Here is a 115343-nt window from a genome sequence, read left to right as displayed (position 1 = left end):
CACGATACAATCTTCTGGTTTCATATTTAAATGCTGTGCTGCTATTAAAAACACCTCTGGATCTGGTTTTGCTTTGCTTACATCGTTACCATCCACAATAGCATCAAACTTAGAAAGCAAGTTGACTTTTTCTAAAATTGGGCGTGCATTTTTACTAGCAGAACCCAAAGAAATTGGTTGTTTTTGAGCAATTAAATACGCTAATATTTTAGGTACATCAGGTAAGACTTCTTCATCAGTCATTTTTTCAATGAAGCTTAAATACTCTTCATTTTTTTTACCCATTAATGAGGCAAACAGTTCTTCTGAAATGGTTTTATTTCCCCATTCCAATATTTTCTCTAATGATTTTACGCGGCTAACACCTTTAAGTTGTTCGTTTTGCTCGTGTGTAAAATCAATACCTATACTTTTTGCAAGGTTTTGCCAAGCCAAAAAGTGGTATTTTGCTGTGTCTACGATGACACCGTCTAAATCGAATATGAATCCTTTTTTATTCATCTTTTAAATTTCTTCTGCTTGGTATGTAATTGCGTTTTTGTTGGTAATTAATAAGTTGCAAAGTCCTGCAATTATTAAGCTAATTCCTGCAACAGTCATTGCATTAATAGCGTCATCACCTAATAGTCCTGAGATAAAATTAATACCTCCAAGTGCTGCGATAATTTGCGGAATAACAATAAACATATTGAAGATCCCCATAAACATTCCCATTTTTTTAGGGTCTACAGAACTTGATAACATAGCGTAAGGCATAGATAAAATACTACCCCAAGCAAACCCAATTAATGCAAAGCACCATTTTAAGTTATCAGGAGAGGTGTAGTTCATCAATACAAAACCAAGACCTCCTAAGATTAGAGATGCCATGTGGACATACTTTCGGTTAATATTTTTTCTAGAGGTATAAAACACTAATAATAAAGCAAACGCCATAGAAGATAACCCATAAACCCCCATTGCAGATCCTATTGCATTTGACGATTCTTGAAAGGCAGTATTTACAACATTAAAAGCTTCGGCTTGAGCCGGAATAGTCATGTCATAAGCAGTCTCTACAGGAGCTGGTGTTTTAAACACATGCTCTGTTAGTGCCGGATTTGCCATGCTCCACATGGTAAAAAATGCAAACCATGAGAAAAACTGGATTAAGCCAAGTTTTTTCATTGTTAGTGGCATGTTTCCAATATTATTTAGAATGTCTGGAATGAATTGGTTTTTTTTAGCCTTTTCTTTTTTGAAAGCTTCCATATCCTCTGGTGGATATTCTGTAGTTGTAAGCACCGTGTAAAGGATACTTCCTAGAAACACTAGAGCACCTATTGCAAATGATAATTTTACAGACATGGGTAAAACCCCTGAGTCCGCAGAATTACTTATCCCAAAATAGGATACTATTTCCGGTAAACTACTAGCAATCCATGTTCCTATTCCAATAATTAAAGCTTGCATTACAAATCCGTAAGAGCGCTGAGACTCTGGTAATTTATCCGCAACCAAAGCCCGAAAAGGCTCCATTGAAATATTAATAGAAGCATCTAAAATCCATAAAAGGCCTGCTGCCACCCACAATACAGGAGAGTAAGGCATAAAAAATAAAGCCATAGTACTAAGTACCGCTCCAATTAAAAAATAAGGTTTTCTTCGTCCCCATCTTTCACTCCAAGTACGATCACTCATATAACCAATAATAGGCTGAACAAGCAGACCTGTTAAAGGTGCAGCAATCCAAAGCATAGGGATCTCATCAGGAGCAGCTCCTAATGTTTGAAATATTCTTGTCATTGAAGTGCCTTGTAAGGCGAAACCAAATTGAATTCCTAAAAAACCGAAACTCATGTTCCAGATTTCTAAAAAACCAAGTGTGCGTTTTTTCATAATAGTATTTTATTAGTTGATACTATTTGATAAGCGAAAAAACCTATCAAAACTATATTACCTGAGAAGTAAAAATATAAGTTTTGAATGCTGTAAAGATATAAAAGTTTTTAAATGACCAAGGTTATTTTTTTATTTTGTTGATTCGCGTTCTATCAATTCTGTTTCAATAACTACGGTTTCGTAGATGTCTTCTTCGTCTTCTCTTTCTAAATTATTTATCAATAATTCGGCAGCTTTTTCACCTATTTTCTGGCCATGTTGACTTACGGTAGTTAAGGCTGGTACTGCATGTTTAGACAATACACCATCTGTAAAACCAATAATTTGAAGATCGTCTGGAATATTCATTTTTAACTTTCTGGCTACCTTCATTGCTGTAATTGCATACAACTCATTTACAGCAAAAATACCATCCAGTTTTTTATTGTTTCTAAACAAATTTTCGATTTCTTTTTCAAGAGAATCTAAATGATCTTCCGATAATAACTCATCATCCACCTTTAAAATCAAGCTTGCTTTTGGGTTAATTTTATGTTCTTCTAAAGCTTCTAAATACCCTTGCGTTCTTAATTTTCCGACACTAACATAATCTTTAGTGGTTATAATGGCTATATTTTTACAATCATTACTTATTAGCTTACTAACCGCCTTTTTTGCACCTAAAACATCATCTACAATTATTTTATCACACTTTATAGCATTGACAACGCGATCAAACATCACGATAGGCATTCCTTGATTAATCGTTTCGGTAAAATGATGGTAATCTTGTTGTTGTAACGTCTCTTTTGCAATAGACAATATAAATCCGTCAATACTACCATTGGCTAACATTTCCATGTTGATTACCTCTTTTGCAAACGACTCATTTGACAGTCCAACAATAACATTATATCCTCTTTTATTGGCTACTGCTTCAATACCGCTAATAACCTTAGAAAAGAAGTGATGTACTATTTCTGGTATGATAATACCTATAGTCTTTGTCTTTCTGTTTTTTAAGCTAAGTGCTATATTATTAGGTCTGTAGTTATAAAATTTAGCAAAAGCTTGTACTTTTTGACGGGTGTCTTCGCTGATTTCAATACTATTTCTTAACGCTTTAGAAACCGTAGAAATAGACACATCTAATTCTCTCGCAATTTGTTTAAGTGTTATTCTTTTTTTCATAAATAAGGTGGTTGTTTGGTACTGAGTTTGAGATTTAACAAATATATGACGTTAAACTTATTGGTTCTTTCCAAATATCTATTAAAAAATGACGATAATTCAATATTTATGAGTCATTTCCCTCAAATACTCAAAAAGTTGTCAACACGAAAACGTTTTCGTAGCACATTCTCAAAATTGAGATAAAAAGTTAACATAAAATTTACATAGCTTTATCCTCGAGAAGTAGAAATATACATTTAAAATTTAAACTAATTTAATATTATTGTATGAAAACAATTTTTAAAAGGCTTCTATTAGCTTTACTGTTTATACCAACTGTTTTACTTGCACAAAGTACAGTTACAGGGACAGTTACTGAAAAAGCTTCAGCCTTACCCATACCTACGGTTAATGTTATTATAAAAAATACAACTAAAGGTGCAGCTACGGATTTTGATGGTAATTACTCACTTGATGTTAACAATGGAGACGTTTTAGTATACTCTTACATTGGTTATGTCTCTCAAGAAATAACATATACAGGTCAATCTAAATTAAATGTTGCTCTAGTTGAAGATGCTGCACTTTTAGATGAAATTGTAGTTATTGGTTATGGTGGTGTAAAAAAAGAAGATTTAACAGGAACAACAGATTTACTAACCAGCGAAGACTTTAACAAAGGACCAATTGTATCTGCACAATCACTTATTAGTGGTAAAGTAGCAGGTGTAAATGTAACTTCTGGAAGTGGAGCGCCTGGAGAAGGACAAAGCATTACTATACGTGGAGCAGGATCTTTATCCTTAACTACAGAACCACTTTACGTTATTGACGGAATCCCGTTAGATAACGGTGGTGTTGGAGGAACTAGAAACCCTTTAAACTTTATTAATCCAAATGATATTGAAACTTTTGTAGTCTTAAAAGATGCCTCTTCCACAGCAATCTATGGATCTAGAGCTGCCAATGGTGTTATTTTAATTACTACTAAAAAAGGAAAAAACAAAGACTTTAAATTTAACGTAAGTTCTCAAACTACGGTTTACAGTCCAATTGATAATGTTGATGTATTATCCGCAGATCAATTTAGAACCTTAATTAATGATATAGGTACGCCTGCTCAAATTGCACAATTAGGAAATGCAAATACAGACTGGCAAGACGAAATATACAAAACAGCCTTTGGACAAGACCATAACTTTAGTGCTTTAGGTAATGCTTTTGGTGTACCAATGCGTGCGTCTTTAGGATATTCTGAACATGACGGAATATTAGATGGCGACAATTTAAAACGTACAACAGGATCAATAAGTCTTACTCCAAGTTTATTAGAAGACCATTTAACCGTACAATTAAATGCTAGAGCAATGTATACTGAAAATACATTTTCTGATAGAGGAGCTATTGGAAGTGCTGTAAGTTTTGACCCTACACAATCTATTTTAGATCCTAACTCACAATACGGTGGATATTTTGCATGGTTAGATGCAGGAACAGGAAACCAAAATAACTTAGCGCCAACTAACCCATTAGCTTTATTAAACCTAAAGGATGATACTGCAGAAGTTAGACGTTTTGTTGGTAGTGCTAAATTTGATTATAAAATACATGGTTTTGAAGATTTAACTGCAACAGTTAATCTTGGTTACGACACTTCTAACAGTCATGGTCGTACAGTAACTTCAGAATTTATTCCAACATCAGACCCAACCTTTAACGGTTCTAAAACTAGTTATTCTCAAAACTCTGACAACAAAGTTTTTGATGCGTATTTAACGTATAACAAAACGTTTAAGGATGTTCATAATCTAACAGTTGCGGGAGGTTACGCATACCAGTCTTTTGAATATGACAACTTTAGTAATGATAGCGAAGCTCAAGAAGATGGAAACCAATTTGAGTTTATAGATAAATCTAAAAATGTTTTATTATCTTATTTTGGAAGAGCTAATTATAATTACGATAGTAAATATTATTTAACTGCTACCGTAAGAGCCGATGCTTCTTCAAAATTAAACCCAGATGACCGTTGGGGAATTTTCCCTTCTGTTGCTGCTGCATGGAGTGTACACAAAGAAGATTTTATGCAAGATTCTTTCTTTAACGAATTAAAATTACGTGTTGGTTATGGTGAAGTAGGAAACGTAAACGGATTAGGTGACTACCAGTTTTTAACACGATATAACGGAAGTACAGATACTGCTAATTACCAATTTGGTACTGGTTTCTTTCAAACCTACAGACCTGAACCTATTAACAAGGATTTACGTTGGGAGATTGGAAAAACATTTAATGTTGGTTTAGACTATGCCTTTTTAAACAGACGTATTTCAGGATCGGTTAACGCTTATGTAAAAGAAACTAACGACCTAATTGCTTCTGCACTTGTAGATCCTTTTACAAACTTTGGAAACAGAGTAAACAAAAACATTGGTAATATGGAAAACAAAGGTTTAGAATTTAACCTTAACGTTATTCCTGTAAAAACAGACGATTTTGAATGGTCCGTTAACTACAATGTTTCTTTTAATGACAATACAATTACAAAGCTTAATGTAGACCAAGCACAGGGTGGTATTTCTACAGGAACTGGTAACACGGTTCAAATTCATCGCGAAGGAGAATCTGCTAATAGTTTTTATGTTTTTGAACAAGTATATGATGTTAACGGAACACCATTAGAAGGTGTTTTTGTAGACAGAAACGGAGATAACGTTATAAACGACGAAGACAAATACATCAAAGAAGATCCATTTGGAGATATCTTAATGGGCTTTAATACAAATGCTAGTTATAAAAACTGGGACTTCTCTTTACAATCAAGAGCTAGTGTAGGAAACTATATGTATAATGATGTAGAAGCTAATAGAGGTGTTTTACTTAACGCAACTAACAATAACATTTTATCTAACATTCATTCTGACTACTATAACAGTGGATTTACGGTAATTAGTGATAGAACAGCTACTAGTGACCATTTTGTACAAGAAGCATCTTTCTTTAAAATAGACAACATCACAATTGGTTATACTTTAGATAAAGTAAAAAACACAACGTTTAGGTTTTACGGATCATTACAAAACGTTTTAACAATAACAGATTACAGTGGATTAGATCCTGAAATTAATTTAGGTATCGATAATAACTTTTATCCAAGACCTAGATCTTTTGTAATGGGTGTAAACATTGATTTTTAATAAAAAAGCAGAAAAATGAAAAAAGAACTTAAACATTTAATTGTAATCATGTTACTATCCTTAGGATTTGTATCATGTCATGACGATTTAGATCAGTCTCCGATTGATCCAGATAGTTTTACCGAAGAAGATGTGTTTGCTAATGCAACAGAAGCAAAAGGGGCTTTAGCAAAACTATATGCTAGTTTAGCATTGACAGGACAACAAGGTCCTTCTGGACAAGCAGATATCGCAGATATAGATGAAGGATTTTCTCAATACTCGCGTATGCTTTTCAACTTAAACGAATTAACTACAGATCACGCAGTTGTTGGTTGGGGTGATGCAGGTTTACCTGATTTACACGGGCAATATTGGTCTGGAAGTAATGACTTTAGTGAAGCTATGTATTACAGATTAGCACAAGAAGTTTCTTTTTGTAATTCTTTTATAGGCAATGCAGCTGCATTAACAGATGCTGAGGTTAGTAATTTTATTGCGGAAGCTCGTTTTTTAAGAGCCTTTGCATACTATAACTTAATGGACCTATACGGAAGTGTGCCTTTAGTAACAGAAGTAACAACAGACTTACCGTCTCAAGCTTCAAGAACCGAATTATTTAATTTTGTTGAATCAGAATTATTAGCGATTCAAGGCGAATTAAAGCCTGGTCGTTCTAACGAGTATGGACGTGTAGACGAAGTTGCTGCTTGGGCTTTACTATCTAAACTATACTTAAATGCAGAAGTTTGGACAGGAAGCGCACGTTATACTGACTGCGTAACGTATTCTAATAATGTTATTAACTCTGGATATAGCATTAACATGAATGATGCTAATGGTAACGGAACTGCTTATGACGAATTATTCTTAGCAGATAACGATACTAACGGAGCACAAGACGAATTTATCTTTGCTTTAAATTTTGACGGTCTTAGATCTCAAACTTATGGTGGTACTACTTTTTTAGTGCATGCTGCTATCGGAGGGACTATGGATGCTACTCAATTTGGTGTAAATGGTGGTTGGGCCGGAATTAGAACAACTAAAAATCTTGTCGAAAAATTCGCTGCCAATATAGACGATTTAAATGCTGCTTTAGGAACGCAATCAGATTGGGGACTTGTTGGAGATGGTACACCAAATGGATGGGACGGACCAGATACAGAAATGTTTCAAACTGGATCTAATCAATTTGGTCTTTATGTAGATTTAACTGATGGTTTCATGAAATTTAGATTTAATGAAGATTGGGGAAATAACTACGGAGACGATGATCCACAAGATGGTGCTTTAGAAAATGGAGGTGGAAACATTCCTGTAACTGCAGGAACATATTACATTACTTTAGATCTTAATGCACTAACCTACACAATAACACCTTTTACAGCAGATAAAAGAGGAATGTTTTATAGTGATGGACAAAACTTAGAAATCGAATCTATTCCGCCTTTCGAGAATGGTTATGCGGTGACTAAATTTAAAAACGTAGATAGTGACGGATTTCAAGGTAGTGATGCTGCTGGAGACTTTGTAGATTCTGATTTACCGTTAATTCGTTTAGCCGAAATTTATTTAAACTACGCCGAAGCGACTGTTAGAGGTGGTGGCGGAGATTTAGGTTTAGCAACAATGAAGATTAACGAATTAAGAGAAAGAGCTACAGGTGGTGCTTTCGCTAATATTTCAAGTGGAGATATCACGTTAGACTTTATTCTTGATGAAAGATCTAAAGAATTATACTGGGAAGGTCAAAGACGTACTGATTTAATTAGATACGATTACTTTACTACAGATGCTTATTTATGGCCATTTAAAGGTAACGAACCAGCAGGAACTTCAGTGTCAAGCTTTAGAAACCTTTTCCCATTACCAACTAGTATTATTACAGTTAATCCTAACCTTTCTCAAAACGAAGGGTACTAAAACCGTATTAAAATGAAAAAATTAATTAATAATTCCATTACCTTATTAGCACTTTTATTTGTGCTAGTAAGTTGTGATGATAATGAGTTAACAACGTTAAATAGTGATGTAAATACTGAGTTAAGTGTTTCTGAACAAACGTTAGTGTTAACTGAAGAATTAGCAGAAACAGAAGTCTTAACCTTAAATTGGACAGATCCAGATTATGGTTTTAATGCTGCTGCTAATTATAAAATTCTAATAGATTTTACTGGTGGTGATTTTAGCGCACCTCAATCTATTTCAGCTGGATCAGATTTAGTAAAAATCTTATTAGGTCAAGAGATAAACAGTAAATTGCTATCTCTAGGAATTGTTCCTAATACAGCTACTGATATTGATTTTAAAATACAAACAACGCTTAGTGAAGGGACGGTATTTACTTCTAACGTAAAAACGGTTAATATTACAGCATATTCATCTTTATTAGACCTATCTACAAACTTAGGTTTAGTGGGAGATGCCACTCCTGGAGGTTGGGATGCAGGAACAGACAGACCAATTTTAGATGTACCGTTTTACACAACAAGCACACCAAATCAATACGTTGCCTATGCAACACTTAGAGATGGCGAAATGAAATTTAGAAAAGACAACCTTTGGACAGAAAATTATGGTGACGATGGTGCTGATGGATCAGTAGAGCCTAACGGTGCTAATATCCCTGTAACTGCTGGTACTTATAAAATTACTGTAATGACGGATGATGCTGCAGTACCTTTATCATACACATTAGAACCTTTTTCTTGGGGAATTGTTGGTGATGGTACACCAAATGGATGGGATGGACCTGACACACAATTAACTTATAATTCTTTTCAAGACAACTTTAAACTTGCGGTGACATTAACAGATGGTGAAATGAAATTTAGATTTAATAATGACTGGGGTGTAAACCTTGGTGATGATGGTCTAGATGGTATTTTAGAAGTTGGAGGAGGAAATATACCTGTAACTGCTGGACATTACATTTTAACTTTAGATTTAAATGCACAAACGTACGAGCTAGAACCAATGGATGTTTGGGGCCTTGTAGGTGATGCTGCTCCTAATGGATGGGATGGACCAAACGTTAAGTTTTTACCCGATTTTGGAATCAACGAAGGCTTTTATTACATCAATGGTGTTACATTAACTGATGGTGAGATTAAAATACGTCAAAACGATGCATGGGGTCTTAACTATGGTGATGATGGTAACGATGGAACAATGGAAGTTGGAGGTGCTAACATACCTGTAACTGCTGGAATCTATAATATTGTATTTGACTTTTCTGGGGCTGATCCTATGATTAGTTTAAACCAATGGTAAAAAACATCAAGTTTTAAGTATAACAAAAAGGTCTGCATCAATTAGTTTTCTATAATGCAGGCCTTTTATTTTAAAAAAACAACATGAAAAAACAACTACTTTTCTTGCTTCTGCTTTTTCCTCTATTCGCAGTCGCACAAGTCACAATAAGTCCCGATCCTATACTAGTGGACCAACCAGTTACTATTACTGTAGATGCAACTGCAACCACATGTAATAGTATTGTTAATCCAACAAAAATATATGCGCATTTAGGAGTCGGTGATGAAACCGATGAATACGGTATAAAAGTAATCGGAAACTGGGGACAAGATGATGGCATTGGAGAAATGACCAATAATGGTGATGGCACGTGGAGCATTACATTAACACCAAGTACTTATTTTAATTTAACAGCTTCTGAAGAGGCTAATGTTACTAAAATGGGACTCGTGTTTAGAAACCCAAACGGTACACAAGAATTAAAGTTAGACGATGGTGGTTGTCAAAATTTTGTATTCAATATTGGTGCGTTTCAGGTGGATATGATTAATCCAACTTCAAACGGAATAATTGCTGTAACCAGTGGTGCTAGCACACAAATATTAGCACAAAACACTAATGGTAATGCTACGTATGTTTTAAAAGCTAACGGAGCTGTTGTAAACACAACGACTACAAATTTTTACAACTATGCTTTTGCTAATATAACCGAAAATAAATATTGTCAACTTGAAGTGTCACAAGGCACTGAGACAGTTACAAAAACATTTACCATTTTAGTAAATAATGCAGCTTCTGAAGCACTACCTGCAGGCATGGTAAATGGTATTAATTATACTAGCGCAACTTCTGCAACATTAGTGTTAGAAGCCCCTTTAAAAGATTTTGTTTACGTTGCCGGAAGTTTTAATAACTGGACACCTTCAGACGCTGATGCTATGAAAAAAGATTCTGCTACTGGTAAATTTTGGCTAGCGATTAACGGATTAGTTACGCAACAAATAGAAACATATCAATATTGGGTTGGAGCGGAAAACACAGTAACGGGCTCTCCTAAACTAGTTAAAATAGCAGATCCTTTTTCTACAGTAGTACTTTCTCCATTTGACGATCCATCTATCCCAGCTTCATCTTATCCTAACTTACCAGTGTATCCTGCTGGTCAAGAAAGAGAAGTTACGGTTTTACAAACAGGACAAACCACTTATAACTGGCAAGTCACAGATTTTGAAAAGCCTAAAAAAGAAGACTTAGTGATTTACGAAGTTTTAATTAGAGACTTTGATAAAAATGCGGACGGAGGACGAAACTTTCAGCAATTAATAGATAGAATTGACTATTTCAAAAACCTAAATGTTAATGCCATTCAATTAATGCCAATAATGGAATTTGAAGGAAACGAAAGCTGGGGTTACAACACCTCTTTCCACATGGCTTTAGATAAATACTACGGTACAGAAGCTAAATTTAAAGAGTTTGTAGATGTTTGTCATCAAAACGGAATTGCAGTTATTTTAGACATTGCTTTAAACCATGCATTTGGACGTAATCCAATGGTACGTATGTGGATGGACGATCCTGATAATGATGGATGGGGAGAACCAAGCAGCGAAAACCCTTATTTTAATCAAGTCGCAACTCATAGTTATAGCGTTGGTTCTGACTTTGACCATTCAAGCACGTTAACTAAAAACTACACCAAGCGTATTGTGCAACATTGGGTGGAAGAGTTTAATATAGATGGATTCCGTTGGGATTTAACTAAAGGGTTTACTCAAAACTGTAGCCCATCAGACGAGAACTGTACAAACCAATATCAAGCAGACAGAGTCGCTGTTTTAAAAGAATATGCTGATTATTCTTGGAGTTTAGACGATGATCATTATGTGATTTTCGAACATTTAGGTGGTACTCAAGAAGAAAAAGAATGGGCTGATTACAGAATAAGCGAAGACAAAGGCATCATGCTTTGGGGAAAAATGACAGACCCATACAATCAATTAACAATGGGTTACGCTTCTAATAGTAACATTAATGGAATGGGACACAATAGCCGAAACTTTGATGCGCCTAGATTAATTGGTTATCCAGAAAGCCACGACGAAGAACGTTTAATGTATAGAAACCTGCAATTTGGAAATGCAACTAACACTAGTCATGATGTTACAAATTTAAACACTGCAATCTCTAGAATGTCCGCTTTAGGCGCAGTAAGTTTAACTATTCCTGGCCCAAAAATGATTTGGCACTTTGGAGCGTTAGGTATGGAAAATTCAATTTACACGTGTAATAACGGAAGTGTAAACGTCCCTGGAGGATCAGATGGCGACTGTAAACTAGATACAAAACCACAACCACAATGGGATAATAATTGGTTAACAAATGCTACTAGAAGCCAAGTTTATAATGATTGGTCAAGGCTTAATGATTTAAAAGTTAACCAACCCGTTTTTGAAGGCAATTATGTAATTAACAATCCAACCAACCCTGATGTTAACACATTAACACCAAGAATATACATTTTTGATAACTCCATACCGTCAGACCAATTAAATAACGTTGTTATTTTAGCTAATTTTGATGTTGTTTCGCAAAATATAACGCCAGACTTTCCGTTTACGGGGACTTGGTATGACTTAATGGATGCAACAAACAGTACTTCAATAAATGTAACTAGTACAACAGCGCCTTTAAGTATTCCTGCTGGACAATTTAAAGTGTATGGTAATGCCGTACCACAAAATTTAAGCACAGATACGTTTGATCTATCTAGTGTCTTTAAACTGTACCCTAACCCATCTAACGTTTCTTTTTCAGTAAACGTTGAAGTAAAGAAGGTACAAGTAATTGATCTTTCAGGAAAACTAATACAAACCTATAATGGGACTTTTAAAGCGGGTCATAAATTTTATATTCAAGATTTAGCAAAAGGACTTTATTTAGTAAAAACCGAAACTAATAACGGTCAAATACAAACCACTAAACTGATTAAATCGTAACTATTTAATCTTTTCAATACAAAAAGCTTCAGTAATTGTGCTGAAGCTTTTTCCTTTTTTCTAATTATAGCGCATAAAAAAAGCTTCTCTAACAAGAGAAGCTTTTTTACTTTGTACAGGCGGGGAGACTCGAACTCCCACACCTCGCGGCACTAGATCCTAAGTCTAGCGTGTCTACCAATTCCACCACGCCTGCGACTTATACCCGTAATTTCGGATTGCAAATATAAACAATAGTTTGAATATTCATAACAACCTTAAAAGAAATTATTATCCTTTTTGTATTTTTACATAAATTCAATCTATTTTCATGAAAAACATAAAGTCTTACGTCCAAGAAAACAAGCAACGTTTTCTTGACGAATTAATAGAATTACTTAAGATTCCGTCAATCAGTGCGGATTCTGCTTATAAAGAACACACCATTAACACCGCAGACGTTGTGGCAAAAAGCTTAAAAGACGCTGGTTGTGATGTTGTTGAAATTTGCGAAACAGAAGGATATCCAATTATTTACGCACATAAAATAATTGATAAAGACTTACCAACCGTTTTAGTTTATGGTCATTATGACGTACAACCGCCAGATCCATTAAATTTATGGACCTCTCCTCCTTTTGAGCCTGTTATAAAAACAACAGATTTACATCCAGAGGGCGCTATTTTTGCACGTGGAGCTTGTGACGACAAAGGGCAAATGTACATGCACGTCAAAGCAATGGAATTTATGACTAAAAACAACACTTTACCTTGTAACGTCAAGTTTATGATAGAAGGTGAAGAGGAAGTTGGAAGTGTTAACCTTGCTAAATTTGTAAAACAAAACCAAGACAAACTGTCAAACGATGTAATCTTAATTAGTGATACTGGTATGATCGCACAAGACACACCATCCATTACAACAGGTTTACGTGGTTTAAGTTATGTTGAGGTAGAAGTTACAGGACCAAATCGCGATTTACACTCAGGATTATATGGTGGTGCTGTTGCCAATCCAATTAATGTATTAACTAAAATGATTGCATCATTACATGATGACAACAATCATATTACCATTCCTGGATTTTATGACAACGTAGAAGAATTATCTTTAGACGAGCGTGCACAAATGGCAAAAGCTCCGTTTTCATTAGACAAATACAAAGCAGCTTTAGACATTGATGCTGTATACGGAGAAGAAGGCTATACAACCAACGAGCGTAACAGTATTAGACCAACCTTAGACGTTAACGGTATTTGGGGTGGTTATACTGGAGAAGGCGCAAAAACAGTAATAGCAAGTCAAGCATTTGCAAAAATATCGATGCGTTTAGTCCCAAACCAAGATTGGGAAAACATCACAGACTTATTCAAAAACCATTTTGAAAGCATTGCACCAAAAGGCGTTAAAGTAAGAGTAACACCTCATCATGGTGGACAAGGTTACGTAACACCAATAGACAGTATTGGTTACCAAGCAGCAAGTAAAGCCTATCAAGAAACCTTTGGAAAAACACCAATACCGCAACGTAGTGGAGGAAGTATTCCAATTGTAGCTTTATTTGAGCAAGAACTAAAAAGCAAAACCATTTTAATGGGCTTTGGTTTAGATAGCGACGCAATCCACAGTCCAAATGAACATTTTGGAGTATGGAATTACTTAAAAGGAATCGAAACTATTCCGTATTTCTATAAGTACTTTACAGAAATGTATAAATAAAATTAGGGTGTCACCACCTTTTGCTTTTAGTAGGCAAAAGGTGGTCGCGTCATCCATTATATCTTTATTTTGCCATATATGGCAGCAAAATAAAGGATGCCATTACTACCGCTTACACAACCAATAAAAGTGAAAGACCAACATTTAAAGCACGTATTAGCACTAACCTTTGCCACACTACTAATTAGTACATCCGGTAGTTTAGGTCGCTATATAAGCATGCCTGCTCCTGTAACCATTTGGTGGCGTAGTTTTTTAGCTTTGTTTCTACTGTTAGGATATTGTAAATACAAAAACATTACCCTAAAAATAAACTCTAAAAGAGACTTAGGTGCTTTTGTATTAAGTGCCTTATTTATGGCTTCGCATTGGATTACTTACTTTATAGCACTGCAGCTATCAAGCGTTGCTATTGGTATGCTAGCCTTATTTACATTCCCTATAATGACAGCCTTTTTAGAACCCTTATTTTCTAAAACAAAATTTGATTATATGCACCTTTTATTAGGCGCTATGGTACTTTTAGGGATTTACATCCTCTCTCCAGAATTAGACTTTCAAAATGACTCCGTAAAAGGGATTCTGTTTGGACTATTTTCTGCCTTCTGTTATGCTATGCGTATTTTAATACTTAAACAATACGTAACCTCCTACCATGGTAGCAGTCTAATGTTTTTTCAATTATTAATAATAAGCATCATTTTATTACCTGCCTTATTTTTATACGACACTTCTAATATAAGCACACAGTTTCCGTATGTTATTATTCTAGCATTAGTAACCACAGCAATTGGTCATACATTATTTATTCAAAGTTTAAACCATTTTAAAGTCAGTACAGCCAGTATTATTGGCAGCACACAGCCAATATTCGGAATTATAATTGCCTTTTTCTTTTTAAACGAAATCCCTACTTGGAACACTTTTTTTGGTGGAATGCTAATCTTATCTACAGTTGTTATTGAGAGTTTACGCTCTAGGAAGTAGTAAATAATCTACACTTTTCATAAAAAAATAGCTTAATAAAAAGTCTTTATTTAGGCGTACCTTTTTTGTGACAACATAGTTATTTCCGTTTGGGATGAGATCCTGAAACTAGTTCAGGATGACGTGGAGTGGATGATAGCAAATATGTTATTATTCAGTCGTAACTGATTAGGAATGAAACAAAAACTCTACTTTCTTTTATAATTAAAAACAAAAAAAACACCTCTACATTTGTAGAATCATTTTTTTGTTCTACATTTGTAGAAGTTAATCTAAACTTGTAGACATGCAATTATCAAAAACGGAAGAAGAATTAATGAACCATCTATGGAAACTAGAAAAAGCTTTCATGAAAGATTTATTAGAAGCCTATCCAGAGCCAAAACCTGCTAACACAACCGTTGCGACCTTATTAAAACGTATGACGGATAAAGGTTTTGTGACATACACCAAGTTTGGCAACTCAAGACAATACCGACCAATGGTTAAGAAAAAAGACTATTTTTCTAAACACGTTAATGGTTTAATTAAAAATTTTTTTAACGATAGCAGTTCTCAATTCGCCTCTTTTTTTACCAAAGAAACCGATTTAAGTAAAAATGAATTAGAGGAGTTAAGAGCAATAATTGACAACGAAATTAAAAACAAGTAATCATGGAACTATTACTATTAAAATCCAGTGTTTGCCTTTTAGCTTTGCTATTGTTTTACAAAATAGCGTTAGAACCATTAAGCATTCATAAATTTAAAAGAGTTTATTTATTGGTTGCTGTTGCAGTCGCAGGAATCATCCCTTTTATTACGTTTGTAAAATATGTCCAGCCTGCTTTTGACAAGTCATCATTTATTTTTGATACTTCCACAACAATACCATTAGACACAAATTTTAAAATAGTAGAAGAAACCAACTACTTATCCATCATTTTATGGAGTATTTATGCTTTAGGAGTAGGTTTATTCTTTATTAGATTTTGCGTTAATCTATATAAAATAGTTTCAAAAATCAGAAAACATACTAAAGTTAAAAGTAAGTCTTTTATCAATGTTTTAATGGAGCAATTAGAAATTCCGCATACGTTTTTTAATTATATCTTTTTAAATAAAAACAAGTTTGAAAACAAACAAATTCCTGCTGAAGTCTTACTACACGAACAAACGCACGCCAAACAAAAACACAGTTTAGACATCATAATTATAGAGTTACTTCAAGTCGTATTTTGGTTTAACCCATTAGTATATTGGCTTAAAAAAGAAGCCAAACTTAATCATGAATTTTTAGCCGATCAAGCTGTCTTAAACCATGGCGTTGACACAAAAAACTACCAAAACATCTTGTTGCAATTCTCATCAAATCAACAAGAGTTAGTATTAGCTAATGCAATCAATTATTCATCAATCAAAAAACGTTTTACACTTATGAACACACAAACACCCACAAAAACAAAATGGTTACGTAGCCTTTTGTTATTGCCTCTATTAGCGCTATTACTTTATAGTTTTAGCAGCACGAAAGAGGTTGAAAAAGAATTAACTCCTGCTATGCTTTTTCAAGATGAAAAAGAAGTAAATACTAGGCAAAACACCTTATTAAAACAAATTGAAGATGATTTAGACAAAATCGGACAATTAAAAATCAATTACCTTAATCAAGACACAAAACTATTAGTTAACGGAATAGAATGTGATAGCTGTGTACTTAATCTTACAAAAAAAGGAATAGCAGAGTTAATTTTAACTACAACTAACCAAGAGGATATAACTAACTTTAAGTTAAAAATCCCTGGAATAAAAACATTATTTAACGAAGGTAACATGCCAAATAATGAAGCTAGACAATATGTTTTAAAAACCAAAAAAGGTGATATTATTCAATTATTTGATATTAAAACTAAATCCAACAAATTTAAGCCTGTTATTATTAAGGTTGTAGACAAAAATGATGAAAACTATTCAGAATCACCTAAAGTAAAAAAAGGAGAAGAATCTAGTATTCCGCCACCACCTCCACCACCACCTGCAAACCCTAATGCAACACCAGAGGAAAAAGCAAAACAGGAAAAGGTTGTTAGCGACTACTATAAAAACAACAAAGTTGTAAATGGAAAAGTGTTAAGAAATCCACCGCCACCTCCTCCAGTAAGTCCGTCAGTGCACATTGCAGAAATGGCTCAAAAAAACGCTACATTTTTTCATAATGGTAATCCTATTACCGCTGAAGAAGCTAAACAAGTTATAAAAAACAACAAAGAAGTAAATATATCATCGCACACTAATAATGGCGTTTCTACAGTTATTATTTCTAGTAAACCTATAGAAACGATAAATGGAAAACAAGTTAAGAGCAATTCAAATGACTGTTTAAGTTTTAATAATACAATAAACTTTAAGCAGTCAAATACAACTTTAAAAATTAATTGTATTGAAAACTACCCAAACAACGAATTAAAAATATTTAACCGTTGGGGAAAAATGATATATAGTAAAAAAGGGTATAACAACAGTTGGAATGGTAAGGTAGACCAAGAATTTACAGATAATGAAGATGGTTCTGCTACACAAGGGACGTACTATTATGTATTAAACACAGGCACAAAAGAAGAACCAACAGCTGGACCTTTGTATATAATAAACTAAACCACTTTTAATCTTTAATTTTAAAACCAGAAAAATATTTTTCTGGTTTTTTTTTGCTCAAAACTGTAACAAAATCAGACATTTAGCGTTCTAATAGATAATCAGTCCTGAGCTTATCTAAGGATCATCAATCAAAATCAATCACATCATGTTTAAACACTTTTTTATAATCTGTTCTGGAGCAGATATCGATATTCTGAAAACGTCCTCTAATGGCGAACAAAATAAATACGCAGGAATAGGCGCTACCGTCTTTTTTACAGCAGTAATGGCTTTTATAGCTTCTAGCTATGCCCTTTACACCGTTTTTGATAATGCATATATCTCTATTGGATTTGGTTTAGTTTGGGGGCTTTTAATTTTTAATTTAGACCGTTTTATAGTGTCAACCATCAAAAAAAGAGGTTCATTTTTTAATCAGTTGATTCAAGCAACACCTAGATTAATTTTAGCCTTAATTATTGCTATCGTAATCTCAAAACCTTTAGAACTTAAAATTTTTCAAAAAGAAATCAATCAAGTCTTATTAACAGAGAAAAATGCAATGACGCTTCAAAATCAAGACGATATTGCTTTACAGTTTTCACCAAAAGAAACCGAGTTAAAACAAAAACTCAAAACTTTACAGACTAATATTGACACAAAAGAAGCTGAAGTAAATACGCTTTACAACACCTATATTACAGAAGCGGAAGGTACTTCTGGAACTAATAAACTAGGAAAAGGACCTGTCTATAAAGAAAAACGAGACAAGCACGATACCGCGTTAGCAGACTTACAACTATTAAAAACAGAGACTAAGGATAAAATTACAGCTATTGACCTGGAACTGCTTGAGCTTAAAACAAATTACAACTTACAAGTAGCCAACACACAACCTATTATTGATGGCTTTGACGGTTTAATGGCCAGAATCAATGCCTTAAACACGCTACCCTGGTTGCCTTCTTTTTTTATATTCTTATTATTTTTAGCTATTGAAACCTCTCCTATAATAGCAAAACTATTGTCACCCAAGGGAGAATATGATTTTAAACTAGAAGATCAAGAAACAGCTATCAAAACGGTTGTTGAGCAACGTGTTCAAGAAAGAAAACTATCTGTAAAAGCTGACTTTAAAATAAATGATAAAATTTATTCGGATTTATCAGAAGAAGATGAACTGTATCAATACAAACGTAAAAAAGCACGTGCATTAATGCAACTTCAAGCAGATGCATTTTACAAACAACAAGAAAAAGCATTGTAACAAAAAAGGCTTCAATTATTAATTGAAGCCTTTTTTATATCTTGTCATTAAGATTATAGTTTCTTAACGTATTCTGTAATAATAACGGTAAGTGTTGGTCCTACTTTACCTTCAATATAAGTTGCGTTTTCACGATCTAATCTAATATTTCTAACTGCAGTCCCTTGTTTAGCAACTTGACTAGACCCTTTAATTTTAAGATCTTTAACTAAAACAACACTATCTCCTGTTTCTAAAATTACACCATTAACATCTCTATGGATAATTTTGTCAGCTTCGTCTTTATGCTCATCCGTTAATCTAGCTATTGCTAAATTATCTTCATCCAAGTACATCATGTCTAACAAATCTTTTGGCCAACCTTCGCCTCTTAATCGTTGTAACATTCTCCAAGCCATAATCTGAACAGCAACGTGCTCTGACCACATACTATCGTTTAAACATCTCCAATGGTTAACATCCATTTCTGTGTTTTTTTCGATTTGATCATAACAGGTACCGCAAACTAATACGCAAGTATCTACAGTTTCTGTTAATGATGGCGGAATATTATATTGTCTAGTATCTGTTGGAGAAGTACACAACTCGCAAGTTGTATTACTTCTTTCTTGTAACATTTGAAGTACGCTCATGATAAGTTTTTTTTGATGCCAACAAATATAGCAAATGCTTTGTGTTTTGGCACTAAAATAAGGACTAAGATGCTTGTTGTAAGTTTTGTGTTAAGTCACTACTTACAAATACTTCTAATAATTTTGCATTGTCGGAGTTAAATGCAACTTCTTTTGCATTTGCTGGAATTAAAATAGTTTCTCCCATGTTTACAGTTTCAGTATGTAATCCTGCAGTAATATCCACTTGACCTTCTACACACATAAAAATAATAAAAGAATCGATGTTTGAGTAGTCTTTAACTTGATGGTTTGTAATATCCAAAATGTTAGTTGTAAAATATTCGCAATTAACTAAACTTGCACTAGTGTTAGGTTGTAAAGCGTAATCTGCTTTACCATTAGAGTCAAATTGCTTTGTCGCTTGTTCTGCTAACTTTGTATGTAATTCTCTTTTTTGACCAGAATCATCTGTTCTATCCCAATCATAAACACGATAAGTAACATCTGAAGTCTGCTGTATCTCGGCTGCTAAAACACCCGCTCCAATAGCATGTATTTTTCCTGCTGGAATAAAAAAGCTATCGCCTTTTTTAACTTGTTCTCTGTTAAAAACAGCATCTACATTATCTGCATTAATATGATTTAATACTTCTGGATTTACCGTTTTATCTTTTAAACCTAAAACAATATCTGCATTTTCATCACTATCCATTATGTACCACATCTCTGTTTTACCAAAACTATTATGATGTTTTTTAGCCATTTTATTATCTGGATGCACTTGTACAGACAAATCTGTTTTTGCATCTAAAAACTTAATTAATAAGGGGAAGTTATATCCAAAATGAGCAAAATTATCTGATCCTAAAAGCGCTGCTTCGTGAGTTGCAATTAGCGCTTTTAAATTAGTACCTTTATAAACACCATTACTAACTACAGATACATTTCCGTTTACATCAGAGATCTCCCAGCTTTCGCCAACATTATCTTTGTCAGTATCTTTTCCTAAAAGGTTTCCTAGTTTGTTTCCTCCCCAGATTTTCTCTTTTAATATTGGATTGAATTTAATTGGATATACTTTCATAATTAGCGGTTTATAGTTTACTTAAATACTGACGGTTAACAAATTTATTCTTGACATTTAGCTTTTTCAAATACTCGACTACTGAAAATAGACTTTGAAATAGTGTTAATTTAATACCACGTTCTTTTAAATTTTCGACATTATAATCGACTATTACTTCATGGTTTTCGCTGATTGCTCTTACTAAACCATTTAATCCTTGGTATTTAATATTTAGCAAATTAGTTGAAATGTATCCTAAATGCTTTAGGTTAAATTGACTAAACATAAATCTTGCTCCTGCTCTTACTGCCGAAACGTCTGACTTAAATTTTCTTATATCTACTACAGATACATTTGGTAATCCAGCGTCTTTTATTTCTTGTAAAGCATGCATTGTATTGTCTTTACTTGCATTATTAACTAAGCAAAACTGGATGTTATTTGACTGACGAAGTTGTTTTACAAAAATATCTGTGTCTATATGTTTTTCGTTATTATGAAAAATTATTATGATACCTGTTTTCATGATTTGGGGATTTAGAAAGTTGGTAATTAGGCTACTTTTAGGTCTTTTGAGGTTGCTTTTGTGTGTTTCTTTTTTGATCTGTACACCCAAGCAATTTGTCCAAGTTGTCCAACAATTTTTATTGAATCTTTCATTGATAACTTAGAACCATCTGCATGAATCCATCTTTTTAATGGCTGCTCACAAAGCATTGTTTTTGCTTCTTTTAATCCAAAATGGATACTCATTCTTTTAAAAATTTCTACATCAAAAATCCACTGTGTTACAAACTTTTTACCAAAAGCGATATCAATAACATCTTTATGGAAAATTTTAGCGCCACATTGCGTGTCTTTAAAGTCCATTTTTAAAATCTTTCTGATAATAAAGTTAATGGTTAAACTGATTATTTTTCTTGCAGATTCCTTTGTAATATTTGCTCCCATTCTAGAGATACGTGATCCACTTACAATTTTAAATTCTGTAGTTTCGATAGTTTTAACTAAATCATCAAAATCTGCTAAGTCTGTAGATAAATCAGCATCTAAAAACCCGATGTAATCTAAATCTTCTTTTTCAGCCATGTGTAACATTCCTAAACGAACAGCTTCTGCTTTTCCTCCGTTTTTCTCACAATCATAAACTGTAATAAAATCTTCTCTTCCTTTTTGCAATTCTTTTAAAACTTCTAATGTTTTATCCTTACTTCCATCATTTACAAAACACAAATGGTAACCAGAGTTTTTATCTATATAAGTAATAAATTCTTCACTTAATAAACGCTCTTCTTCATTATAACAAGGGATGACAACACCTACACAACGCTCTTGTATTATTACATTACTTTTAGTCACTGTGTTTTGTACTTCTGGAGCACCAATTAATCGTTTTACACGTGCACTAATTTCGTTTAAGCTTAATGGCTTTTTCATGTAATCGTTAATACCTAATTCAAAACCTTCAGTTATTGTTTCGTCTTTGGTATCTCCCGATAAAACCATGATTGGCGTTTGAGAGTTTTTTGTAATTCTAATATATTTTACAACTTCCAATCCAGATACGCCTGGCATGTTTATGTCCACAATTACTAGATCCGGACTAAAAGACTCAAATATCTCTAAACCTTTGTTGGCGTCTGTTTCTATTTTTACTTCGTATCCTAACTCTACTAATCTTTTTTGTAAAGGCAGTAATACTAATTGTTGGTCGTCTATTGCTAAAACTTTCATAATAAGTGTGTTTAAGTGTTGTTGATGGTACAAATGTACAGGAGAAAGCAGCCTTGAAATTGTTATTTAGTTTAACCTATAGTTAAGTGTCGACGAATGGTAGATTGCTGTAGATAATTAAAAATCAAACCACTATTATATTTATTTATCTTTACCATATTATTACAGCTTAGGCTTTATATGAAGGAAACCTCAAACAAATTTTTAATCACCGCCATTCTTTTAGCATTGGCGTTTCATGGTAGTGCCATATTTTTTACTTTGGAAACTACTTATGACGCGTTAATACACCTATTTTTTGCAGATCATTATGCAAACAGTTGGTTTGAACCTTGGAACTACGAGTGGTACACTGGTTTTACAGTACAAAGTTATCCGCCTTTAGTGCATCAAACCATTGGACTACTGTCCATGATTGGTGGCTTAAAGTTTGGAATGTTTAGTGTTGCCTTAATTGCAATTGTACTATTTGTCACTGGTACGTATCGTTTCTCTCTAATGATGACGGCTAATAAAACCGTTGCAGGTTATGCGTGTGTGTTGGCTGTGTTTAGCTCGTCGTTTGTAGAAACGCTTCATATTTTTGGACAGTTACCTAGTATCGTTGGGGTTTCGGTTTTAATGCATTCCCTTCCTGAGATATATTTATGGTTAAAAACCGGTAAGAAATGGTATTTAGCAACCTCCTTATCACTAATAGCAGTCACGGTAACCTCACACCATGTGACGCCCATTTTTGGAATGATCTTTTTTATTTTTCCTTTAATAGGAATGGTAATTATGGATGTTTCGCGCGAGCAAGTCGACACCATGAAAGAAGTGACTTTCAAGCTATTTCTAAACAGTTTTTTTAAACTGTTTAAGCGTATTGTAAGTTTCGGGATGCTTTCATTAGTCTTAATTGTAGGTTGTATTTTTCCATATTGGCTAAACTCCAAAGCCAATCCAATTACTCAAGTACCCATTCCGCATGGCTCTCGCGATAATTTCTTAGAAATCACATCCTCCGGCTTAGTCTTCTTTTTAATTCCTTGGGGAATTTTACTAATATTATTACCCTATATTTTTTATAGATATTACAGCAAACGTTACTTATTTTTTGGATTATCAATAACAATTTGCACCATATTAGGTACCGGAGGAACTACTCCCGTGCCTTTAAAAATGTTAGGCGAAACTGCTTTTAATATTTTAACCTTAGATAGGTTTACACTTTGGGCGTCCATATTATCTATTCCTTTAATGGGCGAATTTGTGTATCGTTTTGTTGAAGGTGATTTAAAGGAACTTATTCAGTCTAAATTTGGCGCTATTTACCATCGTATTATTGGCGGAATATTAGCCGGACTTATGGTATTTATGATTGTATTTACCATGAGTTTAAACTATTTTAGACCGTCACAACCACAGAAAATAAAGATGTTACCTATCGTTAATTTCTTAAATCAAGACGATCATGATAAATGGCGTTTTTTAACACTAGGTTTTGGCGACCAAATGGCGTGGTTAAGTGCGCAAACTAATGCTATGACTGTAGATGGAAACTACCATTCTGCAAGACGATTACCAGAATTAACCACACGACCAATAGAGCGTTTAGAAAACTCTAAATTTAAAGGTGTTGCCGGAATTGGATCACTACAGCAATTTTTAACAACGCCAGAGAAATACAATCTTAAGTACATATTTTCTAACGATAAGTTTTACGATCCCATCCTTTACTTTTGTGGCTGGCAACGTTTACGACAATTAGAAAATGGAATTATGGTTTGGGAACGCCTTAACATTCCGCCAGTATCTTCTATTTTACCTAAAGAAGATGTTGCAAAATGGGTAAAATTAATGTGGGGAATCATTCCGTTTCTAACTGTTTTAATCGCCTTTATTTTAAACATACAAATGCTTTGGGTTAATGCTTTAAAAACACGTATTAAACCAGTTCCAGATTTTTTAAAGTTTCCGACTACCTATAATAAGTTTAATAGAAATGTTTTAAGAATCACCCACGTTTGGTCATTAATTCTTGCCATAGCGGTGTTTTATGGCATCTACTTATTCTATCTAAAAAACGATTCGCAACGCAGTCCAGAAAATGCTATTATTGCATATTACGATGCTTTAGATTTTAAAGAATTTGAAAAAGCGCACAGCTTAATAGATCCTGAAAACAACTTACCAATAGCACAATATATGCTAGAGATATCGGTAACGGATGGTTTACTAAGTAGCTATGCAAAAATGGATGCTATTGAAACCGAAATTACAAAACGTAACGACAGTACTGTCTCTGCAAAAGTGACTAGTCAATGGATTACGCCTTTAGAGAAAATTGAAAAAATTGACTATAAATCATTATCAAGGCGTAAAGGTAAATGGTATTTACAACCAGACGATTTAAATAACGATTTACCTCCAGATCAACTATACTCTGATAATGCAACCAAGTATTTTAATCAAGGAAGACGACGCATTACAACAGAAGCAACACACCATGAAGACATTTTAAAACAGCCTGTTTTAGAAGTTGTTTCAGCTAAATTAGTGCAGTATGATGGTAGTTACGCTATAATTGGAGAAGTCCAAAACGTAGATAATGTCCCTGCAGATGTTATTTTAAAAGGCACACTTTATAACGATAACAACAAGCAACTAGCAACGTATAATGCAAAGTACCACGTTAAGCATAAACTAATGCCTAAAGAGTCTAGTAGTTTCCGTATTAACTTTGAAGGTATTGCTTGGTCCAGAACGCAAGATTCTATTCCAGACACGTTTAACCCAGACGAATTCACACCTATTGAATTTGAAGAACAACCAACAAAATTTAACTTACAAGTTGCAGGAAATGTTTCGGGATCTGACTTATACAAAAACGTAGTGCTAAGTGCCATTAGCATTAAAGACAGTATTATAAACGGAAACTTATTTAATAGCGGCATCCAAGAGATTACAATCCCTCAACTTTTAGTAACTTACTATGACGAAAATAAAGACATGGTTTGGGTAGATCACCTATTTGTAAAAGAAGGTGTAAGACAACAACGTAAGCAAGATTTTGAATACCACATATTACAAGACGGTCAGGTGAAAATAGTTAATACAGACATGAAAAACATTTTTGTAAATGGTTTACCAAACGATGCCATTGCTGGAAAAGTCGTCCCTAACAGAATTAAAAACCATAGCGATGCTCAATTACAAAAAATTGACCATCCTGATTTTAGTTATATTAAAATAGAAATTAACACATACATAGGAAGCCCAAATTAATGCTACTTAAACGCACATACATATTTGTTTTAGGTTTGATTTTATTATCATCGTTTGCTATTGTGCAACACAATGACGCTACTAACCCTATTCAATTAGTAACGACGCAAACAGATTATAATGTTGGTAAGCCAATTGTTTTAAAATTTACTGCTTCAGAAGGCGAAAAACCATTATTGTATTGTTCTAATAGTTATGGATCAACTTTAGTTTCGGCTATAGACGAAGGAGGTATGCTTCAATATATAATTCCGGAAAACATAATCAAAAAAATTGGCGTTGTAAACTGGATAGTATTAGACAAAAATAAATCTGCTGCCGGTCAATTTAATATTATTCCAAAAGCAGAAGTCGCAACCATGGAAACCTATATTGGACCTCCAAGTATTGAAGCCGGAGGAACAGACTACACCATGTTGGTAGTTATACCTACAGATTCTTTAGACAATCCTCTACCAACAAACACAAAGGTTAATGTGAGGTTTCAGTTTTTAGCTTCCGAAGAAAACGACGATATCTTTACTAATAATTTAATTGCCTGGAGAAACATTAATTCTAAGCGAGAAAGCGGACGGATGCTTGTCTCTTCAGAAAGTTTAGGAATTAATTCTAAAGAATTTACCATTAATGTATGGGCTGCAATTCCTACAGATTTTAAAATTTCGGCAAAACGACCACATAACTACGCCGACGGAAATCAGGTAACCACTTTTAATACCTCTGTAATTAAAGATAAGCAAGACAATGTGGTTAGCGATGGTACATTTGTTACCTTTTTTATAACCAACACCCACGGAAATATTTTAAAAACCACAGGAACGACTATTAATGGAGTTGCACACTCTAAAATTATTCATCCTGATTTTAAAGACAACTGGAGCATTAAAGCCTATGTTGATGGTATGGCAGAAAGCGATACAATTACACTAAGTTACCAAAGTGTTATTGAAGATTTTGATGTTGCTTTTGCTAATAAAAATCGTGAAATTTTAGTTGGTCCTTTACAAAGTTTTATGGAGCAAATGATTCCGGATGGTTTACACGTCAAACTTTTAATTTACAAAGACAATGTGCTTATTGACACCATTATAAAAACATCTTTTAATGGGTATGTTACTTTTAATTTAAAGCCGGCTGTTTATCAAAACGACACGTATAGTTTTAGTGTTGAAACTGCTGGAATAAATAAAACATTTAATAACAAAAAACTATGGTAGGTCTTAATAAAAACATACTACGTACCATATTAATAATCTCATATATTATGATTGTAGCCTTAATTATATCCGGTATAAGTGCGCTTTTTAGTTACTTAAATACGGGAGCAGACAGAAGTACGATGCTACATACCGAAATACAAAAAGTTGAACAATACGCTCCAAAATTAATTTGGGAACCTTTAAACAATGAAGGTCGCCCAATGGATAACGAAAATCTAAATGCCTTACAAAACGATTATTTAGATGCTTGGTATGTCAAACAAGTGGCTTACAAAAGCAATAAAACTGCTGGTATAAAAGATTATTATACCGATAGCGCTAGAAAAAACCTATATGCATTTATAGAATTAAACAAAGCTGAAAACACAACCATTGAAGCCACGACATTAAACCACAAACCTACTTTAGAGTTTTTTAGTGAAGACGGGCAACTTGCTGTCATTACAGATAGAAATGTTGTAGAATATAAACGGGTGTTTAAAGCTGAAAAATTAGTACTAGAAACGACAGAAACCTCAACTTACAAAATGGTGTTTTTGCTAGAAGATGGATTTTGGCGTATTAGACATTTAGTTAAAGAAAACACGAAGCCTTACGCACCACAAATAGCAAAAATTGAAACTGATAGTTTAATTATTAAAGGAATTAATTACTATCCAAAAGCAACACCTTGGAATATGTTTGGTGACGCTTTCGCGAAAGACACAATTGCCAACGACTTTAAAGTTATTAAAGACGCTGGCTTAAATTCGGTTAGAATTTTTGTGCAATATGATGACTTTGGAAAAGCTGATGTAGATCCTAAAAAGCTAGAAAAATTAAAACAAACTTTAGATGCTGCGGAAGAACAAAACCTAAAAGTAGTAGTAACGTTATTTGATTTTTATGGTGATTATTCTGTAATGAATTGGACCTTAAATCAACGTCACGCAGAAACCATCGTGTCTACTTTTAAAGACCACAATGCTATTATTGCTTGGGATATTAAAAACGAACCAAACCTTGATTTTGAGTCTAGAGGAAAAGATATGGTTATTGCTTGGCTAGACAACATGATAGATTTAGTAAAATCTATAGATAAGGTACATCCTGTAACTATTGGTTGGTCTAATACCCAAAGTGCACCAATTTTAAAAGACAAAGTAGATATTGTTTCGTTTCATTATTATGAAGGCTTAAGCGAATTAGACGCTGCTATTAAAACAATGCAAAACCAAATACCAAACAAACCGCTAGTATTACAAGAATTTGGAATGTCATCGTATAGTGGGTTTTGGAAACCATTTGGAAGCTCTGAAGAGGATCAAGCTAATTACCACAAAAAAATCCAAGAGATTATTGCTTCTAATAAGTTGCAATTTATGTCTTGGACTTTATATGATTTTGTTGATGTACCAACTGCTGTAGTTGGACGCAGACCTTGGAGACGTAATACCCAGAAAAAGTTTGGGTTTATTAACAAAAACGGTGTAAAAAAGGCATCGTTTAAATATATTACACACTAGTAACTGTCTGTTTTACAACTATTTTTAGTCTTATAAAAACGAAAAATCTCAAATTAAGTAGGTTAATTTTGAGATTGTTCGATAATAATGTCAATAAAATGACACTTGATATATTATTTGCTTGGGGCAAAAAAGGTATCGTTTACTTATATTAATCTATTGTTGTTGGCTCTAAAACCACTGCTTTTTCTTTTGTTTTTCTTGCTGTTTTACTTGGCGACTTTTTAGCAATAATAGCATCAAACTTATTTAAATACATGTCTGCAATTTTCTCCATTGGATACGCTGTTGCTGCTTGATAATTAGATTTCCCTAAAGCAATTCTGTGAGTGTCGTTTGTTACAATAGCCTCAATTGCTGTTGCTAAACTATCTACAGATGTAGGTTCAAAAAATTCACCTTTATAACCTTCGTCTTTTACTAATAAAGCTAGATCTCCTAAATCCGGCATCACTACTGCTTTACCATAACTTCCTGCTTGATGTAAAACACCAGAGCTTCCTGTTGTTGATGTATAAGGAAATACAACTACCGCACTTTCTTTAAATAAGGTTGGCACTTCATATTCTTCAACATACCCCGTAAAACGTACTTGCGGCACATGCTTATAATCTTCTTGGACTTTTGCTAAATAACCTGGCACATTTGGGTTGTCTGTTCCTGCAATTACAACTTCAAGATCTAATCCTGTAGACGCTCTTACTTTCTCAACCGCTTCAATCATACCCTCTACCTTTTTGTAGGTTCCAAATTTACCAAAAGTCATAACTTGTAAAGGACCTTGTGGTAAATCGTATTCTGGCTTTTCTTCAGAAATCTCAAAAGTTCCGTGCGGAATTAATGTCACATTTTTAGCTTTATATTTTTTCTCTAAAATGTCAACATATTTTTGCATTGTTACCGCTACAGTATCTGCTTGTAAGATTAACCTTGTCAAGCTTGTTCCAATAAAACCATATACTTTTTGCATGATTTTGCTACTTGTAAATCCTGCTGATCCTAAATCTACTTCTTCTAATATATTATGCAATAACACGATATTAGGAATCTTTTTTAGTTTACAAACCAATGGTAACATTAATCCTAAAGCTGCTGCTATTTTTTTGTCTCCAAACTTCATGAATTGTAAGTTGAATAAAACTGCATCTGGCTTAGTTTTACTTATAGCTTTAGTTACATTTAAAATATTTGTGTAACTATTAAAAGCCCAGCACTCTTTAACTGTAATCTTACAACCATCTTCTGTAAAAGCAATATCTTTTGCTCCTTCTGTTTTATCTGTTAATAAAACAATTTCAGTAACATTTTCTTTTTGTCTAAAGTGCTTTACTAAATGGTAAGCATACTCATTTAAAGTTACCTTACTTGGTGGATATGCTGTTACGATTGCTAGTTTCATTATTATATGTTTTTAATATATTGTTTCTTAATTACACTACAAATTTGCGTTATTAAAGAGACATATTCAGGTGAGTTTAGACAGGTTGCAAGTTACTGTAGACGAATGGTAATAAAGTGTAGATTTGCAATTTAAAAAACACTTAAACAGACTCACTTTTAGAAGATTACGCTGTTTTAGCTAGTATTGTGGTTTGGTTGTTAATCAAGCAGAAGATTAAACAACCAAACTATTATAAAACAGAAAAAGCTGCAGTTTAAAACTACAACTCCTTCCCGTTTAATTTATATGAAAGACTAATTTAATATAAATTCATTTTTAGTTCTTCACTTTAAAATTAATTGAGAAGAAGCGCTCTGTAACCCTCTGTAATAAAGTAGTGTTACATTTTAAATATACATAATTTACGCATATTTACATGTAAATTGTCGTAAAAAAATTCAACTCCTTACAAATCATTATAAAAAAAATATATATTAAACTGAATTTAAAAAGGTTGCATAATAAAACGGACTAATAGTAAAACCAAAACTATTATAACACAGAAAAAGCTGCAGTTAAAACCGCAACTCCTTCCCGTTTAATTTATATGTAAAGACTAATTTAATATAAATTCATTTTTATTTCTTCAGTTTAGAATCAAACATGAAGAAGATTACCTGGATAACTAACAGTAACACCATTGCTATAATTTGCATGTGCACTACTTGCTCTAAACTTTCATGAAAAAAGATAACTAAGCCCATTTGTAACATTCCGAAAACTCCAGAGATCACAACAGGAATATATCTATCTAAAGACAAGTAGTAATAAGCAAAGATGTTTGAGATAGCAAACAAACCAGTTGCTAAAGCGTACTTCCATAAAAGTGGAGCCATTGCTAAATAACTATCTCCAAACAATAAGGTAATTGCGGTTTCTGGAAACAAAGCGCAACCAATAACTATTGCTGTGGCAATTGCTGCGATGTAACCAACGTATTTAAATAAAATAGGCGCTGTTGCTTTTCCTTCTTTTTTAAGCTGTACCACGGTTGGCAATAATAACATGACAAACATCCAAGCTACAAAGTATACAATACGACCTATTAAGGCTAATGATGCATATAATCCCGCATCGTAAGCATCAAAGTAATGTTTTACTAATAAGATATCACTATTGTTAATTATAATCTGTGTCAGCTCATAAAACGCTGTAATTATAAAAAAGCTTTTAACCTGTTTAGATTGACTAGCTTCAATAGCAATTGATTTTTTAAAGTTTAAGTTTTTAAATTTGAAAGGCACTAAACCAAATCCAAAAGAGATTAAAATTCCGATAGCAATCACAACCGATGACTGTACATCAAGTAAAAAAATCAAGGCTAACGTAATTACTAATCGGCTTAGCATTTCAGCTTGATAAGTAATTGATAATGATTTAAATTCCTTTTTCCCCTGAAATACCCCTCTGTTAACACTCATTAAAAAATAAAGTGGCACTCCTATTCCAAAAATGGTAAACATGCTAGACGATGACGTATTAAAAACCGCTTGCAATTGTCCTGCAAACACAATAATTAAAGCCCCTAATCCTAATCCAACAAACGTTGCATTTTTATAAATTTTAGAGACAAAATTAGTAAACGTCTCGTTTTCAAAAATTACAGAAAACTTAGCAGTCACTAACTGAAACGTCATGGCTACAAAAGACAATACTAATAAAAAGGTAATCAGTACAGCAGCATCTGCAAACTCAGCAGGTCCTAATACACGTCCTAAAATAAGATTGTACAAGTAGTTCCCTCCGTTTACTGCCAATACACTTAGCATAAACAATTGCTCTGGAGATATTTTTTTCGATTTTAAAAGAGATAAAACTTGCATCTGATTAGTGGTTTAAAGGATAATAATAATAATAATAATTAGGCTACTTGTGGGTATTGAAAAGCTTCATAAATTTCTTCGCTTCTATTACCTTCCACAAAAAACATCTGTTGGTTTACAACACCATTTACATACATTGCTTTTAATATTTGCATCGCACATGGTTCAATTATTGTCACTTTATCAATGTTTAAAGTCACATTTTTAAAAGCATTTAAAATAAATCCAAAATGTATTTTAAAGTTATTTACTGTTTTAGTATTTAATGTTCCTTCTAAAGTAACTGTGTTGTCTTGTTGTGTAATTTTAAGTGCCATAATAGTAGATTTTATAATTGTTATAGGTTTGATTTGGGATCTGTTTTGTGCCTGGGTTATGCGATATTCATGGTTAATAATTCCTCATATATATCTTTACAACCGCTTCCAACAATAGAAAACGTTTTGTTTTCAGTTTTTGCTTTTTTATAAATAACCTTTAAAGCAGCAACGCCTTTTGTATCAATTTCAGTAACTTTACTAATATCAATCGTTAAGTTTTTTATAGTCTTAAAAGTGGTATTAACATGCTTTTCAAAACGTCTTGCTGTCATTGCATTTATTTTACCGTCTAATATAAATGTGTTATCGTTTCTAAATATTGTAAGTGCCATAAATGTAATTTTTAAATTGTTTTGCTTTATTTCTGATACAAAGATGCAACTCAAACCTCTCAGATTCAGTTGAATTTCGACGAGTGGACCATTGGTGTAGGTGAATGAATCAAAATGAATGCTTAACTTGCAACTGATTAAAACCCAGAACATGAAAATCAAATCAATACACCTACTTATTATACTTTTAACCTCTGTTTTTAGCTATGCACAAGACATGCAAGAAGGCTTTACTTATCTAGAAACTGGACAATACGCTAAAGCGGAAACGTTTTTTAGTACCATCTTAAAAGATCATGCCGACAATAAAACAGCAAGACTATGTTATGGTCGTGCTATTGGTTTAAACGGAAAACCAGAAGAAGCCAATACCCTTTTTACAAATCTATTAGCAGATTACCCAACAGATTTTGAGGTGAAATTAAATTATGGCGAGTCATTATTATGGAATAGTAATTTTCCGAAAGCAAAAACCTATTTTAAAAGCCTAATAGACGAAGACCCGAAAAGTTTTCCGGCCTTATTAAGTTATGCTAACACACTTTCTAATTTAAAAGAATACGAAGACGCGTTAACCTATGTCGATAAAGCATTAACCGTTTTACCAGGAAACCCAAATGCATTAACCTCTAAAAAGTACATGTATTTAGGTTACGCATACCAGAAGCAACAAGCGCGACAATATGATGAAGCCGAAGCTTTATTAAAGAAAAACCTAATCTTGTTTAATAATGACAAAGACACGTTATTAAACTTAGCCAACCTCTATTTAATTGCCAACAGATTAGACGATGCCAAAGCAACCTATGACATTTTAGCCCAAAATCCTGAAAATAAAATAACAGCATTAAACGGTTCTGCTCTAGTCGCTCACTTAAACGGAAAAGAAAAAGACGCCTTACAATTAAGTCAACAAGCATATGATAGTTTAGAGGATACAACAGATACAACCCTAACACAACAAACTACAGAGCGTTATGCACAAACCTTAATTTGGAATAAAAAATTTAAAACTGCAGATACGCTTATCGCGAAAATAGTTGAGACTAAACCTAATGAAAATTGGGTACTAGCATTGCGTGCTACCCTTAATATTTATAAAAGTGATTTTAAAAAGAGTGTTAAAGATTACGACCAAATTTTGGTTAACGATAGCACATCATTTGATGGTAACCTCGGAAATGCTAATGCATTAAAAGCTTTAGGTAAATATGAAGCAGCTTACACCTCTGCCGAAAACACATTAAAATTTTACGACAACCAAAAGGATGCTTCTAACTTTATTAAAAACCTAAACACAACATTTACCCCTTTTTACGAAGGAAAAGCATCTTACACCTTTGATAATGGAGATAACGAAGCTTTTGCTTTTAATAATAATTTAGAGTTTCCGTTTTCAACAAAATTTAAACTTTTAGGAAGCTACAACTATAGAAGTACAAATAACCCAGTGACAAACAACGAAGCAACATCGCATGACGCAAGCTTTGGTCTTTCTTACCAATTACTACCAAACGTAACTTTCAAAGGTACAGCAGGAATCACTTCTGCTAAAGCAACAACTAACGACTATACACAGTTATTAACGGATGTCTCTTTTAATATTAAGCCTTTTAAATTACAAGATTTAACTATTGGTTATAAACGCGAATTACAGAGTTTTAATGCTGAATTATTAGATCGTGAAATTGTACAAAACAACTTTTATGCTAACTACAGTTTAAACACTAATTTTAACTTGGGTTGGTTTACGCAGTACTTTTACACAAGCCAAAGTGATAGTAATGCCAGAAACTTATTGTTTACCTCATTATACTACAATATCTTACCAAAACCATCGCTTAAGGCGGGTTTAAACTACCAATATATTACGTTTAAAAACCAAGTACCTACAATCTATTTCTCTCCAGAAACGTTTAATGCAGTAGAGGTTTTTGCAAACCTGATTAAAGATGAAAACATCGCAAAACCTAAAGAATGGTTTTACGAGTTAACTGCAGCTACGGGGTTACAATATATAGAAGATGACAGTAGTCAAAGTACATACAGAATACAAGGTAAATTAGGCTATAAATTCTCAGAGCGTTGTATGGCAAACTTATTTGGTACACGAAGTAACATTGCGTCTGCAACTGCTGCTGGATTTACTTTTAATGAAATTGGTTTAAGATTTAAATGGTTACTATTTGAAAAGCCTGTATTTAGGGACTAAAATAAATAACATTTAAAATAAGACATAAAAAAAACACAAGCCTCACGCTTGTGTTTTTTAGTAAAGGATAGTGCTATTAATTTATCCTCTATTCGCTTTTACTGGACAACCTATTGCTTTTGTTAGAGTAACCGTTGGTTTTTTACCAGCTTCTAATGCTTTAATCGCATCTTCTACATATTTAACTTTTACATCCTCTGGCGATTTAGAATTATCATCAATTGCACCAATATATTGGACTTTACGATCTTTATCCAATACAAATACGTGCGGTGTTCTTACGGCTCCGTATTGTGGATAGATCTTCTGTCCTTCGTCTACTAAATAGACAAACGGAAATCCTTTTTCTTTAGCTCTTGCTTGCATTGCTGCATAACCTTCTTTTTCATTTTCAGGACTATTTGGGTTAATTGCTATTACAGCATAACCTTGTGGTGCATAGGTGTTATGTAATGCTATTAAACGGTCTTCGTATAATTTTGCAAAAGGACACTCGTTACAAGTAAAGGTCACAATATATCCTTTAGCATTTTTAATACTTGCTAAAGACACCATTGTTCCATCTACATTTTTAAGACTAAAATCAGTTGCAACGTCTCCAATATTATACCCTCCAATTTCTTCTAACGTTTTAGTTTGCTCTGGGCTACCTCCTTTTGGCGGTCCTTTTCTGTCACCTCCATGTGGAGGACCTTTACGATCTCCATCAGGATGCTTACCATCCGGTCCATGTTTATGATCACCTTGCTCTAAAGCGGTGTCATTTTTATGATTCTCTTTGTCCTTACAAGACACTAGTACAATTGCACATATAGCAATCATAGATAATACTGCAGTTATTCTTCTCATCTTAAATTAGTTATTAATTGTATTATTTATTTCAGTTTCTAAATCAGATTCACTTTCAAATGAGCGCTCAAAAAACCCGCGCTTTGTATTATTAAAAATAATAGTATACGGTATGGCTCCCGACCAATTTGGATCTATTTTATTTATCCAAGTATTAGCATCGGCATCGTCTAAAATCACCACTTTGTTAGTGATATTTTTTTGATTTAAAAATGGTTTTAGTTTGGCTTCAATATCCTTAGGAAAATCCATACTAACTAATAACACCTCAACATCAGGATGTTTATCCGCATAGGCTTGGATATATGGCAACTCTTTAACGCAAGGTGCGCACCACATGGCCCAGAAATTAACAATGTAAGTTTTGCTACTATCTGTATATAATAAAGGTTCTAACTGGTCAAAGTTGTAAACAGGAATATTTGTATTGTTTGCAACCACAACATCACTTTTAGTATTGTTACAGCTTACTAATAAACAGAACATAACTAACAACACTAGTGGCTGTTGTAATTTTAGTTTTAAAACGTGTCTTTTTTCCAAAATCAAGAAAGGGTTAAAAACATAAGACTTTCTAAATCCAAGAAGGTTTAATTTGGGGTAGTTTTAATTCTGTTAAATTTTTAAAAAGAAAAAATCTTCAGTCGTCATCTTTCAATATGACAAGTTGTATCAAAATTCAATTAAAAAAAGAGCTATTAAAATTACAACTCTAAATGCAATGCGTCTAATCCTATCCAATAGATATTACCTGTGCCATTTTGAGCCCTATTAGCCATCACTTTAAATTCTTTTATAGAATTTATTTTAGATGAATCTACTACAACTCTTTCGCTTGTAAAATAGAAAGTGTTGCGGTTAACATCTACAAATGGGCAAAAATCTAACTTATCAGAATTAATGTCTTTTCCCATGTTTTTTGATGGACTCCAACGACCAGATTTGTCTTTTAAACTATAATATAAATCGCCACCACCAAAGCCATCTGCCCGTCCATAAGAACTAAAAATCAACAAATTTTCTTCTGGATTAACATAAGCATTAAACTCGTAATGTTTTGTATTTATGGTACTGTCTAAGACCGACGGTTTTTGATAAACTCCATTTAATTTTTTCGACACAAAAAGATCTTCTTTACCTATCCCTTCCGGTTTTGTTGCCGTAAAATAAAGATTCCCGTTGTTGCTTAGTGAAGGGTAAAATTCGTCTTCTGTTGTATTTATAGTATTGTTCAATGGTTTTGGCTCGCCCCATTTACCTTCAATCTTATGACTATACCAAATATTATAATCTTTACGTGTATTATCGTTATTAATTGGTCTATTGGATGCAAAAAACAAGGTATTCCCTTGATCTGTATAAAAAGGTTCGATATCTTGATAAACTCCAGAAAAAGAAACTAATTCAGGTTTACTCCAAACCCCACCAACTTTATTGAGTTGTACTAAACTTCTTCTTTGTTGTTTATAATCTCCCAAAGTATACATTAATTGATTCCCGTCGGGAGAAACAGCTAAATCACGTTGATACAATCCTGTTGAGATAATACCGTCTCCAAATAACGTCGGTCTATTTTTAGTTTCTGCTAAATTTAGAGTTGTTTCTTGAATAGCATCTACCTCTTTACATCCTAAACAAATTAAGCTAATAGTTAACGCTAACAATAGTATGTGTTTTAATCTCACGTGATTTTAAATATATAAAAGGTTACTTTTTGTTGCCTAAATATACAACTTCAGGGTGTTTTACGTCACTATAAAAAGAAGAAGAAGACTTACTTACTTTTTAAAGCCAACCGTTTTATAAACCCACTCCATTACAAAGCAAAACACAATAATACCTAAGGCGACTAGCACTCCAGTAACATTAGTTTCAAATTGCTGGACAATAAGCGTACAAAAAGCTAACAGACACAATACACTAGCTATTAAATGTATGCTTTTTTTAGACTCTAATTCTTGATACTTTTTAAATCCTATATAGTTAACTAGACAAAAAATCAATAAAAAGCCCGCACTTCCAGCTGTAGAAATACTTTCTAGATTAAAGACATTAACCAATATAATGGATAAAATTGCAGTTACTAAATACCCAATAGGTTTGCCCCAAAAAATATGGCAAAAATAACGTGGTAACTCTTGATCTTCAGCAATGTCATAGTTTACGCGTCCACTTCCTAAAATGGTTGCATTAATAGCAGAAAAAGTAGAAATCAAAGCCGTAATGGTAATAATAGTAAATCCTATCTGCCCTAAAGTAGGCGCTGCTGCTTGTGCCAGAACATAATCTTTAGCACTTGCTATTTTTTCAAATGGTAAAGACCCAACGGTAACTATTGCAATTAATATGTATAAAACCACTACAAAACCGACTGCTCCAAAATAGGCTTTTTCTGTGTTTTTCTCACGGTCTTTTAAGTCTGAAATAGAATTGGCTATTAGCTCAAAACCTTCATAGGCTACAAAAATCACCATTCCTCCTGAGAGTAATAAAAAAGGACTTTCCCAATTGCTTGGCTGTAATTGATGTAAATTTTCTGGGTGTAAGGAAAACCCATAAAATCCAATGCCTATAAAAGCAACTAATATTAACAACTTTACTATAACCGCGACAGACTCAATACGCCCAACCAAACTTACACTTAGGTAATTAATGGCTAAGGCTAATATAATTATAAAGGTTTGACAGATACGCACATCCATTGCTTTCTCTCCTGTAATAGAAAATAACTCGGCTGCATAAGACCCAAATGCCGATGCATATAAAGCTAACATCACGATATAACTTATCCAAAGCAGGTTATTAATTCCTCCTGCAAAAACTCCGTTTCCAAATTGTTGATGCACAAACCTAACCGTCCCCCCATTTTCAGGAAACTTCCTGGATAATTTAGCATAAGAATAGGCTGTTAATAACGCAATAATACCTGCAAATAAAAAGGCAACAGGTGTTCCTCCTTTTGCTAATGACACCGCTAATCCTAGAACAGCAAAGATACCACCACCAACCATGCCTCCAACCCCAATAGAAATAGCGTCTTTTAATGTTATTTGTTTCCCCATTAGTATTACGTTTTAAGCATTAAAGGTACAACTATTAAAAAAAAAGAAACTTATGACTTATCACCAACAAAACCAAAAAAACCGAATGCTTTTCGCACTACAAAACAACTTAAAATACACTTTGTAAAATACTGATAACGGAACGTTTCATCTATACAATTACATATTTCATAAAAAAAACGTCGCAAAAGTCATGTTTTTTAACGGATTAATCCACTTTTAAACTGCACTTAATATTATATTTGTAATCAACCAATTACGTTTTCGCTAAAAACAATCAATCCAACACTACAAAGCCCTAACTTTTTAGTAATAAACAGCTTAACCATGAAAGAACTCTATAATCAGTTATTTCAAAAACACAAGACTGAAGATAAGACTTCATTAACCTACATGGACTCCTTGCAAAAAGATATTGCAATTGGCTCTTGGGAAGTAAACCTACAAACGGATACCGTTATTTGGAGTGCAATGACCAAAACCATACATGAGGTAGAACAAGACTATCAACCTAACATAAAAGAAGGCGTCAACTTTTTTTTAGAAGGGTATAATCGTGACTTAATTAGTCTATTATTTGCTAGGGCAGTTAATGACCAACAACATTACGACAGAGAGTTTCAATTAAAAACAGCAAAAAACAACATAAAGTGGGTCCGTATTGTTGCTTACCCTGTAATAGAAGATAATAAAACAAAGAAAGTAATTGGTGTATTACAAGATATTACTGAAAAGAACAATACGCTAAATGAGCTTAAACTAAAAGAAGAACTTATACGTACAACTTTTGAACATGCCCCAAATGGTATGGCTTTGGTAAGTTTATCGGGAGAAATAATAACATTAAACAAAACCTTTTGTGACTATTTAGGGTATACTACGGAAGAACTTATTGGATGTAAAATAAACAAGCTTTCTCATCCTGGAGACATAGATATTATCCCTGCCAATATTAAAAATTTAATAGATGGGGTTTCTGACAAGTTTGAATGTGAAAAACGGTATATCAAAAAAGATGGTTCGTATATAAATTGCATTTTATCGATATCAATATTGAGAAACGAAAATAATCAACCCATTCACTTTATTTCTCATTTAATAGATATAACAGAACGTAAAGTCGCCCATAAAGAAGTAGAAACATTACTAACCACTACTAAAAGTCAAAATGAAAAACTTTTAAATTTTGCACATATTGTCTCTCATAATTTAAGATCACATTCTGGTAATCTAGAAATGTTATTAGATATAATGAAAACTGATTTACCAGAATGTACAGAAAATGAGTTTTTCCCCTTAATAGAAGAGGCTGTAAATAATTTAAGCGAAACGATTAGTAATCTAAATGAGGTATCCATAATAAACTCTAAAGAAAGTAAAGATTTAAAAGCGGTAAACTTATTAAAAACAACACATACTGCTTTAGCTAATTTTAAAGCTAGTATAATAGCTACGGATGCTAAAATAAACATTAGTATAGACAGCAATATATATGTGCTAGTTATACCAGCTTATTTAGATAGTATTTTATTTAATTTAATATCTAACAGTATTAAATACAAAAGACCTGATACAACACCTGTAATTAATATTAGCGCCCAACAAACCACGGATTTTATAAAAATAACAGTATCCGATAATGGTCTTGGGATTGACTTAAATTTACACAAAAAGAAAATTTTTGGACTTTATAAAACATTCCACAAACATCAAGAAGCAAGAGGCTTAGGGCTTTATATTACAAAAAATCAAGTAGAAGCTATGAACGGAAAAATTAACGTAAGTAGCAAAATAAATGAAGGAACAACGTTTACAATACATTTAAAACATGAAGCACATTGACACCACCTGCTTAATTGATGACGATCGCATTTTTATATTTGCAGCCAAAAGAATACTAAAAGCAACTGAGTTTTGCGATAATTTTACCATTTATAATAACGGTGCCGAAGCTTTAACAGGATTAAGAGATATTATAAAATCTGGGAATAATATTCCTGATTTAATTTTACTAGATCTAAATATGCCTATTATGGACGGATGGCAATTTTTAGATGAATTTGTTAAGATTGAAAACTCTAAAAAAATAACCTTATACATTGTTAGCTCATCTATAGATCCCGCTGATTCAGAAAAAGCAAAACAATACGAGCAAATTACGGACTTTATAGTAAAACCAATAACTAAAGATGCTCTTACAGATATAGTTAACACTATAAATACTACATAATTATCTTAACAAAAAAAAGGCAAAAGATTTCTCTTTTGCCCCTAGCAGAAACCAATCGTAAAATGCTATTATTAGTTCTTAGGTTTCCACATCTATCAATCAAAACTATAATGAAAGCGCTATTTAACCAATAGCTTTAAGGGATTATAGTGTGCATTTGTGCTTGATAATTTACAGATATACAACCCTGAACTAAATTGTTCTCCATTTATTGCAATCTGATTTTTACCTACTTGTGTTTTTACTGTTCTATTAAGTACTACTTTACCTAATTGATCATATATAACCAACTGTACCGTTTCCGATTGATTAGACACAAACTGAATACTTGAAGTGTCCACCATTGGGTTTGGGTATGCTGCAAGCGTATTAATTGTTTGCGATTCAAAATCGTTTACCGATAAACTATTACCTCTTGAAAAACGAACATCTTGTAAATTCATTTCTTTAGTCGTAGTTACCCCATCATTACTTACCATTGTAAACACAATAGTTACAATATCATTAGCCTCTAACTCAGTATTTAAAGTCGATGTAAACTCTGAAAACATGATTGCATAACTTTCTAAATCCTCCGTTAAAGCAATTGATGTTTTATATTGCTCTTCCCAAATTGTAATACTTTCCTTTACTAAAGTAATTTCTAAATTACCAGTACCACTTGCTCTTAGCTTAAAACTATTATAATCTTCAGACACATCTACTGCTTTAAAACGCGGTGTTAATGCACGGTATGCAGCAACATAAGTGCTAGTTGTAGCATTTAGTGCTACGTTTCTTTCTATTGGAAAATCTTGATCATCAAAAGTCATTGTGTTTTCTGAGATTTGATAATTGTTTACTGTTGTACTAGCTTCAGAATCATCAACTCCCCAAGGTCCATCAGACATAAATAAATCATCAGGTGTATTAACACCATCACCTATTCTAAAACCAATATCAAACAAGTGTCCTGTTGGCACTGTTATGTTTGTAATATAGTTTTCGTTTAAATCAAGGTTAGACGTTGTGTAATTAAAATCGTTAGTTTCTGTTGTTCTAAAACCAGAATCAAAGTTCACCATTGTTGTTGCGTTGGTATTTATAATTTGAAGATCTAAAGCCCCATTATTATAATGTCCTTTTCTAACAAAAACTGTTGGAGGTGCTGACAATTGGTAATCTAAAATTGGCTTTTCAGTATCTAATAAATTTAGAACCTCTTGTGCTAAACTGTATAAATCGTCTATCGAATCTGACCAAATTTGAAAGTTATAAAATGTAACATCAGTTTCATATAAATCTAAATTCCAATGTGACTCTACTGCAAAATTAGCATCACTATTTTCAACTTTAGCGGATAAGCTTAATACATACTCGAAACTACCATCTTCGTTTTTTATAATAGACTTGATAAAAGCGTGATCATTAATATCCATCGTTGACACAGTAATTAATTCCGCTCCCAATAATCTGTCGCAAATATATTTAGTGTGTTCATAAACCCCATTTTCTGTTTTTAAGGCTAAAACCGAAGCGATAGAAGCTCCATTTTGCATGTAGTCTACTGAGTATACTTCTGTTGCATTAGTAATATTTAATAGATCTGTAGGTGTTGATTCTACTGCAAAGTCTTCATTAATTGTATTTAGTGGCACAAAATCTTGTAATTCAAAACTGTTGTTTGCTGTTCTGTAAGCACTACCTGTTTGACGACTAGTATCTTTAGTAACACGCTTTGCTGTTTTTTGATCAAACTTATAACTGGTTTTAGCACGGTTAAAATTTCTTTTGTTAATGGCTTCAGACAATCTTCCGTTACTTTCTAAACCACCATCGTTAGCTGTTGTTGGAGGTGCAATCACTTCGCAACTTCCAAATCCAGAACAAGAAGGGTCTTCGCAATCAATTAACCCATCACCATCATCATCAATTCCATTATCACAAATTTCTTGTAATACAGGAGCAGATGGGCAACGCGCACCATCATTACTAGCACTTGAAGGTCCAAAAGCAAATAAATTAGAATCCATTGTAGCGCCAGGTGTTACATCTTGAACACTTTGTATTACGTAAACCGTTCCCGTTTGATTTGCAGAAATATAAAAACGACCATCTGCATCAAAATAAACTGCACCATACGTATAATTTAATCCTGATAATATTGGCACTTCACCTAAAGCCTCAACAACACTAGTTGTTGGATTAATACGATATAAAATATTTGAATTTTTTTCTACTGCATATAAGTTACCATCAACTGCATTAAATGCCCAATCATGTACACTTATGTTTTGTGATAACGTTTCTGTAGATAAATATTGTGTATAAGTAGGAGAGTTTGGATTTAAATCCACTTTATAATAACTAGTTCCTCCGGCTTTAAAATAGTAAATGCCATCTGGGCTGATATCTCCAACATATTTATTACCCGTAGGTAATTCTGGAATTGTAAATGATGTTGTTGAAAAATCATTCCCAATTCTAACTATAGTTCTTGAAGGCGAACTTAAATACCCCCAAATAAAACCATCTGCAGGATTATAAGCTGTTGCATTAATATTACCCGGTGTAATATCTCTTGCAGCAAGATATGAATTACCTGATGCTAAATCAATTGCATAAACATCGTTATACTGAAACAAATACGCGCTATAATCGCAATTAAAAGGCGTGTCTTGCGCCTGACTTGTTACGCCTAAAAGTAGCACAGCAAGTACTAACATTTGTTTTTTAAAAGTGTGTAGTTTTGTTATCATGGGGTGTATGTTTCTTGTTTACAATACAAATTTACTTTTTAAACCTGCTTGAAATGTTGTTTTTCGATTGATGTGTTCTAAGTATAGACCAATGGTAATTAACTGTAGATAAGCGCTTTTAATATTATAACTTAACAAAAATATTAGTGAAGTAATTATTACCGTCAGCGTCTTGTTTTGTTGAAATCCCAAAATCTGTAAAGTCTGGATTTTGTATATTTTCTCTATGTCCTTCACTATTTAACCAAGCATTTACTAAAGACGCAGCAGAACTAAAACCATAGCCTACATTTTCTGAAACTGTTTTTGCATTAACAGCATCTTTTAAGTTTTGAGAACGTACATAAAAATAATCGTGACTTGGAGCACCTTGACCAACCATATACTGGTTATGAGAAATAGCTTCTTTTGAAGCTGCATTTAAAATATTTAAAGGTGTTAAACCTTCCGATATTCTGTAAGCATTAATTAACTCAGCAATTTGATAATCTAATGTTGAGTACTCTACATTTTCAACGGTTGCATTATACTCCTCTGGAATATCTAAATCATCTCCTTGAACTGAACATGACATTAAAAATGTACTTAATAATACTGCTGTGATAATTGCTAATTTTTTCATCGTGATTGGTTTATTTGATGACAAAACTAATTTGAAAGGCAGCCAGAATTATTGTTTTTCGATTAGCACAATTTTAAGTGTCGACGAATGGGTTAAACACTAAGTTAAACCGCTTTAGATGCATTTAATCGGATATTCGCTATGGTTTAAACGTAAAAAGAAGCACTTCCTCGATTAAAAAACCTCAGAAAATACTATTTTAAAATATTTAAAATGATAAAAATCAGCGTATTAAAGCAAGTTTAAACGCTTCATCAGCTCTGGTCTGTTAGAACGACTTACAGGAATAACGTCCTTTTTAATTAACACACTGTTGTCCTCAATATCAATAATTTTTTTAATATTAATAATATAAGAACGGTGTACTTTTAAGAATAAACTATCAGGTAATTTTTCTTCAATTTTCTTTAAAGTAGAATGCACTGTATAATTTTTATCTTCAGTTTTAACTTGGATATAATCGCCTTTAGCTTCTACTAAATAAATACTTGGAATATCTATTTTAATTAAACGTCTGTCAATATTAACATACAAGTCATTACCTGAGGACGTTTCTACTTTTTCAGACTCTGACACCGTTTTAACAGGTGCATCTTGAATAGCTTCAGCCTTATCAATTGCTTTTTGAAAACGCTCTTGCGTGACTGGTTTTACCAAATAATCTACAATACAATCATATTCAAAAGCTTGTATAGCAAAATTAGGATCTGATGTTGTTAGTACAATTTTTGGTGGGTTTTTAAGTGTTTCGATAAAATCAAAGCCTGTAAAATCAGGCATATGTATATCTAAAAAAATCAAATCCACCTCATTTTGATTTAAGTATTTTATGGCTTGCATTGCATTAGGAAAATCTTCTAAAACATTAAGACTTGGCACATTGGAGCACAATTGAGAAATAATCATTCTAGCTGTTGCTTCGTCATCAATAACAATACAATTCATAGTTTGGATTTAAAGGTCTACCAGATATTTTGTAATAGTTGTTAAAATAGCTTCAAACTGTTCTTTCTCGTCAGATTTACCATCTTCAAGACTTAACTCGTATGCTACAGCAACTTCATATCCTTTTTCGAGCCCTAAAATACTAATTTTATGCTTAAGTTTATGCACATTGTCCGCTGCTAATTTATAATTTTTAGCATTATAGTTATCAAAATAAATTTGTTTCTCTTCTGGAAACTCTCTTTTTATAATATCTATTAATTTTTGTTTGAAGGCTTTATCGTCTCCAGATAAGCTGTCAATGTAGGATTGATTAGGCTGTTCCATTTGGGGCTTTTTTTAAAGTGAAATAAAACGTGGTTCCAATACCGACCTGAGATTCAAGCCATATTTTACCACCGTATAATTCGACAATTTTTTTAACAATAGATAATCCAATTCCAGAAGAATCCGGATTATTCTCTAACTTCTCAAAGGTTTTAAAGATTTTATTAAAGTAGGCCTCTTCAATACCTTTTCCGTTATCTGTTATGTAAAATTGCCAAGAATCTTCTTGATCTTCAACACCAATTTTGATAACTCCTTGGTCTTTATCGTTGTATTTTATAGCATTACCTATAAGGTTTTGAAACAGTTGTTGCAATCTGTATTTATCACCTTTAATTGTAGGTAATTTAGTTTTTGTAATGCTAATATGCTCTGGTATCTGTGTGCTTTTTAGTATTTCTTGAACTAGATTATCAGCATCTACATCATACACTTCTATCTGATTTTTTCCAATAGTAGAATATTCTAATATTCCACTAATTAGGGTATCCATTTTTTCGACATTAGTCCTAATAAGATGTAGTGACTTTTTTCCGTTATCGTCAAAAACCTCACTATAATCTTGTGCCAACCAGGTGGTCAAGGTATCTATACTACGTAACGGTGATTTTAAATCATGAGACACCATGTGCGCATAGTCACTTAGCTCTTGGTTTTGATGCGCAAGCTCGTTTAACATGGACTGTTTTTGTTTATTCATCTTAACAATCTCTTTGGTTTGGTTATCAATAAAATCCACCAAATTAGATCCTGTTAACTCCACATCATCCGCTTGTTCGTCTTCTTTTAAATTATAAAATTTTAAAGTATCAATTACACTTTTAAGTTTATCAATAACTTCTTTTTGTTCTTCTGCTTCGTTTTGTAATTTTCTATTTGCCGCATACAACTCGTCAGAACTAATAGCCATAGCTCTCTGAATCATGCTAGATTGCTCATCAAAATTACGGTACGAGCTATCAATAGCATCAAAAAACTCAGTTAAATCACTGTTATTTTTTAATTCCGCATTTAAGTATTTTCGAATTTGTCTTTTTAATAATGAATTCATTATTCGCTTATTAGCGTTATCGTCATTGTTTGATTATGTAATTGACAACTAGTCTCTCCATGAAAAGGGGCAATTTCTCCGTAAGAATAAAACCCTGTAGTTACGGCGTCATTACCTATAACCTCAATAACCTCTTCTATTTCTTCTTCAACACGTTGGTCTAATACTAACTTTCTACCAATACAACTTACTAGTATTGCTAGTTCCGGTTTGTTTTTTCTGTACTGTAAAGCCTGTGTTGCAGCACGCTCTGATGCATTTGCAATATTATCTACATTAGTCATCATTAGCTGTACTTTAGAGTTTTCCTTAATATCTCCAGCTAAAATTACTGCATTTTCTTCTTCGTTTATATTTAAAATAGACCTAACTATAGATTGACTTTCGTCCGTAGAAGTCACATTTAAAGGGTACAATAGCGCTGCGCCAGGTAAATCTTTAGCCTTGTCTCCAAGATACTTTTTGTATAAATCTAGAGCGGGTTGCCCATCTAATTCAAATAAAATATTGTCTTTAGATTTGGTAACAATACGTTCTGGGCCAAAAGGCGTCCATCCGCCATGGATTGAAAAAGAAATCTCTAAGCTATCACCATAAAAACCTATGGCTACCAACTCTCCTTCTTTAGGGTTTTCATTATAGGCTGCTAAAGTTTTTTCAAAACGTGCATCATCCCCACATAAACCTCCTGTTATTACTAGATTGTCCTCAGTAGCAGAGCTCATTCCTTTGGTAAGCTGACTTCCATTAATAAAACTACCCTCAGAGACTACAAAGACATATTTTAAACCCTCTTGAGGTAATTGCTTGATTAGATCGCTTCCCGTTTTGTAACTGTCTAAATCCGTATTTAAAACATTGCTGGTTTTAATTATAAATTTACTTTTTTCAAATTCAACAGCAGTAATAGTAATACTATCTTGATTTACTGTATTTGAAGAAATCTCTGCGCAAGAAGATGCAAAAACAATATGTCCATCAGGAAACAATTGTCTAATATCTTCATAAACCTTTTTGTCTTCTAGCATGTATCTATTACCAAAGACTAAAACCAACGGTTCTATTAAGTCTTGTTTTTCGATAACATACTCCCAATCTTTATTTTTATGTTTTACTAACTGTACTGTTTTCATTGTTCTTTTTTTAATGTGAAATAAAAAGTGGTTCCGACGTTTGGCTCACTTTCTAGCCATATATCACCTTCGTGTAGGGCAATGATTTTTTTAACGATAGATAATCCAATTCCTGAAGAATCCTTACTTTTTTTTAACGAGTGGAATATCTTAAATATTTTATCGTGATATTTCTTTTCAATACCAATTCCATTATCTTTAATTGAAAACTTGTAATGACTTTTTAAATCCTCTACATCAATAATAATACTCCCACACTCTTTATCTATAAACTTAACAGAATTACTTATTAGGTTTTGAAACACCTGTTGTAGTTTGGTTTTATCTCCTTTTATATTTGGTAATATATTAAGGCTTTTAACTTCTATATGATCTGGTATATACAACATACTAACCAATTCATTAACCATACTATTTAAATCTACATCTGCTTTTATGGTATTATCAGCCCCAACACTAGAATAGTTTAAAACATCTGTTATTAGCTGTTCCATCTTTTCTAACGTAGACTCAATAAGTCCAAAATTCTGGAGACTTGCGTCGTCTAAAACCCCTTTATTATCCTCTTTTAACCAACTAACCAAAGCATTAATACTACGTAAAGGCGATTTCAAATCATGAGATACAATGTGCGCGTACTCTTGAAGCTCGTCATTACTTTTTTCTAGCTTTTCTAATAGTTTTTCTTTTTGAAGTTCTAAACTTTTAGTATCGGTAACATCTAAATGTATTCCAATAGACCCGATTACTTCTCCGTCTATATTATAATTTGGCGCTCCACTAACTAACCAATGTCTTGTTTTTCCTTTTTTACAAATAGCTTTAAACTCGTAAGAATTTGAAATACCATCTTTCCGTTTTTCGCGTTCTTCTTTTAATACATCATCGTCTTCAGCTGAAAAAAGCATTCTTGCATTTTTACCTATAACTTCTGCTTCGGTATATCCAGACATTTTTTCAAAGCTTTGATTAACCATTAGGATTTCATCGTTATTATTCAACTCAACCATTCCTAAATTCATATTAGCAATAATATTATAATATTTTTGCTTTTGCGCCTCCAAACTTTTTCTATAGGTACGTTTTAAAGTAACATCAGTAAAGGTCCATAAATACCCTTTAGCTTTTTCGCCTATAACAATTGGTGTATAGTTACGCTCCAAAATTTTACCGTCCAACATCTCCAACTCATCACCTATAACTGCTTTTTTTGCAGCATCAATAACACGCATTCTTTCTATAAAAGCGTCAGGATTTTTAAATAACACCTTATTTTTTTCCGAGGATACTTTACAATTTACACCCGCCAAATCTGTAGGGTCTGATGCTATACCAAAAAGCTCGCAAAATTTATTATTAGTAAGTACAATGTTTCTGTTTTCGTCCTCCAAAACAATACCACTATCCAGGTTTACTACTAGGGACGCCAATCTACTTTCTGATTCTATTAAGTTTTCTTCGGATTGTTTTTGATCTGTAATATCTCTAACAATACCTTGGGCAGCAACCGGTTTTTTATTTTTGTCAAAAATTACAGACGCATTAATATGCACCCACTTCACCTCTTTAGATTTTGTATATACACGGGCCTCATAACCTTTAAAGAAACCTTTGTTTTGTAATTCTAAAAAAGAACCTATGGCATATTGATAGTCTTCTTTATAAATAAGATTAACCACATTTACTTTATCTCTAGAGATATCATAACCAAATAATTTGGTAGCTGCTTCGTTAAATTTTAGAAAGTTACCCTCCAAATCCATAACAACATATGCATCTGCGATGTTCTCAAAAACACCTTGTAATTGTGAAGATTTTTCGTCTACTAGCTGCTCTAATCTTTGGGAAGTAAAATAGAGTTCTCTTGATTTTTCTTCAAGAATTTTCTCTGCAGCTTTTCTTGCTGCCTTTTCCCTTTTTAAAGCACGTTCTAATATTTCTGATTGATTTTGACTCATTAATTTTTATGAATAACAAATCTAACTTCCGTTCCGTCTTCTTTAATTTTTTGTAAATCTATTGTTGCTGTCGAATTAAAATGAGCAAACGTCTTATTCATTAACCCTAAACCAAAATGATGCATGGCTCTGCTTGAGGTATAAATCATTATTAAAGAGTTTTCTGTTTTCTCAACAACTTCAAACGTTGGTAATTCTGCATCTGGATAAATTTTCCTAACCTCGACATGTATATGATTTTCTATAGAAGATATCATCTCGATAGGATCCTTATAAGTTGCCAAAAGTCCCGGGTAACTATTCTCAATCACACTAAAAAAGTGCTCTGCATAAACTAATAATAAGTTATCTATGGAAATCCCAGTGTTTTCGCTTAAATGGGTTAATAATTGAAGCATTTCAGAAAAACTATATGTCCCAACTGCGGTATATATACCTTCAGACTCTAATGTAGAGCTAGTGATAATATTATCTACCATTTCTAGACCAAACTTCTCTTCTACTAATTCTAAAAATTCTGTAAAAACTATTCCTTTCATTATCTAAACTACTATTAATTCATTAACACTCCAATACGCTAACACCCTTTCAATCTTACTTACGTAATCTTCATATTTTAAAGGTTTGATAACATATCCTGCCACACCTGTTTTATAACATTCTAATAAATCTTTTTGATTATTAGATGTTGTTAAAATAATGGTAGGAATATATCTTAAGACATCATCCTTTTTTAAAATTTTCAAAAATTCTATACCATTAATTTTGGGCATGTTTAAATCTAATAAAATTATATCAGGTAAGTTGTCTTTTTGCTCTAATAATTGCAATGCATCTTCTCCATTATTGGCTTCAATAATTGTATGATCTAGCTTTAAAGTTGAAATTGTTCTATTTAACTTCATTACTTCTATCATGTCATCTTCAATAAGAAGAATTTTAAGTTTTTTAATCATTACGAGGGTATTTGTTATGAATTACCCGCAAGGTACTTTAATAGGAAAGTCGTTTATTTATAATTCGCTTAGAACGATTGTAGTGTCGGTGGATAGCGTTTAAGTGTCGACGAATGGAAAATGAGTTGTTTTAAGCTGCTTTACAATATTGAATAGATTGTATTGTATTAACCTCTGCACTGTACTTAATACGCGCTAATTCTTGAAGAAAACTTAACTTATAACTGTCTTCTTTTTTATTGTCTAAGTGCATTTCAAAACAAGAAATAAATTCTAATTGTTTTAAGCTAGTGTGTAAATTTTGACAATGTTTAGTTTTTAAATCTGAGGTCTGATTAATGCCACTATTTTGATTAAGAGGAGTTGTATTTATAGAAAATACTTTTGAGAGGATAGTATTTAAAAATTGAGTCATGGTAATGGATTTAAGTAATTAATTATGTCAAAATTACTTTTATAACCACCTCACTTTTTTAATTTTCTTTAGAACCAAATTATATGTCGTTAAACCGCATTTAAGTATCGATAAGCAAGCTTATTTCTTTAACTCTAACTGCATTTTTTTAGTCATACCTTTAACTACCATATCATAAGAATGGTCTATTAACTGTAAGATAAACTGAGGTTTCAATTCTGACTTATAGATATAAACAGTATTCCAATGTTTTTTATTAGAATGCCAACCAGGCACAATACTGTCATGGTCTGCACGCAGTTGTAACGCATATTCTGAATCACACTTTAAGTTTATAGATGCTAATCCGTTATCCCATTTTTCTAAAGGGAATAATGCAAACATTTTGTCCAATACTTTAAACACTAAAGTATGTGCATCAAAAGGAAACGTCTCTGTTACTTTTGGCTTACTTAAACAGTAATTTCTAAGTTGTTCTATATCCATAGCACAACAATATAAGATTTATTTTTGCTGTGTCGCTTTAGATTTTCGCGAAGTTTTTTTAAATACCTTATGATTTGACTTATCATCTAGGTTAATTAAAGCAGGAATATCTAGACTTATTAAAGTCTCATTGATGTATTGTAGGAATTTATTCATAACTTGAGGTGTAATTTTCTGATAACTAATGTATTAAAAACAAGCCTTAGCCCAAATAAATATAATCAAAATAATCGACACCTCAGATTAAAAGTAAATAATATCGATATAATAACGTTATTTTAACTTTAATTTTTCACCAGACTTAAGTTTAAGCGCTGTATAATCCAACTTCCAACCTATAGTTTCCACAATGTTCTCTACAAGTAATAAAGACTCTAACGCCTCTTTTTTTGCTACGTTATACAATCCACTTTCCGGCACCTTATCTCTAATATGTTGTTTTGCCTCCTCACTTAAATTAGTTAAATCTGTGGCTTCAAACTTATTAAAATAACCATCTTTTTTATCGTAATAATTAATATTAGTCTCGATAGACAAGATTTCTGGTTGCGGAAAATGACTGATAGTTACTGTCTTTTTTTTATGATTTGAAGTTAATTCAATCTTATTAAAATCATAGCCAACATAAGCTTTCGCATTAATAACTACTAACGCTTTTTTCTTACTAGATACTAGTTTTAAAAAACGCTCTTTAACATCTTCATAGTGGTAGATTTCGGCAAAATCGCCTTCTACAGTAATAAACTTACATACCTTTTTAATTTTGTCTAATAAGATTACAGATTGCGCTGATACCTTTTTTTTAGATTGTAAGTGGTTGTATAAAGTATAAATACCTAATCCAACAATACCGCCTATAATTAATGTAAAAAATGTTTCCATCTATTGTTCTATTTTATATAAAATGGGTTTACTTGGAGTTGCATCGTTTTCAATTGGTGCAATTTGAAGATTTAAAATATACTTACCATCCTTAACTTTGTTTGGCACATAAATAAACTCCGTTATTGTAGCGTCTTTTCTAATCTTACCATTAAAATCCCAAAAGGCTTTGTGCGCTAATAATTTACCATCATCCTTTTCCTTGTCTACACTTGGTAAATCTATAAGTAAATGTTTAACGCCAATTTTTCTAATAAACAATGCTGCTTCCTCTGTTAAATAAGGCCAGTTGGTATTGGAATACTGTCTAGATTTTTTCTCTTTAGTATTAGGCATTGTCCTAATAACTAAAGCCTGTGGTTTGCGTTGTTTTAATAAATATTGAAGCTGCGCCTTAGAAATAACCTGATCTTCACCTATTAATTCTGGTGCAACAGTAATGACTTCAGCTAAAAAGAAAAACTGTTTTAAACATTTGTTTACACTATAAAACTGCTCTGTAATATGACCAACACACTCTGTATGCGTCCCGTGTGCATGCGGATTAAACTGAATATTATTAAAGTTAATGGATGCACCTTTTTTAACACTTGCAGTCCAATCATTAACCACAACCGGCTCAATCTTTGGCTCGTCTAAATACCAAGCATTGGCATTGGTTTTTGACGCCCGAAGTGGCATTGATATATCTAAAGGTTGTGCTAAATTTACGGTGTACTTTTTGGTGTTTATGGTTATTGTAGAAATCATGTTAACTGTACTTGTTTCTGTGAGTTTTTAGGTTTTTTAAGTATGAAAATAGAAAATACAAATTAATACCAAAACGCGAAAATTAATTCAGCATAAATAAGTCCGAAGCAATCCCATCACTAAGAAACTTACCCGTTTTTGTTGTTTTTAAGTTGTTATCCTCAATATACAACATTTGTTTATTCACATACTGATTAGCTTGTTGCAACAAGTATTCCAAAAAGGGTTTTCCAAATTGTTTTTCGACCGCTGTTAATGAGACCCCCCAAATAGTGCGCAGTCCTGTCATCACAAATTCGTTATACTTATCATTTAAACTCAAAACCTCAACCTCTAATGGTAATTGCTCTTGATTAATTTTAGTAATGTAAATCGTATTATTTTTTACATTCCAAGCGCGTTCATCTCCATTAAAACTATGTGCCGAAGGTCCGATGCCTAAATAAGGCTTACCTAACCAATAGGCGCTATTATTTTTACTGTAAAATCCTTTTTTTCCAAAATTAGACAACTCATAATGGTCAAAACCTGCCTGAGCTAGAGCTTCTATTAAAATATGAAACTGCTCATGCGCCAAGTCATCATCCACATTATCAATTACTCCTTTTGCTATAAAACTAGCCAATGCTGTTTTAGGCTCCACTGTTAAGGCGTAACTAGAAATATGTGGCACTCCAAAGCTTAGTGCTGTTTGTATATTTTCTAACCACTCTGCATTGGTGCTGTTTGGTATACCGTAAATTAAATCTAAACTTATGTTATCAAAATATTGGGTTGCTAGCTGTAAACAGCGTTTAGCCTCCTCTGCATTGTGTGCCCGATTCATTAAAATTAAATCTTTTTCAAAAAACGATTGAATACCAATACTTAGACGATTAATAGGGCTTTTTGCCAATGCCATTATAACGTCTTCATTTAAATCGTCAGGATTGGCTTCTAAAGTAATTTCAGGGTCATCGGTAATTTTATAATTTAAATATACAGCATCAATAAGATATTGCAACTCCGCAGTAGATAATACACTTGGAGTACCTCCTCCAAAATAGATGGTTTCTACCGTTGTATTTTTAAACTCGTCTTTGCGCAGTTCTAATTCTTTGGCTAAAGCCGAAATTAACTGATCTTTCTTTTTCATTGACGTCGAAAAATGAAAATCACAGTAATGACAGGCCTGCTTGCAAAACGGTATGTGTATGTATATTCCTGACATTTAGTTTTTAATAAGTGTTGGTGACGGTCTTCTCGTTTTAAAGTAGATTTCTGCTTAAGCAGAAATAACAAACTACTTTTTTACACGCTTTTCATTCTGTTTAACAAAAGCACTCCAGCCGGTATAACTTTTACCAATCTCTACACGTCCTTGATTATAAAAATGACACACAGCTGCTCCAAGTCCATCCATTGAATCTAGATTTTTTGGTAAGGTTTTAATACCTAACATGCTTTGCAACATTTTTGCAACTTGCTCCTTACTTGCATTTCCGCTTCCAGTAATAGCCATTTTAATCTTTTTAGGCGCATACTCTGTTATAGGCACTTCACGACTCAAACCAGCTGCCATAGCAACACCCTGAGCACGTCCTAACTTAAGCATACTTTGTACGTTTTTACCAAAGAAAGGCGCTTCGATAGCAATTTCATCTGGATGATGTGTTTCAATCAGCTCTATGGTACGTTCAAAAATAAGTTTCAGTTTTAGGTAATGATCATCGTATTTTTTTAAATCTAATTCGTTTAACTGAATCAGACTCATTTTTTTATTTACCACTTTAATCAAACCAAAACCCATGATGGTTGTTCCTGGATCAATCCCTAATATAATTTGTTCTTTGCTCATTTAATTACAAGTATAACAACCACTTAATGACACAGCCACACCAACGGTTACGGTTAACATATTACCATTAAAAGACCCAAACCCTTCTGTGATTGGATCAAAAGCATCTGCGAATCCTATAATATAAGATCCATCAACAAATGCGGATACTGTTCTACTAATCCCATAATGAAATTCCATACCAGCCATTCCGTTTAAAAATGACGTTTTATTATCGCCATAATCTCCTAAAGGTTTTATCATAGAATATCCGGGCCCAATATGAAAGACCACTCCAGTCTCCATTGGTAAAAACACAAAGTCTGTGCTCGCGTCATACACAAACTGTAAATTAACACGCGTGTAATTGGTTTTAAATTCTGGCGTATTATCTGCATTTACAAAACGATGATATCCAAAATCTAATTTAGCCCCTAACTTAGGTGTAAACATATTCTGAACGCCTAAATTTATAGTCGGAAAATTAATACTATTTGCTTCAAAAGGAGCAACTAACCCTTCTTGAGATGGACTGTTAATACCAACCGCAATAAGCGCTTTCCATTTACTAGTTTCTATTTGAGCAGTTACTGTACTTACAGTAAAAACAGTTATTAGGATAATACAATAGTGTTTGATTGTAGATAACATTGTGTAATATTTAGTTTAATTTGCAAGCGTCAACATTGGCGCAACTATTATGCACAGCAGCTTGCCTTACAAAACTAAACAATTCTTTTTTGTACTTATTAAATTAAGCATAGTTGTTGGTGCTTTTTATTTTATATATCACAAACTAACTAGAACTGACAGCCTAGATGTTAATGGTTTTTTTCAATTTTTAAAAGACAACAAAGTGTTTTCGATTAAAAATAGTGTGCTTTTAGTCTTTTTAAGTAGTTTAAACTGGTTTATTGAAATCATAAAATGGCGTTTTTTAGTGTCTAAATTAAAAGCGCTCACTTTTTTTGAAGCTCTAGAACAAAGTTTAGGATCACTAACAGCATCCTTATTTACACCAAACCGTATTGGAGAATATGGCGCCAAAGCCATCTATTACTCAAAACCCTATCGTAAACGCATTTTACTAACCAATCTGATTGGTAATCTAATGCAAATGACAATTACCGTTGTTTTAGGAGGTATAGGTTTTGCCTTTTACTATAAGACTTATCCCATTAGTATCGATTTTTTTAAAATATCAAGAGGGATTTTAATCATCCTTAGTGTTGCAATACTTTCCATTATCGGGATAAAAAAAACGAAGTACAAAATAAAAGGATTTTCTATTAAAAAAATCAAAGACTACCTAGCAACATTAGGCACTAATTACATTACACTAGGATTATGTTTATCCTTTTTGCGCTATGTTGTATTCTCTTTTCAGTTTTATTATATTTTAATCCTTTTCGGAATAACACTAAGCTACCCAGAAAGCATGGTTATAATCACAAGTCTTTATTTGTTAGCTTCTATAATTCCGACCATTTCAATATTTGATGTTGTTATAAAAGGAAGCCTAGCCATTTATCTTTTTGGAGCTGCTAATGTTACCGAATTACCTGTTTTAAGTTGTATTCTTTTAATGTGGTTATTAAACTTTGCGCTGCCAAGTATATTTGGAAGCTATTATGTCTTAAATTTTAATCTCTCAAAACTCAATTCCTAATGGAAATTACGATTATTATCATTATTTTACTGTATCTATTTTTAATAGGTGTTTTTGTCATAGGCTTTGATAAAGTTAAAGAGTATAGACTTAGAGACCTCGCTCCAAAAACGACCTTTACGGTTGTTATTCCGTTTAGAAATGAAGCCGAAAACCTCCCTAAATTAATAGCTTCACTTTTAAACTTAAATTACCCAAAAGACTTATTTGAAGTCCTTTTAGTAAATGATGACTCTGAAGACCAATCGGTTGACATCATTAAAAAACACCTCTCTCAAAATAAAAGCAATCGTCTTTTTATTAAAATAATAGACAATCAAAGACTAACACAATCGCCTAAAAAAGATGCGATAACAACTGCAGTTACACAAGCTAAACACGAGTGGATACTAACAACTGATGCAGATTGTACCGTACCTAATTATTGGTTAGACAGTTTTGATAATTATATTCAAGACCATAGTTTAAAAATGCTTGCTGGACCAGTCACTTACAACAGTAACAACAGATTATTTAACGCCTTTCAAACTTTAGATTTTTTAAGCCTAATTGGAGCAACAATAGGTGCTTTTGGAATCCGTAAACCCTTTTTATGTAATGGCGCTAATTTAGCTTACAAAAAAGACTTTTTTACCAGTCTAAATGGATTTGAAGGCAATAGTAATATTGCTAGTGGCGATGATATTTTTTTAATGGAAAAGGCGTTAAAAGAAGATGAAAATGCTGTTCATTTTCTAAAATCCGAACAAGCCATTGTCAACACTGCACCACAAAAAAATATTAAAGATCTACTCTCTCAACGCATCCGATGGGCCAGTAAAACAAGACACTACAACAACACCTTTGCCAAAATTGTTGGTTTACTAGTTTTAATAGCCAATGCAAGTATTGTTATTAGTATTGTGTTAACAGCCTTAGGCTTATTTAAAACAAAAACTTTTGCTTATCTGTTTTTTATTAAAATTGCTATTGACTATTTATTACTTTATAAAACCAGTCAGTTTTTTAATAAACAAGAGACGCTAAAACATTATGTTTGGAGTTGTTTTATATATCCTTTTTTTAGCGTGTATGTTGCTTTTATAGCCTTATTTACAAACTACAAATGGAAAGGAAGATCCTTTAAAAAATAAGGACACTCTCCTAAAAAATCATACTTTAGTATCAAACTAACCTATGCGCTATTTAAACAAAACGTCTAACCCTGCCTTTTCAAATTATTTTTGGAAAGCACAGCCACGTGCCACAAAAAAAATGACAGTAACCGGTATTCTTATTAAAACACTGTATTGTTTATTAATAATTAGCAGCATTGTTTTAGCAAGTTGGAAACTACACACTAACGGTACAAGTATTAAATGGTTTACGTCTGGCGGAATGCTAGCTGCTGTTGTTATTAGTATTGTACTATCTGTTAGACAGCAATGGGCGCATATATTAGTGCCATTATATGCTGTGGCTAAAGGTTTTTTTCTAGGCGGAATTACTGTATACGCACAAACACAATTTCCTGATTTACCTTATCAAGCTATTGGTGTGACACTAATTACCTTTTTTGTTGTGTTGTTTTTATATCAAACCAAACTAATTGCAGTAACCAATCGTGTAAAAAGTATTATTATAACAGTCTGTAGCAGCATTTTTGTAACCTATGTAATCTCATACATCTTAAGCTTTTTTGGAATACAATCTTTTATTTGGGGAACCTCATGGCTTGCTATTGGATTTAATGTCTTTGCTGCGTTATTTGCTGCCCTCTCCTTACTACTGGATTTTGATTATATAGAAAGACAAAACAATAAAGCACCAAAATATAAAGAATGGCTAGCCACTTGGGGCCTTTTAGTAACCATTGTATGGTTATATGTAGAAATATTAAGACTTATGAAAAAGTATGCGATCAGGTTTTAAACCCTACTCGTCAACCTTTAAAATTATAGGCAACTTAAACTGTGTTTTAACTTGCTGACCACGTTTTACCGCTGGAAATATTTTAGGCAAGGTGTTTAAACTTTCTGTTATTGAAGCTTCTAAATTGGGGATTTCATGCGTTGTTAAACTGTCAATTTCGATAGAATTTATTTGTAACTCTCCTTTTTCAGAAATCAAAAAAGACAGCATAATTGTATCATTAACATCTTGATTAACAATAATGGTTTCATTTTGAAGACTTTCAGAAATATGCTTGGCTAACGTGGTTTCAAAACAATGTTTAATTTCTTGTTTTATCTGCAAACTTTCGCAAGCCAAAAAACTAGGATAATTATCTACTTCGTTCCAATTAAAGGTCTTTAACTCTTCTTGATAAATAGCATCAGAGGTTGTTTTTTTTACGTCAAAATACTGGCAAGACACCACTACAAAAAAGAGTAAAAAAACAGCTATTTGTTTCATAATTAACTAATATAGCGGAAAAATACAACTTTTTTAGATGACTAAAACTTACTTACTAGTTTCTCTTAACTACAAATAGATTAGAATACGTTGTATCGTCTTTTGAGATTTTTAAAACGTAGATACCATCTTCAAGTTTGTCGACGTTTATTTCTTCGTTTAAATCTCCTTTTACAAAACGTTTTTTATACTCTTTTACAAGTACACCGTTTGTCATGTAAACAGCAAAACTATATTCACCCTGAATTACTTCTTTAAAAGACACGTTTAATTTACTTACTGCTGGATTTGGAAATAAGCTTATGTTTTCTTTAGATAATGATGATACTGCCTCATCACAACATACTATTTCTTGAACCACTTTGCTAGTCTTAGCACCTAAGGTAATGGTTTTAATTAACGTCCTACCATCTCTTAAAATTGTAAATCTTACCGCATCAAAAGGCTGGTATGCTTTAACAGCATTCATGGCATCACCACGTCTGTTAACTACTTCACCATCCATAGCTAAAACCAAATCATATGGTTGTAATTTATTGTCAGCTGCTGCTGTACCTTCAATTACTTTTAAAATAATAACACCTTTATCGGTCTTACTTTCTTTATCACAAGGACTTCCAAATTGCACTCCTAAAAAAGCTGTTTCGTAAACAATTTTATCAATTGTACACGTGTTTTTGCAATCTTGATTTATTTGCGCATTTGCTACAGTTGTAAAACATAATAACACAAAAACTAAAGGTAAAAATCTTTTCATACTAAACTATTTTTTAAGAAATATGAAGATATAGTATTTTTCATACAATTATATAAATCAAATAAAAAAACTTTGCTTTATAGATAAAATTCGTTGTTTTTCAGACCAAAAGCATGATTTACAAAACAAAGTTTGATTATTCGGATTTATTTTGAAAGTCTTGACTTTTTAATTCAGCAAGCTTTACGTTTAAAATTGGTACGTATTTACTACCAGGAAATCGTTTATTAAACGACTCTACCTCCTCTATTTTTGTGTCCATATTTTTATAAAACACCAACTTAGTATAAACCCTATAAAAATAAGCTGCTTCAGATCCAGGATTTTCTTGTATCGCTTTAGTAAATGCCTGAATAGCATCGGCATGTTTTTCTTGTAAATTATAAACAACACCCAGTTTTATATAAACCTCATCTAAGGGGTCTTCTTGCAATTTAATAGATTGTGCTATATGCTTTTCAGCTAACAAATACTGAGTATTACGCTGATAGTTTAATCCTAATTGATAGTGATTATAAGCGTCTTTAGGATCCTTTTCTAACGCCTTTTCTAAATAGGTAATAGCCTTGCTATAATTATAAACTTTACCATAAGCATACCCTAGTTTTTCGTTAACAAACTTTGTAGTTTCTCCTAATTCTAATAGTTTTAAAAACTGAGCTATCGCTTTGTGATAGTCCTCTTGCAGATAGTAACTTTGCCCACCAAGTGCGATTAGTTTTTTATTATTAGTATATGCTTTTAATCCTGTTTTAACATAATATTCAACTTTATCAAAGGACCTGTTTTTTAAATTATATTTAGCTAACTCATATATCGCTTTTTGGTTTGAATCATCTAACTCAAAAACCTTAAAAAAATAATCTTGAGCACTTATGTACTGCCCTAAAGCGTTAGACACTACACCTAAATAATATTGATAATTAGGATTAGCAGCATCTGTAATAGCCAACTCTAATAGCAGCACTTCAGCCTCTTGCAACTTGCCGGTTTGTATTAGTAATTTACACAGTTCAAATTTTAATAGCGCATTGCTCCGATTACTGTTTAATGCTTTATTATAGTATGTTATTGCTTGATCATAATTTCCTAAAAACACATATGATTTTGCGATTTGTTGTGAATATGGTAACGTGTCTTCAAGCTGGTTATAATAACTAATAGCCTTAGCATAACTACCATAATTATACAAGCTATCTGCCACAGCCAATACATTGGTTTGAGCCTTAGCATTAAAAAACAATAACAATAAACCTATAACAATAAGCAGTCGCTTCATTTAATTAATTTTAAAAATAATTGGCAAAGCATAAGTAACGTTTACCGTTTTACCTTCGTGCATAGCTGGAGTAATTTTTGGCAAACTATTAATTACACGTATAGCTTCTGTTTCTAAATCAGGATGAGGCGCACGCGCTTTAACATCATAAACCAAACCATCCTTGTCAATTCTAAACATGACATTAATACGTTTTACACCTTTTACTAAGCTTAAATCTTTCCCTAATTTTGTATTAAAATTAGTTGCAATATGTCGTGTCACTTGGTCTGAAAAACATTTTTTCTGTTCAGATTTACCTGTTATTGACTGGCAAGCCTCAAACATAGGAGACTGATCTAATTTTGAAAATGGCACCTCTATTTCCAAATTTCTAGCATCATCTACATCCACATCTTCTACAACGGTTATTACTTTGGGTGTTATTTGATTACTATCTGAATCTTTTGATACGGGCTCCCCATTGGAACAAGAAGAATACACTAACATCCCTAAAACCATAGGGATTATTAATAAATACTTAATTAACTGCGTCTGATTTGATTTTGATTTTTGTAACATAATGATTCGTTTTTTGATTAATGATTGTTTGAAAAATGGATTGATAAAAGCACAGTTTTTAACACTAAAAACCTGCTGTAATAACTGTTGGTAATATTCTGTTTTACCAACTTTTACCGCATTGTGATCGGCAATATATTCATGTAGATTACTTATTCTATTTTGATATAGATATACTAATGGATTACACCAAAAACCTATTTTTAAGGCTTCAAACCAAAGTAAATCCAACGTGTGTTTATCGTTGGCATGACTACGCTCATGTGCTAAAACATGATGTATTTGGTCTGCTGAAAGCATATCTCCTAAACACACGTAATTAAAAAAAGTAAAAGCAGAATCGGAGTCTTTTAAAGTTACAATGGTAAGACCATCTTCTTTAGTCTTTGGATTAACTGCTATTATCCTTATTATTTTAATTAACTTGATTAGAAAGAAGATTAGCATTACAACCGAAACCAAAACATACAGATTACCTATAGCACCTACTGAAACTGACCAATCCCCATTAAAACGACTTGCTTCTGAAGCTACCTGTCCAGTATTACCAATTAAAACTTCTGGTAAAGCAACCATAAAACTGGTTGGAATAATCTTATTAAACCCCTCAATTTTCACAAAAGGAATAACTAAAGACAATACAGACGTGACTAATAAATAAACTCTGTTATAATTAAAAAACGTATCCTTTTTTAAAAATAGATCATAAGCCACTAAAAACAGTAGCTGAAACAGTATCGTTTGAAAAACGTAGTACATCATAACTATTCTTTTTTATTGATTTCATTCAAAACAGACTCCAACTCATTTAAACTAATGTCATTTTTTTTAACAAAAAAGGACACCATACTTTTAAACGAACCCTGAAAATAATTATCCACAAGCTTATTAATAGACTGGTTACTGTAATCTTGCTTTTTTAATAATGGAAAATACATATGGCCTTTCCCTTGCTTTTCATAATCTACAAAGCCCTTAGACTCTAAAATTCTAACAATAGTAGAGACTGTATTATAAGCAGGTTTTGGCTCAGGAAACTCTTCTATTATTTGCTTGACGTTAGCTTTTTCTAACTGCCATAAAACTTGCATTATGTCTTCTTCTGCTTTGGTAAGTGCTTTCATTTTTTGTAACTAAATTATTAGTTGAATAAAACAAATATAACTAAATATTTAGTTTAAACTAATAATTTAGTTACAAATATTAGATGTAAAATGTTTTTAACAGCTTTAATAACATAAACAACTTACATTGAAATTTAAACTTGTATTGTTTATTATTAAAATAAAAAATCACACAAATACTATTGAAAGTTGAAAGACAAAAAGGTCTAAAATACACAAAGCAACATCGAGAGATGTTGCTTTGCATTGTGTAAATGTAAATAGTGCTATTATATTCAAACGGAAGTTTGAAAATGGGAATAATATTAACTTATATTAAGTTACATCAAATATACTTAATCTTATATTTAGCTATTGTGGTAAAAACCACAACCTTACTGTGGTAAAAACCGCACGTCTTATATTTTATAAGTCTTTTCAGACGTTTATAAAATCAAAAAAATGCTAAATTTTAACATTTAACGCTATATATACCCCTTTTCTTTAGCTATTTTTATTAGAGAATCGTCTTTACCATCGTCTATTACAAATAAATCTTTTAGGTTTTTTTTACGCTTTTCAATAGCACTTAACGTGATACCCAAATGCGCTACCAAATCTTTTGTTCTTACCCCTAGCGATAAAAAATGAAGCATTTTATGGTTTATCTCATCCACTTCTATAGGATTAAAAATACTACGCTTAATAATATTATTTATAGTTCCTGTATAAAACGGAGGGTTATTCTGAATAACTTCAAATGCACTTGCTAGCTCACTTGACGTTAAATCACTTTTAATTAAAAATCCGTCTGGGTTTATGGTCTTTATTATACTATGTATGCGATACACCTCATTAAACATAGTTAAAATTACAACTTTAGCCTCTGGCTGTGTTAATCTAACATGCTTTGCTAAATCTTCTCCTGACTTATATATACCATCACTTGACTCTGGAATACTAATATCAAAAAAATACATATCATAGGGTTGCCCCATATTTTTTGACTTTAGTATTGCAGACATCGCAGAATCACAATCCGTTGCCACATCAATATCTAATATTTGATCTTCTTTTTTTGTTGCTAATAAAATATGTTGGTAACCTTCAATAATCATTGGATGATCATCTACCATTAATATTTTTAAAGTACTACTCTTCATAAATTGGTTGATTAACTAGTAAATATCGGGACAATAATTGTAATATCAGTGCCTTTTTGCTTTTGACTTGTAATTAAAAGCTTCCCCTTTATTTCTTGCACTCTATCCTCTATATTTTTAAGACCTATCCCTTTTTTGGACTTATACAGATCAAACCCTTCGCCATCATCAGTTATATTAAAGACTAAATTAGTGTCTTCTTTTTTATATGAAATAATAACTTTAGTTGCTTGGGCATGTTTATACGCATTCTGCATAGTTTCTTGTAAAATACGATACAGATGAATTTTTACCGTATTATCTAAAGCATCCCAATTAATACTATCATCACCAATAAATGAATACGCAATTTTATAAGCTCCCATTTGCGTCTCAACTAAGGTTTTTACAATATCTAAAAATCCCGCTTTTTTGATAAAATCAGTATTTAAATCATGTGATACTTTTCTAATATCGTCTTCTATCTTTTTAAGCTCGTTTATATAATGCCCCCTTTTATCAATAGCCTCAGTATTGACACTTAAATTAAGACTATCTAAGCTTAATCGTACACCAAATAGCTTTCCTAAAATTCCGTCATGTATATCTTTGGATATTCTGTTTTTTTCTAATTTTCTAGCCTCGTCAATATTGTCTTGCTGTGATAACATCAAACCATAAATTTCTTGATTTGCTTCTTGCTGTTGACGCTCTAATTGCAATTCTTTATTTTTTTCTCTTTGTGTTATTAATATATACAGAAACACTAAGACCATCAAAAGACCAATAGAGGTAATGATTAAATACAACCGCTGTCTTGACATTTCCTGATTTTCTTCTACGATTTCTGCAGTTTCTAATTCTATCCTAGCAAACTTATTACGAATAGAGCGCTCAGCTAAGACCAAACTATCGCTAAGCTTTATATGTTCCATTAAATAAGATCTAGCGGAGTCTTTATTTATACTTGCTTTTGTAATAAGTGTTTGCAGAATATACTCATTAGCATTAATCTTTTTTGCCATTTTATATGACAAATCATTGTAGTATTTAGCTGAATCCTGTTTACCCACTGCATGTAAATACTCTGCATAATAAGCACCTATAGACATCGTAGTTAAATCATCATTCGCTTTTGTTACATTATTAAGGGCTTCTATAAATAAAGGATTTATGGTAGTATCCATCGGATCGATTAAATATGTTGTATACGCTAAATTAGTCTTAATAACAGCATATAGTGCTAAGTCATACGCTTTCAATCCTTCATCTTGAAGAATTTCAAGATACTTTTCTTTAGCTTTTGGATATAATCCTTTTCGTCTATAAACAGACGCTATATTAGTATTTGAATACAATAAATCATAATAACGATTTTCGTTATTGATTAGATTAGCATAACTAACCGCCAGATCATTATATTCTAAGGCTTTATCATAAAGTTGTAATTGAGCAGAGATAGCTGCAATTAAATCATGAATAGACCAAAGCGTTTCAAGGTTGCCATCTGTTTTTGGTAGCTTTTCAACTATCAACTTGGCTTTAATAGCATTTATTTCTGCTCCAATAAAATCCCTTTCGGCATGTTGGATAAAAGCCATATTGCATAACAATTCGGCTTCACTATCATAATTTTTTAAATCACCATAGATCTTATAACTCTTATAATAATACTCGTATGCACTATCTAATTTAGCTTCAAGATTATCTATATAACCTAAAATATAATACGCATCGGCAATAGCCAATGAATCCTTAATTTTTTTAGCCAACTCTAAATTTTCAATATTTATAGATTTAAGAGGCTTAAAATCTTGTTGAAGAATATAGAGTTTAGATAAGCTTTTATTACTGTAAAGTATTGTTGAATCCGCTGCTTTGCTCTTGGACAATACTACTGCTTGCTTTGCATACTCCATCCTAGAGTTCATATCTAAACTTTCATCTTTAGATAAGCTTCTAAGCTTAAAAATAGAATCTAAATTTGAATCCGCCGGACCCTTTTGAGCCAAACAGTAAGTTGATAGTAGTAAAATGAATATAAATCTAAACAAAGAAGTTCTTATAGTTAACTTCTCAAAGTTAAAACAATTAATTTATTGGGCTACGCGTAAAAACAAAAAGCTTTCAATTAAAATTTTAAACTAACCAGAACTAGCTATTAACCATTTGATGGTACTCTAACTTTCCTTTTATCTACTAACACTAATAGTTTAAGATCTGGCGTTTTTACTTCTTTATTAGTGTTTTCCTTAATTGGCTCTGTAGTGTCTAATGCGCTTACACCTGTTAATAATCCGATTGAAAAAAATGCTACTAATGTAATTTTTAGGGTTTTCATAATATTGATTATTTATAGTTAACTATTGATTTATTAAAAACGTAAATACAACAAAATTTAAGCTAAACAGATTAGCTTACTATAAATCACACACTTACAAAAATGTATGTTCAATAAATTAATTAATTAGCTTTAGAATGAATATAAAAGTAGAGGGAAATTTTAAAGTTGAACGAAAATAGACTTAAGAAAAAGAAATATACTAAATAACTCGATGTAAAGCAAATAACATCGACAAAACGTTATAAAATAAAAAAGCATCCCAATTTTCTAGAAGAAAAAAGGAAAGCTTTCCATCGGTTCAAGCTATTAACTAGCTTTCTACCAGTTTGATGGACTACTACATCCATCAAAACAACACAACTAAATTTTATTGCCAAAAAAAGCTCCGATAAATCGGAGCTTTTAGCAATTTTTCGCGGTCTGGACGGGATTCGAACCCGCGACCTTCGCCGTGACAGGGCGACATTCTAACCAGCTGAACTACCAGACCGTTGCGTTATTGCGAGTGCAAAGATAGTCTTCTTTATGGATGTACCAAACTTTTTTACACTTTTTTTTATTTTTTTTTAAATAAACTTTTCTCGTTCCACCATATAGCTGGTTAAAACAGCATCAAACGCTTGGTTTATATCCGCAGCAACATACTTAATCTTGTACTGTAAACACTTCATTTTCAATTCTTCAAAATAATCAAGCACCGCTTTTTCATAATTTTCCTTGACCTGATCCGCATATAAGTTAACAAAATCACCAGTTTCAATATCAATAAATCTTTTTGGCTTATTATTAAAATTAAAGTTCATTTCTTTAGCTTTATCATAAACATGAAACAAAACAACCTCATGTTTATTATGTTTTAAATGTCGTAATGCTTCAAATAATTTAACCTCATCTGCGGTTGTTTGAAACATATCGGTAAAAACAAAGATTAAAGAGCGTCTGTGAATTTTTTCTGCAATCTCATGTAAATAGGCATAAGTTTCTGTTTGCTTGTTTACAGGCTTTGATTTGACCGCCTGCTCCAATTGATGGATCAACATCTGGTGGTGACGTTCACTCCCCTTTTCAGGAGCGTAAAAATCATACTTATCACTATATATACTTAATCCTACTGCATCGCGCTGCTTTTTTAATATATGCATTAAGGATGCAGACGCTAAAGCTGAAAAAGCAATCTTATTTAAATTATCAATGGAAAAACTATCCTGTTCTGGATAGTGCATGGAACTACTGTTATCTAAGATAATATGACAACGCAGATTAGTCTCGTCATCATAACGCTTAGTATACAGTTTATCTGTTTTAGCAAACAGCTTCCAATCTATATGACGTGTACTTTCGCCTTGATTATAGATTTTATGCTCTGCAAACTCTGCAGAGAAGCCATGAAACGGACTTTTGTGCATTCCGGATATAAAACCCTCAACCACTTGCTTAGCTAAGTGTTCGAGGTTTTTAAATCCGCCTGCTTTATTAAGTTCGTCTTGTAATTTCATTATTCTGCTATACCGTCAACAATACCGTAAGCAACACTCTCATCTGCGCCCATCCAATGGTCACGATTAAAATCTTTCAATACTTTCTCATATGTCTGTCCACAGTTATCCGCTAAAATATGTGCACTTAACTCTTTAGTTTTTACAATTTCTTGAGCTGTAATCTCAATATCACTAGCTTGTCCACGTGCACCTCCACTTGGTTGGTGTATCATTACTCTTGCATGCGGTTGGATAAAACGTTTCCCTTTAGCTCCAACAGACAACAAAATAGACCCCATAGACGCAGCTAAACCAGTACAAACTGTAGATACATCACTTTTTAGACCTTTAATACAGTCATACATTGCAAATCCAGAAGTTACATAACCACCTGGGCTGTTAATATACAGTGTAATATCCTTAGTTTCTAAGCTGTCTAAATACATTAAGCGATCTATAACATGCTTTGCCGATTTATCATCTACCATTCCCCAAAGAAAAACTTTACGTTCTTCTAACAATTTTGCATCAATAGCATCTTGCACTTTTATTGTTTTACTCATTTTCTATTTTTTTGTTCGTTTAAACATTATCTATTTTCAAAATTACTTCTAAAATAAAGAACCGCCTTAATATTAAAGGCACTCTTATTATTTTAAAAGCCATTTTGTAAATGTACTTTTAAAATAATTATTTCTAGTTTCATCTAAAAATAAAAAAGGTTTGCCATTACAGCAAACCTTTTATCAATACTTTAATAAAATTGACCTATAATAAAGCGTCTAATGCTTCAGAATAAGCTGTTTTTGGTGCTACACCTACTTGACGTCCTACTACTTCACCATTTTGAAATACTAAAACCGTTGGGATGTTACGTACACCATATTTTGCTGCAAATTCTTGATTTGCGTCTACATCTACTTTACCTACAATAGCTTTACCTTCATATTCAGTACTTAACTCATCAATGATTGGTCCAACCATACGACAAGGTCCACACCAAGCTGCCCAAAAGTCAACTACTACTGGCTTATCGCTTTTTAATACTGTTTCTTCGAAGTTTGCATCTGTGATTTCTAATGCCATAATATTATGTTTTAATTGTGTTTTACTACGTGTTAATATGCAATATTAGTCAAAAATTATGCGAAAGCTTACAACCTAACAATTTGTTTTACCTATTGTAGCATTGGTTTGCTTTATCCCTTTTACAGGGAATGAACGCCAGAGCCTTACTATTTTAAACATCTTACAGAATAAAGGAAGATGCTAACAACCTGCTTTTATTGATTAATCAAATAATGAATCTGTTGCTCTTGCAACTCATTCAGTAACTCATTAGTCACTTGTATTTTTTGCTTTCGACTAATCATTGTTAATTTAATTTTATCCCGGTTATCGTATACTAAAAAGTTAAGTGCATGATTACCTGGATGCATCGAAATTAATTCTTTTAAAAATCTAATTTTTTCAGCTTCAAGCTCCTTAATATTTAACTGTATAGATATTTTTCTAACATTTTTCTCCATGACATCATGTAATAACTGGAAGCTATTAAACTGTAATCTTGGATCACTCTTTTTACCAGTATCACGATTCACCCAACCTTCTCTAACAAAAGCCTTAACGTGTACAAATGTGTTTTGCAATAAAAACGGACGATGTTTTAGATACTCTTCTCCAAAGACTCTAAACTCAAACGTATCGGTATAATCTTCAATGGTAAACATTGCCCAACCTTTACCTTGTTTACTAACACGATGTTGTACATCTGTAACAACACCTCCAAAAGTAATTTCTTTATTAACGTGTGCACTTAAGTCATTAAAATCTGAAATTGTTCCATTACAAAACGATTTCATTTCTGTTCTAAAGTCATCTAAAGGGTGTCCCGAAATATAAACCCCAACCACCTCACGTTCTCGAGATAATTTTTCCATGGTCCCCCACGTTTCACATTCAGGAATCACTGGCTCTTCAATCTGTACATCACTATCTGCACCAAACATGCTTACTTGCGCAGAGTTTTCATTTTCTTGATGCTTAGCTCCGTATTTTATCGCCTTTTCTAAAAAGGTTAATTCGCTACCATCTTTAAAAAAGTATTGCGCACGATGTGTATCTCCTAGCTCATCAAACCCACCAGCTAGTGCCAAGTTTTCAAATGCTTTTTTATTAGCCGCACGCAAATCAATACGTTTTGCTAAATCAAATATGGACACAAAAGGCCCATCTTCTTTTCTATTATTAACAATAGTCATTACAGCACCATGTCCAACTCCTTTTATGGCACCCATACCAAAACGTACCGCATTGTCCTTGTTTACAGAAAACTTGTAATAAGATTCATTAACATCAGGACCAAGTACTGGTAGCTTCATACGCTTACACTCGTCCATAAAAAACGTCACCTGTTTGATGTCATTCATATTATTGGACAGTACCGCAGCCATATATTCGGCTGGATAATGCGCTTTTAGATACGCCGTTTGATAGGCAATCCATGCATAACATGTCGAGTGCGATTTGTTAAAGGCATAACTAGCAAAGGCTTCCCAATCTTTCCAAATTTTCTCAAGCTTTTTAGCATCATGCCCCTTAGCACTGGCTTGCTCAATAAATTTTGGTTTCATTTTATCCAAAACTGCAATTTGCTTCTTACCCATGGCCTTACGCAGTACATCGGCTTCACCCTTTGTAAAATCTGCTAAAGACTGCGACAGTAGCATTACCTGCTCTTGGTATACTGTAATTCCGTAAGTTTCTTTTAAGTACTCTTCCATTGCTGGTAAATCATACTCAATATCCTCATCACCATGCTTTCTACGTACAAAACTTGGTATGTATTCCATTGGACCGGGTCTATACAGTGCATTCATGGCAATTAAATCGTCAAAAACGGTAGGTTTAAGATCTTTTAAATGCTTCTGCATTCCAGGAGATTCATATTGGAATACACCAACCGTTTCTCCACGTTGAAACAGCTCGTAAGTCTTTTCATCATCCAGAGGAAAACTATCTGGATCTAATAATATATCATGTTTAGCTTTAACTAATTTTACGGTGTCTTTAATAAGCGTTAACGTTTTAAGACCCAAGAAATCCATCTTTAACAGCCCAGCATCCTCTACTACAGAGTTATCAAACTGTGTGACATATAAGTCTGAATCTTTTGCCAAAGCCACTGGCACGAACTTAGTAATATCGTCAGGCGTAATAATTACACCACAGGCATGTATCCCTGTGTTACGGACGGACCCTTCTAAAGATCGTGCAATATTTACGGTTTCGGCAGGTAAATCATTTCCTTCCGAAATATTTAAAAGCTCGTTAATTTTCTCTAAATCTTCAGCTCTAAACTTTTGTCCTAACTCTTTTTCGGATAAACCGAAAATTTTGCCCAGCTTAGACATTGTAGGAATCAGTTTAGCAATCCTATCTGCATCAAATAAAGGCAAATCTAATACACGTGCTGTATCTCTAATCGAAGACTTTGCAGCCATCGTACCGTAGGTAATAATCTGGGCTACCTGACTACTTCCATACTTTTCGATAACGTAATCCATAACACGAGATCGTCCTTCGTCATCAAAATCAATATCAATATCGGGCATACTTACACGATCCGGATTCAGGAAACGCTCAAAAAGTAAGTTATACAATAACGGATCAATATTGGTAATCCACAAACAGTAAGCAACTACAGATCCTGCTGCAGATCCACGTCCCGGACCTACAGAAACGTCCATTTTTCTGGCTTCGCGTATAAAATCCTCTACAATCAAGAAATACCCAGGATATCCTGTTTTCTCAATAACGCTTAGCTCAAAATCAAGTCTTTCAATAACAACATCGGACAACTCTTCTCCATATCGTTTTTTAGCACCAACATAGGTTAAGTGTCTTAAAAGCGCATTCTCCCCGCGTTTTCCACCATCAATTTTATCCTCCTCACTGGCAAACTGTTCCGGAATATCAAACGCTGGTAATAATACATCCCTAGCTAATTGATACCCTTCAATTTTATCCACCACTTCTTGAATATTAGAAATGGCTTCCGGCACATCCTTAAACAAACTCTTCATCTGGTCTCCAGACTTAAAGTAGTATTCTTGGTTAGGCAATCCATAACGGTATCCTCTACCACGACCAATTGGTGTAGCTTGTTTTTCACCATCTTTTACACACAATAAAATATCATGCGCATTAGCATCACTCTGCTTGGCGTAATAGGTATTGTTAGAAGCTATTAACTTAACATTATGTTGTCTTGCTAATTTTATTAAAACAGGATTAACACGGTTTTCATCTTCTTGACCGTGACGCATCAGCTCCACATACAAATCATCACCAAAGGTTTCTTTCCACCAAATTAAGGCTTCTTCTGCTTGATTTTCTCCAACATTTAAAATCTTACTCGGTACCTCTCCATATAAGTTACCCGTTAAACAGATCAGGTCTTCTTTATATTCTTCAATAAGTTTCTTATCAATCCTTGGTATGTAATAAAATCCATTAACGTAAGCATGAGATGATAACTTTGCAAGGTTGTGGTATCCATTTTTGTTTTTTGCCATTAAGACAATTTGATACCCATTATCTTTTCTGCTTTTGTCTGTATGATCTTCACAAACAAAAAACTCACAACCAATAATTGGTTTTATTTCTTTAACTGTTGTTGTGGTTCCGCTAGCTGCTGCTTCTTCTATTTTAGCTTTTGCGGCTTTATTATGTTTATTAGCAGCATTTACAAAGTGAAATGCCCCCATCATGTTGGCATGATCCGTTAATGCTACTGCCGGCATACCATGCTCTGCAGCAACTGTAATAAGATCAGCGACACTCATTGTTGACTGTAATACAGAAAACTGAGAGTGGTTATGTAAATGCACAAAGTCTACAGTTTGTAGATCCTTGATATTTTCTTTAATCTCCGCCGTACTAATCTCGTTAGTATCCTGCTTTTGTAATTTTTCTTGGATTTTAGCACTTTCCCTTTTCAGGTTAATATGCTTTAATCCTATTAATTGTATGGTTTGCGGGTTTGCTTTATTAAATTGCTCGAAATATTCTGGAGCAACATCTAACTGTTCTTTAGTATATTTTTTTAGACGTATTAATTCTAAAAAACAACGTGTTGTTGCCTCTACATCGGCAGTAGCATTGTGCGCTTCTCCAAAAGGTTTATCAAATAAAAACTGGTGTAACTCAGTTAACGTTGGTAATTTAAAACGCCCATAACGTCCACCCGGTAATTGGCACAAGGCAGCTGTTTGCTCCGTACACGTATCTAAAACCGGTAATTCTTGTAGTGGATTCTCTACATTTCCACGCACAAACTCGGCACCCATAATATTCAAGTCAAACTTAACATTCTGACCGACCACAAATTTGGCTTTACCCAATGCGATATTAAACTTTTCTAATACGTCTGATAAAGGGATTCCTTGTTGTTGTGCTAATTCTGTAGAAATACCATGAATCTTCTCCGCATCATACGGAATATTAAATCCATCGGGTTGCACTAGATAGTCCTCATGCTCCACACAATTACCCATCTCGTCATGCAATTGCCAAGCAATTTGGATACATCTAGGCCAATTATCTGTGTCAGTAATTGGTGCATCCCAACGTTTAGGTAATCCGGTGGTTTCGGTATCAAATATTAAATACATGTGCGAGTTCTTAGAAGTTTTTGCTCAAAAATACGAGCCTATAAAAGTACGTAGAATTAATTTTTATTTAAAGTGAAATCACAAACAGTTGTAAACAAAAAAAACCAGCGCGTTAACACTGGCTTTTTATAGTCTCTAAAACACCGTTTTAGGATACTAACTCTTCATGTACTTTTTCTGTATTGATGGCGGCTTGAATAGCATGTCTGTGTTTTGCAATTAAGTTATCAATAGTTGGTGGCAGGTTATTTTCTTTCAATAACGTATCATATTCTTCCAAGCTAGCCTCTTCCCCTTTGATTGCTTCTTCTATAATAGCCTCTTCGTTATTTGAAGAAAATACGGCTTTTAAACTCATCCAATTTCTGTGCATAGCACCTTTAAAACTTCCTGAATCTTCTGGGATTTGTCCGTACTGCAAGATTTCTGTTCTTAATTCTTTAGCAAACTGACTACGTTCTGACGCACGTCTTTTAAAAAATAATTTTAATTCGCTACTTTCTACATTATCAATTGCATTTAGATACCCTTTTTCAGCATCATAATTTTTAACTAATAATTCGTTTAATTTTTTTGAAATTTTTTCTCTGTAATTCATTTTATCTCTATCATTTTAAATTCCAATAACCTTCTTTATAGATGTGTATTGTTTCTCATCTTCCCATTCAAGATACAACAAACAACAGCTGTCGCCAAGGGTTTTAACAGGGTTTATGATAGCCTTAAGAGTATTTAACAAAAAAAAAGCCAACACAAATGTGCTGGCTTTTTTATATCTATTTAGTGGTACTTAATTACTACAATCTCCTAATCCATTTATTAGCGCTTGTATTGCACCATCGTCATCTCCACAAGATGCCTTTTTAACTTGAAGTGCTGTTTTATAAGCATTACAAAAATCTGTATACTGTACTCCAGCTGGATCTACATTGTTTAAATTAGTCTCTGTTGTCAACGTTACCGCTGTTGCATTTTGACACGCTACATTAACATCTATAGGATTTACTACTGCAATGTTTAAGATTGGTATATTATAAAAATACCCTCTATTAAAATTTTCAGACATAAAACCAGTACTATCAAACCCATTAAAGTTAAAAGTTCCAGATACCGTTCTTTCAATTAAATTAAACTCAGTAATTACAATTTCTCCTTCAGAAGGATAAATTTGAACTTCTGGATTTGGAATATTATTAGTTGTATATGCCAAACCAAAATCATTTTGATACACTGCAGAAGATACTGTGTTACCAAGTTGATACACCCCTTCAACGGTATTATCCGTTTTAAGATTAATTATACTTTCGTTTCTAATTCCGGTAATTACTAAATCTCCAAATGTGTCCACATTAGCCCTAAAGGTATTGGCTTCCCATAATTCGCCATTATTATAGCCTAAAAAAGCAGGCGAGTTAAACACCAAATCATCAGTACAAGACGTCAAACCTAATACAAGAACCAGTAGGTATATTATTTTTTTCATTCGTTAGTTAGTTATTTACAACATCAAAAATATAATAATTTATTTTATAACGTAGATTTCCTTTAAAAACTTGAAAATTAAAAAATTATACTATCTTTGCAGACTTATTAATAATAGAGGTCGCGAACCTCACAAATTAATTACATATGCCAGTAAAAATTAGATTACAAAGACACGGTAAAAAAGGAAAACCTTATTACTGGATCGTAGCAGCTGATGCTAGAGCGAAAAGAGATGGTAAATACCTAGAGAAATTAGGTGCTTACAATCCAAACACAAACCCTGCAACTATCGAATTAAACGTTGATGGTGCAGTACAATGGTTACAGAATGGTGCACAACCAACTGATACAGCAAAAGCTATTTTGTCTTACAAAGGAGCAATGCTTAAAAACCATTTAGCAGGAGGAGTAAGAAAAGGCGCTTTAACAGAAGAGCAAGCTGAAGCAAAGTTTACTGCTTGGCTTGAAGAAAAAGCAACTAAAGTAGATGCTAAAAAAGATGGTTTATCAAAAGCGGAAGCTGATGCTAAAACTAAAGCTTTTGAAGCAGAAAAAGCAGCTAATGAAGCTAGAATTGCAGCTAACGCTCCAGTTGTAGAAGAGGCTCCTGCTGAAGAAGCAAAAGCTTCTAACGAAGAAGAAGAATAAAAATTATTTTTTATACTTTTAAACTCCGATAATTTTTATCGGAGTTTTTTATGCAAAAAACTTTTCTTATGGATATTAAAGACTGTTTCTTTTTAGGTAAAATTGTTAAAAAATATAGCTTTAAAGGCGAGCTACTTATTAAGCTAGATACCGACGAGCCCGACTTATACGAAAACTTAGATTCTATTCTTGTAGATCTAAGAGGTACACTAGTCCCATTTTTTATTGAGAGTTCTCAATTACACAAATCAGAATTACTACGTGTTAAGTTTGAGGACGTCGATACAGAAGGTGATGCTGATGCGTTAATAAAAAGCGCGACGTATTTACCACTAACAGTATTACCAAAACTTGCAGATGATAAGTTTTACTTCCATGAAATTATTGGATTTAAAATCGAAGACAAAACCTTTGGTCATGTTGGTATCATTACTGGAGTTAATGATATGACTTCTCAATCTTTATTTGAAATTGATCGTGATGGTATTCAGATTTTAATCCCAATGAACGATCAGTTTATTTCTAAAGTAGATAAGCCAAACAAAACTATTTTTGTTGATACTCCAGAAGGATTAATAGATTTATACTTAGAAGAGTAACTTCTTTTATGCTCAATTTATTTCAGTATCGCACCCAAAAATAATGAGATCCTGAAACTAGTTCAGGATGACGTAGTGGTAGTTAACTATATTTATTGATGCTTTTGAAGCAATAATGGACCTACAACTAAAACAATAACCCACGTCATGCTGAATTTATTTCAGTATCACATCCAAAAATAATGAGATCCTGAAACTAGTTCAGGATGACGTAGTGGTAGTAAACTATATTTATTGATGCTTTTGAAGCAATAATTGACCTACTACTAAAACAACAACCCACGTCATGCTGAATTTAGTTCAGTATCACACCCAGAAATAATGAGATCCTGAAACTAGTTCAGGGTGACGTAGTGGTAGTAAACTATATTTATTAATGCTTTTGAAGCAATAATTAACCTACAACTAAAACAATAACTCGCGTCATGCTGAATTTATTTCAGTATCACACCCAAAAATAATGAGATCCTGAAACTAGTTCAGGATGACCTAGTGGTAGTAAACTATATTTATTGATGCTTTTGAAACAATAATTGACCTACGACTAAAACAAGAACCCACGTCATGCTGAATTTAGTTCAGTATCACATCCAAAAATAATGAGATCCTGAAACTAGTTCAGGATGACGTAGTGGTAGTTAACTATATTTATTGATGCTTTTGAAGCAATAATGGACCTACGACTAAAACAAGAACCCACGTCATGCTGAATTTAGTTCAGTATCACCCAAAAATAATGAGATCCTGAAACTAGTTCAGGATGACCTAGTGGTAGTAAACTATATTTATTGGTGCTTTTGAAGTAATAATTACCCTACAACTAAAACAAGAACTCTCGTCTTGCTGAATTTATTTCAGTATCGCATCCAGAAATAATGAGATCCTGAAACTAGTTCAGGATGACGTAGTGGTAGTTAACTATATTTATTGATGCTTTTGAAGCAATAATGGACCTACGACTAAAACAATAACCCACGTCATGCTGAATTCATTTCAGTATCACCCAAAAATAATGAGATCCTGAAACTAGTTCAGGATGACCTAGTGGTAGTAAACTATATTTATTGGTGCTTTTGAAGTAATAATTACCCTACAACTAAAACAACAACCCACGTCATGCTGAATTTAGTTCAGTATCACATCCAAAAATAATGAGATCCTGAAACTAGCTCAGGATGACCTAGTGGTAGTAAACTATATTTATTGGTGCTTTTGAAGCAATAATTACCCTACAACTAAAACAACAACCCACGTCATGCTGAATTCATTTCAGTATCACATCCAAAAATAATGAGATCCTGAAACTAGTTCAGGGTGACGTAACTATAAGCAAGTCTTTTAGAATCAAAGAAACATAATAACAAAATCATAGTTTTAAGTTATCCTAAGTATTTAATAGATTTGCAGCTTACAAAATAACTCTCGTTATGCTGAATTTATTTCAGTATCACAACGCGAAAGAATAAGATACTACAACACATTCAGGATAACACAATATGAGTAAGCCTTTTCAATTTAAACAATTTAACGTCCAACAAGACCAATGTGCCATGAAAATTGGTACCGATAGCGTATTGCTTGGCGCGTGGACACCATTAGACACCAATCCTTTTTCTGTATTAGATATTGGTGCCGGAACCGGTGTATTATCTTTAATATTAGCACAACGTAGTCACGCACAAGTGATAGATGCTTTAGAAATTGACGAACAAGCTTATGAGCAATGTGTAGATAATTTTGAAACCTCACCGTGGGCAGATCGTTTGTTTTGTTACCATGCAGATTTAGCTGAGTTTGCCGAAGAAATTGAAGACAAATACGATCTTATTATCTCTAATCCTCCATTTTATTCTGAGGATTATAAAACAGACAACACCCAACGTGATTTAGCTCGTTTTACAGACGCCCTTCCCTTTGATCATTTAGTAGAAAGCGTATCACAATTGTTATCAGAAGATGGGGTTTTTACGGTAATCATTCCGTTTAAGGAAGAGGCTAACTTTATCAAATTAGCGTCTGAAGTTAATTTGTTTCCTAATAAAATAATGCGCGTTAAAGGGTCCGATGCTTCGGAAATCAAAAGGAGTTTGCTAGCGTTTTCTTTCCGCAAAAGCGACATAAAAACAGAGACTTTAGTTATCGAAATTGAAAGACATCAATACACTCAAGATTATATAAATTTGACTCAGGATTTTTATCTTAAAATGTAATTGGGTTTGGTGGTTTCTTAAAGACCCTTCGACTGCGCTCAGGGTGACATTAGTTTTGCTATTGGATTTGGCGGTTTGTTTTTTACTTTTTTTTAGACTAGGATGGGATCCTGAAACTAGTTCAGGATGACGTGTGTGGGTGCGTTTTTTGTTGCTATTGGATTTTGTTCTAAAATGCTAAATATGTTATTATTTGCAGGTAAATAAAAGGATTCGTAAAAAAATGCCTTAATTTTTAATATAATATTGCGTTCTGCAAACGATTTCGTTATTTTTGTTAGGAACAATAAGCTACATTAACAGTTTATTTCTAACACAGACTAAAATGAAACCAGATTTATTTGAAGCTCCAGATTACTATAATCTTGACGAACTTTTAACTGAAGAACATAAATTAGTACGTGATGCTGCTCGTGAATGGGTAAAGCGTGACGTCTCTCCAATTATAGAAGAATATGCTCAAAAAGCAGAATTCCCGAAACAAATTGTAAAAGGATTAGCAGATATTGGTGCTTTTGGACCTTATATTCCTGTAGAATATGGTGGTGCTGGTTTAGACCAAATTGGTTACGGTTTAATCATGCAAGAAATAGAACGTGGCGATTCTGGTGTCCGTAGTACAGCTTCTGTGCAATCGTCTTTAGTAATGTATCCTATCTGGAAATATGGTAACGAGGCACAACGTCAAAAATATTTACCAAAATTAGCTAGTGGAGAATGGATTGGTAGTTTTGGTTTGACTGAGCCTGACCATGGAAGTAATCCAAGCGGAATGACAACAAACTTTAAAGATATGGGTGATCATTATCTTTTAAATGGTGCAAAAATGTGGATCTCGAATTCGCCATTTTGTAATATTGCTGTCGTTTGGGCAAAAAATGAAGAAGGTCGTATTCACGGTTTAATTGTAGAGCGTGGCATGGAAGGGTTTACAACACCAGAAACACATAACAAATGGTCACTTCGTGCATCTGCTACAGGCGAGCTTATTTTTGATAATGTTAAAGTACCTAAAGAAAACTTATTACCTAACAAATCTGGATTAGGCGCACCATTAGGCTGCTTAGATTCGGCACGTTTTGGTATTGCTTGGGGTGCAATAGGCGCTGCAATGGATTGCTACGATACTGCTTTAAGATACAGTAAAGAACGTATGCAATTTGGTAAGCCAATTGGACAGTTTCAATTACAACAAAAGAAACTAGCTGAAATGATTACCGAAATTACTAAAGCGCAGTTATTAGCTTGGAGACTTGGTGTTATGCGTGAAAACGGTACAGCAACCTCAGCGCAAATTTCTATGGCGAAACGTAATAATGTAGATATGGCATTAACTATTGCCAGAGATGCTAGACAAATGCTAGGTGGAATGGGAATTAGTGGCGAATACAGTATTATGAGACACATGATGAATCTTGAAAGTGTTGTTACTTACGAAGGTACACATGACATCCACTTACTAATTACAGGATTAGATGTTACAGGATTAAATGCTTTTAAATAGTTTTTATAATTAGATATTATTAAAATGCACATCTATTTGATGTGCATTTTTTTTATATTATTTTTACTTATATGTTTTCAGGAAAAAAGAAATTAGATCGCGCTTACAAACAAGCTAAAGTGATTGCGTTTGACGATACGTCTAAGTTTATATTATTTAGCGATTGCCATCGTGGTGATAATAGTTTTGCGGACGATTTTTCTAATAATAGAAACATCTATTACCACGCCTTAAAACATTACTATGTTAAGGATTTTGATTATGCCGAACTAGGTGATGGTGATGAGCTTTGGGAAAATATCTCATTTAATGCCATATTAAATGCCCATAAAAACGTGTATATGCTTATGAAACAGTTTCATAAAAAAAAGCGTCTGCATATGATTTGGGGTAATCATGATATGGTGTACCGAAACCCAGAGTATGTCAAGAAAAATCTATCTACCTTTTTTGACCCTAAAGTAGGCAAGGATGTCGAGCTGTTTAAAGATTTGACTTATAACGAAGCGATTGTTTTAAAACATAAAGACACCAATCAAGAGGTATTTTTAACGCATGGGCATCAAGCCGATTGGTGGAATTACACCTTTTGGAAATGGAGCCGATTTATGGTGCGTGTCCTTTGGAAGCCCTTAAATGTTATGGGTATTGCCGATCCGACAAGTCCTGCTAAAAATTACACCGAACTTATTAAAGTGGAACGTCGTACCAAAAACTGGATTACTGCCAATAATAACCTAATTACTATTGTTGGTCATACCCACAGACCCCGTTTTCCTGAGCCTGGTGATGTTGCCTTTTTTAATGATGGTAGCTGTGTCCACCCAAGAAGTATTACTGGTATTGAAATTGAAAATGGCGCTATCTCTTTAATCAAATGGCAAATTGCAACCAAAGAAGACGGAACATTGCAAATTGTACGTGTGCTTTTGGAAGGTCCGAGACGTTTGGTGGATTATAAGGGTTAGTAAAAAACAACTAGCATTACTAGAACTAAGGGCTTGGTAATCTTCTAGATTATAACTAACAATAAACAGATTGCTTCACTGCGTTCGCAATGACGGGTTACTTTGAATAAGAAATAGAAACAAATACCCTTGAATAAAACGATACCTCATATCGCAAAAATTCCTCACTTTAGTTAAAGGGAGGTGGTTTTGGTGTAACCAAAAGCGGAGGGTTTACCTTAAACGCGAAGCAGTTTTTTATAGTATTGAAAGTTTGCCAGAAAACAGATTGCTTCACTGCGTTCGCAATGACGGGTTGCTTTGCATTACAAACAGAAATAGAAACAAATACTCTTAAATAAAACGATATCCCATCTCGCAAAAATTCCTCACTTTAGTTAAAGGAAGGTGGTTTTGGTGTAACCAAAAGCGGAGGGTTTGCCTTAAACGCGAAGCAGTTTTTTATAATATTGAAAGTTTGCCAGAAAACAGATTGCTTCACTGCGTTCGCAATGACGGGTTGCTTTGCATAAGAAACAGATTGCTTCACTGTATTCGCAATGACATTTCAATTATGATTCTGGCGCCAATTCCACTTCCAAACCTTCCATTTCTGGTGTCATTTGGATTTGACATCCTAATCTTGAATTGTCTTTTACATCAAACGCTTCGCTAAGCATAGCTTCTTCATCGTCTTGCATTTCTGGTAATGGCGTATCACTTAACACATAACATTGGCAAGAGGCACACATAGCCATACCACCACAGATGCCGATAGTCCCTTCTGGAGCAAGCTCGTAACTACGTACGACTTCCATTAAATTCATAGCCATATCTGTTGGTGCTACTATTTGGTGTGTTACACCGTCTCTGTCTGTTATTTTGATATTTATATCTTGTTCCATTTTTTTGCTATTTACGCAGACTGGGTTTGCTTTACTTTTATTTAGTTTGTTGTTTGGCTGTCCTACCTTTTTGGGGTAATGTTACTCAACTTGTTTTTTATTGCTAATGACCCTTCGACTGCGCTCAGGGTGACACTTGATGTTGCTATTATATTTTATTATCACTTTGTGGGCGACTTTGCTTTTTTTACTTTGCTTGTGTGATCCTGAAACTAGTTCAGGATGACGTAGTGGGTGTTATTGTGTTTGATGTTACTTTGTTGTTATGTTTTACTACTAACGACCCTTCGACTGCGCTCAGGGTGACACTTGATGTTGCTATTGTGTTTTATTGTTCACTTTGTGGGTGACTTTGCTTTTTTTGCTTTGCTTGTGTGATCCTGAAACTAGTTCAGGATGACGTAATGGGTGTTATTGTGTTTGATGTTACTTTGCTATTGTTATGTTTTACTGCTAATGACCCTTCGACTGCGCTCAGGGTGACATTTGATTGTTGCTACACTATATTACCTACTGCATATCAAATTTAATGCCTTTTTTGATATAAAAAAAGACCTCACTGATTTTAAAATCTATGAGGTCCAAGTCTTTATATTTTAGATTTTAAAAATCTTAGCATTACTTTAATCAATTGCTTTTACAACTGCTTTTGGTGCTTCTTTACGTGTTCCGTCAAATCCATCCACACCACTTACTGTTGTATACTTTAATACGTAACGTTTTCCTGGATTAATGATTTGATATGCTGATTGACACATTAATGTCGCCTCATGGAATCCACAAAGGATTAATTTTAATTTTCCTGGATAAGTGTTTACATCTCCAATAGCGTAAATCCCTGGTATATTAGTTTGATAGTCTAAAGCATTATTAACTTTAATGGCATTTTTTTCTATCTCTAATCCCCAGTTTGCAATTGGCCCTAATTTTGGCGATAAACCAAATAGAGGCACAAAATGATCACATGGTTTTGTAAACGTCTCGTCGCCTTGCTTTACAACAATAGCTTCTACTTTTCCGTTACCTTCTACTCCAACAACCTCAGCGGGTGTGATTAGATTAATTTTACCAGCGTTTTTAAGTTCTTGTACTTTTTCTACAGAATCTAAATGACCTCTAAACTCATTACGTCTGTGTATTAAAGTAACTTCTGATGCGATATCGCTTAGGAAAATACTCCAGTCTAATGCCGAATCTCCTCCACCTGCGATAACTACTTTTTTGTCGCGGTAAAATTCTGGTTCTTTTATAATATACTCGACACCATAATCTTCATAATCCGAAAGGTTATCAATTTTAGGTTTACGAGGCTCAAAACTACCTAATCCACCTGCAATTGCAACTACGGGCGCTTGATGTTGTGCGCCTTTATTTGTAGTCACTATAAATGATCCGTCCTCTTGTTTTTCTATTGTTTCTGCACGCTCTCCAAGAGTAAAACCTGGTTCAAATTGCTTGCATTGCTCCATTAATTTATGCGTTAAATCTCCCGCTAAAATTTCTGGATAAGCAGGAATATCATAAATAGGTTTTTTTGGATATAACTCTGAACATTGCCCACCTTGTTGTGGTAATGCGTCTATTAAATGACATTTAAGTTTTAATAATCCTGCTTCAAACACTGCGAAAAGACCTGTTGGTCCTGCGCCTATTATTAGTATGTCTGTTTTAATCATTCTGTAACTTTTTCTTAATGGTCTTTAGCTTTTGGCTATTGACTTTTTAAACATGGCTTACTGCTTTGCGCTAACAAAGGTAAACTAAGCGTTTGTCTAATTTTATGACTTTTGTTAGCTTTTACTCCTGCCTTAGGGGTGGAATACTTCGACTACGTTGAGTACAAGTTTACTGGTTGAGCACCTCGCAGAGTACGATTAGTAAGCAGCCGATCCTTGTGGTAACGTCCAAACTATTTTTTACCCTACGTTAATGACACGCTCTATCTGTGGTGCGTACTTTTTGATGGTCATTTCTACGCCTGACTTTAAGGTCATTTGGTTGACACTACATGAGGTACACGCGCCTTCTAACTGCACTTTTACTTCGTTATTTTCTATTGACAATAGGGTGATATCACCGCCATCGTTTTGCAAAAAAGGACGAATTTCTTCTAGTGCTTTTTCTACGTTTAGTCTTAGCTCTTCTGTTGTCATTTATTTTTTATTAACTGCAGAACATCCTGCCATAGTGGTTATTTTGATAGCTTCGGTAGCTGGTAAATTATCGTTTCTGTCCACAACTTGCTGCACTACATTTTGCGTAATTTTTTCGAACGCTTTTTCTAATGGTGTTCCGGTTTGCATTGCTGCTGGACGACCAACATCTCCTGCCTCACGAATACTTTGTACTAAAGGCAGCTCTCCTAACAATGGTACTTGTAAGTCTTCTGCTAAGTGTTTTGCACCTTCTTTACCAAAGATATAATATTTGTTATCTGGCAATTCTTCTGGTGTAAAGTAAGCCATGTTTTCTATAATTCCTAAAACGGGTACGTTAATACTGTCTTGTTGGAACATTGCAACTCCTTTTTTAGCATCTGCCAAAGCTACTGTTTGTGGTGTACTTACAATTACTGCTCCGGTGATTGGTAGTGATTGCATGATACTTAAATGGATGTCTCCGGTTCCTGGAGGTAAGTCCAATAATAGAAAATCTAACTCGCCCCAAGCAGCATCAAAAATCATTTGATTTAATGCTTTGGCTGCCATTGGCCCTCTCCAAACGACTGCTTGATCTGGTTTTGTAAAAAACCCGATAGATAATATTTTAACCCCGTAGTTTTCTACAGGTTTCATTTTTGATTTACCGTCTACTGTTGTTGATAATGGACGCTCTGACGCCACATCAAACATAATTGGCATTGATGGCCCGTAAATATCAGCATCTAAAACACCAACTTTAAAGCCCATTTTTGCTAATGTTACCGCAAGGTTTGCTGTTACTGTAGATTTACCTACACCTCCTTTTCCTGAGGCTACAGCTACAATATTTTTGATACCCGGAATGTGTTTTCCTTTGATTACATTAGGTGCTGACTTTTCTGGTGCATCTACCGTAACGTTAATTTTAATCTTAGCTTTTTCGTACACGTTTTTATGGATGGCTTGTAGAATTTCTACTTCCGTCTTTTTACGTGCTTGAAGTGCTGGGTTTTTTATTGTAATGTCTACAATAACCTCGTCTGCAAAAGTGACAACGTTTGTTATTGCTCCGCTTTCTACCATGTTTTGTCCTTCTCCAGGAACGGTTATAGTTTCTAAGGCTTTAAGTATGTCTTGCTTGTTTAATTTCATTTTTTTGCTAGAAAAAAAGAGATTAGAAAGGAGAACTTGGACTGTTGTCGCATTCTCAAAACCAACTCTTGATAATAAATAACTAATTCAGAATGATTCTAAAGTGCAAAGATACTACATAAAGCTTGAAGAATGAAGCGCTAGGTTTGTTGTTTTTTATGGTGTGATAGTTACAATTTATGATGGTGGTTTGGGATTACTAGCTTGCTAAGATTAGCATTTTTGAGTTTTACTCAACCCTTTTAAGAACAGTAGATACGGGCAGATTATTCCGAAAGTAACTCTGAAGGATTCCAAAAGTGAGTCTCTAAGTTTTGTATTTGGTTATCGATAACCTCAATACCTTCGCTCTCTAATAATTGTTGCATTAGATTGGTCCCATCAAAATGATGTTTTCCGGTTAGCAATCCTTTACGATTTACTACGCGATGTGCGGGAACATCTTTACTGTGTGAACCATTCATGGCATACCCTACCATTCTGGCGCCACGATTAGCGCCTAAATAATTAGCAATAGCGCCATAACTAGTGACGCGTCCATGGGGGATTTGGCGTGCTACCTCATACACTTTTTCGAAAAAATTAAGTGTTTCTGGTTTCATATTACTAGTAGTCTTTTATGATATTTACTAGCGTCACAACAGCTATAATACCTGTTATGGAACCAATAATATAATTCATGTTTTTTTGTGACTTTAGTTTTTCGCTCTTGATTTTTTTCAAGAAAAACACATAGCAATATAACATTACAAATGTCCCTATTGCTGCTCCTGCTACATAAGAGGTAATATTATAGTTGTCTAGTGTGATTAGCCCTAAACTGGCCAATGTAACACTCATATATGCTTGATACGGAATAGGAAACACGTTTAGAGCAGACAGAAACATACCGTAAAAAAACTGACTACGTTTACTTTTACGCTCGTCTTCTTTTTGTGGTTTGGCTTCTTTTTTTGCTAATAGGAAAAAATAAACGGTGATAATTACAAATAATACAAATGCCACCCGTTGTAACATTTGCACTGTTTCTGGGTGTTTACTTAAATAACGCGCAAAAATAACCGCTATTAACGTTTGAAAAATGACAATGACGCAAACGCCTAACGAAAATACTAATCCACGACTATACCCTTCTTTTATACTAATTTTTGCAGCGGTCATGTTTAGCAGACCAGGCGGAATAACGCCGACTAATGCAATACATAAGCTAATAAAAAAGGTAATTGTTAAATTCAATAGTTAGTTAATTTTAAACCGAATATACGTAATTGGTTTGTTTTGCTCTAAATAGATACTCTCATAATGTGTTTGAATGTCCGTTACTTCTTCCGGACTTCCTTCTTGTCTGTACACATCGTTATTAGCATGTAGCACCTCGTGGCCTTCTCCATGTAATAATCCAAGGGTATACCCATGCATAAACTCTGAGTCCGTTTTTAGATTCATGATACCATCTGGTTTTAAAATGTTTTTGTAACGTTTTAAAAATGCAGAATTGGTCATTCTATGCTTTGTGCGCTTATATTTTATTTGTGGGTCTGGAAACGTAATCCAGATTTCGTCAACTTCGTTTTCTGCAAAAACAGATTCTACCAACTCTATTTGAGTACGGATAAAGGCAACGTTTGGCATCTTATCTTCTGTTGCTGTTTTGGCTCCTCTCCAAAAACGCGCCCCTTTAATGTCAATACCAATAAAGTTTTTGTTTAGGTATTTTTTACCTAAAGCAACACTGTACTCTCCCTTACCACATCCTAATTCTAGGACTAAAGGATTGTTGTTTTTAAACACGTTTTTATTCCAGTTTCCTTTATGCTGGTAAACCTCGTCTACTAATTGGCTTCTAGATGGTTGAAACACATTATCAAAGGTTTCGTTCTCTCTAAATCTTTTTTGCTTGTTCTTGCTACCCACTTCTTAACTATTTGTTATTTCTGGCGTAAAATTAAGGAAATATAGTTAAGTAGGTTTATGATTACCTTTGATTTTGATATTTTATGCGTTAAGGATGGAAGTGGCATCCTTTTTTTGCTGCCATAAATGGCAAAAAAAGATATAACGGACAGCCTGACCTTTTTAGGTAACGCCCAAATTACTATAATGAAAAAACGAATTTTAGTTGCACCTTTAAATTGGGGAATTGGTCATGCGACGCGTTGCATACCGATAATACATGCTTTGATTGCACACGGTTTTGAGCCCGTTATTGCTAGTGATGGCCAAGCGTTGCAATTATTGACTAAAGAATTTGAGCAACTTACCTTTATAACGCTGCCTGCATATAACGTTAAATATTCTAAGTCTAAACAGTGGTTTAAATGGCACATGCTGTTACAATTACCAAAAATTAGAAAAGCGATTAGGAAAGAACATGCGTTAGTGGATCAAATTATTTTGGATTATGATATCCAAGGGATTATTTCTGACAATAGGATGGGTGTGAATTCTAAACGTGTGCCTTCCGTTTTTATCACGCACCAATTAAATGTAATGAGTGGCAGTACGACCGCATTAAGCACTTTTTTTCATGACCGTTATTTAAATAAATTTGATGCTTGCTGGATTCCTGACTTTGAAAACACACCGAATTTAAGCGGAAAACTTGGTCATGATTTTAAACCTAAGGGATTACAACTACATTATATTGGACCGCTAAGCAGATTAGAAAAAGAGGCTTTAAAGCCGAAATATGACTTGATGGTTTTGTTGTCTGGTCCTGAGCCACAACGTACCCTTTTAGAAGAACAACTGCTGTCTGATTTGATTAATTATAGAGGGAAAGTTGTTTTTGTACGCGGTAAAATTGAAGCAGAACAGACCGTGATGCACGAAACGCCTTTTACTATTTATAATTTTATGCAGACTGAAGAATTGCAAAATGCAATTAACAGAAGTCAGCTTATTATTTCTAGATCTGGGTATACAACAATTATGGATTTGGCTAAACTTGGTAAACAAGCCTTTTTTATACCAACTCCGGGACAGTTTGAACAGGAATATCTAGCTAATTATTTAGACAAAAACGGGACTATTGCTAGTTGTAGTCAATCGGCTTTTACTTTAGACCAACTAGATCGTGTGACTAATTATAGTGGCTTTAAAAGTTTTGAAAATACGATTGATTTTACACACTTGTTTTCGCTTTTTCAAGCGTAAAAGAGAACTCACTACCGATATTAATTTCGCTTTCTACGTATATTTTTTCTTCGTGTGCCTCTACAATATGTTTGACTATTGCAAGTCCTAATCCTGAACCACCTTCTTTACGTGATCCACTTTTATCGACTCTGTAAAAACGCTCGAACAATCTTGGGATATTTTTTTTCTCTATCCCTTCTCCATTATCCGTAACTCTTACAATAACCTTGTTTTTAATAAGCTTTTCTATGCTTACTTCCGTAGTTCCTTTTTCGCGCCCGTACTTAATTGAGTTAACAATAAGATTAGTAAGCACTTGCTGTATACGCTCCGCATCACCAACTACCATTATTGGATGCTTGTAATGCATGTCAAACGTTAGTGTGATTTTCTTTTTAGCAGCTTTCATTTCTAACAGCTCAAAAACACTTTGCACTAATTGTATAATATCAAAAGGGGCAACATCTAAACTTAAGTCTCCAACTTCTAATTTAGTTATCATGTCTAAATCTTTGACTATATAAATTAGACGCTCTACTCCTTTATTGGCACGCTCTAAATATTTTCCAGAAACATTAGGATCATTGATTGCACCATCCAACAAGGTTTCTAGATAACCTTGCACGGTAAATAGCGGAGTTTTAAGCTCGTGCGAGACATTACCCATAAATTCTTTACGGTACTCTTCACGGACTGTTAGGGTTTCGATTTCTATTTTTTTGTTTTTAGCAAATTGATCTATTTGCTGTGTCAACGTTGCCATATCTGTTGTAATACTTTTTTTTCTAAAAGTAACAGACTCTAAAAGCGTTAGGTCTTTATATATTTTATTAATCCGTTTGTAGATAAACTTCTCAACTCTAAATTGGGTAATTACAAACGAGACGCTAAATGTGGCAAATGAAAACAATAGGATCTGCCCAAAATGCAATGCATAAAACACATACAAAAAGACACTTATGAGTAGTGTTAAAAAAACAGTGATTAAAAACGATGTTTTTAATGCGAATTTATACGTCTTTTTTAATTTCAAAATTACTCTACAAATTTATAGCCAACACCTTTGACTGTCTTAAAACTTTGGTCTCCAATTTTTTCGCGTAGCTTACGGATATGAACATCAATAGTACGTCCACCAACAACAACCTCGTTACCCCAAACACGATCTAAAATATCTTCTCTTTTAAAGACTTTACCTGGTTTTGATGCTAATAAAGATAATAGTTCAAATTCTTTTCTTGGTAACACAATTTCGGTTCCGTCTAAAACAATTTTGTACTCTTCTCTATTAATAACTAAGTTACCTATAGTCATTAAAGACCCCGCAGGCTCTTCAGATTTTAAACGTCTTAATAGCGCCTTTACTTTACTAACTAATACTTTTGGCTTGATTGGTTTTGTAATATAATCATCCGCGCCAGCATCAAATCCTGCTACTTGAGAGTAATCCTCTCCTCTAGCAGTTAAAAAAGTAATTAGTGTACTACTAAGCTCTGGCAGTTTACGGATAGCCTCACAAGCTTCAATACCGTCCATTTCAGGCATCATAACATCTAAAATAATAAGTTGCGGCTTTTCTTTTTTGGCTTTTTTTACAGCTTCTAAACCGTTTTTAGCGGTTGATACTTGATAGCCTTCATTGGTTAAATTATAACCAATAATTTCTAAAATATCTGGCTCATCATCGACTAAAAGAATTTTAATGTCTTTTTTGTTCATAGACTGGAAACTTGAATTTAATTTATAGTTATGTTACGGTAAAGATAAAGTTATTACTAAAACTTTTAGTTTTAAAATGATTAATAACATTAACATAACATAGCCTTTATTATTAAGTATTTATAATTTACTCAAAATCAAGCACCAACTACCCTTCTGACTTTCAAAGCTTTAATAACTGTGTTATTAAAATGTAAAACTATAGCTTAAAAAACAAAAGAACGATAATTACTACAAAATTCTCCTTATCTTTAGTACCTAACTTTTTAAATTATAACTATGAAAAAACTTTACACTTTACTTTTTACTTTAACAATTATGATGTCCGCTAACAGTGTTTTGGCACAGGGAATGGAGACTTTTACAAATCTTGGTCTCTCAGGAACGTCTTATGTAGACGGATCTTTTGTGGGTGACGATGCAGTAACTTGGAACTACATCCAATGTAGAGATGATAATGAAGACAACAACAATTCTGGAATTGACGGTAAAGGGATTATGTTAAGACGTATTTCTGACAACAGTGCAATTTCTGCTCAATCAGGAGCTAATGGTGTTGGCGCTGTTACCTTTAAACTTTACAAAGGTTTTACTGGTGGTGGTGACAGACAAGTTGAATTATTTGTAAACGGAACGTCTTACGGAACCTCAACACCTTTTGACGACTTTACTGAGCATGTTTTTACCGCAACTGGTATTGACGTTACAGGAGATGTTGTTATTGAAATTAAAAACATTACTAGCAAGCAAGTTATTGTGGATGATGTGACTTGGTCTGCATCTGGACAAGCACTATCTACAGATAGATTTGAAGCTACAGAATTTGCAATATTTCCGAATCCTACAACGCAAGGTTTTGTAACTATCAAAACTGCATCAAGCCAACCTACAACGGTTGTTGCTTTTGATGTTTTAGGAAAACAAGTTTTAAATACGGTTTTAAAAACTAACCGATTAGATGTGTCTGACTTAAATGCAGGTGTCTATATTTTACAACTAACACAAAACGGAACTACGACAACTAAAAAATTAGTGGTGCAATAATTATTAAACCTTAACATTTTTAAAGCGTTGCTAATAGCAACGCTTTTTTTATTTTCAATACTTTTGTGTTTTATAATAACATGACCCTTACAAACGACATATTTAACATTACTTCAGACACCCAATTTAAAGCTGCAGCTTTAGAGGTGTTCCGTTTTCAGTTTGAAAACAATAACATTTATCGCTCGTTTTGCGATTTACTATATGTTAACCCGAGTGATGTTTCAGAATTACATCAGATTCCTTATTTACCCATTCAATTTTTTAAATCACACGCCGTTTTAAGTTCTAAAGCCCCTATTAAAACAACGTTTACTAGTAGTGGTACCACAGGACAAGTTACAAGTAAGCATCACGTCACTGATTTAAGTGTGTATGAGGCCAGTTTTAAAAAAGGGTTTGATCACTTTTATGGCAACATAGAAGATTACACCGTTTTAGCACTATTGCCTAATTATTTAGAACGCGAAGGCTCATCCTTAGTGTATATGGTAGACCATCTAATTAAAGATTCTAACAAACCAAAAAGCGGGTTTTATCTTAACAATTTAGAGGAATTAAAAGACACTTTAATAGCACTAGATACAGCTGGAGAAAAAGTGTTACTAATAGGCGTATCTTTTGCACTTTTGGATTTAATTGAAGCCCATACTTTTAGTCTTAACAACACTATTATAATGGAAACTGGTGGGATGAAAGGACGACGCAAAGAATTAATACGAAAAGAATTACATACTATTTTAAAACAAGGTTTTGGTGTGGATGCTATCCATAGCGAATATGGTATGACCGAGTTATTAAGCCAAGCTTACTCCAAAGGACATGGTGTTTTTAACTGCCCGCCTTGGATGAAACTATTAACTAGAGATACAGAAGATGCTTTAACCGTTTTTGATAGCCCAAAAACAGGCGGTATTAATGTTATTGATTTAGCAAACATTAATTCTTGTAGTTTTATTGCTACTCAAGATTTAGGAAAAACATACGCCAATAGAGACTTTGAGATTATTGGTCGTTTTGACAATAGCGATATTAGAGGTTGTAATTTAATGGTTTTGTAAGGCCATTAAAAAACCACGACTAAAGACTTATGAAAAAGAAAAATTAGTTTTAGTTGATTAACTGATTTTATAAAAAAAAGCCTGCTTAAATTTAAGCAGGCTTTTTTTGTGACCGATTATAATTAAATCGCTTTAATTATAAAGGTGCTTTTCTTACCTCTATTAATCACAATATATTTATCGTTAATTAAATCCTGAGTCGTAATTGTATACACATCTGTTACTTTATCTTTATTTACAGATACTGAGTTTTCTTTTAATGCACGACGCGCTTCTCCGTTACTTCCTAAAAAGTCAGTCTCAGCAGATAATGCCGCAATCATATCTAAACCAGCTTCAATTTTATCCATTGACACCTCAGCTTGTGGCACACCTTCAAAAACGTCTAAAAACAAGCTCTCATCCAGTTGTCTAATTTCATTTTTAAAATCTTTACTAAATAATATACCTGATGCTTTTATAGCGTTATCTAATGCGTCTTTAGAATGTACAAACGTCGTTACCTCTTCAGCTAATCGTTTTTGTAACGCTCTAAATCCTGGATTTTCTTTATGCTCTAATATTAACGCTTCAACAGTTTCTTTATCTAAAAAGGTAAAGATTTTGATATACTTTTCTGCATCTTCATCAGAACTGTTTAACCAAAATTGGTAAAATTTATAAACACTAGTCTTATCTACATCTAACCAAACATTACCACCTTCACTCTTACCAAACTTACTACCGTCTGCTTTTGTAATTAACGGGCAAGTCATAGCGTAAGCCTTAGCTTTCTCGTCACCTACATTCATACGTCTTACTAACTCTGTACCTGTAGTAATGTTTCCCCATTGGTCACTTCCTCCCATTTGCAGTTTGCAATTCATGGTTTTGTGTAAATGGTAAAAATCGTATCCTTGGATTAATTGGTAAGTAAACTCTGTAAAACTCATTCCTACATTACCTTCTTCTCCTGACAAACGTTTTTTAACGCTATCCTTAGCCATCATATAGTTTACTGTAATACGCTTACCAACGTCACGTGCAAAGTCTATAAATGAAAAGGTTTTCATCCAGTCATAATTATTAACTAAAACTGGAGCGTTTTTAGCGGTAGAGTTAAAATCTAAAAATCGTGATAACACGCTTTTAATTCCTGCAACGTTATGGTTTAAAGTTGCTTCGTCTAATAAGTTACGCTCGTCACTTTTTCCTGACGGGTCACCAATCATTCCTGTTGCACCACCAATTAAAGCCACAGGTTTATGTCCTGCTTTTTCTAAATGTACTAATATTATAATTGGCACTAAACTACCAATGTGTAACGAGTCTGAAGTTGGATCAAAACCAATATAGGCAGAGGTTATCTCTTTATCAAGTTGCTCTTCGGTTCCTGGCATGATATCGTGTACCATCCCTCTCCATCTTAATTCTTCTACAAATGCGTTAGCCATTTTAGTGTGGTTTTAGTTTTGAATTGGCAAAGATAAAAATCGTGTTATAAACTACATACAATATCTAATATTTATTACCTTCGGGATATGATTTTAGTTACAGGAGGAACTGGTTTGATAGGCGCACATTTATTATTTAAATTATTAAATGATAATCAATCTGTACGTGCTATTTATAGAACTGAGAAAAAATTTAAAACGGTTAAACGTATTTTTAGTTATTACACTAAAAACCCAGAGGTCCTTTTTAATAAAATTGATTGGGTTGAAGCTGATTTAAATGACATTCCATCCTTGACAGAGGCATTTGCAGGTATAGACTATGTTTACCATTGTGCTGCATTTGTTTCTTTTGAACCTAACAAATTTGATTTATTACAGAAAACCAATATTGAAGGAACTGCTAATATTGTCAATTTTTGCATTGCTGAAAAGGTAAAAAAACTCTGTTACGTGAGCTCAATTGCGGCTATTGGAACGCCTACTATTGCAACTAACCAAATTACTGAAGACACAGAGTGGAATCCAGAATTTGATAATAGTGTTTATGCTATCACTAAATATGGCGCGGAGCTAGAAGTATGGCGTGGGACGCAAGAAGGGTTAGATGCTGTAATTGTAAATCCTGGAATTATAATTGGACCTGGCATTTGGAATTACGGAAGTGGCTCTTTAATTACTATGGTTAATAAAGGCATGTCTTACTACACAACAGGAAGCACTGGATATATTGATGTGAATGATGTGGTTAATTGTATGGTACAATTATTAAATAGTCCTATAAAAAACGAACGCTATATATTAACCTCAGAAATACTTACGTTTAAAGATTTTATATACAAAACTGCAGCACACTTAGATGTTACACCTCCAAAAAAGGAAGCCTCTGCAGTATTATTAGCTATTGGATGGCGTTTGGATTGGTTAAAACACAAACTAACAGGAAAGCGTCGTATATTATCTAAACAAACAGCACAATCCGCTTTGTCCACCAGTCAATTTAGTAACACTAAAATAACAGCTGCTTTAGACTACACATTTAAAACCATTGATCAAAGTCTAAAAGACACCATCGCCTGTTTTAAAAAACAATAAATACGAGGTTATTCTTTCTTTAAAGGCCCACTTGGTGCTTGTGGCTTTTTTTCAAACTTTTTCTTTTCTTTCTTTAGCTTGTCTTCTTTTATTTTTTGTTCAGCCTTATAACTAGTTCTTAAAACCTCAAGCCTTTTTTTAACAGTAACGTACATCTCGTTATATTTTTCAATATCGTACGCATAATAATTATTACTATTAGCGAATTGAGCGCTATCTATTTTATGTTTATTGTAGATAAAAGTATCAGGAACAATCCCTCTATTTTCTAATTCTCTTTTGTTAATACCTTTAGCCGAAGACATAATTGTTAAATCCAATAAGACATCCACCATTTTATCCTCGCTTAATAAATTTGCAGGTTTTTCTGGCTTTTGCACACCATAACACGACACAAAAAATAAAACGATAAGACTATATAGTAAGATGTTTGGTTTCAAAATAATTATCTATTAAAAGTTAAACGCTTAGCATAATTTGTTTCGTAAAACTTAAAGTTTTTATAAGCCAAACCACCATTTACAAATGTATGTGTAATTCTAGATTTAAACGTCGTACCCTCAAACGGAGACCAACCACATTTATATAAGATATTATCTTTATTAACCGTCCATGGATTATTAAGATCTACCACTACTAAATCTGCATAATACCCTTCTCTAATATACCCGCGTTTTTCAACTTCGAATAAAATAGCTGGATTATGGCAAAACTTCTCTACAATCTTCTCGATAGATATATCTCCGTCATGGTACATTTCTAATAATGCTGGTAATGCATGCTGTACTAACGGTCCTCCAGAAGGCGCTGATGTATACACGTTAGACTTTTCCTCAAACGTATGCGGTGCATGATCTGTTGCAATTACATCAATTTTATCATCTAATAAAGCCTTTAATAATTGTGCTCTATCATTTTCTGTTTTGACTGCAGGATTCCATTTTATTAAGGTTCCTTTTTCGTCGTAATCTTTATCACTAAACCAAAGGTGGTGTATACAAACCTCCGCCGTAATTTTTTTATCTTTTAATGGTGTTTTGTTATCAAACAACTCCGTTTCCTTTGCTGTAGATAAATGGAACACATGTAAACGCGCTCCTGTTTTCTTAGCTAACTCTATTGCTTTAGAAGATGAGATATAACATGCTTCTTCACTTCTAATTATTGGGTGAAAATTAACCGGGATATCATCACCGTAACGTTCCTTATATATATCAAGATTTTTTTTAATAGTTGCTTCATCTTCACAATGCACAGAAATTAATAAATCTGTACTTGTAAATATTTTTTCTAAAATCTCTGGATTATCTACTAACATATTCCCAGTAGAAGATCCTAAAAACAACTTTAATCCGGCAACCTCTTTTTTATTAACCTTTAAAATTTCTTCTAAATTATCATTAGTTCCACCAAACATAAACGAATAATTTGCCCATGCTTTTTTAGACGCAATTTCAAACTTATCGTTTAACTTCTCAATAGTTGTTGTTTGCGGATTAGTATTTGGCATCTCAATAAAAGATGTAATACCTCCAGCAATAGCAGCTCTTGATTCGGTTTCAATATTTGCTTTGTGTGTTAAGCCAGGCTCTCTAAAATGAACTTGATCATCAATAGCTCCAGGAATAACATATTTTCCTTCAGCATCAAAAACGTTGACATCTGCTGATTTTGCGCTGATAGACGCGCCTATTTTAGTAATAAACTCACCTTCAATTAAAATGTCCCCATTAAAAATTGTGCCTTCATTAACAATCTTTGCATTTTTAATAAGTGTTTTCTTGTTGTGCATCTTCTAATTGGATTTGAATAAACTTTTAAACTTCATACTAATAACTCCAAAAATAGCTTCAGAAATTATACTAGAACTTAATTTGGATTCTCCTTTTGTTCTATCTGTAAAAATAACTGGTACTTCCACTATTTTAAACTTTTTAAGGTAGGCATTAAATTTCATTTCTATTTGAAATGCATACCCAACAAATTTTATTTGCTCTAAATTAAGTTGCTCTAACACTTGTCTTTTATAACAAATAAAACCAGCGGTTGCATCCTTAACTTTCATCCCGGTAATTAACCTCACGTACATTGATGCACCATAAGATAAAATGACACGACCTAAAGGCCAATTGACAACATTAACACCTTTAACGTAACGAGAACCAATTGCTATATCAGCCTGACCAGTATGACAAGCCTCGTACAAACGTGTTAAATCTTTTGGATTATGAGAAAAATCTGCATCCATCTCAAAAATATATTGGTAAGCTTTATCCAAACACCATTTAAAACCATGTATGTAAGCGGTACCAAGACCCGATTTTTCTTGTCTAACTTCTAAAAACAATCTATCAGGAAACTCCTTTTGTAATGCTTCTACTTTTTTAGCCGTTTGATCAGGAGAATTATCGTCTACCACCAGAACGTCATATGCTTTTGGAAGTGCAAAAACAGCTCTTATAATAGCTTCTATATTCTCAATTTCGTTGTATGTTGGTATAATAACTACAGCGTCCTGCATCAATACTATTTAAAATTTAAGCAAATGTACATTTTTATAAAATTACTTAATTATAAAAATTACTTAATTATTTATCGTTTTGATATTAAAAAACAATAATTTTATCCCATGCTTAGAAATAGTAACAGTGTAGATGTTTTAACCCTAACCTTACTAGGTTGCCTAATTATAGTGGCCTTATCTAAGATGTTGTTCCCTAAGCGATTTAACCAATTTGCCACTTTACTTTTTAATAATAGGTATATTAATCAATACAATAAAGACCAACAAATTGTTGACACATTTGAAGGGCTTCTATTTGCAAACCTGATAGTAAACTTAGGTATTATAGTCTATTTATTTTTACAGAACAACCAAATAAGTACTGCACCGCTAAACCTATTTATATATACGGCTGCTATTGGACTATTTATTATTGTCAAAGTTATTTTAGAAAAACTAATTTCTAACATATTAGCAATAGGTCCAATTATAGATAAATACAACTTCCAACAGATCAGTTTCCGAAACTTTGCAGGACTACTATTACTACCTATAAATGCCCTATTAATTTATACTGTTACACCAAACAACACTATGCTAATAACAGCCTTAGCTATACTGTTTTTGATTATTATTTATGGGGTGTTTCTATTTATTAAAAACAATCTTAATACCTTTAAAAAGAGCTTGTTTTATTTTATTTTGTATCTTTGCACTCTCGAAATTGCACCTTATATTGTTTTATATAAAATTATTACAAATAATAAGGTCTAAATTAAATGATACACCATATGAAAGTGAAAACCATTTTAGTCTCACAACCAGAACCTAAAATAGAAAATTCGCCATATTTTGATCTTTCTGAGAAGCAGAAAGTTAAAATTGACTTCAGACCATTTATTCATGTTGAAGGTGTGCCATCCAAAGACATCAGACAACAAAAAGTAGACTTAAATAACTACACCGCTATTATCTTAACCAGTAGAAATGCAGTCGATCACTTTTTTAGAGTTGCTGAAGAAATGCGTTTTAAAGTGCCAGATTCTATGAAGTATTTTTGTCAGTCTGAGGCTGTTGCCTATTACCTGCAAAAATATGTAGTCTATAGAAAGCGTAAAATTTATGTTGGAAAACGAAATTTTGCTGATCTATCCCCATTAATTAAGAAGTATAAGGACGAAAAATTTTTACTACCTACAACGGATAAATTAAAGCCAGAAGTACCGGAAATATTAAACGGTTTAAATATAAATTGGAAAGAAGCAGTATTTTATAAGACTGTAATTAGCGATTTATCTGACTTAGAAAATGTTACTTATGACATTTTAGTATTTTTTAGCCCAAGTGGTATAGAATCTTTATTTCACAACTTTCCTGAGTTTAAACAAAACGACACTAAAATTGCCGTATTTGGAAACACAACTATTAAAGCTGTAGAAGAAAAAGGGTTACGTGTAGATATTGCTGCACCTACACCAGAAACACCATCAATGACTATGGCGCTTCAAAAATATATTGACAAAGCAAATAAAGGTAAATAAACCTTTAATTTTTATACAAAGTAAAAGCGCTAATTGAAATTTTCAATTAGCGCTTTTTTTATTTAGATAAGTGCGTCTAACTTTAAAAAAAATTCAAAGCACCTTAAAAACTAAGTTAATACCAAGTTACAAACCTTTAACATAGGTCATCAAAACTTTAAAGCCTTATTACAGTATCTAAAACTGCCCTTTAAGTGTATCACTATCAAAAATGTTTTGCAAAGTAAAAGCGCCAATTGAAAATTTCAATTGGCGCTTTTGTATTAACACTTTATCTATTACTATTCAGCGTAACGTTGTGGTCCACCACGTCTAATTTCTTCGCTTGCATAAGATTCAAACTTCTCAAAATTCTCTCTAAATGCATTAGCTAGTTTAAATGCTGTTTTGTAATATGCTTTATGATCACTCCACGTAGCTCTTGGGCTTAACACCTCATCTGGTACACCTGGACAACTTCTAGGTTGCGCAACACCAAATACAGAGTGGATATGGTAATCTTTATAATTATACAGACCTAAATCTCCGTTAAGTACCGCGCTAATCATAGCTCTAGTATACTTTAATTTAATTCTGCTTCCTACACCGTAAGACCCTCCAGTCCAACCTGTGTTAATCAACCAAACGTTTACGTTTGCATCCTTCATTTTCTTGCTTAACATCTCAGCATATTTAGTTGGATGTAAAGGCATAAAAGGTGCTCCAAAACAAGCAGAAAAACTTGGTACAGGCTCAGTAATTCCAGCTTCAGTACCAGCTACCTTTGCAGTATAACCAGATATAAAGTGAAACGCTGCTTGTGCAGGTGTTAATTTAGATATTGGAGGTAATACTCCAAAAGCATCTGCAGTTAAAAAGAAAATATTTTTAGGGTTTTCTCCTGTAGATGGTACTCTAATATTTTCAATATGGTTTATTGGGTAACTAACACGTGTATTTTGTGTAATAGAAGTATCTTCAAAATCTACTTCTCCTTTGTCATTCATGATAACATTTTCAAGGATAGCACCTTTCTTGATTGCTCCAAAAATTTCTGGTTCTTGTTCTCCTGATAAGTTTATTACTTTAGCGTAACACCCTCCTTCAAAATTAAAAACAGTGTTTTCTGCAGTCCAACCATGCTCATCATCTCCTATTAAACTTCTGTCAGGATCTGTAGATAAGGTTGTTTTTCCTGTTCCAGATAATCCAAAGAAAATAGCTGTATCACCATCTTTACCAACATTGGCACTACAGTGCATTGGTAATGTGTTTTTGTATACCGGTAAGATAAAGTTAAGTGCAGAAAAGATTCCTTTTTTAATTTCACCAGTATAACCAGTTCCACCAATTAAAGCAATTTTTCTAGTAAAGTCTAAAATCGCAAAATTATGCTGACGTGTTCCATCAACTGCAGGATCTGCCATAAAACCAGGTGCGTTAACAACGGTCCATTCTGGATCAAAACCTTTAAGCTCTTCTTCTGTTGGTCTTAAAAACATGTTATAAGCAAACATGTTACTCCATGGATACTCATTAATAACACGAATGTTTAATTTGTAGTCTTCATCAGCACAAGCAAAACTGTCTCTAACAAAAACCTCTTTGTTAGATAAGTAATCTGTTACCTTATCATAAAGTTTTTGAAACTTATCAGCATCAAAAGGGATATTAATATCTCCCCACCAAACTTTATCTTCAGTAACACTGTCTTTTACAATAAAACGATCCATTGGCGATCGCCCTGTAAATTCACCTGTATTTACCGCAATAGCTCCTGAAGAGGCTACTTTACCCTGTCCTTTTTCTAGGATAGCAGCTTGTAATTCCTCTGGTGATAATTGGTATTTTACTTGAGCATTTCTGATTCCGTATTGTTCCAACGCAATCGTTTTCGTAAATTGGGTATGGTCTACCATAATTTATGTTTGTTGTGTATGTGTTGTTTGAGTTGCAAAGTTAAAATTAATAAGATAATAACGCCAAACAAAACTCAATTATTCTGTTTTAAGTCTCAAAAAATTTATCAACAGTACTATCCAAGCTATAATTAAAAACAAACCTCCTATTGGCGTCACAAATGCTATAGACTTAAAATCAAAACCCGTCAAAACATTTGTTGCTAAACCATAAATTGAACCTGAAAAAAGGATAACACCTACTAATATTAAATAAAAAATAGTGCTTTTAGCTTTCTCTGTCAGCACTTTTTGGCTAGCCACAATCAAAAGTAACAGGGCATGATACATTTGATATTTGACCCCTGTTTCATAACTTACAATAGACTCCGGAGACACCAAACCTTTCAAGCCATGTGCACCAAACGCACCTAAAATTACACTTAACAATCCAAGGATTGTTCCTAATATTAACATTTTCTTATTCATAATAAATTATATAATTCGCAATTAACCCCGTATAAATTTTCTACATTCGTAATTCAAAAATACTCAACAAATCTCATTATGCGAAAGATTTTAGTCATAGGTTCAGGAAAATCCACTTCATATTTAATTAAATATTTATTAGATAAATCAACCACAGAAAATTTACAAATTACCGTTGGTGATTTAAACATAGAAAGTGCTAAAAAAATGATTGGTACTCATGCCAACGCTTCAGCAATTACTTTAGATGTCTTTGATGCCAACTCTAGAGAAACAGCGGTTAAAAATGCCGATATTGTTATCTCTATGTTGCCAGCACGTTTCCATATAGAAGTTGCAAAAGACTGTGTTACTTTTGGAAAAAGCATGGTTACTGCGTCTTACGTCAGTGAACAGATGCAAGCACTTGACCAAGCTGCAAAAGACAAAGGATTAGTCTTTATGAACGAGATTGGTGTAGATCCAGGATTAGACCACATGAGTGCTATGCAAGTTATTGATGGCATACGCGAAAAAGGTGGTAAAATAATCCTTTTCGAATCCTTTACAGGAGGTCTAGTAGCGCCAGAAAGCGACAACAATTTGTGGAATTATAAATTTACTTGGAACCCAAGAAACGTAGTTACTGCAGGTCAGGGTGGTGCTGCAAAATTTCTTCAAGAAAACACGTACAAATACATCCCTTACAACCGTTTATTTAGACGTACCGAGTTTTTAGACGTCGATGGGTTTGGACGTTTTGAAGCCTACGCCAACCGTGACTCTTTAAAATACCAAAGTGTATACGATCTAAATAATGTCAAAACATTATACAGAGGGACCATGCGTCGTGTTGGTTTTTCTAGAGCATGGCAAGTTTTTGTTGCCTTAGGGATGACAGATGACAGTTACACAATAGATGATAGTAAAAACATGAGCTACCGTGATTTTGTAAATGCCTTTTTACCATACAGCCCAACAGACTCTGTAGAGCTTAAATTTAGACATGCTTTAAAAATAGATCAAGATGATATTATTTGGGACAAATTTTTAGAACTAGACATTTTTAGTAAGACAAAAATGGTGGAATTAGACAAAGCAACACCAGCCCAAATTTTACAAAAAATACTATTGGACAGTTGGACCTTAGACCCTGAAGACAAAGACATGATTGTAATGTACCATAAGTTTGGATATGAGCTAAATGGTAAACAACATCAAATTGACGCCACTATGGTTACCCTTGGAGAAGACCAAATGTATACCGCAATGGCAAAAACCGTTGGACTACCCGTAGCTATTGCAACTTTAGCCATATTAAACGGTAAAATAACCACCCCTGGTGTACAAATACCTATTACAAAAGAAGTATACACACCAATCTTAAAAGAACTAGAAGACTACGGAATTACATTTAAAGAAACCGAAGTCCCATATTTAGGCTACAATCCTTTAAACGTGTAATATTTGGGCGTTACCACACAAAACTTACAAGGTTTTTGGACCTTGTAAGTTTTATTTAGGTCAGGCTATCCGTTATATCTTTTTTGCTTTAAATAGCAAAAAAGGATGCCACTTCTATCCTTAACGCATCAACCCAAAGGGCGTGCAAAAATCAAAGTTTTAGTTTCAGTTTAAAATAGTTTACTTAAATTTATCTTTTAAACTATAACTTAAACAACTTTGAAAACCACAAACAATAACATTATTATAGACGGTATTGATAAAAAGATACTTCGTGCCTTAATGCAAGATGCCCGTACACCTGTTTTAGAAATTGCACGACAAGTTGGTATCTCTGGCGCTGCCATACACCAAAGGTTACGTAAGTTAGAAAAGTCAAAACTTATTGCTGGATCTAAATTTGTTATAAACCCAAAAGTATTAGGCTATACCACGATGGCATTTGTTGGTATTTACTTGGACAAAGCTATGAGTAACCCGGAAGCTGTTAAACACTTAAAAAAAATACCAGAAGTTTTAGAGTGCCATTACACTACAGGTAACTGGAGTATTCTTATCAAGATATTATGTAAGGATAACGAGCATTTAATGCACCTACTTAACAACGACATACAAAGCATAGCAGGCGTATCAAGAACAGAAACCTTTATATCCTTAGATCAACAGATTGAAAGACAGATAAAAATCTAGTTTTAAATAACCTATAAGCAAAAAAAAACACCTCAAAATTTATTTAAAATTTTGAGGTGTTTTGCGTTAAGGATTGAACGGTCTGTCTGAGCTCCTCGCAGAGAGCGAGTAGTGAAAGCCTGACCTATTTTAGCTATTAAAAGCTAAAACAGGTAACGCCCAAATAGTGTTTAGTCTCTTGACATAAATATTCTAAGTACATACCAGAATAATAACATTAAAGAGGCAAATAAACCTAATGCTGCCGGAATATAATCTTCTGTTGTGTACTTGTCTTTTATTTGTGACGTTTGATATAGTATTGATCCTGCTGCTAATAAACACATGGCTCCAGAGAACCATAATCCTAAGTCAAAACCAAATATAGCGCCTGCTATTATTAACCCTAGTGCTATAAAAAACCCGATAGTTAATCCTGCTTTTAAAAACGAAAAATCTTTATTAGTCAACATAACTACCGCTGTTAAACCTGTAAATAAAGCAAGGGTTACTAATCCTGCTTGTTGCAGTATCTCTGCTCCAGAATCCATATAAGTAGTCGCAATAAAAATCATAGGGATAAAAATAAAGGCTTGTGCTAAAATATAAATAGCATAGGCCAAATATTGCTTGTTTTTATCTCCAGTTTTCATTGCTGTACTTTCCGCATACGTCGTTACAAACATGAAACCTCCTAGCAGCAACAACCATTTGATACCAGTCGCCATAGACATCATGAACTTTACAATAGTATCACTTTGTAATAATAAATATTCAAATAATACAAATGCTAAAACACCACCCGCTACATGGGCATACGTTTTTTTGTAAAATGCGGTTCTGTCTGCGTCAGAAACAAGACTTAAATGTGTGCTTGCGCCTTGATAATTGTCATGATTATTTTCCATAAAATGTTAATAGTATTAATTGGTTACTCAAATGTAAAAAAAGAAACCGAATTTTAATTATGTTGTTGTCTAATTATCTTTTAATCGCGTCTTCCTAAAATTTGCATGGCCCAATATAACAACGATGCTAATGCACCAATAGCTGCTACTAAATAGGTTCTGGCTGCCCATTTAAGTGCATCTTCAGAACCTTTATACTCTTCTGGCGTCACCATATTTTTAGCCTTTAACCAAGCTAATGCACGGTTACTTGCATCATACTCTACCGGTAATGTTACAAAACTAAATAAGGTTGCAAAACCCATCATTACTAAACCAGCAATGGCTACATATTGTCCTGCTGCGCCCATAGCTTGACTTGCCATTAAGACCAATCCTCCCATAATAACCCATTGTGACATTTTTGATGTGACTTGTACCACTGGCACTAATTTAGAACGCATGGTTAAATAACTGTAAGCTGTGGCGTGTTGTACAGCGTGACCAACCTCATGAGCTGCTACTGCTGCTGCTGCTGCATTGGCATGACCATAAACAACCTCGCTTAAATTAACGGTTTTATTTGTTGGATTATAGTGGTCTGTTAATTGTCCTTTTACAGAAATAACCTCTACATCTCTTATTCCATTATCGGCAAGCATTTTTCTTGCAATCTCCGCTCCTGTCATTCCGTTGCGTAAATGTACTTTAGAGTAAAACGCAAACTTACTTTTAAGTTTACCGCTTACTAAAGAGCTAATTAAACCTATAGCTCCGATTAGTATAAAATACCCCATTTGTCCTGAAAACATATTCTTTTAATTTTAAAGTTGATATTATAAAGATAGCAAAAAGTGAGCCAATGTATTAGCGCGATACTTTGTCAGTTATTGTTTAAAAATGATAAAAGGCATTTTCTAAATGCTCGATATTAAATTGCTTATTCTGTTTTACAATTGCAATAATATCAAAACGGACCTCAACATCTAATTTATTGGATGATACATAGTGGTCTGCAGCAGTTACTAAACGTTGTATTTGTTTGGGTTTTACAAAGTCTTGAGGATTACCAAAAGTAGATGTTGATCTTGTTTTGACTTCTATTATTGCCAAAACATCTTCTTTTTGGGCGATAATATCAACTTCGGCTTTATTAAAACGGTAATTACGTTCTAAAATAGCATACTTATTGTCTATTAAAAAATCTACTGCTAATTGTTCGCCTTTTTCTCCAAGCTCATTATGACTAGCCATCTATTGGTCAAATACTACTGTCGATTTAGTTTTCTCAACTTTTAATGAGACGTCTCGACCTAGGATTAATGCTCTGTTATCTTTTTCGTGTCCTGCTGGCATATTAAATGCAATCGGAAAATCATAATCGGACAACGCATCCAAAATTAATTGCTCAATAGACGTCCCCCAGAGTGTTGTGTTTTTTCGCATTCTGCTCATATCTCCAACAATTACACCTTTACAATTATCAAAGTACCCTGCACGCTTTAAACTTTGTAACATACGATCTATATGGTACTTATATTCGCCAATTTCTTCAATAAACAAAATCTTTCCTGAGGTGTCCAAACTTTCTTTAGACCCTAACATGGTATGTAAAATAGTTAAATTACCACCTACTAAAGGTCCTTTTGCTTCTCCCGTTTTATTATAGGTAGACCCTTTTAAAGTGTAACTTAAAGGCTGACCAAAAATGGTATTTTTAAAGGTGGCAAGACTTTGCTCAATATCCGATAAATTAGAAGGTAAACTAACAGCCATTATAGCGTGCAAAGTTTGCACTCCTAAATTATGTATTTGATTATGTAGCGCAGTAATATCACTATACCCAATAACCCACTTTGGTTGTTTTAAAAACTGAGTATAATCTAATTTATCTAAAATCCTTACGGTACCATAACCGCCACGAGCAGACCAAATAGCTTTTATTTTAGGGTCATCCAAAGCACTCTGAAAATCTTCGCAACGTTCTTGATCTGTCCCCGCAAAATGATCTGCCTGACTAAATACGTTTTTACCAATTACAACATGAAGCTTCCAGCTTTCTAAAAGTTTTTTAGCGCGATTAACTTCGTCATTTCTATTTTTTAAAACACCAGAAGGTGCAACAATAGCAACAGTATCTCCTGCTTTCAAATAAGGTGGTTGTATCAATTTAGTTTCAGTTTTATTTTGTGCTGACGCTGCATTATTTCCGAAGAAAAAAATAGCACAACACATAATCAGTAGTAATCTCTTTTTTGCCATATTGTAAAATTACATTTTTTTTCTAAATGGCTATCAAATTGCGTATTTTTACGGCTTCAAAAGAAAATAAAGATGTCAAAAAGATATACAATTACTGCTGCATTACCATACACTAACGGACCAATACATATCGGCCATTTAGCAGGTGTGTACGTGCCAGCAGATATTTATGCTAGATACAAACGATTAACGGGTAACGATGTTGCTTTTATTTGCGGTAGTGATGAGCATGGTGTGCCAATTACTATAAAAGCAAAAAAAGAAGGCGTTACTCCGCAACAAATTGTGGATAGATATCATAAAATTATAAAAGATTCTTTTGAAGAATTCGGTATTACTTTTGACAATTACTCGCGTACATCTGCAAAAATACATCATGATACTGCTTCTGAGTTTTTTACAACCTTATATGATAAAAATGAATTTGTTGAAGAAGTTTCAGAACAATTATATGATGCAGAAGCTAATCAGTTTTTAGCGGATAGATTTGTAGTAGGAACATGTCCAAAATGTGGAAATGAAGAAAGTTATGGTGACCAATGTGAAAACTGTGGAACTAGTCATAACGCTACAGATTTAATTAATCCTAAATCTGCTATCACAGGAAACGTACCAACATTAAAAGAAACAAAACACTGGTTTTTACCTTTAAACAAACATGAAGCGTTTTTAAAGGAATGGATTTTAGAAGGCCATAAAAAAGATTGGAAATCTAACGTTTACGGACAATGTAAGTCATGGATCGATGATGGACTAAGACCAAGAGCCGTAACTAGAGATTTAGACTGGGGTATTCCTGTACCTGTGCCTGGAGGCGAAGGAAAAGTACTTTATGTTTGGTTTGATGCGCCAATTGGTTACATCTCATCTACTAAAGAATGGGCTGCTAGAGAAGGAAAAGATTGGGAACCATACTGGAAAGATAAAGACACTAAATTAGTACACTTTATTGGTAAGGATAATATTGTTTTCCATTGTATTATTTTCCCTGCTATGCTTAAAGCAGAAGGAAGCTATATTTTACCTGATAATGTACCTGCCAATGAGTTTTTAAACTTAGAAGGTAAAAAACTATCGACTTCTAAAAACTGGGCGGTTTGGCTACCAGACTACTTACAAGATTTCCCGAACCAACAAGACGTCTTGCGTTACGCTTTAACAGCAAACGCGCCAGAAACTAAAGACAACGATTTTACTTGGAAAGATTTTCAAGCAAGAAACAATAACGAGCTAGTAGCAATCTTCGGAAATTTTATTAACCGTGTGGTTGTTTTAACTAACAAATATTACGAAGGCGTAGTCCCTACACCTTCTGCTTTTTCAGCAATTGACCAAGAAACTTTAGCAACAGTAAAAGCATACCCTGCAGTTATTGAAAGCTCTTTAGAGCGTTACCGTTTTAGAGAAGCAGGACAAGAGTTAATGAATCTTGCTAGACTTGGAAACAAGTACTTAGCAGATGAAGAACCTTGGAAACTAATAAAAACTGACGAAGCTAGAACACAAACCATCATGTATGTTGCGCTTCAAATAGCTAGCGCTTTAGCAACCTTATCAGAACCATTTTTGCCATTTACATCTACTAAACTAAAAACAATCCTTAATACTACAGAAAATGCTTGGAGTGATATTTCTACTAAAGACGTATTACTACCTGCAGCACATCAAATAGAAAAAGGTGAGCTATTATTTAGTAAAATTGAAGACGAGCAAATACAAGTACAGTTAGACAAATTGGAAGCTAGCAAAAAAGCAAACGAAGCTGCTAATAAAATAGTCGAGCCACAAAAAGAAGAAATTAATTTTGATGACTTTACTAAATTAGATCTGCGTGTTGGAACTATTTTAGAAGCTGAAAAAATGCCGAAAGCAAAAAAGCTTTTAGTATTAAAAGTAGATACTGGTATTGATGTCAGAACCATCGTATCTGGAATAGCAGAACACTTTAAACCTGAAGATGTCATTGGTAAAAAAGTAACCGTTTTGGTTAATTTAGCGCCAAGAGCACTACGTGGTGTTGAAAGTCAAGGTATGATTTTAATGACTGAGAACGCTGAAGGTAAATTAGTATTTGTAAATCCCGATGATGCTACTGTTAATAATGGGTTTCATATTAGTTAATGGTATCTTTTGATTAAGATTAATAATGAAATCAACTTTAAAAAAAGTAAGTATTCCTCCAAAAATAAAAAAAAAATAAATTTACTTTTTTTTCACCAGTTTAGATACTATCGTTTTAATTAAAGTATTTCAAAATAAAAATAAAACCTCATAGCTTAAAACTGTGAGGTTTTTTTGTTATTTTTCAAATAAATATCGCAATATCAATAAAACAAAAACCATGAATATCCTAAAAAAACAACATTTAGCTCTTTCATTAATTAGCTTGTGTTTTACACAATTATTTTACGCACAACAACCTGTAGACAATTTAATTAGCGCATTTAAAAACTACTCTTCTAACCCCAGAGAAATAACCTATGCTCATTTAAACAAGTCCACTTTTATTAAGGGAGAGACTATGGGTTTTACAGCTTACGTTATAGATAAAGAAAGCAAAAAGACATCTCTAACAACTAATAATTTATACTGTGTGTTAGAGGATGCAGATAAGAACATTATTAAAAGTAAATTAATCAAGGTAGATGAAGGTATTGGTAATGGGATTTTTGATATCGATAGTCTTTTAACTTCAGGACAATACACATTTAAAGCTTATACAAATTGGCAAAGAAATTTTGATGAACCAAATTTTTACTCGCAAACAATCGAAGTTATCAATGATAATAGCCTACAAAAAACAGAAAACAAAGAATTACTTTCAAAAATTGACGCCCAATTTTTACCTGAAAGCGGACATGCTGTCACAGATGTACAAAATACGTTTGGAGTTACAATAAAAAATGGCTTAGGTTTTGGTATCCCAAATGTTGAAGGAGTAATTATAGACTCAAACAATAATAACATTACTGACTTCAAAGTAAATATTTTAGGAATTGGCTCTCTTTCTTTTACACCCCTCTTAAATGAAACCTATTCTGCCATCTTTTATTATCAAGACCAGAAACATACAGTAAAAATCAATTCTATAGAAGATAAAGGAATTATTCTAAATTTAAAAAGCACGAATGATAAGGTTTTTGTTAGTATAAAAACAAACATGGATACCCAATTAGATATAGAAGAAAATATATATAGCTTAACAATACACAACGGAAATGTTATGAAAATCGTTGAATTTGATCTAAGCGAAAGTCTTGAATTTACTAGTCTTATTAATAATTCTGACTTAACGCCTGGAATTAATATATTTACTGTTTTTGACGAAAGCAACACACCTCTTTTAGAGCGCTTATACTTTAAACATGACGGAATTGAAAAAATATCAAGTAATGCCCCCATTATTACAAAAAGAAATGACACCCTAAACTTAACTTTAACTTACAAATCACTAACCCCATTAACGAACAACAACCTTAGTATTTCCGTTTTACCTAGTGATACCAAATCTTACAACCACAATCATAATATCATATCTTCAGTATACCTACAACCTTACATTAAAGGGGATGTAGAAAATGCCAAATATTATTTTACAAACGTAAACAGAGAAAAAAAACATGATTTAGATAATTTATTAATCACTCAAGGTTGGAGTAGCTACAATTGGCATAATATTTTTAATAATCCACCGGGAGTAAACTATGTTTTTGAAAAAGGTATCTTTTTTAAAGCATCGATTAACTCTAAAAATGCTGAAGACTTTTTAATGTACCCTATGCGCTATTCCGATGCTACAACATTTGAAATTAACCCTATTAATAACGTTTTTGAACAAAAAAATTTATTCCCAATTAACAATGAAACACTTAAATTAGCTGAAATAAACAAAAGTGGAGCAATAAAAAAACCATCATTATATATCCAATACTACCCTTCGTCTATACCTAAATTAGAAAAGAAAAGAAATTTATTATCTTCTAAATACCAACGCAGCTCAACTTCTAAAATTGAAAACAATCTAGCATCATCTAATTTTGATAATGTACAGCAATTAGATGAAGTGGTTATTGCTGCAGAAAAAAAGAAAACAAGATTAGAAGAGTTAAAAAGAAGCTCTTATGGCTATGTAGATTTATGGGATAAAAATAAAAGAAAACGTACCCCAAGTTTATTAGCCTATCTGAGTAAATGGTTTACAACAGGAACAAACAGAATAGGAGATCCCTTCATTATAAATAAATCATCCAACTCGACATCAAGCAGTAACACTCCTTTAGTTTTTATAGACGATGTACCAGTCCAAGGCTTTAATCAATTATTAAACATTCAAATGGACATTATAGATTACATTGAAATTAATAGAAGTGGTTTAGGAGAAGGTATTAGAGGTGGAGGCGGTGTAATACGTATATATACAGACCCTAATGTAAACCTACAATCAACAAACGGAGCTGGAAAAGTTTTTAAAGCTTATAATTTTCCATTGACATTTAGTGAAGACAAAAAGTTTTACAAACCAACATACAAGTCTTACAATAGTAATTTTTTCAATGAATATGGGGTTATTGAATGGCTAGCAAAAACAACTCTAAACGCTAAAGGGGAATTATTTCTAAAACTACCAATAGTAAGTAAAAGCAACATTAATTTATTTATAGAAGGCGTCACAGAAAACGGTCGTTTTATTTCTGAAATCAAAAGAATAAACTTAGACTAAACAGAAAAAAAATAAAAAAATTTTACATTAAAAAACCCTAGTAAAAACAAGTGCTTACAAGTAATATAACACAAGATTCAGAAAAACATTGAGAATAGTGGTTTGGTTTTTGTTAAATAAAACCAAATCCCTAAACTCACAAATATGTCTAAAAAACTATTCCTTACAATTGTATTCACAATCTGTTGTTCATCCTTTTTTTATGCACAACAATTTCAAGACAGTTTAATTACGGCTTTCAAAACCTACACAAACAGCCCAAGAGAAACAACTTATGCGCATTTAAACAAGTCTATTTTTATAAAAGGCGAAACACTAGGATTTACTGCTTATGCTTTTGATAAAAAAACAAAAAAACCTTCTTTAAAAACTTCAAACTTATATTGTGTTATTGAAGACCTAAACAAAAAAATTATTCAAAGCAAATTAATCCGTATCACTGAAGGTAGAGGACATGGTCTTTTTAACATTGATAGTCTTTATACTGGAGGGCAATACACTTTTAAAGCCTATACTAATTGGCAGAAAAATTTTGACGAACCTAATTTTTATTCAGAAATTATTGAAGTCGTAGACGACCAAACTATTTCTAAAAATAAAGATACAAATTTAGAGTCTAAAATTGACGCCCAATTTTTACCAGAAAGTGGTCATGCAATTAATGACGTTAGTAACGTTTTTGGTATTGTTATTAAAGATAATCTAGGATTTGGAATTCCAAACATCGAAGGACACATTGTTGATGATAAAAAAAATACTGTAACAAACTTTAAAGTCAACCAACTAGGAATTGGGTCAGTCAGTTTTACTCCAAAAGAAAATGAATCCTATACTGCAATACTTACTCATAACGACAAAACAAATAGCTTTAAAATAAATAACATAGAACCAAAAGGTATTGTTTTAAGCATAAAACATACTGCAAACAAGGTAATAGTAAATCTTAAAACCAACAGGGCAACTCATAAAACAATAAAAAAGAATAAGTACACATTAACTATTCATAATGGAGAAGTTTTAAAAATTATAAATTTTGATTTTACAAAACAAACTGAGTTAACCAACCTGGTTAAAACTTCAGAATTAAAGCCAGGTGTAAATATTTTTACTGTTTTTGATCAGAGCAACAAACCAATTTTAGAACGCCTATTTTTCAAATATGACGGATTAAAAAACAGCAATAGCAACTTAGCTACTGTTGTAAAACAGGAAGACTCTCTTATTGCTACTATTAGCTATAAAGACATCTCCATATCCAACGGATCTAACTTAAGCGTTTCCATCTTACCAGCACAAACCAAAGCCTATGATCATCATCATAACATAATATCCTCAACTTATCTTCAACCATATATAAATGGGGAGGTAGAAAATGCTAAGTATTATTTTACCGATATTAATAATCAAAAAAAATATGATTTAAATAACCTTCTAATCACTCAAGGTTGGAGTAGTTATAATTGGTTTAACATTTTTAATAATCCTCCCAAAACAAACTTTGTCTTTGAAAAAGGGATTTATTTTAAAGCTACAGCAAACAAAACTGAAACTAATAATTTTATAATGTACCCCTTACGCTACAATAACTCTTCTGTGTTTAATGTCGATACAAATAAAAAAACTTTTGAACAACGTCATTTATACCCCATAAATGATGAAACATTAAATATTGCAGAATTAAATAAAAAAGGAAAAATCAAGAGTCCTAAATTATACCTTCAATTTTATCCTTCTATTATTCCTACAATAAGTACAACTTCTAATTTAAAAAATTTAAGACACAAACATCAAAAACCAAACATTCTTAACAATCCTTTTTTAGAATCTAATTTAGACAACACACAAATGCTTGATGAAGTCATTATCGAAGCCTCAAAAAGAGAAGCGAGGTTAGAAGAGTTAAGACGAACATCTTGGGGCAGAATTGATCTATGGGACACAAAAAAAAGACAAAGAACACCAAATTTGGCGGCTTATTTAAGCAAATGGTTTATAGTAAGAAGAGGACAATATGGAGACATGATTATATCAACATTTAGAGGTGGTTCCGTAAAATTTTTTTTAAATGACATACGTCTTTCCGATTTAGGTCAATTGACAACATTACCATTGTCCACTGTTGATTATGTTGAAATAAACAAAGAAGGTCTAGGAGAAGGTATACTATCAGGACTTAGCGTTGTTAGAATCTATACAGATCCTAACATAATTTTTTCAGAAAACGGGTACGACGGAATTACATTTCAATCTTATAAACCCCCATTAACTTTTAGCGATGACAAAAAATTTTATATGCCTATCTACTCCTCTTATAATAGCAACTTTTACAAACATTATGGCGTTATTGACTGGCTACCAATCAATAGCTTAAATCAAAACAAGGAGTTAGTTATCAAATTTAAAAGTGTTGGTGTAAAACGCATTAATCTATACATAGAAGGAATTACTGACGATGGTACTTTTATATCCGAGGTAAAAACAATTAATATTGAATAAATAATACAAAGCTATAAAATCAGACTAACCAACCAAAAATAAATTATATGTCTAAAAAACTATTCCTTACAATTGTATTCACAATCTGTTGTTCCTGTTTTTTTTATGCACAACAATTTAAAGACAGTTTAATTACGGCTTTCAAAACCTACACAAACAGCCCAAGAGAAACAACTTATGCGCATTTAAACAAGTCTATTTTTATAAAAGGCGAAACACTAGGATTTACTGCTTATGCTTTTGAAAAAAAAACAAAAAAACCTTCTTTAAAAACTTCAAACTTATATTGTGTTATTGAAGACCAAAACAAAAAAATTATTCAAAGCAAATTAATCCGTATCACTGAAGGTAGAGGACATGGTCTTTTTAACATTGATAGTCTTTACACTGGAGGGCAATACACTTTTAAAGCCTATACTAATTGGCAGAAAAATTTTGACGAACCTAATTTTTATTCAGAAATTATTGAAGTTATAGATAACAAAACTATTTCTAAAAATAAAGACACAAATTTAGAATCCAAAATTGATGCTCAGTTTTTACCAGAAAGTGGTCATGCAATTAATGACGTTAGTAACGTTTTTGGTATTGTTATTAAAGATAATCTAGGATTTGGAATTCCAAACATCGAAGGACACATTGTTGATGATAAAAAAAATACTGTAACAAACTTTAAAGTCAACCAACTAGGAATTGGGTCAGTCAGTTTTACTCCAAAAGAAAATGAATCCTATACTGCAATACTTACTCATAACGACAAAACAAATAGCTTTAAAATAAATAACATAGAACCAAAAGGTATTGTTTTAAGCATAAAACATACTGCAAACAAGGTAATAGTAAATCTTAAAACCAACAGGGCAACTCATAAAACAATAAAAAAGAATAAGTACACATTAACTATTCATAATGGAGAAGTTTTAAAAATTATAAATTTTGATTTTACAAAACAAACCGAGTTAACCAACCTGATTAAAACTTCAGAATTAAAGCCAGGTGTAAATATTTTTACTGTTTTTGATCAGAGCAACAAACCCATTTTAGAACGCCTATTTTTCAAATATGACGGATTAAAAAACAGCAATAGCAACTTAGCTACTGTTGTAAAACAGGAAGACTCTCTTATTGCTACTATTAGCTATAAAGACATCTCCATATCCAACGGATCTAACTTAAGCGTTTCCATCTTACCAGCACAAACCAAAGCCTATGATCATCATCATAACATAATATCCTCAACTTATCTTCAACCATATATAAATGGGGAGGTAGAAAATGCTAAGTATTATTTTACCGATATTAATAATCAAAAAAAATATGATTTAAATAACCTTCTAATCACTCAAGGTTGGAGTAGTTATAATTGGTTTAACATTTTTAATAATCCTCCCAAAACAAACTTTGTCTTTGAAAAAGGGATTTATTTTAAAGCTACAGCAAACAAAACTGAAACTAATAATTTTATAATGTACCCCTTACGCTACAATAACTCTTCTGTGTTTAATGTCGATACAAATAAAAAAACTTTTGAACAACGTCATTTATACCCCATAAATGATGAAACATTAAATATTGCAGAATTAAATAAAAAAGGAAAAATCAAGAGTCCTAAATTATACCTTCAATTTTATCCTTCTATTATTCCTACAATAAGTACAACTTCTAATTTAAAAAATTTAAGACACAAACATCAAAAACCAAACATTCTTAACAATCCTTTTTTAGAATCTAATTTAGACAACACACAAATGCTTGATGAAGTCATTATCGAAGCCTCAAAAAGAGAAGCGAGATTAGAAGAGTTAAGACGAACATCTTGGGGCAGAATTGATCTATGGGACACAAAAAAAAGACAAAGAACACCAAATTTGGCGGCTTATTTTAGTAAATGGTTTAACGTAAGAAGTGGACAATATGGAGACATGATTATATCAACATTTAGAGGTGGTTCCGTAAATTTTTTTTTAAATGACATACGTCTTTCCGATTTAGGTCAATTGACAACATTACCATTGTCCACTGTTGATTATGTTGAAATAAACAAAGAAGGTCTAGGAGAAGGTATACTATCAGGATTTACCGTTGTTAGAATCTATACAGATCCTAACATAATTTTTTCAGAAAATGGATACGAAGGGATTACATTTCAATCCTTTAAACTACCATTAACCTTTAGTGATG

99 protein-coding genes and 2 tRNA genes (2 of these 101 cut by a window edge) are annotated in these 115343 nt (G+C 33.1%); 35 read left to right on the top strand and 66 right to left on the bottom strand.

What is annotated here, in order from left to right; all coding sequences use genetic code 11:
• From pgmB to ACZ2G2_RS07625, 3 genes are all read right to left on the bottom strand, one after another.
• Positions 1–501, bottom strand: partial view of a beta-phosphoglucomutase gene (gene pgmB, locus ACZ2G2_RS07635; protein ID WP_282069385.1) — the 5' portion only. 156 nt of this gene lie to the left of the window's left edge; the window shows 501 of its 657 coding nt (coding positions 1–501); it begins with the start codon at positions 499–501; the stop codon falls past the left edge of the window.
• A 3-nt stretch (positions 502–504) separates the two neighbouring features.
• Complete coding sequence (locus ACZ2G2_RS07630) at positions 505–1878, bottom strand: MFS transporter (protein ID WP_101201987.1); 1374 nt, start codon at positions 1876–1878, stop codon at positions 505–507.
• Positions 1879–2010: 132 nt separating this feature from the next.
• Positions 2011–3051: a LacI family DNA-binding transcriptional regulator gene (locus tag ACZ2G2_RS07625; protein WP_470394857.1), complete on the bottom strand. Its 1041-nt coding sequence runs from the start codon at positions 3049–3051 to the stop codon at positions 2011–2013.
• A gap of 269 nt (positions 3052–3320) precedes the next feature.
• Between ACZ2G2_RS07625 and ACZ2G2_RS07620 the strand changes: the two genes are divergently transcribed.
• The 4 genes from ACZ2G2_RS07620 to ACZ2G2_RS07605 all read left to right on the top strand — a co-directional run bounded on the left by ACZ2G2_RS07620 (position 3321) and on the right by ACZ2G2_RS07605 (position 12466).
• Positions 3321–6230 (top strand): SusC/RagA family TonB-linked outer membrane protein, encoded by a 2910-nt coding sequence (locus ACZ2G2_RS07620; RefSeq protein ID WP_470394856.1) that lies wholly within the window; start codon positions 3321–3323, stop codon positions 6228–6230.
• A 15-nt stretch (positions 6231–6245) separates the two neighbouring features.
• On the top strand, positions 6246–8135 hold the full coding sequence (locus tag ACZ2G2_RS07615) for a RagB/SusD family nutrient uptake outer membrane protein (protein ID WP_470394854.1): 1890 nt from the start codon (positions 6246–6248) through the stop codon (positions 8133–8135).
• A 12-nt stretch (positions 8136–8147) separates the two neighbouring features.
• A complete protein-coding gene (locus ACZ2G2_RS07610; RefSeq protein WP_090836477.1) occupies positions 8148–9485 on the top strand; it encodes a SusE domain-containing protein in 1338 nt (445 codons plus the stop codon).
• A gap of 83 nt (positions 9486–9568) precedes the next feature.
• Positions 9569–12466, top strand: coding sequence for an alpha-amylase family glycosyl hydrolase (locus ACZ2G2_RS07605; RefSeq protein WP_470394851.1), 2898 nt, complete (start codon positions 9569–9571; stop codon positions 12464–12466).
• Positions 12467–12580: 114 nt separating this feature from the next.
• Here ACZ2G2_RS07605 and ACZ2G2_RS07600 read toward each other — a convergent pair.
• Positions 12581–12662, bottom strand: a tRNA-Leu gene (locus tag ACZ2G2_RS07600).
• Positions 12663–12776: 114 nt separating this feature from the next.
• Here ACZ2G2_RS07600 and ACZ2G2_RS07595 point away from each other — a divergent pair.
• The 5 genes from ACZ2G2_RS07595 (at position 12777) to ACZ2G2_RS07575 (ending at position 19035) form a co-directional block, all read left to right on the top strand.
• A complete protein-coding gene (locus ACZ2G2_RS07595; RefSeq protein WP_470394850.1) occupies positions 12777–14165 on the top strand; it encodes a dipeptidase in 1389 nt (462 codons plus the stop codon).
• Between the two features lie 129 nt (positions 14166–14294).
• Positions 14295–15152, top strand: coding sequence for a DMT family transporter (locus tag ACZ2G2_RS07590; RefSeq protein ID WP_470394848.1), 858 nt, complete (start codon positions 14295–14297; stop codon positions 15150–15152).
• A gap of 286 nt (positions 15153–15438) precedes the next feature.
• Complete coding sequence (locus tag ACZ2G2_RS07585) at positions 15439–15804, top strand: BlaI/MecI/CopY family transcriptional regulator (protein WP_470394846.1); 366 nt, start codon at positions 15439–15441, stop codon at positions 15802–15804.
• A gap of 2 nt (positions 15805–15806) precedes the next feature.
• On the top strand, positions 15807–17786 hold the full coding sequence (locus ACZ2G2_RS07580; RefSeq protein WP_470394844.1) for a T9SS type B sorting domain-containing protein: 1980 nt from the start codon (positions 15807–15809) through the stop codon (positions 17784–17786).
• 148 nt (positions 17787–17934) lie between these two features.
• Positions 17935–19035, top strand: a complete 1101-nt coding sequence (locus ACZ2G2_RS07575) for a DUF4407 domain-containing protein (RefSeq protein ID WP_470394842.1) — start codon at positions 17935–17937, stop codon at positions 19033–19035.
• 53 nt (positions 19036–19088) lie between these two features.
• Here the strand turns inward: ACZ2G2_RS07575 and ACZ2G2_RS07570 are convergent, their stop codons facing one another.
• From ACZ2G2_RS07570 to ACZ2G2_RS07555, 4 genes are all read right to left on the bottom strand, one after another.
• Entirely contained in the window at positions 19089–19667 is a 579-nt protein-coding gene (locus tag ACZ2G2_RS07570; RefSeq protein WP_470394840.1) for a PhnA domain-containing protein, read from the bottom strand.
• 64 nt (positions 19668–19731) lie between these two features.
• Positions 19732–20733, bottom strand: a complete 1002-nt coding sequence (locus ACZ2G2_RS07565; protein WP_470394839.1) for a type I phosphomannose isomerase catalytic subunit — start codon at positions 20731–20733, stop codon at positions 19732–19734.
• A 10-nt stretch (positions 20734–20743) separates the two neighbouring features.
• The gene (locus tag ACZ2G2_RS07560; protein WP_090836493.1) at positions 20744–21241 is read right to left on the bottom strand and encodes a glycosyltransferase family protein; all 498 of its coding nucleotides are present in this window, start codon (positions 21239–21241) and stop codon (positions 20744–20746) included.
• A 26-nt stretch (positions 21242–21267) separates the two neighbouring features.
• Positions 21268–22449, bottom strand: a complete 1182-nt coding sequence (locus ACZ2G2_RS07555; protein ID WP_090836495.1) for a response regulator — start codon at positions 22447–22449, stop codon at positions 21268–21270.
• A 180-nt stretch (positions 22450–22629) separates the two neighbouring features.
• Between ACZ2G2_RS07555 and ACZ2G2_RS07550 the strand changes: the two genes are divergently transcribed.
• The 3 genes from ACZ2G2_RS07550 to ACZ2G2_RS07540 are packed head-to-tail and all read left to right on the top strand — an operon-like array spanning position 22630 to position 28444.
• A complete protein-coding gene (locus tag ACZ2G2_RS07550; RefSeq protein WP_470394837.1) occupies positions 22630–25719 on the top strand; it encodes a hypothetical protein in 3090 nt (1029 codons plus the stop codon).
• Entirely contained in the window at positions 25719–26936 is a 1218-nt protein-coding gene (locus tag ACZ2G2_RS07545) for a hypothetical protein (protein ID WP_470394835.1), read from the top strand. The genes ACZ2G2_RS07550 and ACZ2G2_RS07545 overlap by 1 nt, the downstream gene beginning before the upstream one ends.
• Complete coding sequence (locus tag ACZ2G2_RS07540) at positions 26930–28444, top strand: glycoside hydrolase family 2 TIM barrel-domain containing protein (protein WP_470394834.1); 1515 nt, start codon at positions 26930–26932, stop codon at positions 28442–28444. Before ACZ2G2_RS07545 ends, ACZ2G2_RS07540 begins: the two co-directional genes overlap by 7 nt.
• A gap of 151 nt (positions 28445–28595) precedes the next feature.
• Here the strand turns inward: ACZ2G2_RS07540 and ACZ2G2_RS07535 are convergent, their stop codons facing one another.
• The 4 genes from ACZ2G2_RS07535 to ACZ2G2_RS07520 form a co-directional block, all read right to left on the bottom strand.
• Positions 28596–29843, bottom strand: a complete 1248-nt coding sequence (locus ACZ2G2_RS07535) for a glycosyltransferase (RefSeq protein WP_470394832.1) — start codon at positions 29841–29843, stop codon at positions 28596–28598.
• Between the two features lie 620 nt (positions 29844–30463).
• Positions 30464–31708 (bottom strand): oligosaccharide flippase family protein, encoded by a 1245-nt coding sequence (locus ACZ2G2_RS07530; RefSeq protein WP_090836504.1) that lies wholly within the window; start codon positions 31706–31708, stop codon positions 30464–30466.
• Between the two features lie 38 nt (positions 31709–31746).
• The gene (locus ACZ2G2_RS07525) at positions 31747–32025 is read right to left on the bottom strand and encodes a hypothetical protein (protein ID WP_470394830.1); all 279 of its coding nucleotides are present in this window, start codon (positions 32023–32025) and stop codon (positions 31747–31749) included.
• A 56-nt stretch (positions 32026–32081) separates the two neighbouring features.
• Complete coding sequence (locus ACZ2G2_RS07520) at positions 32082–32360, bottom strand: STAS domain-containing protein (RefSeq protein ID WP_157823361.1); 279 nt, start codon at positions 32358–32360, stop codon at positions 32082–32084.
• 151 nt (positions 32361–32511) lie between these two features.
• On the opposite strand from ACZ2G2_RS07520, the gene ACZ2G2_RS07515 reads away from it, so the two are divergent.
• Positions 32512–34572: a tetratricopeptide repeat protein gene (locus tag ACZ2G2_RS07515; protein ID WP_470394828.1), complete on the top strand. Its 2061-nt coding sequence runs from the start codon at positions 32512–32514 to the stop codon at positions 34570–34572.
• Between the two features lie 81 nt (positions 34573–34653).
• Here ACZ2G2_RS07515 and ACZ2G2_RS07510 read toward each other — a convergent pair whose 3' ends face one another.
• From ACZ2G2_RS07510 to ACZ2G2_RS07495, 4 genes are all read right to left on the bottom strand, one after another.
• Complete coding sequence (locus ACZ2G2_RS07510; protein ID WP_232782537.1) at positions 34654–35421, bottom strand: thioredoxin family protein; 768 nt, start codon at positions 35419–35421, stop codon at positions 34654–34656.
• Between the two features lie 6 nt (positions 35422–35427).
• The gene (locus tag ACZ2G2_RS07505) at positions 35428–35964 is read right to left on the bottom strand and encodes a TlpA family protein disulfide reductase (RefSeq protein ID WP_470394826.1); all 537 of its coding nucleotides are present in this window, start codon (positions 35962–35964) and stop codon (positions 35428–35430) included.
• Positions 35965–36125: 161 nt separating this feature from the next.
• Positions 36126–37106, bottom strand: a complete 981-nt coding sequence (locus tag ACZ2G2_RS07500; protein ID WP_470394824.1) for a TolB-like translocation protein — start codon at positions 37104–37106, stop codon at positions 36126–36128.
• A 93-nt stretch (positions 37107–37199) separates the two neighbouring features.
• A complete protein-coding gene (locus ACZ2G2_RS07495; RefSeq protein WP_470394823.1) occupies positions 37200–38483 on the bottom strand; it encodes an APC family permease in 1284 nt (427 codons plus the stop codon).
• 327 nt (positions 38484–38810) lie between these two features.
• Between ACZ2G2_RS07495 and ACZ2G2_RS07490 the strand changes: the two genes are divergently transcribed.
• Together ACZ2G2_RS07490 and ACZ2G2_RS07485 are read left to right on the top strand one after the other, a co-directional pair.
• Positions 38811–40325 (top strand): sensor histidine kinase, encoded by a 1515-nt coding sequence (locus ACZ2G2_RS07490; RefSeq protein WP_470394821.1) that lies wholly within the window; start codon positions 38811–38813, stop codon positions 40323–40325.
• Positions 40312–40713: a response regulator gene (locus tag ACZ2G2_RS07485; RefSeq protein WP_470394820.1), complete on the top strand. Its 402-nt coding sequence runs from the start codon at positions 40312–40314 to the stop codon at positions 40711–40713. The genes ACZ2G2_RS07490 and ACZ2G2_RS07485 overlap by 14 nt, the downstream gene beginning before the upstream one ends.
• A gap of 119 nt (positions 40714–40832) precedes the next feature.
• Here the strand turns inward: ACZ2G2_RS07485 and ACZ2G2_RS07480 are convergent, their stop codons facing one another.
• The 16 genes from ACZ2G2_RS07480 to ACZ2G2_RS07405 form a co-directional block, all read right to left on the bottom strand.
• Positions 40833–43451, bottom strand: coding sequence for a DUF6923 family protein (locus tag ACZ2G2_RS07480; protein WP_470394818.1), 2619 nt, complete (start codon positions 43449–43451; stop codon positions 40833–40835).
• 124 nt (positions 43452–43575) lie between these two features.
• Positions 43576–44073, bottom strand: coding sequence for a CAP domain-containing protein (locus ACZ2G2_RS07475; RefSeq protein WP_090836520.1), 498 nt, complete (start codon positions 44071–44073; stop codon positions 43576–43578).
• A gap of 231 nt (positions 44074–44304) precedes the next feature.
• Complete coding sequence (locus tag ACZ2G2_RS07470) at positions 44305–45018, bottom strand: LytR/AlgR family response regulator transcription factor (protein WP_090836522.1); 714 nt, start codon at positions 45016–45018, stop codon at positions 44305–44307.
• 9 nt (positions 45019–45027) lie between these two features.
• Complete coding sequence (locus ACZ2G2_RS07465) at positions 45028–45345, bottom strand: histidine kinase (RefSeq protein WP_090836524.1); 318 nt, start codon at positions 45343–45345, stop codon at positions 45028–45030.
• A complete protein-coding gene (locus tag ACZ2G2_RS07460) occupies positions 45332–46396 on the bottom strand; it encodes a sensor histidine kinase (RefSeq protein WP_470394815.1) in 1065 nt (354 codons plus the stop codon). Before ACZ2G2_RS07460 ends, ACZ2G2_RS07465 begins: the two co-directional genes overlap by 14 nt.
• The gene (locus ACZ2G2_RS07455) at positions 46396–47529 is read right to left on the bottom strand and encodes an FIST signal transduction protein (protein ID WP_090836528.1); all 1134 of its coding nucleotides are present in this window, start codon (positions 47527–47529) and stop codon (positions 46396–46398) included. The genes ACZ2G2_RS07460 and ACZ2G2_RS07455 overlap by 1 nt, the downstream gene beginning before the upstream one ends.
• On the bottom strand, positions 47526–49487 hold the full coding sequence (locus tag ACZ2G2_RS07450) for a PAS domain-containing sensor histidine kinase (RefSeq protein WP_470394813.1): 1962 nt from the start codon (positions 49485–49487) through the stop codon (positions 47526–47528). Before ACZ2G2_RS07450 ends, ACZ2G2_RS07455 begins: the two co-directional genes overlap by 4 nt.
• A complete protein-coding gene (locus ACZ2G2_RS07445; protein WP_090836532.1) occupies positions 49487–50026 on the bottom strand; it encodes a heme NO-binding domain-containing protein in 540 nt (179 codons plus the stop codon). The genes ACZ2G2_RS07450 and ACZ2G2_RS07445 overlap by 1 nt, the downstream gene beginning before the upstream one ends.
• Before the next feature lie 3 nt (positions 50027–50029).
• Complete coding sequence (locus ACZ2G2_RS07440) at positions 50030–50443, bottom strand: response regulator (RefSeq protein ID WP_090836534.1); 414 nt, start codon at positions 50441–50443, stop codon at positions 50030–50032.
• A gap of 130 nt (positions 50444–50573) precedes the next feature.
• On the bottom strand, positions 50574–50858 hold the full coding sequence (locus tag ACZ2G2_RS07435) for a hypothetical protein (RefSeq protein ID WP_470394811.1): 285 nt from the start codon (positions 50856–50858) through the stop codon (positions 50574–50576).
• A gap of 120 nt (positions 50859–50978) precedes the next feature.
• Positions 50979–51344 (bottom strand): MmcQ/YjbR family DNA-binding protein, encoded by a 366-nt coding sequence (locus ACZ2G2_RS07430; protein WP_470394809.1) that lies wholly within the window; start codon positions 51342–51344, stop codon positions 50979–50981.
• 273 nt (positions 51345–51617) lie between these two features.
• Positions 51618–52226 (bottom strand): DUF4230 domain-containing protein, encoded by a 609-nt coding sequence (locus ACZ2G2_RS07425; RefSeq protein WP_470394807.1) that lies wholly within the window; start codon positions 52224–52226, stop codon positions 51618–51620.
• Positions 52227–52976, bottom strand: a complete 750-nt coding sequence (locus ACZ2G2_RS07420) for a cyclase family protein (RefSeq protein WP_090836541.1) — start codon at positions 52974–52976, stop codon at positions 52227–52229.
• An 82-nt stretch (positions 52977–53058) separates the two neighbouring features.
• Positions 53059–54186: a radical SAM family heme chaperone HemW gene (gene hemW, locus ACZ2G2_RS07415; protein ID WP_470394805.1), complete on the bottom strand. Its 1128-nt coding sequence runs from the start codon at positions 54184–54186 to the stop codon at positions 53059–53061.
• 72 nt (positions 54187–54258) lie between these two features.
• Positions 54259–54813 (bottom strand): crossover junction endodeoxyribonuclease RuvC, encoded by a 555-nt coding sequence (gene ruvC / locus ACZ2G2_RS07410; protein ID WP_090836545.1) that lies wholly within the window; start codon positions 54811–54813, stop codon positions 54259–54261.
• Positions 54814–55443 (bottom strand): cell envelope biogenesis protein OmpA, encoded by a 630-nt coding sequence (locus ACZ2G2_RS07405; RefSeq protein WP_281846197.1) that lies wholly within the window; start codon positions 55441–55443, stop codon positions 54814–54816.
• A gap of 49 nt (positions 55444–55492) precedes the next feature.
• Between ACZ2G2_RS07405 and ACZ2G2_RS07400 the strand changes: the two genes are divergently transcribed.
• From ACZ2G2_RS07400 to ACZ2G2_RS07390, 3 genes are read left to right on the top strand one after another with little or no spacing between them, the layout of a single operon-like run.
• Entirely contained in the window at positions 55493–56461 is a 969-nt protein-coding gene (locus ACZ2G2_RS07400; protein WP_470394803.1) for a hypothetical protein, read from the top strand.
• The gene (locus ACZ2G2_RS07395) at positions 56461–57594 is read left to right on the top strand and encodes a glycosyltransferase family 2 protein (RefSeq protein WP_470394802.1); all 1134 of its coding nucleotides are present in this window, start codon (positions 56461–56463) and stop codon (positions 57592–57594) included. The genes ACZ2G2_RS07400 and ACZ2G2_RS07395 overlap by 1 nt, the downstream gene beginning before the upstream one ends.
• 43 nt (positions 57595–57637) lie before the next feature.
• Positions 57638–58372 carry a Bax inhibitor-1/YccA family protein gene (locus ACZ2G2_RS07390; protein WP_470394800.1) on the top strand — a complete coding sequence of 245 codons (735 nt, stop codon included), beginning with the start codon at positions 57638–57640 and terminating at the stop codon, positions 58370–58372.
• Between the two features lie 3 nt (positions 58373–58375).
• On the opposite strand, the gene ACZ2G2_RS07385 is transcribed toward ACZ2G2_RS07390, so the two are convergent.
• The 15 genes from ACZ2G2_RS07385 to ACZ2G2_RS07315 form a co-directional block, all read right to left on the bottom strand.
• On the bottom strand, positions 58376–58855 hold the full coding sequence (locus ACZ2G2_RS07385) for an energy transducer TonB (RefSeq protein ID WP_090836554.1): 480 nt from the start codon (positions 58853–58855) through the stop codon (positions 58376–58378).
• A gap of 55 nt (positions 58856–58910) precedes the next feature.
• On the bottom strand, positions 58911–59612 hold the full coding sequence (locus tag ACZ2G2_RS07380) for a T9SS type A sorting domain-containing protein (protein ID WP_470394798.1): 702 nt from the start codon (positions 59610–59612) through the stop codon (positions 58911–58913).
• Between the two features lie 136 nt (positions 59613–59748).
• Entirely contained in the window at positions 59749–60891 is a 1143-nt protein-coding gene (locus tag ACZ2G2_RS07375; protein ID WP_470394797.1) for a tetratricopeptide repeat protein, read from the bottom strand.
• Positions 60892–62214 (bottom strand): M56 family metallopeptidase, encoded by a 1323-nt coding sequence (locus tag ACZ2G2_RS07370; RefSeq protein ID WP_470394795.1) that lies wholly within the window; start codon positions 62212–62214, stop codon positions 60892–60894. It lies immediately after the preceding gene.
• A gap of 2 nt (positions 62215–62216) precedes the next feature.
• On the bottom strand, positions 62217–62576 hold the full coding sequence (locus tag ACZ2G2_RS07365) for a BlaI/MecI/CopY family transcriptional regulator (RefSeq protein ID WP_090836560.1): 360 nt from the start codon (positions 62574–62576) through the stop codon (positions 62217–62219).
• 464 nt (positions 62577–63040) lie between these two features.
• Positions 63041–63718 carry a response regulator gene (locus ACZ2G2_RS07360; RefSeq protein WP_470394793.1) on the bottom strand — a complete coding sequence of 226 codons (678 nt, stop codon included), beginning with the start codon at positions 63716–63718 and terminating at the stop codon, positions 63041–63043.
• Positions 63719–63729: 11 nt separating this feature from the next.
• The gene (locus tag ACZ2G2_RS07355) at positions 63730–65709 is read right to left on the bottom strand and encodes a sensor histidine kinase (protein WP_470394791.1); all 1980 of its coding nucleotides are present in this window, start codon (positions 65707–65709) and stop codon (positions 63730–63732) included.
• 149 nt (positions 65710–65858) lie between these two features.
• Complete coding sequence (locus ACZ2G2_RS07350) at positions 65859–66038, bottom strand: hypothetical protein (RefSeq protein ID WP_470394790.1); 180 nt, start codon at positions 66036–66038, stop codon at positions 65859–65861.
• A 419-nt stretch (positions 66039–66457) separates the two neighbouring features.
• Positions 66458–66531: transfer RNA gene (locus ACZ2G2_RS07345), tRNA-Asp, on the bottom strand.
• Positions 66532–66607: 76 nt separating this feature from the next.
• Positions 66608–67537, bottom strand: coding sequence for a DUF58 domain-containing protein (locus ACZ2G2_RS07340; RefSeq protein WP_470394789.1), 930 nt, complete (start codon positions 67535–67537; stop codon positions 66608–66610).
• Positions 67537–68082 (bottom strand): ClpP family protease, encoded by a 546-nt coding sequence (locus tag ACZ2G2_RS07335; RefSeq protein WP_090836568.1) that lies wholly within the window; start codon positions 68080–68082, stop codon positions 67537–67539. Before ACZ2G2_RS07335 ends, ACZ2G2_RS07340 begins: the two co-directional genes overlap by 1 nt.
• 205 nt (positions 68083–68287) lie before the next feature.
• Complete coding sequence (gene trxA, locus ACZ2G2_RS07330; protein ID WP_256935319.1) at positions 68288–68644, bottom strand: thioredoxin; 357 nt, start codon at positions 68642–68644, stop codon at positions 68288–68290.
• 158 nt (positions 68645–68802) lie between these two features.
• Positions 68803–73194, bottom strand: coding sequence for a DNA polymerase III subunit alpha (gene dnaE / locus ACZ2G2_RS07325; protein WP_470394787.1), 4392 nt, complete (start codon positions 73192–73194; stop codon positions 68803–68805).
• A 148-nt stretch (positions 73195–73342) separates the two neighbouring features.
• Complete coding sequence (locus tag ACZ2G2_RS07320; protein WP_101202028.1) at positions 73343–73792, bottom strand: ferritin-like domain-containing protein; 450 nt, start codon at positions 73790–73792, stop codon at positions 73343–73345.
• A 192-nt stretch (positions 73793–73984) separates the two neighbouring features.
• Positions 73985–74677 carry a DUF6252 domain-containing protein gene (locus tag ACZ2G2_RS07315; RefSeq protein ID WP_470394786.1) on the bottom strand — a complete coding sequence of 231 codons (693 nt, stop codon included), beginning with the start codon at positions 74675–74677 and terminating at the stop codon, positions 73985–73987.
• A 146-nt stretch (positions 74678–74823) separates the two neighbouring features.
• Between ACZ2G2_RS07315 and ACZ2G2_RS07310 the strand changes: the two genes are divergently transcribed.
• From ACZ2G2_RS07310 to ACZ2G2_RS07290, 5 genes are all read left to right on the top strand, one after another.
• Complete coding sequence (locus ACZ2G2_RS07310; protein ID WP_470394784.1) at positions 74824–75327, top strand: 30S ribosomal protein S16; 504 nt, start codon at positions 74824–74826, stop codon at positions 75325–75327.
• Between the two features lie 68 nt (positions 75328–75395).
• Positions 75396–75926, top strand: coding sequence for a ribosome maturation factor RimM (gene rimM, locus ACZ2G2_RS07305; protein WP_090837364.1), 531 nt, complete (start codon positions 75396–75398; stop codon positions 75924–75926).
• A gap of 1496 nt (positions 75927–77422) precedes the next feature.
• The gene (locus ACZ2G2_RS07300) at positions 77423–78136 is read left to right on the top strand and encodes a tRNA1(Val) (adenine(37)-N6)-methyltransferase (RefSeq protein ID WP_470394782.1); all 714 of its coding nucleotides are present in this window, start codon (positions 77423–77425) and stop codon (positions 78134–78136) included.
• Between the two features lie 325 nt (positions 78137–78461).
• Positions 78462–79640: an acyl-CoA dehydrogenase family protein gene (locus tag ACZ2G2_RS07295; protein ID WP_090836583.1), complete on the top strand. Its 1179-nt coding sequence runs from the start codon at positions 78462–78464 to the stop codon at positions 79638–79640.
• 71 nt (positions 79641–79711) lie between these two features.
• The gene (locus tag ACZ2G2_RS07290) at positions 79712–80608 is read left to right on the top strand and encodes a metallophosphoesterase family protein (RefSeq protein WP_101202031.1); all 897 of its coding nucleotides are present in this window, start codon (positions 79712–79714) and stop codon (positions 80606–80608) included.
• 551 nt (positions 80609–81159) lie between these two features.
• On the opposite strand, the gene ACZ2G2_RS07285 is transcribed toward ACZ2G2_RS07290, so the two are convergent.
• From ACZ2G2_RS07285 to trmB, 7 genes are all read right to left on the bottom strand, one after another.
• Positions 81160–81492 carry a 2Fe-2S iron-sulfur cluster-binding family protein gene (locus ACZ2G2_RS07285; protein ID WP_090836587.1) on the bottom strand — a complete coding sequence of 111 codons (333 nt, stop codon included), beginning with the start codon at positions 81490–81492 and terminating at the stop codon, positions 81160–81162.
• A 623-nt stretch (positions 81493–82115) separates the two neighbouring features.
• The gene (locus ACZ2G2_RS07280) at positions 82116–83168 is read right to left on the bottom strand and encodes an NAD(P)/FAD-dependent oxidoreductase (protein ID WP_470394780.1); all 1053 of its coding nucleotides are present in this window, start codon (positions 83166–83168) and stop codon (positions 82116–82118) included.
• Positions 83169–83408: 240 nt separating this feature from the next.
• Positions 83409–83645 (bottom strand): NifU family protein, encoded by a 237-nt coding sequence (locus ACZ2G2_RS07275; protein ID WP_090836593.1) that lies wholly within the window; start codon positions 83643–83645, stop codon positions 83409–83411.
• On the bottom strand, positions 83646–84785 hold the full coding sequence (locus ACZ2G2_RS07270) for an Mrp/NBP35 family ATP-binding protein (protein WP_470394778.1): 1140 nt from the start codon (positions 84783–84785) through the stop codon (positions 83646–83648).
• A gap of 266 nt (positions 84786–85051) precedes the next feature.
• Entirely contained in the window at positions 85052–85387 is a 336-nt protein-coding gene (locus ACZ2G2_RS07265) for an MGMT family protein (protein ID WP_470394777.1), read from the bottom strand.
• A gap of 4 nt (positions 85388–85391) precedes the next feature.
• Complete coding sequence (locus tag ACZ2G2_RS07260; protein WP_470394775.1) at positions 85392–86021, bottom strand: LysE family translocator; 630 nt, start codon at positions 86019–86021, stop codon at positions 85392–85394.
• 3 nt (positions 86022–86024) lie between these two features.
• Positions 86025–86699, bottom strand: coding sequence for a tRNA (guanosine(46)-N7)-methyltransferase TrmB (trmB, locus tag ACZ2G2_RS07255; protein WP_470394773.1), 675 nt, complete (start codon positions 86697–86699; stop codon positions 86025–86027).
• Positions 86700–86825: 126 nt separating this feature from the next.
• Between trmB and ACZ2G2_RS07250 the strand changes: the two genes are divergently transcribed.
• Positions 86826–87941 carry a glycosyltransferase gene (locus ACZ2G2_RS07250; RefSeq protein ID WP_470394772.1) on the top strand — a complete coding sequence of 372 codons (1116 nt, stop codon included), beginning with the start codon at positions 86826–86828 and terminating at the stop codon, positions 87939–87941.
• Here ACZ2G2_RS07250 and ACZ2G2_RS07245 read toward each other — a convergent pair.
• Together ACZ2G2_RS07245 and ACZ2G2_RS07240 are read right to left on the bottom strand one after the other, a co-directional pair.
• Positions 87910–88959, bottom strand: a complete 1050-nt coding sequence (locus tag ACZ2G2_RS07245) for a sensor histidine kinase (protein WP_470394908.1) — start codon at positions 88957–88959, stop codon at positions 87910–87912. The genes ACZ2G2_RS07250 and ACZ2G2_RS07245 overlap by 32 nt on opposite strands.
• The gene (locus tag ACZ2G2_RS07240; RefSeq protein ID WP_090836603.1) at positions 88959–89642 is read right to left on the bottom strand and encodes a response regulator transcription factor; all 684 of its coding nucleotides are present in this window, start codon (positions 89640–89642) and stop codon (positions 88959–88961) included. Before ACZ2G2_RS07240 ends, ACZ2G2_RS07245 begins: the two co-directional genes overlap by 1 nt.
• A gap of 279 nt (positions 89643–89921) precedes the next feature.
• Between ACZ2G2_RS07240 and ACZ2G2_RS07235 the strand changes: the two genes are divergently transcribed.
• Together ACZ2G2_RS07235 and ACZ2G2_RS07230 are read left to right on the top strand one after the other, a co-directional pair.
• On the top strand, positions 89922–90686 hold the full coding sequence (locus tag ACZ2G2_RS07235) for a T9SS type A sorting domain-containing protein (RefSeq protein ID WP_272022232.1): 765 nt from the start codon (positions 89922–89924) through the stop codon (positions 90684–90686).
• Between the two features lie 80 nt (positions 90687–90766).
• On the top strand, positions 90767–91747 hold the full coding sequence (locus ACZ2G2_RS07230; RefSeq protein ID WP_470394770.1) for a LuxE/PaaK family acyltransferase: 981 nt from the start codon (positions 90767–90769) through the stop codon (positions 91745–91747).
• A 122-nt stretch (positions 91748–91869) separates the two neighbouring features.
• On the opposite strand, the gene tyrS is transcribed toward ACZ2G2_RS07230, so the two are convergent.
• The gene (gene tyrS, locus ACZ2G2_RS07225) at positions 91870–93180 is read right to left on the bottom strand and encodes a tyrosine--tRNA ligase (protein WP_470394768.1); all 1311 of its coding nucleotides are present in this window, start codon (positions 93178–93180) and stop codon (positions 91870–91872) included.
• Positions 93181–93267: 87 nt separating this feature from the next.
• Between tyrS and ACZ2G2_RS07220 the strand changes: the two genes are divergently transcribed.
• On the top strand, positions 93268–94275 hold the full coding sequence (locus tag ACZ2G2_RS07220) for an NAD-dependent epimerase/dehydratase family protein (protein ID WP_470394767.1): 1008 nt from the start codon (positions 93268–93270) through the stop codon (positions 94273–94275).
• An 8-nt stretch (positions 94276–94283) separates the two neighbouring features.
• Here ACZ2G2_RS07220 and ACZ2G2_RS07215 read toward each other — a convergent pair whose 3' ends face one another.
• From ACZ2G2_RS07215 to ACZ2G2_RS07205, 3 genes are read right to left on the bottom strand one after another with little or no spacing between them, the layout of a single operon-like run.
• Positions 94284–94715: a DUF4296 domain-containing protein gene (locus tag ACZ2G2_RS07215; RefSeq protein ID WP_143067766.1), complete on the bottom strand. Its 432-nt coding sequence runs from the start codon at positions 94713–94715 to the stop codon at positions 94284–94286.
• Positions 94716–94720: 5 nt separating this feature from the next.
• Positions 94721–96067, bottom strand: a complete 1347-nt coding sequence (locus ACZ2G2_RS07210; protein ID WP_281846214.1) for a dihydroorotase — start codon at positions 96065–96067, stop codon at positions 94721–94723.
• A gap of 3 nt (positions 96068–96070) precedes the next feature.
• Positions 96071–96796: a polyprenol monophosphomannose synthase gene (locus ACZ2G2_RS07205; protein WP_272022226.1), complete on the bottom strand. Its 726-nt coding sequence runs from the start codon at positions 96794–96796 to the stop codon at positions 96071–96073.
• A gap of 108 nt (positions 96797–96904) precedes the next feature.
• Here ACZ2G2_RS07205 and ACZ2G2_RS07200 point away from each other — a divergent pair, with 108 nt between their 5' ends.
• Together ACZ2G2_RS07200 and ACZ2G2_RS07195 are read left to right on the top strand one after the other, a co-directional pair.
• The gene (locus tag ACZ2G2_RS07200; protein ID WP_470394764.1) at positions 96905–97552 is read left to right on the top strand and encodes a DUF4271 domain-containing protein; all 648 of its coding nucleotides are present in this window, start codon (positions 96905–96907) and stop codon (positions 97550–97552) included.
• A gap of 17 nt (positions 97553–97569) precedes the next feature.
• Positions 97570–98319 carry a uroporphyrinogen-III synthase gene (locus ACZ2G2_RS07195; protein ID WP_090837367.1) on the top strand — a complete coding sequence of 250 codons (750 nt, stop codon included), beginning with the start codon at positions 97570–97572 and terminating at the stop codon, positions 98317–98319.
• Positions 98320–98600: 281 nt separating this feature from the next.
• Here the strand turns inward: ACZ2G2_RS07195 and pckA are convergent, their stop codons facing one another.
• Together pckA and ACZ2G2_RS07185 are read right to left on the bottom strand one after the other, a co-directional pair.
• Positions 98601–100217 carry a phosphoenolpyruvate carboxykinase (ATP) gene (gene pckA, locus ACZ2G2_RS07190; protein WP_470394763.1) on the bottom strand — a complete coding sequence of 539 codons (1617 nt, stop codon included), beginning with the start codon at positions 100215–100217 and terminating at the stop codon, positions 98601–98603.
• Positions 100218–100295: 78 nt separating this feature from the next.
• Positions 100296–100685, bottom strand: coding sequence for a DUF423 domain-containing protein (locus ACZ2G2_RS07185; RefSeq protein WP_470394761.1), 390 nt, complete (start codon positions 100683–100685; stop codon positions 100296–100298).
• A 78-nt stretch (positions 100686–100763) separates the two neighbouring features.
• Here ACZ2G2_RS07185 and ACZ2G2_RS07180 point away from each other — a divergent pair, with 78 nt between their 5' ends.
• On the top strand, positions 100764–102128 hold the full coding sequence (locus tag ACZ2G2_RS07180; protein WP_470394759.1) for a saccharopine dehydrogenase family protein: 1365 nt from the start codon (positions 100764–100766) through the stop codon (positions 102126–102128).
• Positions 102129–102347: 219 nt separating this feature from the next.
• On the top strand, positions 102348–102818 hold the full coding sequence (locus ACZ2G2_RS07175) for an Lrp/AsnC ligand binding domain-containing protein (protein WP_090836626.1): 471 nt from the start codon (positions 102348–102350) through the stop codon (positions 102816–102818).
• Positions 102819–102988: 170 nt separating this feature from the next.
• Here the strand turns inward: ACZ2G2_RS07175 and ACZ2G2_RS07170 are convergent, their stop codons facing one another.
• The 4 genes from ACZ2G2_RS07170 to ACZ2G2_RS07155 form a co-directional block, all read right to left on the bottom strand.
• Entirely contained in the window at positions 102989–103705 is a 717-nt protein-coding gene (locus tag ACZ2G2_RS07170; RefSeq protein ID WP_470394756.1) for a Bax inhibitor-1/YccA family protein, read from the bottom strand.
• 80 nt (positions 103706–103785) lie between these two features.
• Positions 103786–104496, bottom strand: coding sequence for a zinc metallopeptidase (locus ACZ2G2_RS07165; protein ID WP_232782547.1), 711 nt, complete (start codon positions 104494–104496; stop codon positions 103786–103788).
• A gap of 82 nt (positions 104497–104578) precedes the next feature.
• Positions 104579–104938, bottom strand: a complete 360-nt coding sequence (locus ACZ2G2_RS07160) for a YraN family protein (RefSeq protein ID WP_470394754.1) — start codon at positions 104936–104938, stop codon at positions 104579–104581.
• Positions 104939–105946, bottom strand: a complete 1008-nt coding sequence (locus tag ACZ2G2_RS07155; protein ID WP_470394752.1) for a S66 peptidase family protein — start codon at positions 105944–105946, stop codon at positions 104939–104941. It lies immediately after the preceding gene.
• On the opposite strand from ACZ2G2_RS07155, the gene metG reads away from it, so the two are divergent.
• The 4 genes from metG to ACZ2G2_RS07135 form a co-directional block, all read left to right on the top strand.
• A complete protein-coding gene (metG, locus tag ACZ2G2_RS07150; protein ID WP_470394907.1) occupies positions 105947–108067 on the top strand; it encodes a methionine--tRNA ligase in 2121 nt (706 codons plus the stop codon).
• A 220-nt stretch (positions 108068–108287) separates the two neighbouring features.
• Positions 108288–110666, top strand: a complete 2379-nt coding sequence (locus tag ACZ2G2_RS07145; RefSeq protein WP_470394750.1) for a hypothetical protein — start codon at positions 108288–108290, stop codon at positions 110664–110666.
• Positions 110667–110810: 144 nt separating this feature from the next.
• Positions 110811–113162 carry a hypothetical protein gene (locus ACZ2G2_RS07140; RefSeq protein ID WP_470394748.1) on the top strand — a complete coding sequence of 784 codons (2352 nt, stop codon included), beginning with the start codon at positions 110811–110813 and terminating at the stop codon, positions 113160–113162.
• A 47-nt stretch (positions 113163–113209) separates the two neighbouring features.
• Positions 113210–115343, top strand: the 5' portion of a protein-coding gene (locus ACZ2G2_RS07135) for a hypothetical protein (RefSeq protein ID WP_470394747.1). Its footprint extends 218 nt past the window's final position; 2134 of the gene's 2352 nt are visible here — the first part of the coding sequence; the start codon lies at positions 113210–113212; its stop codon lies beyond the right edge, outside the window.

The organism is Olleya sp. KKT75, assembly GCF_055635485.1.
This window is presented reverse-complemented; position numbering and strand designations above follow the sequence as displayed.

What these genes read in the sequence shown, in the direction of transcription:
- rimM (WP_090837364.1), top strand. Translation starts at nt 75,396, where the DNA reads ATGGATATTAAAGACTGTTTCTTTTTAGGTAAAATTGTTAAAAAATAT.
- hemW (WP_470394805.1), bottom strand. Translation starts at nt 54,186, where the DNA reads ATGTCAGGAATATACATACACATACCGTTTTGCAAGCAGGCCTGTCAT.
- ACZ2G2_RS07510 (WP_232782537.1), bottom strand. Translation starts at nt 35,421, where the DNA reads ATGAGAAGAATAACTGCAGTATTATCTATGATTGCTATATGTGCAATT.
- ACZ2G2_RS07580 (WP_470394844.1), top strand. Translation starts at nt 15,807, where the DNA reads ATGGAACTATTACTATTAAAATCCAGTGTTTGCCTTTTAGCTTTGCTA.
- ACZ2G2_RS07490 (WP_470394821.1), top strand. Translation starts at nt 38,811, where the DNA reads ATGAAAGAACTCTATAATCAGTTATTTCAAAAACACAAGACTGAAGAT.
- ACZ2G2_RS07435 (WP_470394811.1), bottom strand. Translation starts at nt 50,858, where the DNA reads ATGACTCAATTTTTAAATACTATCCTCTCAAAAGTATTTTCTATAAAT.
- ACZ2G2_RS07485 (WP_470394820.1), top strand. Translation starts at nt 40,312, where the DNA reads ATGAAGCACATTGACACCACCTGCTTAATTGATGACGATCGCATTTTT.
- ACZ2G2_RS07295 (WP_090836583.1), top strand. Translation starts at nt 78,462, where the DNA reads ATGAAACCAGATTTATTTGAAGCTCCAGATTACTATAATCTTGACGAA.
- ACZ2G2_RS07360 (WP_470394793.1), bottom strand. Translation starts at nt 63,718, where the DNA reads ATGAAGAGTAGTACTTTAAAAATATTAATGGTAGATGATCATCCAATG.
- ACZ2G2_RS07145 (WP_470394750.1), top strand. Translation starts at nt 108,288, where the DNA reads ATGAATATCCTAAAAAAACAACATTTAGCTCTTTCATTAATTAGCTTG.
- ACZ2G2_RS07370 (WP_470394795.1), bottom strand. Translation starts at nt 62,214, where the DNA reads ATGATGTACTACGTTTTTCAAACGATACTGTTTCAGCTACTGTTTTTA.
- ACZ2G2_RS07420 (WP_090836541.1), bottom strand. Translation starts at nt 52,976, where the DNA reads ATGATTTCTACAATAACCATAAACACCAAAAAGTACACCGTAAATTTA.
- ACZ2G2_RS07475 (WP_090836520.1), bottom strand. Translation starts at nt 44,073, where the DNA reads ATGAAAAAATTAGCAATTATCACAGCAGTATTATTAAGTACATTTTTA.
- ACZ2G2_RS07630 (WP_101201987.1), bottom strand. Translation starts at nt 1,878, where the DNA reads ATGAAAAAACGCACACTTGGTTTTTTAGAAATCTGGAACATGAGTTTC.
- ACZ2G2_RS07585 (WP_470394846.1), top strand. Translation starts at nt 15,439, where the DNA reads ATGCAATTATCAAAAACGGAAGAAGAATTAATGAACCATCTATGGAAA.
- ACZ2G2_RS07445 (WP_090836532.1), bottom strand. Translation starts at nt 50,026, where the DNA reads ATGAAAGGAATAGTTTTTACAGAATTTTTAGAATTAGTAGAAGAGAAG.
- ACZ2G2_RS07275 (WP_090836593.1), bottom strand. Translation starts at nt 83,645, where the DNA reads ATGACAACAGAAGAGCTAAGACTAAACGTAGAAAAAGCACTAGAAGAA.
- ACZ2G2_RS07300 (WP_470394782.1), top strand. Translation starts at nt 77,423, where the DNA reads ATGAGTAAGCCTTTTCAATTTAAACAATTTAACGTCCAACAAGACCAA.
- ACZ2G2_RS07375 (WP_470394797.1), bottom strand. Translation starts at nt 60,891, where the DNA reads ATGAAGCGACTGCTTATTGTTATAGGTTTATTGTTATTGTTTTTTAAT.
- ACZ2G2_RS07540 (WP_470394834.1), top strand. Translation starts at nt 26,930, where the DNA reads ATGGTAGGTCTTAATAAAAACATACTACGTACCATATTAATAATCTCA.
- ACZ2G2_RS07555 (WP_090836495.1), bottom strand. Translation starts at nt 22,449, where the DNA reads ATGAAAGTTTTAGCAATAGACGACCAACAATTAGTATTACTGCCTTTA.
- ACZ2G2_RS07170 (WP_470394756.1), bottom strand. Translation starts at nt 103,705, where the DNA reads ATGGAAAATAATCATGACAATTATCAAGGCGCAAGCACACATTTAAGT.
- ACZ2G2_RS07385 (WP_090836554.1), bottom strand. Translation starts at nt 58,855, where the DNA reads ATGAAACAAATAGCTGTTTTTTTACTCTTTTTTGTAGTGGTGTCTTGC.
- ACZ2G2_RS07155 (WP_470394752.1), bottom strand. Translation starts at nt 105,946, where the DNA reads ATGGCAAAAAAGAGATTACTACTGATTATGTGTTGTGCTATTTTTTTC.
- ACZ2G2_RS07280 (WP_470394780.1), bottom strand. Translation starts at nt 83,168, where the DNA reads ATGATTAAAACAGACATACTAATAATAGGCGCAGGACCAACAGGTCTT.
- ACZ2G2_RS07140 (WP_470394748.1), top strand. Translation starts at nt 110,811, where the DNA reads ATGTCTAAAAAACTATTCCTTACAATTGTATTCACAATCTGTTGTTCA.
- ACZ2G2_RS07430 (WP_470394809.1), bottom strand. Translation starts at nt 51,344, where the DNA reads ATGGATATAGAACAACTTAGAAATTACTGTTTAAGTAAGCCAAAAGTA.
- ACZ2G2_RS07455 (WP_090836528.1), bottom strand. Translation starts at nt 47,529, where the DNA reads ATGAAAACAGTACAGTTAGTAAAACATAAAAATAAAGATTGGGAGTAT.
- ACZ2G2_RS07610 (WP_090836477.1), top strand. Translation starts at nt 8,148, where the DNA reads ATGAAAAAATTAATTAATAATTCCATTACCTTATTAGCACTTTTATTT.
- ACZ2G2_RS07200 (WP_470394764.1), top strand. Translation starts at nt 96,905, where the DNA reads ATGCTTAGAAATAGTAACAGTGTAGATGTTTTAACCCTAACCTTACTA.
- ACZ2G2_RS07530 (WP_090836504.1), bottom strand. Translation starts at nt 31,708, where the DNA reads ATGCAAGTTTTATCTCTTTTAAAATCGAAAAAAATATCTCCAGAGCAA.
- ACZ2G2_RS07285 (WP_090836587.1), bottom strand. Translation starts at nt 81,492, where the DNA reads ATGGAACAAGATATAAATATCAAAATAACAGACAGAGACGGTGTAACA.
- ACZ2G2_RS07470 (WP_090836522.1), bottom strand. Translation starts at nt 45,018, where the DNA reads ATGAATTGTATTGTTATTGATGACGAAGCAACAGCTAGAATGATTATT.
- ruvC (WP_090836545.1), bottom strand. Translation starts at nt 54,813, where the DNA reads ATGAGCAAAGAACAAATTATATTAGGGATTGATCCAGGAACAACCATC.
- ACZ2G2_RS07495 (WP_470394823.1), bottom strand. Translation starts at nt 38,483, where the DNA reads ATGGGGAAACAAATAACATTAAAAGACGCTATTTCTATTGGGGTTGGA.
- ACZ2G2_RS07570 (WP_470394840.1), bottom strand. Translation starts at nt 19,667, where the DNA reads ATGAGCGTACTTCAAATGTTACAAGAAAGAAGTAATACAACTTGCGAG.
- ACZ2G2_RS07290 (WP_101202031.1), top strand. Translation starts at nt 79,712, where the DNA reads ATGTTTTCAGGAAAAAAGAAATTAGATCGCGCTTACAAACAAGCTAAA.
- ACZ2G2_RS07460 (WP_470394815.1), bottom strand. Translation starts at nt 46,396, where the DNA reads ATGAATTCATTATTAAAAAGACAAATTCGAAAATACTTAAATGCGGAA.
- ACZ2G2_RS07390 (WP_470394800.1), top strand. Translation starts at nt 57,638, where the DNA reads ATGCGCTATTTAAACAAAACGTCTAACCCTGCCTTTTCAAATTATTTT.
- ACZ2G2_RS07165 (WP_232782547.1), bottom strand. Translation starts at nt 104,496, where the DNA reads ATGTTTTCAGGACAAATGGGGTATTTTATACTAATCGGAGCTATAGGT.
- ACZ2G2_RS07395 (WP_470394802.1), top strand. Translation starts at nt 56,461, where the DNA reads ATGGAAATTACGATTATTATCATTATTTTACTGTATCTATTTTTAATA.
- ACZ2G2_RS07230 (WP_470394770.1), top strand. Translation starts at nt 90,767, where the DNA reads ATGACCCTTACAAACGACATATTTAACATTACTTCAGACACCCAATTT.
- ACZ2G2_RS07235 (WP_272022232.1), top strand. Translation starts at nt 89,922, where the DNA reads ATGAAAAAACTTTACACTTTACTTTTTACTTTAACAATTATGATGTCC.
- ACZ2G2_RS07440 (WP_090836534.1), bottom strand. Translation starts at nt 50,443, where the DNA reads ATGATTAAAAAACTTAAAATTCTTCTTATTGAAGATGACATGATAGAA.
- ACZ2G2_RS07380 (WP_470394798.1), bottom strand. Translation starts at nt 59,612, where the DNA reads ATGAAAAGATTTTTACCTTTAGTTTTTGTGTTATTATGTTTTACAACT.
- ACZ2G2_RS07270 (WP_470394778.1), bottom strand. Translation starts at nt 84,785, where the DNA reads ATGAAATTAAACAAGCAAGACATACTTAAAGCCTTAGAAACTATAACC.
- ACZ2G2_RS07620 (WP_470394856.1), top strand. Translation starts at nt 3,321, where the DNA reads ATGAAAACAATTTTTAAAAGGCTTCTATTAGCTTTACTGTTTATACCA.
- ACZ2G2_RS07450 (WP_470394813.1), bottom strand. Translation starts at nt 49,487, where the DNA reads ATGAGTCAAAATCAATCAGAAATATTAGAACGTGCTTTAAAAAGGGAA.
- ACZ2G2_RS07560 (WP_090836493.1), bottom strand. Translation starts at nt 21,241, where the DNA reads ATGAAAACAGGTATCATAATAATTTTTCATAATAACGAAAAACATATA.
- ACZ2G2_RS07205 (WP_272022226.1), bottom strand. Translation starts at nt 96,796, where the DNA reads ATGCAGGACGCTGTAGTTATTATACCAACATACAACGAAATTGAGAAT.
- dnaE (WP_470394787.1), bottom strand. Translation starts at nt 73,194, where the DNA reads ATGTATTTAATATTTGATACCGAAACCACCGGATTACCTAAACGTTGG.
- ACZ2G2_RS07515 (WP_470394828.1), top strand. Translation starts at nt 32,512, where the DNA reads ATGAAAATCAAATCAATACACCTACTTATTATACTTTTAACCTCTGTT.
- ACZ2G2_RS07405 (WP_281846197.1), bottom strand. Translation starts at nt 55,443, where the DNA reads ATGTTATCTACAATCAAACACTATTGTATTATCCTAATAACTGTTTTT.
- ACZ2G2_RS07565 (WP_470394839.1), bottom strand. Translation starts at nt 20,733, where the DNA reads ATGAAAGTATATCCAATTAAATTCAATCCAATATTAAAAGAGAAAATC.
- ACZ2G2_RS07160 (WP_470394754.1), bottom strand. Translation starts at nt 104,938, where the DNA reads ATGGCTAGTCATAATGAGCTTGGAGAAAAAGGCGAACAATTAGCAGTA.
- ACZ2G2_RS07575 (WP_470394842.1), top strand. Translation starts at nt 17,935, where the DNA reads ATGTTTAAACACTTTTTTATAATCTGTTCTGGAGCAGATATCGATATT.
- ACZ2G2_RS07210 (WP_281846214.1), bottom strand. Translation starts at nt 96,067, where the DNA reads ATGCACAACAAGAAAACACTTATTAAAAATGCAAAGATTGTTAATGAA.
- ACZ2G2_RS07625 (WP_470394857.1), bottom strand. Translation starts at nt 3,051, where the DNA reads ATGAAAAAAAGAATAACACTTAAACAAATTGCGAGAGAATTAGATGTG.
- ACZ2G2_RS07550 (WP_470394837.1), top strand. Translation starts at nt 22,630, where the DNA reads ATGAAGGAAACCTCAAACAAATTTTTAATCACCGCCATTCTTTTAGCA.
- ACZ2G2_RS07365 (WP_090836560.1), bottom strand. Translation starts at nt 62,576, where the DNA reads ATGAAAGCACTTACCAAAGCAGAAGAAGACATAATGCAAGTTTTATGG.
- pckA (WP_470394763.1), bottom strand. Translation starts at nt 100,217, where the DNA reads ATGGTAGACCATACCCAATTTACGAAAACGATTGCGTTGGAACAATAC.
- ACZ2G2_RS07465 (WP_090836524.1), bottom strand. Translation starts at nt 45,345, where the DNA reads ATGGAACAGCCTAATCAATCCTACATTGACAGCTTATCTGGAGACGAT.
- ACZ2G2_RS07240 (WP_090836603.1), bottom strand. Translation starts at nt 89,642, where the DNA reads ATGAACAAAAAAGACATTAAAATTCTTTTAGTCGATGATGAGCCAGAT.
- ACZ2G2_RS07520 (WP_157823361.1), bottom strand. Translation starts at nt 32,360, where the DNA reads ATGGCACTTACAATATTTAGAAACGATAACACATTTATATTAGACGGT.
- ACZ2G2_RS07220 (WP_470394767.1), top strand. Translation starts at nt 93,268, where the DNA reads ATGATTTTAGTTACAGGAGGAACTGGTTTGATAGGCGCACATTTATTA.
- ACZ2G2_RS07335 (WP_090836568.1), bottom strand. Translation starts at nt 68,082, where the DNA reads ATGAGTAAAACAATAAAAGTGCAAGATGCTATTGATGCAAAATTGTTA.
- ACZ2G2_RS07525 (WP_470394830.1), bottom strand. Translation starts at nt 32,025, where the DNA reads ATGGCACTTAAAATTACACAACAAGACAACACAGTTACTTTAGAAGGA.
- ACZ2G2_RS07180 (WP_470394759.1), top strand. Translation starts at nt 100,764, where the DNA reads ATGCGAAAGATTTTAGTCATAGGTTCAGGAAAATCCACTTCATATTTA.
- ACZ2G2_RS07185 (WP_470394761.1), bottom strand. Translation starts at nt 100,685, where the DNA reads ATGAATAAGAAAATGTTAATATTAGGAACAATCCTTGGATTGTTAAGT.
- tyrS (WP_470394768.1), bottom strand. Translation starts at nt 93,180, where the DNA reads ATGGCTAACGCATTTGTAGAAGAATTAAGATGGAGAGGGATGGTACAC.
- ACZ2G2_RS07310 (WP_470394784.1), top strand. Translation starts at nt 74,824, where the DNA reads ATGCCAGTAAAAATTAGATTACAAAGACACGGTAAAAAAGGAAAACCT.
- ACZ2G2_RS07400 (WP_470394803.1), top strand. Translation starts at nt 55,493, where the DNA reads ATGCACAGCAGCTTGCCTTACAAAACTAAACAATTCTTTTTTGTACTT.
- ACZ2G2_RS07595 (WP_470394850.1), top strand. Translation starts at nt 12,777, where the DNA reads ATGAAAAACATAAAGTCTTACGTCCAAGAAAACAAGCAACGTTTTCTT.
- ACZ2G2_RS07535 (WP_470394832.1), bottom strand. Translation starts at nt 29,843, where the DNA reads ATGAAACTAGCAATCGTAACAGCATATCCACCAAGTAAGGTAACTTTA.
- ACZ2G2_RS07265 (WP_470394777.1), bottom strand. Translation starts at nt 85,387, where the DNA reads ATGAAACCAGAAACACTTAATTTTTTCGAAAAAGTGTATGAGGTAGCA.
- ACZ2G2_RS07315 (WP_470394786.1), bottom strand. Translation starts at nt 74,677, where the DNA reads ATGAAAAAAATAATATACCTACTGGTTCTTGTATTAGGTTTGACGTCT.
- ACZ2G2_RS07320 (WP_101202028.1), bottom strand. Translation starts at nt 73,792, where the DNA reads ATGAATTACAGAGAAAAAATTTCAAAAAAATTAAACGAATTATTAGTT.
- ACZ2G2_RS07605 (WP_470394851.1), top strand. Translation starts at nt 9,569, where the DNA reads ATGAAAAAACAACTACTTTTCTTGCTTCTGCTTTTTCCTCTATTCGCA.
- ACZ2G2_RS07615 (WP_470394854.1), top strand. Translation starts at nt 6,246, where the DNA reads ATGAAAAAAGAACTTAAACATTTAATTGTAATCATGTTACTATCCTTA.
- ACZ2G2_RS07545 (WP_470394835.1), top strand. Translation starts at nt 25,719, where the DNA reads ATGCTACTTAAACGCACATACATATTTGTTTTAGGTTTGATTTTATTA.
- ACZ2G2_RS07480 (WP_470394818.1), bottom strand. Translation starts at nt 43,451, where the DNA reads ATGATAACAAAACTACACACTTTTAAAAAACAAATGTTAGTACTTGCT.
- ACZ2G2_RS07250 (WP_470394772.1), top strand. Translation starts at nt 86,826, where the DNA reads ATGGCAAAAAAAGATATAACGGACAGCCTGACCTTTTTAGGTAACGCC.
- ACZ2G2_RS07195 (WP_090837367.1), top strand. Translation starts at nt 97,570, where the DNA reads ATGAAAGTGAAAACCATTTTAGTCTCACAACCAGAACCTAAAATAGAA.
- ACZ2G2_RS07425 (WP_470394807.1), bottom strand. Translation starts at nt 52,226, where the DNA reads ATGGAAACATTTTTTACATTAATTATAGGCGGTATTGTTGGATTAGGT.
- ACZ2G2_RS07350 (WP_470394790.1), bottom strand. Translation starts at nt 66,038, where the DNA reads ATGAAAACCCTAAAAATTACATTAGTAGCATTTTTTTCAATCGGATTA.
- ACZ2G2_RS07340 (WP_470394789.1), bottom strand. Translation starts at nt 67,537, where the DNA reads ATGAAATTACAAGACGAACTTAATAAAGCAGGCGGATTTAAAAACCTC.